The sequence below is a fragment of the Mycoplasma sp. 5912 genome, from assembly GCF_054353835.1.
The window spans coordinates 1-115,343 of the sequence record NZ_JBTHHI010000003.1 but is presented as its reverse complement, the minus strand read 5'-3'; the positions used below and the strand labels follow the sequence as shown (position 1 = coordinate 115,343).

General features: G+C 28.5%; 81 protein-coding genes, 4 tRNA genes and 1 other RNA gene (1 of these 86 running past the window's edge). 43 read left to right on the top strand and 43 right to left on the bottom strand.

The features are described from left to right. From ACXYRP_RS01640 to ACXYRP_RS01585, 12 genes are all read right to left on the bottom strand, one after another. Positions 1–1,480: the 5' portion of an alpha-amylase family glycosyl hydrolase gene (locus tag ACXYRP_RS01640; RefSeq protein ID WP_458614048.1), read on the bottom strand. The gene continues 542 nt to the left of window position 1, outside the view; only the first 1,480 of its 2,022 coding nucleotides appear in the window; the start codon lies at positions 1,478–1,480; the stop codon falls past the left edge of the window. 205 nt (positions 1,481–1,685) lie between these two features. Then, positions 1,686–2,393 (bottom strand): GntR family transcriptional regulator, encoded by a 708-nt coding sequence (locus ACXYRP_RS01635; RefSeq protein WP_458607460.1) that lies wholly within the window; start codon positions 2,391–2,393, stop codon positions 1,686–1,688. A 23-nt stretch (positions 2,394–2,416) separates the two neighbouring features. Beyond that, positions 2,417–4,177, bottom strand: coding sequence for an alpha-amylase family glycosyl hydrolase (locus ACXYRP_RS01630; protein ID WP_458615089.1), 1,761 nt, complete (start codon positions 4,175–4,177; stop codon positions 2,417–2,419). Positions 4,178–4,261: 84 nt separating this feature from the next. Next, positions 4,262–4,930: a hypothetical protein gene (locus tag ACXYRP_RS01625; RefSeq protein ID WP_458615088.1), complete on the bottom strand. Its 669-nt coding sequence runs from the start codon at positions 4,928–4,930 to the stop codon at positions 4,262–4,264. Next, entirely contained in the window at positions 4,930–6,171 is a 1,242-nt protein-coding gene (locus ACXYRP_RS01620) for an ABC transporter ATP-binding protein (RefSeq protein ID WP_458615087.1), read from the bottom strand. The genes ACXYRP_RS01625 and ACXYRP_RS01620 overlap by 1 nt, the downstream gene beginning before the upstream one ends. Continuing rightward, positions 6,152–7,111 carry a sugar ABC transporter permease gene (locus ACXYRP_RS01615; RefSeq protein WP_458614627.1) on the bottom strand — a complete coding sequence of 320 codons (960 nt, stop codon included), beginning with the start codon at positions 7,109–7,111 and terminating at the stop codon, positions 6,152–6,154. Before ACXYRP_RS01615 ends, ACXYRP_RS01620 begins: the two co-directional genes overlap by 20 nt. After that, positions 7,111–10,293, bottom strand: a complete 3,183-nt coding sequence (locus tag ACXYRP_RS01610) for a carbohydrate ABC transporter permease (protein ID WP_458615086.1) — start codon at positions 10,291–10,293, stop codon at positions 7,111–7,113. Before ACXYRP_RS01610 ends, ACXYRP_RS01615 begins: the two co-directional genes overlap by 1 nt. A gap of 3 nt (positions 10,294–10,296) precedes the next feature. Next, positions 10,297–10,815 (bottom strand): hypothetical protein, encoded by a 519-nt coding sequence (locus ACXYRP_RS01605; RefSeq protein WP_458607454.1) that lies wholly within the window; start codon positions 10,813–10,815, stop codon positions 10,297–10,299. Positions 10,816–10,827: 12 nt separating this feature from the next. Beyond that, positions 10,828–13,317: a hypothetical protein gene (locus tag ACXYRP_RS01600; RefSeq protein WP_458615085.1), complete on the bottom strand. Its 2,490-nt coding sequence runs from the start codon at positions 13,315–13,317 to the stop codon at positions 10,828–10,830. A gap of 39 nt (positions 13,318–13,356) precedes the next feature. After that, positions 13,357–13,800 (bottom strand): hypothetical protein, encoded by a 444-nt coding sequence (locus ACXYRP_RS01595; RefSeq protein WP_458614623.1) that lies wholly within the window; start codon positions 13,798–13,800, stop codon positions 13,357–13,359. Between the two features lie 313 nt (positions 13,801–14,113). After that, entirely contained in the window at positions 14,114–15,970 is a 1,857-nt protein-coding gene (locus ACXYRP_RS01590; RefSeq protein WP_458615084.1) for an alpha-amylase family glycosyl hydrolase, read from the bottom strand. 41 nt (positions 15,971–16,011) lie between these two features. Next, entirely contained in the window at positions 16,012–16,689 is a 678-nt protein-coding gene (locus ACXYRP_RS01585; RefSeq protein ID WP_458615083.1) for a hypothetical protein, read from the bottom strand. 201 nt (positions 16,690–16,890) lie between these two features. Here ACXYRP_RS01585 and ACXYRP_RS01580 point away from each other — a divergent pair, with 201 nt between their 5' ends. From ACXYRP_RS01580 to ssrA, 15 genes are all read left to right on the top strand, one after another. Further along, positions 16,891–17,871, top strand: coding sequence for a ribose-phosphate pyrophosphokinase (locus tag ACXYRP_RS01580; RefSeq protein WP_458614057.1), 981 nt, complete (start codon positions 16,891–16,893; stop codon positions 17,869–17,871). A 293-nt stretch (positions 17,872–18,164) separates the two neighbouring features. Beyond that, entirely contained in the window at positions 18,165–23,672 is a 5,508-nt protein-coding gene (locus ACXYRP_RS01575; RefSeq protein ID WP_458615082.1) for a PDxFFG protein, read from the top strand. Between the two features lie 8 nt (positions 23,673–23,680). Further along, on the top strand, positions 23,681–26,722 hold the full coding sequence (locus tag ACXYRP_RS01570) for an ABC transporter substrate-binding protein (RefSeq protein ID WP_458615081.1): 3,042 nt from the start codon (positions 23,681–23,683) through the stop codon (positions 26,720–26,722). After that, the gene (locus ACXYRP_RS01565; RefSeq protein ID WP_458615080.1) at positions 26,723–27,778 is read left to right on the top strand and encodes an ABC transporter permease; all 1,056 of its coding nucleotides are present in this window, start codon (positions 26,723–26,725) and stop codon (positions 27,776–27,778) included. Continuing rightward, positions 27,779–28,831 carry an ABC transporter permease gene (locus tag ACXYRP_RS01560; RefSeq protein WP_458615079.1) on the top strand — a complete coding sequence of 351 codons (1,053 nt, stop codon included), beginning with the start codon at positions 27,779–27,781 and terminating at the stop codon, positions 28,829–28,831. It begins immediately after the preceding gene. A gap of 8 nt (positions 28,832–28,839) precedes the next feature. Beyond that, the gene (locus ACXYRP_RS01555; RefSeq protein ID WP_458597595.1) at positions 28,840–30,147 is read left to right on the top strand and encodes an ABC transporter ATP-binding protein; all 1,308 of its coding nucleotides are present in this window, start codon (positions 28,840–28,842) and stop codon (positions 30,145–30,147) included. Beyond that, positions 30,140–31,462, top strand: a complete 1,323-nt coding sequence (locus ACXYRP_RS01550; RefSeq protein ID WP_458615078.1) for an ABC transporter ATP-binding protein — start codon at positions 30,140–30,142, stop codon at positions 31,460–31,462. The genes ACXYRP_RS01555 and ACXYRP_RS01550 overlap by 8 nt, the downstream gene beginning before the upstream one ends. Positions 31,463–31,717: 255 nt before the next feature. Next, on the top strand, positions 31,718–31,981 hold the full coding sequence (locus ACXYRP_RS01545) for an HPr family phosphocarrier protein (protein ID WP_435128905.1): 264 nt from the start codon (positions 31,718–31,720) through the stop codon (positions 31,979–31,981). A 68-nt stretch (positions 31,982–32,049) separates the two neighbouring features. Then, a tRNA-Leu gene (locus ACXYRP_RS01540) sits at positions 32,050–32,134 on the top strand. 179 nt (positions 32,135–32,313) lie between these two features. After that, entirely contained in the window at positions 32,314–42,339 is a 10,026-nt protein-coding gene (locus ACXYRP_RS01535; protein WP_458615077.1) for a GDSL-type esterase/lipase family protein, read from the top strand. Positions 42,340–42,639: 300 nt separating this feature from the next. Beyond that, on the top strand, positions 42,640–43,296 hold the full coding sequence (locus tag ACXYRP_RS01530; protein ID WP_458615076.1) for a hypothetical protein: 657 nt from the start codon (positions 42,640–42,642) through the stop codon (positions 43,294–43,296). A gap of 100 nt (positions 43,297–43,396) precedes the next feature. Beyond that, entirely contained in the window at positions 43,397–44,803 is a 1,407-nt protein-coding gene (locus tag ACXYRP_RS01525; RefSeq protein ID WP_458615075.1) for a hypothetical protein, read from the top strand. Positions 44,804–44,805: 2 nt separating this feature from the next. Then, positions 44,806–45,534 carry a hypothetical protein gene (locus ACXYRP_RS01520; protein ID WP_458597591.1) on the top strand — a complete coding sequence of 243 codons (729 nt, stop codon included), beginning with the start codon at positions 44,806–44,808 and terminating at the stop codon, positions 45,532–45,534. Positions 45,535–45,615: 81 nt separating this feature from the next. Further along, positions 45,616–46,062, top strand: a complete 447-nt coding sequence (gene smpB / locus ACXYRP_RS01515) for an SsrA-binding protein (protein WP_458597590.1) — start codon at positions 45,616–45,618, stop codon at positions 46,060–46,062. Next, positions 46,053–46,431: a transfer-messenger RNA gene (gene ssrA, locus ACXYRP_RS01510) on the top strand. The genes smpB and ssrA overlap by 10 nt, the downstream gene beginning before the upstream one ends. A gap of 31 nt (positions 46,432–46,462) precedes the next feature. Here ssrA and ACXYRP_RS01505 read toward each other — a convergent pair. Beyond that, positions 46,463–47,530: a hypothetical protein gene (locus ACXYRP_RS01505; RefSeq protein WP_458615074.1), complete on the bottom strand. Its 1,068-nt coding sequence runs from the start codon at positions 47,528–47,530 to the stop codon at positions 46,463–46,465. A 230-nt stretch (positions 47,531–47,760) separates the two neighbouring features. Between ACXYRP_RS01505 and ACXYRP_RS01500 the strand changes: the two genes are divergently transcribed. The 3 genes from ACXYRP_RS01500 (at position 47,761) to ACXYRP_RS01490 (ending at position 50,653) form a co-directional block, all read left to right on the top strand. Next, positions 47,761–49,176: a hypothetical protein gene (locus tag ACXYRP_RS01500; protein ID WP_458615073.1), complete on the top strand. Its 1,416-nt coding sequence runs from the start codon at positions 47,761–47,763 to the stop codon at positions 49,174–49,176. Positions 49,177–49,552: 376 nt separating this feature from the next. After that, entirely contained in the window at positions 49,553–49,915 is a 363-nt protein-coding gene (locus ACXYRP_RS01495; RefSeq protein ID WP_458597587.1) for a hypothetical protein, read from the top strand. Positions 49,916–49,990: 75 nt separating this feature from the next. Further along, positions 49,991–50,653, top strand: a complete 663-nt coding sequence (locus ACXYRP_RS01490) for a hypothetical protein (protein WP_458597586.1) — start codon at positions 49,991–49,993, stop codon at positions 50,651–50,653. Positions 50,654–50,715: 62 nt separating this feature from the next. Here the strand turns inward: ACXYRP_RS01490 and ACXYRP_RS01485 are convergent. The 7 genes from ACXYRP_RS01485 to ACXYRP_RS01455 form a co-directional block, all read right to left on the bottom strand. Further along, a tRNA-Ile gene (locus tag ACXYRP_RS01485) sits at positions 50,716–50,792 on the bottom strand. Between the two features lie 53 nt (positions 50,793–50,845). Beyond that, a complete protein-coding gene (gene rpsI, locus ACXYRP_RS01480) occupies positions 50,846–51,241 on the bottom strand; it encodes a 30S ribosomal protein S9 (protein WP_435128936.1) in 396 nt (131 codons plus the stop codon). Continuing rightward, complete coding sequence (gene rplM / locus ACXYRP_RS01475) at positions 51,241–51,675, bottom strand: 50S ribosomal protein L13 (RefSeq protein WP_435128939.1); 435 nt, start codon at positions 51,673–51,675, stop codon at positions 51,241–51,243. The genes rpsI and rplM overlap by 1 nt, the downstream gene beginning before the upstream one ends. Before the next feature lie 129 nt (positions 51,676–51,804). Beyond that, positions 51,805–52,485 carry a 16S rRNA (uracil(1498)-N(3))-methyltransferase gene (locus ACXYRP_RS01470; RefSeq protein WP_458597585.1) on the bottom strand — a complete coding sequence of 227 codons (681 nt, stop codon included), beginning with the start codon at positions 52,483–52,485 and terminating at the stop codon, positions 51,805–51,807. Then, entirely contained in the window at positions 52,478–53,836 is a 1,359-nt protein-coding gene (locus ACXYRP_RS01465; RefSeq protein ID WP_458614064.1) for an HNH endonuclease family protein, read from the bottom strand. The genes ACXYRP_RS01470 and ACXYRP_RS01465 overlap by 8 nt, the downstream gene beginning before the upstream one ends. Then, positions 53,817–54,488, bottom strand: a complete 672-nt coding sequence (locus ACXYRP_RS01460) for a hypothetical protein (protein WP_458615072.1) — start codon at positions 54,486–54,488, stop codon at positions 53,817–53,819. The genes ACXYRP_RS01465 and ACXYRP_RS01460 overlap by 20 nt, the downstream gene beginning before the upstream one ends. 5 nt (positions 54,489–54,493) lie before the next feature. After that, positions 54,494–56,113, bottom strand: a complete 1,620-nt coding sequence (locus tag ACXYRP_RS01455; protein ID WP_458615071.1) for an ABC-F family ATP-binding cassette domain-containing protein — start codon at positions 56,111–56,113, stop codon at positions 54,494–54,496. A gap of 276 nt (positions 56,114–56,389) precedes the next feature. On the opposite strand from ACXYRP_RS01455, the gene ACXYRP_RS01450 reads away from it, so the two are divergent. The 9 genes from ACXYRP_RS01450 (at position 56,390) to hpt (ending at position 64,070) form a co-directional block, all read left to right on the top strand. After that, positions 56,390–56,473: transfer RNA gene (locus ACXYRP_RS01450), tRNA-Tyr, on the top strand. Positions 56,474–56,476: 3 nt separating this feature from the next. Beyond that, positions 56,477–56,551 (top strand) — tRNA-Gln (locus tag ACXYRP_RS01445). A 74-nt stretch (positions 56,552–56,625) separates the two neighbouring features. Then, complete coding sequence (gene proS, locus ACXYRP_RS01440) at positions 56,626–58,068, top strand: proline--tRNA ligase (RefSeq protein ID WP_458615070.1); 1,443 nt, start codon at positions 56,626–56,628, stop codon at positions 58,066–58,068. 69 nt (positions 58,069–58,137) lie between these two features. Continuing rightward, a complete protein-coding gene (mnmA, locus tag ACXYRP_RS01435) occupies positions 58,138–59,250 on the top strand; it encodes a tRNA 2-thiouridine(34) synthase MnmA (RefSeq protein ID WP_458615069.1) in 1,113 nt (370 codons plus the stop codon). An 8-nt stretch (positions 59,251–59,258) separates the two neighbouring features. Further along, positions 59,259–61,886 (top strand): alanine--tRNA ligase, encoded by a 2,628-nt coding sequence (gene alaS / locus ACXYRP_RS01430; protein ID WP_458615068.1) that lies wholly within the window; start codon positions 59,259–59,261, stop codon positions 61,884–61,886. Then, positions 61,868–62,323 (top strand): Holliday junction resolvase RuvX, encoded by a 456-nt coding sequence (ruvX, locus tag ACXYRP_RS01425; RefSeq protein ID WP_458607335.1) that lies wholly within the window; start codon positions 61,868–61,870, stop codon positions 62,321–62,323. The genes alaS and ruvX overlap by 19 nt, the downstream gene beginning before the upstream one ends. Continuing rightward, entirely contained in the window at positions 62,299–63,003 is a 705-nt protein-coding gene (locus ACXYRP_RS01420) for a BC85_0335 family putative methyltransferase (RefSeq protein ID WP_458614067.1), read from the top strand. Before ruvX ends, ACXYRP_RS01420 begins: the two co-directional genes overlap by 25 nt. After that, positions 62,993–63,475: a transcription elongation factor GreA gene (gene greA, locus ACXYRP_RS01415; RefSeq protein ID WP_458614068.1), complete on the top strand. Its 483-nt coding sequence runs from the start codon at positions 62,993–62,995 to the stop codon at positions 63,473–63,475. Before ACXYRP_RS01420 ends, greA begins: the two co-directional genes overlap by 11 nt. 52 nt (positions 63,476–63,527) lie before the next feature. Further along, positions 63,528–64,070, top strand: a complete 543-nt coding sequence (gene hpt, locus ACXYRP_RS01410; RefSeq protein WP_458614069.1) for a hypoxanthine phosphoribosyltransferase — start codon at positions 63,528–63,530, stop codon at positions 64,068–64,070. 31 nt (positions 64,071–64,101) lie between these two features. Here the strand turns inward: hpt and ACXYRP_RS01405 are convergent, their stop codons facing one another. The 13 genes from ACXYRP_RS01405 to ACXYRP_RS01345 all read right to left on the bottom strand — a co-directional run bounded on the left by ACXYRP_RS01405 (position 64,102) and on the right by ACXYRP_RS01345 (position 76,699). Continuing rightward, complete coding sequence (locus ACXYRP_RS01405; RefSeq protein ID WP_458597575.1) at positions 64,102–65,121, bottom strand: ZIP family metal transporter; 1,020 nt, start codon at positions 65,119–65,121, stop codon at positions 64,102–64,104. Then, entirely contained in the window at positions 65,121–65,846 is a 726-nt protein-coding gene (locus ACXYRP_RS01400; protein WP_435128978.1) for a YebC/PmpR family DNA-binding transcriptional regulator, read from the bottom strand. The genes ACXYRP_RS01405 and ACXYRP_RS01400 overlap by 1 nt, the downstream gene beginning before the upstream one ends. Positions 65,847–65,854: 8 nt before the next feature. After that, a complete protein-coding gene (gene nadE, locus ACXYRP_RS01395; protein ID WP_458615067.1) occupies positions 65,855–66,643 on the bottom strand; it encodes an NAD(+) synthase in 789 nt (262 codons plus the stop codon). Between the two features lie 139 nt (positions 66,644–66,782). Beyond that, positions 66,783–68,576: a molecular chaperone DnaK gene (gene dnaK / locus ACXYRP_RS01390; protein WP_435128983.1), complete on the bottom strand. Its 1,794-nt coding sequence runs from the start codon at positions 68,574–68,576 to the stop codon at positions 66,783–66,785. A gap of 76 nt (positions 68,577–68,652) precedes the next feature. Further along, positions 68,653–69,501 carry a nucleotide exchange factor GrpE gene (locus ACXYRP_RS01385; RefSeq protein ID WP_458615066.1) on the bottom strand — a complete coding sequence of 283 codons (849 nt, stop codon included), beginning with the start codon at positions 69,499–69,501 and terminating at the stop codon, positions 68,653–68,655. 1 nt (position 69,502) lies between these two features. Further along, on the bottom strand, positions 69,503–70,501 hold the full coding sequence (locus ACXYRP_RS01380) for a heat-inducible transcriptional repressor HrcA (protein WP_458607329.1): 999 nt from the start codon (positions 70,499–70,501) through the stop codon (positions 69,503–69,505). A 43-nt stretch (positions 70,502–70,544) separates the two neighbouring features. Beyond that, complete coding sequence (locus ACXYRP_RS01375; protein ID WP_435128993.1) at positions 70,545–71,345, bottom strand: hypothetical protein; 801 nt, start codon at positions 71,343–71,345, stop codon at positions 70,545–70,547. Between the two features lie 10 nt (positions 71,346–71,355). Further along, a complete protein-coding gene (locus ACXYRP_RS01370; RefSeq protein ID WP_458607327.1) occupies positions 71,356–71,772 on the bottom strand; it encodes a hypothetical protein in 417 nt (138 codons plus the stop codon). 290 nt (positions 71,773–72,062) lie between these two features. After that, the gene (locus tag ACXYRP_RS01365) at positions 72,063–72,542 is read right to left on the bottom strand and encodes a hypothetical protein (protein WP_458615065.1); all 480 of its coding nucleotides are present in this window, start codon (positions 72,540–72,542) and stop codon (positions 72,063–72,065) included. Beyond that, positions 72,514–73,467, bottom strand: coding sequence for a hypothetical protein (locus tag ACXYRP_RS01360; protein ID WP_458615064.1), 954 nt, complete (start codon positions 73,465–73,467; stop codon positions 72,514–72,516). The genes ACXYRP_RS01365 and ACXYRP_RS01360 overlap by 29 nt, the downstream gene beginning before the upstream one ends. Positions 73,468–73,548: 81 nt before the next feature. After that, positions 73,549–74,262: a hypothetical protein gene (locus ACXYRP_RS01355; RefSeq protein WP_458597569.1), complete on the bottom strand. Its 714-nt coding sequence runs from the start codon at positions 74,260–74,262 to the stop codon at positions 73,549–73,551. Beyond that, the gene (locus tag ACXYRP_RS01350) at positions 74,262–74,975 is read right to left on the bottom strand and encodes a hypothetical protein (RefSeq protein WP_458615063.1); all 714 of its coding nucleotides are present in this window, start codon (positions 74,973–74,975) and stop codon (positions 74,262–74,264) included. The genes ACXYRP_RS01355 and ACXYRP_RS01350 overlap by 1 nt, the downstream gene beginning before the upstream one ends. Before the next feature lie 8 nt (positions 74,976–74,983). After that, positions 74,984–76,699, bottom strand: a complete 1,716-nt coding sequence (locus ACXYRP_RS01345; RefSeq protein ID WP_458615062.1) for a Na/Pi cotransporter family protein — start codon at positions 76,697–76,699, stop codon at positions 74,984–74,986. 95 nt (positions 76,700–76,794) lie between these two features. Here ACXYRP_RS01345 and rsmG point away from each other — a divergent pair, with 95 nt between their 5' ends. Next, entirely contained in the window at positions 76,795–77,487 is a 693-nt protein-coding gene (gene rsmG / locus ACXYRP_RS01340; RefSeq protein WP_458615061.1) for a 16S rRNA (guanine(527)-N(7))-methyltransferase RsmG, read from the top strand. Positions 77,488–77,914: 427 nt separating this feature from the next. Here the strand turns inward: rsmG and ACXYRP_RS01335 are convergent, their stop codons facing one another. Next, a complete protein-coding gene (locus tag ACXYRP_RS01335) occupies positions 77,915–79,855 on the bottom strand; it encodes a DNA gyrase/topoisomerase IV subunit B (protein ID WP_458615060.1) in 1,941 nt (646 codons plus the stop codon). A gap of 268 nt (positions 79,856–80,123) precedes the next feature. Here ACXYRP_RS01335 and secY point away from each other — a divergent pair, with 268 nt between their 5' ends. Genes secY through rplQ form a run of 9 tightly spaced genes read left to right on the top strand, consistent with a single transcriptional unit; the run spans position 80,124 to position 85,536 of the window. Next, positions 80,124–81,548, top strand: coding sequence for a preprotein translocase subunit SecY (gene secY, locus ACXYRP_RS01330; protein ID WP_458597562.1), 1,425 nt, complete (start codon positions 80,124–80,126; stop codon positions 81,546–81,548). Next, positions 81,542–82,201, top strand: coding sequence for an adenylate kinase family protein (locus tag ACXYRP_RS01325; RefSeq protein ID WP_458597561.1), 660 nt, complete (start codon positions 81,542–81,544; stop codon positions 82,199–82,201). Before secY ends, ACXYRP_RS01325 begins: the two co-directional genes overlap by 7 nt. 32 nt (positions 82,202–82,233) lie before the next feature. Continuing rightward, positions 82,234–83,010, top strand: a complete 777-nt coding sequence (gene map / locus ACXYRP_RS01320; RefSeq protein ID WP_458615059.1) for a type I methionyl aminopeptidase — start codon at positions 82,234–82,236, stop codon at positions 83,008–83,010. A 1-nt stretch (position 83,011) separates the two neighbouring features. Then, positions 83,012–83,230, top strand: a complete 219-nt coding sequence (infA, locus tag ACXYRP_RS01315; protein ID WP_435129040.1) for a translation initiation factor IF-1 — start codon at positions 83,012–83,014, stop codon at positions 83,228–83,230. A gap of 11 nt (positions 83,231–83,241) precedes the next feature. Beyond that, the gene (gene rpmJ, locus ACXYRP_RS01310; protein WP_435129043.1) at positions 83,242–83,355 is read left to right on the top strand and encodes a 50S ribosomal protein L36; all 114 of its coding nucleotides are present in this window, start codon (positions 83,242–83,244) and stop codon (positions 83,353–83,355) included. Between the two features lie 17 nt (positions 83,356–83,372). Beyond that, complete coding sequence (rpsM, locus tag ACXYRP_RS01305) at positions 83,373–83,741, top strand: 30S ribosomal protein S13 (protein WP_435129046.1); 369 nt, start codon at positions 83,373–83,375, stop codon at positions 83,739–83,741. Then, positions 83,741–84,130 carry a 30S ribosomal protein S11 gene (rpsK, locus tag ACXYRP_RS01300; RefSeq protein WP_435129049.1) on the top strand — a complete coding sequence of 130 codons (390 nt, stop codon included), beginning with the start codon at positions 83,741–83,743 and terminating at the stop codon, positions 84,128–84,130. Before rpsM ends, rpsK begins: the two co-directional genes overlap by 1 nt. A gap of 31 nt (positions 84,131–84,161) precedes the next feature. Further along, on the top strand, positions 84,162–85,172 hold the full coding sequence (locus ACXYRP_RS01295) for a DNA-directed RNA polymerase subunit alpha (protein ID WP_458614078.1): 1,011 nt from the start codon (positions 84,162–84,164) through the stop codon (positions 85,170–85,172). A 1-nt stretch (position 85,173) separates the two neighbouring features. After that, entirely contained in the window at positions 85,174–85,536 is a 363-nt protein-coding gene (gene rplQ / locus ACXYRP_RS01290; protein ID WP_435129055.1) for a 50S ribosomal protein L17, read from the top strand. A 93-nt stretch (positions 85,537–85,629) separates the two neighbouring features. Here the strand turns inward: rplQ and ACXYRP_RS01285 are convergent, their stop codons facing one another. From ACXYRP_RS01285 to recO, 9 genes are all read right to left on the bottom strand, one after another. Continuing rightward, a complete protein-coding gene (locus ACXYRP_RS01285; protein WP_458614079.1) occupies positions 85,630–87,531 on the bottom strand; it encodes a M13 family metallopeptidase in 1,902 nt (633 codons plus the stop codon). A gap of 7 nt (positions 87,532–87,538) precedes the next feature. Then, positions 87,539–89,353, bottom strand: coding sequence for a translation elongation factor 4 (lepA, locus tag ACXYRP_RS01280; RefSeq protein WP_458597556.1), 1,815 nt, complete (start codon positions 89,351–89,353; stop codon positions 87,539–87,541). 289 nt (positions 89,354–89,642) lie between these two features. Beyond that, positions 89,643–91,733 (bottom strand): elongation factor G, encoded by a 2,091-nt coding sequence (fusA, locus tag ACXYRP_RS01275; protein WP_458607319.1) that lies wholly within the window; start codon positions 91,731–91,733, stop codon positions 89,643–89,645. Positions 91,734–91,751: 18 nt separating this feature from the next. Next, the gene (gene rpsG / locus ACXYRP_RS01270) at positions 91,752–92,222 is read right to left on the bottom strand and encodes a 30S ribosomal protein S7 (RefSeq protein ID WP_435129070.1); all 471 of its coding nucleotides are present in this window, start codon (positions 92,220–92,222) and stop codon (positions 91,752–91,754) included. 34 nt (positions 92,223–92,256) lie between these two features. Further along, positions 92,257–92,670: a 30S ribosomal protein S12 gene (gene rpsL, locus ACXYRP_RS01265; RefSeq protein WP_435129073.1), complete on the bottom strand. Its 414-nt coding sequence runs from the start codon at positions 92,668–92,670 to the stop codon at positions 92,257–92,259. A gap of 241 nt (positions 92,671–92,911) precedes the next feature. Beyond that, complete coding sequence (locus ACXYRP_RS01260) at positions 92,912–94,204, bottom strand: hypothetical protein (RefSeq protein WP_458614080.1); 1,293 nt, start codon at positions 94,202–94,204, stop codon at positions 92,912–92,914. Between the two features lie 18 nt (positions 94,205–94,222). Beyond that, positions 94,223–96,613 (bottom strand): S8 family serine peptidase, encoded by a 2,391-nt coding sequence (locus tag ACXYRP_RS01255; RefSeq protein WP_458615058.1) that lies wholly within the window; start codon positions 96,611–96,613, stop codon positions 94,223–94,225. A gap of 1 nt (position 96,614) precedes the next feature. Beyond that, positions 96,615–98,270, bottom strand: a complete 1,656-nt coding sequence (locus ACXYRP_RS01250; RefSeq protein ID WP_458615057.1) for a hypothetical protein — start codon at positions 98,268–98,270, stop codon at positions 96,615–96,617. Between the two features lie 102 nt (positions 98,271–98,372). Continuing rightward, entirely contained in the window at positions 98,373–99,044 is a 672-nt protein-coding gene (gene recO / locus ACXYRP_RS01245; protein WP_458614580.1) for a DNA repair protein RecO, read from the bottom strand. A 96-nt stretch (positions 99,045–99,140) separates the two neighbouring features. Between recO and ACXYRP_RS01240 the strand changes: the two genes are divergently transcribed. From ACXYRP_RS01240 to ACXYRP_RS01215, 6 genes are all read left to right on the top strand, one after another. After that, on the top strand, positions 99,141–99,437 hold the full coding sequence (locus ACXYRP_RS01240; protein ID WP_458597549.1) for a hypothetical protein: 297 nt from the start codon (positions 99,141–99,143) through the stop codon (positions 99,435–99,437). Beyond that, positions 99,437–101,062 (top strand): DAK2 domain-containing protein, encoded by a 1,626-nt coding sequence (locus ACXYRP_RS01235; RefSeq protein WP_458615056.1) that lies wholly within the window; start codon positions 99,437–99,439, stop codon positions 101,060–101,062. Before ACXYRP_RS01240 ends, ACXYRP_RS01235 begins: the two co-directional genes overlap by 1 nt. Further along, positions 101,062–102,030, top strand: a complete 969-nt coding sequence (plsX, locus tag ACXYRP_RS01230) for a phosphate acyltransferase PlsX (protein ID WP_458614086.1) — start codon at positions 101,062–101,064, stop codon at positions 102,028–102,030. The genes ACXYRP_RS01235 and plsX overlap by 1 nt, the downstream gene beginning before the upstream one ends. Then, a complete protein-coding gene (gene rnc / locus ACXYRP_RS01225) occupies positions 102,023–102,733 on the top strand; it encodes a ribonuclease III (RefSeq protein WP_435129096.1) in 711 nt (236 codons plus the stop codon). The genes plsX and rnc overlap by 8 nt, the downstream gene beginning before the upstream one ends. Next, a complete protein-coding gene (locus tag ACXYRP_RS01220) occupies positions 102,720–105,665 on the top strand; it encodes an AAA family ATPase (RefSeq protein ID WP_458615055.1) in 2,946 nt (981 codons plus the stop codon). Before rnc ends, ACXYRP_RS01220 begins: the two co-directional genes overlap by 14 nt. Positions 105,666–105,882: 217 nt before the next feature. Beyond that, entirely contained in the window at positions 105,883–115,104 is a 9,222-nt protein-coding gene (locus ACXYRP_RS01215; protein ID WP_458615054.1) for a beta-N-acetylglucosaminidase domain-containing protein, read from the top strand. Positions 115,105–115,343: the final 239 nt, after the last annotated feature.

Genomic DNA, 115,343 nt, shown 5'->3' with positions numbered 1-115,343 from the left:
TTAAAGCTTGTCGATACATTTCAATACGTTGAATTAACGATAAATCATTAGTTGTAGTGTTAATTTTATCTCATAAAGTCATACCATCGTGACATGCTGCATAAGCTAAATTTACTGAAATATCATTGGCAAAAAGAGCATACGGATCTTTTGAATAATATATATTTCCAAAATTGTAATCCTTAATGCCACCTACAATGCTTGTTACATATTGACGAAATAGTTCGATATCAAATTTTGAAATTAAGCCAGGTGCATATTCTGAGTGTTCATCACCTTTGATAGCATTACGAACCGAATCGTTAAAGTATCCAAAAGCAATGTCATTTCCGGTTACTCCTTTGATGTAGCTGATGTCATGTTTTAAATCACCACATCTTCAGGCTTCACCGTGTAAGATAAGTTTTGGATTTATTTTACGCAGTTCCTTAGCAATTTCATTAAATGTTTCAGCATGCATAAAGCAAGAAAGGTCGAAACGAAAACCATCAACTCCGAATTCTTCGACAAAATATTTTAGCGAATCTAAAATAATTCGTTTTACCATATATCTTTCATCAGCAAGGGGTGGATATGTAACAGGTTTAACCTTAGCATTATCTCGATAATAATAACCAGGTAAAACATTATCATAGATGTTGTTAGTCATCATATGATTATAGACAACATCTAAAATAACTCCAACTCCTTTTTTATGTGCATTTGAAACTAAATTACGAAATTCAGCGATTTTTGCATATGGATCTTTAGGATTACTGCTGTATTGAGCATTTATTGCAAAATAATTATGAGGATCATATCCTCAGTTGTAATTAGTAGTTCATCCACTTCCTTGTCCTTTTTTAAGGATGTTTTGGTTATTTTCATTTAATGCATATGTGCTATGAATAGGTAGAAACTGCACGTGTGTGATACCGAGTTTTTTGACATATGAGAATAAATCTGCTTCTAATAGAGCATTAAATGTCCCTAGTTTACTTTTAAACTCTTTTTGACTTTTTAAACTAGTAAAGTCACGAACATGTAACTCATAAATTAATGCATCGGTGCTATTATTAAGTTCGGTAGCGAATTTTTTAGGAACAGAACCTGCTTTTTTTGAATTTATATTAACCAATGCTCCATAACCTACTTTATCTTCTTTACCTTCTCAATCAAATGCAGCCAATGAAATAGCATATGGGTCTAAAGCATTTGTAATGCTACCATCTGAATGTCAAATTTTATATTGATAAAAATATCCTTCAAAATGTAATGGTATTTGTGTTTTTCAAACTGTATCTATTTTTAATGAATCAAATTTTTGAACAAATTTTAAATTACTATCATAGAGCATCACTTCGACTCTTTGAGCAAGTGGCTGTCAGAGCTTTAGTTGAATATGAAAGTCTAAAAATTTAATTCCTAAATCAGGTTTTTTATATGCATATTTTTCATCAAAATCTGCATAAAACCTTTTGTTTTTATTCTTAATATTCATATGCAATATTATAAATTTATTTTGTCTTTTTTAGGTATAAATTAATAATTTTCTTGACATATCAAAGAGATAATTTTATGCACCTAAAATATAATAAAAAAATTAAAAACAGCATAAAAAATGTGCTAGTTTTTAACTTTTTTTCAATAAATCAAATTTCTTTTATTACTAAGAGCAAGATAAAAAATAAATTTTATTTTAAAAATTATACATATAATGAAAATTCTTGATGATAGAATTTAAAATGTTCGGGTTTTATATAATATTTCCCTGCTATACAAATGCTATCGCTGTCATAACCTCAAAAAGCAATAACAACCATGTTATCAACACCAAATTTATTTACTTTTTCATATTTTAATTCATAAACAATATTTTTTAGACTATGTCGATCAATTAGAATGTTGATAATTGGTGTTCTAGTATCAATAGGTTCGAATTCATCAATGTTTTTAGTAGAAACATATATATCACCTTCAGCAATAATCTCACCTGCCTTTTGATAGTTCATTTTAAAAGAACGATGTCCTTCGGTAAAAATAATATTTTTTTCTTTAAATCAATTCGGCAAGGTTTCCTTAGTTTCACTGCCAAGAATTCTATCAACCCCGATCAAATAACTTATAGGTTTAATTAGGTTATGAAAATTTTCTGCTACAAAGTGGCCACGTTTTGAAATAGAGTAAATTGCACCAATAGAAAAAAGTTTCTGATAAGCAGATACCACAACAGAACGTGAACAATTAAATCGATTCATAAGTTGATGTTCAGAAGGCATAATCATATTTATAGGAATTTTTTTAGTCGAAATTAAATCAATTAAATACTTAATCAAATTATTAGTCTTGGTTTGATTAAGGTTTGTTTTTTCATTTGTGTCTTTTTGATACTTAACTGGACTATTCTTTTTCATAAATATATTTTAACAAAATAAAATTATTTTCTAATTAACTTGAAAATAACATATCCACCTTGTTCGATTCAGATTCTTCATGATTCGTTTTTTGCTTTATATAGCAAAATTTGTTCAAAGTGATAATTACGAGAAATTTTTAATAAATCAAGTTTTTTATGTTTATAGTTACAAAAAGCAAATAATAAGTATTCTTTTTGTTGTCCTAAGTCTTTTCGGATTATAACACTGTTATAATCAATTGTATCAACAAACTCATAAGGATTTGCTATCGTATCAGCATCTGTTAGTGATAAAAATGAATAATCTTTTCTTAGTTTTGCCATAAACTGAATTAGTTTGTATGCTTGTCCTTGTTTGCTTTGCACATCAGCGCTTTCTAAATTAAGTGCTGATGTAAACATTATATGATCTCCAAAACTTTCTTTTACTTTCGGATCATAAATAAAGCAGTTATAAGTATTATTTTCCCATTTCATTGGTTCTCTTAAGGTAGGATCACCATAATATCTAGTTGAATAATAATAAAGTTCATCTGCTGCATAAATAATAGGTGTGGCAGGTAACGCTAAAAGCACAAATAATGCAATATTTAGTGCTTCTTTTTCTGATGTTGTAAGATTATCGTTAAATTTATATCATTTTTTCTTACTGATTTGACTGCGATATACTTCAAGTCATCTACGCACATCATGGTTATCTAAAAACGGGATTCATTTAGCTTTTTGCGATGTATTTTGATATTCAATTAACATATTTTTTAGTTGATTATATTCAATTCTAACATCTGGATTGTGTCTGAAAAATTTTCCACCATCATAGATTGTATCTAACCCGATGTTACCATCTGCATCCTTTAAATACATTAACCCTTTGACAGCATCTGAATTAACTCACTCACCCATCATAAACACTTCTTCTCTGTTTTCTGCATCAGTAATTTGTTTTGATGCATCCCTTAGAAGGTGAAAAATTTTTGCTTCATTAAAATTGTTTTTAGTTTCAATTTCACTTGAATAATATTCTGCAAAAGCATCGTAACGAAATCCATCTACACCAACAGCTGTTCAAAATTTTTGAATATGAATCAGTTGTTCAATAACTTTATAATTATCTAAATTCAAATCAGGCATCCCATAAGAAAAACGTGCTAAGTAGGTTCGATTAGTTGCATTTATATCTGTGGTAAAGGGATATTTGCTTTTTATTTCCAGGTTATCAACTTTAACATCTGAATCATATAAATTTATATCAAGACGATAAAAGTCACTGTATCCATCATTAGCAAGTGCTGCTTGAAATCAAGGATGTTCATAAGAAGTATGATTGAATACCATATCTAAATAAACTTTGATTCCGTGTTCATGTGCTATGTTTAAAAAATCAATAAAAGCATTCATGCCACCCAATCGTGAATCAACATTGCAATAATCAATAACAGAATAGCCGTGATAACTTGACGCAGGATGGATTGGGCTTAATCAGATTTGATCGACTCCGAGGTTGCTAATATATTCAATTTTATCTTTTAAACCGATAAAATCCCCGATTCCATCATTATTTCCATCAGCAAAGTTATATATTAAAACTTGATAAATTATGTTGGTATTTTTGTAATTTTCTAACTTCTTTGCCTTTGGAGCAGTTAAAAACAGATTTTTATAGTCTGTATGATATTCATAATCGACGCGATTGTTATCTCATGATGCAGCAGTTTTAAAAGGTTGTTTTTTAAGCAAATATGAATAATATAACTTGTAAAAAGTTTTACTAAAAGATTTCATAGGAATAAATGATATCATAATGGATTAATAATTTTTGTATAAACTTGACAGGTTAAGAAAAACCAAGGAAACCCTTGGTAAATATTATTTTGAATTGTTTAATAAAGCATTAATTTCAACTTTTAACTTTTGTGTATCATGAGCTTTGGTTGCTAAAATTTTATCTTTTTTAACAAATCCGTATCTTTTCTTAGCAACTATTATTAAAACAATACATATAAATGCTAAAATCATCGCAATTCATGATGTTGTATAATTGATTCTAGGTAAATCTCCTGTTTGAATTGGTGTATATGATTTTGCATTATCAGTTATAATAAGTGTGTAATTATTTTTAAATGTTTGATCTGGTTGTAAAGCATTTATAAAGAATAAAGCTATAAAGATAGCAGGTATCAAAGCAAATAAGTAAATAAATGTTTTATCGGAATTTGATTTATTTTTATATAACATAACTTGCATATAAATCAAGGTTAATAAAGCAACCAATGAAAGAAAAATACTGATTGAATTTAAACTTCAAAAGACTTCTTTTAACTGATATGAAGGTGAGTTAGCATAAACTTGTGCAGGGGTAAATCCGGCTGCTGTATCGCTGTTTAAAATGTAGTTATATTCAAGTTGAATTTGTGCATAAAAGCGAGTGTATAAGGTTGCTTGCAAAATTATTACAATTGCTAAAAACACAGAGATAATTGCTAAATAAATTTTACGTTCTAAATAGTTGTTTTTAGTATCAAAATACATATGCATTAGTTAATTCTTTCTTCGCTTTGACTATCAAATAAGTGGATGCGAGATACGATAAATTCAACATATACATGTGAATATAATTCAAATTCTTCAGAGTTAGAAGCATTAACAATAAATTCAATATCTTCATTAATCCGCACTGTGACTAATTGATCTTTACCGATTAATTCAATATTTGCAATTTTACCTAACACTCGGTTTTCAGCATTGGAATAACTTATTTTTAGGTCCTCACTACGAAAACCAGCAACTACCTTTTGGTTTTCTTTTAATAATGCAGCTGTTTCTGTATCAAGTTTAATTTGAATTTTTTGATCTTTTGATACCAATAAATCATCTTTATATACAGCATCAAAAGTATTCATTGTAGGTGATCCAATAAATTTAGCAACAAAAATATTAGCGGGTCTAAAGTATAAATCTTTACCTTTTCCATTTTGTTGGATTTTTCCATCGTTAAAAACAACAATTTGATCACCCATTGTCATCGCTTCGAGTTGGTCATGAGTAACATAAATACTTGTGGTATTTAACATACGATGAATGTTAACTATTTCGCGACGCATACTTTCGCGTAATTTAGCATCCAAGTTAGAAAGAGGTTCATCCATCAAGAATACAAGTGGTTTACGAGCAATTGCACGACCAATAGCTACACGTTGGCGTTGTCCTCCTGATAAATCACGGGGCTTACGGTAAAGGTAGTCATCAATACGTAAAATTTTTGCAACATCTTTAACACGACGATCGATAACATCTTTACGTTCGCGGGCGATTTTTAATCCGAATGAAATGTTGTTGTAAACATTCATATGTGGGTATAAAGCATAAGATTGAAACACCATTGCGATATTACGTTCATTAGGTAAAAGGTTGTTATATCTTTTGTTATTAAATAATAAATCACCTTTAGTAATTGAATTTAATCCAGCAATCATCCTTAATAAAGTTGTTTTTCCACATCCTGAAGGTCCTAAAAAGATGCAGAATGTTCCAGCTTTAATATCTAAGTTAATATTTTCAAGTGTATATTTTTCGTTTCCTTCATATTTTTTTGAAATATTAACTAATTTGATATCAGCACCATTGCTTGATTCATAAATTTCACCTACTTCAGAAACAAGTGCGTCAATATCGATGGTTTCAAAACCACTTGTATCATCTAATTTATCTTCTGTTACAACAGAATTATTTGTGTCTTTTTTCTTTTTAAAAAACATATTATCCTTTCACGGCTCCATCTGAAAGACCACCGACAATGTATTTTTGTAAGTACATAAATAATGCAAATGCAGGGATAGAGGCAAGAATCGAACCAGCTGCATATGCTCCTGCATTAACATGTTTTGGTTCAGCTGATAAGAATTGGTCTAGTCCAACAGCTAAGGTTTTTTCTTTTGAATCAGCAAGTACGAATTTAGGTAAGATAACATCAGTAAATGGTGTTAAAAATGATCATAAAGCCACCATAATAAGCGCAGGACGAATAACAGGGACTAAAATTTTAAAGAATAATCCTCAGTTGCTACATCCATCGATTTTACCTGAATCATCAAGTTCGCTTGATACGGTATCTAAATAGGACTTAAGCATAAAGGTATTCGCTGAAATAGCTCCACCAGAATAAATAATAACTAACATAAATATTGATGGTATCCCAATGCTATTACCCAAACGAACCAATAAGAAAAGCGAAATAATAGCAGTTGTTGCTGGAATCAGTTGTAACATCATAATTATCATTAATGAATTTTTTGATCCAGCGAATTTAAATCTGGAATATGCATAACCATTTAATGCCACAGCGACAGTTGATATCACCATAGTTAAAACAGCAATTATGATGGTATTTTTATACCAAATCAAAAAGTCGCTACGAGGACTGGTAAATAAGTAAGAGAAGTTGTCTCAACCAAATTTAAATGGAACAACAGCAACTACACGCTCATTATTTACATTGAATGCTGAAATAATTAATGAAACTATTGGAAAGAGAATAATTATTGCTCAAAAGATTAAGAATAAGTAGTTAAAGAATAATCAGAATATTTCAAGTGGTGTTAAAGGTTTGGTGTCAGTTTCGTTAAAATTAATTCGTCTAGGAGTTAATTTTTTATACGGAACTTTTACTTTATCAAAGGTATGTTGATAAAATCTTTTGCGTTTTCATTTTTCGAACATTAATCTCTCCTTGACATAGTTTTAATAAACCCTCTTGCACCAATAGCAATTGAAATAAGAGCAGCAAAGGTTGTTAAGGCAGCAGCAAATGCTTGGTCACCTGGGATGTTGGTTGCTCCTTGTGCGATTTTGAAGACAAATGAAATAATAATATCAGTTGATGCTTCATTGAATGCAGATGCTTTAGCAAAGTTTGGCCCACCACCAGTGAAAATAGAAATTGTAGTGAAATTATTAAATGCTCCAACAAATTGACCAATTAGCATCGGTGCAATTGAAATAAGAAGCGATGGTAAGGTAAGATGTCAGAATAGTTGTCTTCCTTTTGCTCCATCAACAGCACCTGCTTCATAAATATCTTTTGGTATAGATTGTAAATTACCAGTTACAAGCATAAAGATAAATGCATAAGCAATTCATGTTTGCACCACAATTACCAATACACGAGCAGTCCCGATTTCACCTAATCAGTTACGTGGCTCCTTTAGTAGTCCGATTGATAACATTATTTTGTTAATGTATCCAACTTCACCACCTTGAAATGATGATCTAAGAAATGATAAAGTAACGAATGCTGGAATAGCTCATGGTAAAATATAAATAAGTCTAAATATTTTTTTAAACTTAATGCGTTGGTTATTTGTTAAAATTGCGATTATAATACCAAGTGAAATAGGGATAAAGGTTGAAAATACTGTTCATATTGCTGTTCAATAAAATACACGTCCTAAACCACTAAAGATACCAGTGTTACGAAATACTCATCAATATCCTCAGTTTTTAAGCCCTACTCAGTTGACAGTTTGTGCCGGAGCATAGTGCTCAAAACCATAGTTAGTAAATGAAACAAGTACTGATGTAATAATAGGTGTAGCTACCACAAAAAGCATTAATACTCAACCTAAAATAGAGATCACTCAGGGATATCCACCTGTCGAAATTCATCTTTTGGTATGTGATCATTTACTTGGACGAGAACCATATTCTAAGTTTTTTGCTACCCGATAACTACTAAGCGATGATGTAGCAAAGTATATTATGACTATTACCATCAAAATAACACTTATAACACCACCAAATAAGTATATCCGAGCATCTGTTAAAATACCTTCTGCATGGTTAAATTTGCCTGCTCCTAAGTCGCTAAAACCAGGAATTCCACCCATTTTATCTCAGTAAGCACCAAATGAAAATGGAACAATTAGTGCTCATAAAAAGATGCTTCCTAAACTAAGTAAAATTCCTTTTATGTATTGTTTAAAGAACAATAATTCAGAAAGACCAGGGAAAATAAATCCAAGCACTAAAGCAAGTCATCTGAAATTTTTCATTGTTTCAATTGGTATTGATTTTTGTGCTTCATTAATTTTGCTATCATAAATTTTTGAATTAACTCGCATTTCAGCAAATTCACGTCAAAATGAAGTTTTCAAAATTTCTTTGTTAGATAAAACTTTTGATTTTAATTTTGCTTCTGTAACAGCCTCTTTATAGTCGATTTTGTATTCGATTTTCTTATTTTTGAAAGCTACCTTAGTAATTTCTTTTGTCTTGATTTTTGCTTTTAAAGCTGCTATATTTTCTTTATAAGTTTTCTTATAAAGTTTTTTGGATGAAGCAAAAACTTGTTTCTCTGCTTGATATTCAGTTATAGGTTTTTCTTGTTTATTAATATTTGGATTGACATCTTTATTATTTAGTTTTTGGATAAGATTATCAATTACAGCCATTAGATTCGTAGATTCAGAACCGTTTTGACTTTGATTTGATAAGTGTTTAAGATTATATAAAGAAACCTTTGATTTAATCCGTTCTTCGCAATATTTAATGCGAGTAAGTCGATAATCAATAAACTTTTCTCTTAATGCTTTTGATTCTACCTTGTGAAACTCACCTTCATATGTATATTTAACTTTTGCATTTGCAAGAAGATTTTTATATTCGGATTTTAATAATATTGAAAATTCATTTTGTACTCTTAGAACATTAATAAAATTTAAATATTCTTTTAAAGCGATATTAATAAAAGGATAATCATTGGTTGCTTGATAAGCGTTAAGAATATTAAGAATTTTGTTATTTTTAGCTTTTAAACCTTTTAAATCTAGGTTTTTAATGCTAAAATCAATTTTTGGTAAGTTATTAAGGTTTTTTGAAAGTAATGAATATAAGTCTTTATAATTTTGCAATATTGCCCGTTCTTTAAAAAACGGTTTAATAGATTTATATCATTGCTTAATTTTTATAACTTCTAAATTTGATTTATCGACAATTTCTTTAACAACCGCTTTATTAGCAACTTCAACTGATAAAATTTTTTCTTGTTGTTGCTTTATTTTTTCTAACGAAAGCAGCTTTTGTTGTTTAGCTTGACTTTTTCGTTCTTGCAGCTTACTTGTGTATTCATATTCGATTTGTAAGATTTTTTGTCTGTTTTCAAGAATGATATTTTCTTTTTCCTTTGTGTATAACTCTTTTTGTAAAGCATATGTAGATTCATATTGACGTTTTAATTCTTGACGACGAGCAAATAAACTTAATCTTTGTTTTTCTAGACTTTCGTAGAAGTTTTTAAAGAATATTTTTGCTGAATCTCCTAATTTTTGGATATATGCAAGTTCGTTAGGTAGCAATAAATTATGTATTTTTTCGATATCAAATTCTGTATCTTTAACATGTTTTAGATAAAGTTTAAGAATAGAAAAGATAGTGTATTTTTTAAATGTTTGCACTTCTGAAAGACGAGTTGAAGTCTGTAGTTTTTTAATACTTTCAACTTTAATTTCTAAATCATCAGCAGATTTTGTTAATGAATAAACAAAATCTTTTGCATATGATTTAATGTCTTTTAGTTGTGCATTAATTTTTTTAAGTTCAAAATTTATCAAAGAAATCGAAGAGGTACAAAAGGATAATTTCTTAATAGAATCTTTAAGAACTATTATCTTGTTTTTGTAAGCAACTTTGTGCGAATTTAATTCGCGTTTTAGGTTGTCTTGTAGTTTTGTCCTTGCTCGTAAGAACAAATCTTTGTCTATTTTTTGTTGGTTATTAATACGATCTTGTGTTCTTAAGAAGACATTTTTAATCTGTTTTTTATAGGATTTAAGATTGCCGGCACTCTGAGGTAATATTGAATCGAATGATTCACCGTATCAGTTGTACAGCTTTAATTTTTCCATAAATTACCTTGCCTTTCCTTTGTGTATTTTAACCCATTCATAATAATGAAGTTTTCTTTGAATATGATATTGCATACTGAATGTAAATAAAGCAATAACAGTTGAAAAAGAGAAAATAGATATAAATGCACCTGTTATTATTTGAAAGTTACTCATATAAGATGTTCCCCTAAAAAAAGGTAGACCTGTAAGTAAAATAAAAACAATAATCCAACATGTAAAAAAGATATATCCTGCTTTCAATTTGCTTCTTAAAAGTAGTAAATAAATCAAAAAGAAAACTAAAACTAAGGTATTTGCAATATAAGCAACTAATGTTGCGATGGCTTGATTTTTTGCAAATTCGCTCAATTTATCTGCATCACTTCTTATTTCAATAGGCACCGATTCAGTATTAATTCCATATCCGAATGGAATTAATACCCATATAAGAAGCACTGCTGTAAGCAGTGCTAATAGTGTTAATAAAATATAAAACTGTTTTTTTTCGATATTTATTTTATATTTAGTATAACTGTACATTTAGCTTACTTATTATTTGAATACTACTCTAACTGGTAAGTTACCAGAATTTATTGCATTAAGTGTTTCAGTATAATCAGCTGATAATTTATCTTCCATTGCACTTAAAAACTTATCTTGTGTTTGAAGTTTATCACCTAATGATCTGTATCATTCTGCTGAACCAAAAGTTTTATCGTTTCAATTTGATCAAACAGTTTTTAGGTTTGGATTAGAGTTATCAAATCTGGTTGGTTGTACTTGTAGAATACCTAATCCTTGTTCTTGAAGTTTTTTGCTTGATGTTAGAACATTAAACACAAAGTTTACAGAAATTGATTTATTGTATTCATCAATGTTATTTTTAGTGGTAGCAATGGTAACATCAGATAATGTTCCATCTTTCTTTTGCATCATAGATGACATAAAATCATCAGCAAAAGTTGAAATCTTAGCAAAATTTTCAAATCCAGCTAAATAAAGTTTTACAATTTTACGGATTTGTTCATCAGAAACAGTTGCAGGAGCAGCAGTATTAGAGAAGAATTTTGCACGAGCAAATACTTGATCTTCAAATTCTTGGAGTTTATTGTCTTTTATCGCTTGTTGAATCTTTGCAATTAAAGCGGCTTTTTGACCATTGTCATCTCCATTGACACCAAAAATAAATTGTTCAATTTTTCTTAAGTGGAATGTTCCGTTGTTACCATTTTCATCTGGTTTATCTTGAACCATATCAACAAAACCTAGATTTCCAAACTTATCCTTGTTTGTTAAGGTAGCAAATGCTCCTGCTTTCATCTTGTCTGCACCAAGCTGTCATGGTTGTGCAGGTGTGCTACCAACTAATTCATCGCTTCATTTAGTTGTGAATCCCATTAATCCAGCAAGTGTATTTCTGAGTGGCAATGCATTTACCAAAGAATTATTTAGTTCATCAACTTTTGCTTTTGTTTCGGTTGAACCATTGAATGTAATTTTCATCTTATCTTTTGAAACTTGGTTAGCATCTGCGATAGGATTGTTTTCATCAGCCTTTGATTCTCATAAACCTCATTTTCCGTAGCTTCCTTTTAATTCATTAAGCTCACTTAAAACGGTTGCTAGTTTACTGTTAAGTTCGTTGAAATCAGCATAACCTAAATTTTTTGCAAAATTTTGTATCTTAGTTTCTTCTGATGTATTATCTGATTTGATTCTATCTGACATTCTAGAGAATAGAGCTTCTGAATAAGGTATTTTAGAATCTTGTTTAAAGTATTGATAGTATGAATCGAAATTAAATGCTGCTTTTAAAACTTCTTCAAGTGCTTTCTTTCTTTCAGGTGATGATCCGTTGTTTCTTGAAGAAATACCATAACCTCAACCACCGGCTGCCTGAATGTATGGAGCTCCATCATCAACAGGAACTACATTGAAGAATGATAGTGCATTTGCTGCATCTCTTGAGTTTTGAACATCTCATGTCCCAATTAATGCATAGTCAAGTTTTTTATCTTTCATTGCACTAAAAATAGTTTGGTTAACAACACCCATATCGCTTCCGTACATTGCTTGCAAGTCACCTTGACTTAATCCGTTTTTAGCTCAAACGGTTTCTTTGTATGCCTCTGGTGTCATTCCGTAAGCTGCATGAATAATTGGATATAAAACATTAGCAACTTCTTTTAATCCATCTTTAAGTAATCCATGTCATTTATCACCTTTTACAAATCATGAAGAAACTTGTCCTTCATTATTTTTGTATAAGTTCTTTTGGAAGAATGATTGAGATAATGAATCTCCACCTAATTCACGTTGTTGCGCTTCTGTGTATGAATCTCATGCTTTTTTGATCCCACCATATAAAATACCGTTACCATATCAAAAGTCTTGTAATCTTAAGACTAATTTACCTTTTTCAACTAATTCTTTCAATGTGTCAGTATCTTTATTTGAAAGTTCAACTCTTGTATCCGCTTCATTTTTATTTGAAGCTAGAATTAAACCTTCTTTGTTATGACGAACCGCTAAAAATTTATGTGTAGGTTTCTGATCTTGTGTACCGTTGATAGTTCCAAATTTAACAATATCTGCTTTTTGGTCATCAGGAAGTGATACAACTTTATTTAAATCATCTAATACTTTTGGTGTATCATTTACTTTGTCTCCGAAGAAAGTATCTAAGTCAGCTAAATAATTATTTTGTGCAAATTCTGTAACACGGTCTTGAGGTAAATAGAAAATATCAGGAACTGTCGGGTCGTTTAATCCTTGTGTACCAAGATTTAATGCATCAAAAACACCTTTTTGAATAAATTCAAGAGTAAATCCATCTTTTGTATGTGAATCAGAAGCATCAAAAAGTTTTTTAACTTCATTGTAAAAGTTCTTTTGTGCTCCATCCACAGCAATGTAAATTTTCTTAGAACCTTTTCCGGTGTCTTGTTGTGATGAACCACTTGTCCCACAAGAAACAGCAACTCCTGCTGCTCCAAGCGATAATAATCCACCTGTATAAACTAATGCTTTTTTTATTTTCATATTTCAATATTCCTTATCTATTGTTAAGTAATTACAGGATTATTCAAATGCAATTTCATTTTTTTGATATGCAATAAAAGAAAAAATAATACAAATTGGTGAGAGTAATAACAAACCACTTATACAAGCAACATAACCTATCCAGTGATTAAATTCTGTTTTTGACATTATATAAATTACATGAATAGTTATTAAAGCAATCGCTAAATAATTTATTACTAATACAGCAAGCATTATACGTACTCAATAATTTTGCAAGGTTTTGAAAAGTTCAACATTAAAAACATTAGGAGATTTACTGAGATTGATAATAATTTGGATAAAAATAATTTCTATAATAAGTACGACAATGTTTGCAAAGAGTAAAAATAAATATTCTAGGATTTTTGGAGTATATTTGCGTTCAAGAGGTAATTTACCTACTCAAAACCACCTAAAACGAGTTTTAAATGGTGGTTTTGAAAAATGTATATTTTTCTTCATAATCCTGATTAAATTATAATATAGCAATACAAAAAACACATAATAATTGTGAAAATATGATATTAATTCCTTTGATAACTTGATATGTCAAGATAGTTGTTCCATAATTTGCTTATTTATAGATAGATTATGACAAAACAATTTTATTTTTTTGTAAATAAATTGGTTTTGTTGAAGAGTTATTATTGATTTTTAATAAAGTTAATAATAAAGAAAAATACACTTTTTAGCTCATATATAAGCAACAAAAGTGTATTTTTATCTCGTGTAATAATAATATATTTCAAGGTTATTTATATTATAAACAGAAATTTTATTGTTTTTTAATCAAAAACACTCCGACTTTTATGTGTGAATTGCTTTTCAATGATTTTTCACTCATTTGAAAACTTTGATTGATTAAATCCTTATCAAATTTATATCCATCTTTTAGGTTAATCTCAAAACTACCTAAATTGTCACTATATACAACTAATAAATAACTTCCATCTTGGTTATCTCTTAAGGTTAAATTATTAGGATAATTTGATGCATTTTCGATAATGTCTGATGGTTTCTTAATATATTTTATATCTTGATCTTTAAGTGATGGATATTGCTCGCGTAAATGGATTAATTTTGAAACTAATACATATGCACCGTTTTTATCAGAAACTAATGATTCAACATATCCTTCGCCTTTTGAATCCTGTGTTTGAATAATATCACTTCCTGATCTTTCATCCTTAAAATAAACTCTTTTGTGCAAATCTTTTCATCAATATGCTTCACGAATTTTATCATCACCTTTACTTTTATCTCCACCTTGCATTAATATTTCATTTCCGTCATATAAAATAGGTGTTCCACCACGAGAAAGCAAAGAAAATAATGCCGCTAAATAACCTGCTCTTTCTTTATCGTTAAGTTTATGTGGTGTTCCTAACGGTGATTTTGTTACATTTTTTTTATAATTTGCTATTCAACGATCGATATCATGGTTATCTAAAAACGGTAATCAATAACTCATACCTTCATCGCTGTTAAGATAATTGATTAAGTTTTTTTCCTCATCAGAATTAATAAACGGATGTATTTGATATTTATAATGTTTTCCATCTAAGACACTACCAAGAGCTTTATAATTCGACCTTCCATACATTAAATATTTTGATGCATCATAAACACTTTTTCATCATTCCCCGAACATTAATACTTCTTTATCAGAACGAGCAACATTATTTTCTATAGCTTGCTTAATTTCTTTATCAGATGCATCACGTCAATCAAAGAATAATTGTGATGTTTTTGATCCATCACTATCGGTTGGTTTATGTGAATTTTCACTTCCAAAATAATGGTAAAAAGCATCATAGCGAAAACCATCGACACCTTTTTTGATTCAGAATTTATGAATGTATTCTATTTCTTTTAAAACATCCGGATTAGTTAAATTTAGATCAGGCATCCCTTTTCAGAATTTTGCTGCATATCTTAGATTTGTATCAGGTTTTGGGTTTTGATGATAATTAATATTTTTAAAGATTTTTCTTACATCTTTATCTTCACCATAATCTTTATCGTTTATTGGTTTGTTGTCATAAAAATAATAATATTTTTGATATTTTTTATCTCCAACTAAAGCTTTTTGAAACCAAGGATGTTCATAAGATGTATGATTTAAAACCATATCTAAAACAACTTTAATTCCTTTTTTGTGTGCCTTAGTTATAAAATTATCAAAAGCTTGCATTCCACCAAGTTCAGGAGCAACAGCAGTATAATCGATAACATCATATCCATGATATGATGAAGACGGATGAATTGGTGATAGATATAAAGTGTCTATTCCTAGATTCACGAAGTAATCCAAATTATTAGTTAAACCAATAAAATCACCAATTCCATCATCATTTCCATCAGCAAACGAATATACAGTTAACTGATACATTACATTCGATTTTGCTTTAGCGATAAATGGAGCTTGAAATTTTGCATTTTGATATTCATCTTGGTAGCTTAAGTTATTCAAACTTTTTTGGTTTTCAGCGACAAATTCATCATTTCCTCACCCTTTTAATCTTTTAACAGTTGATACATCATCATTTTGTTGACTGCATGAAATAGCAGTTGCAATAAATGCAGTTGATGTTAAAAATAAAAATTTTTTTATTCACCATCTATGTCTCATATTTACTCCATTAGCATAAAAAATCTACTATAAAGTAGATTTTAACTTCCTTTAGCAAGATTTAAGATATCTTTTCTTAATACTTCAACTTTATCGAAATTACCTTTATTTTTTTGTCAATTTGATATCAATTCATTAAGTTTTTCAGATGAAATTTTGTTGTTCTTTTCAAGGATATCAAGGTTTTTTAGGATTTGTTGCATTGATGATGATTCGAAATATGCATTATTAATTAATTTTAAAGAAGTTGCTTTATGAATTTCGTTTCTATAAAAATTTACAATGCTTTTTTGAAAACTTTTTAAAGTGTTAGAAGCATTTTCGTGTAGTTGTAATTTACCGATTTTATCAATGTAATCCAAACTTTTCTTCTTACTTCTTTCAATAAATCCATCGTTTAGTTCTTTTAATAAAGCATCAAGTTTAGCTATTTTTTGATCATTAGTAAGGTTTTTATCATCATAAAAAACTTTTACTCTTGTGTCAAAACTTAATGCTCAATCAGTATCTTTTGGATTACTATTAATTATACTGATTTTAGTATCTAAAAACTGCTTATATGTTTGACGTAATTTGCTTACATCATCAGGAAACGATTGTACATATTTTAAATTATGTGTCGGTATTGCTATAGCAGCTGAAACACCAGCAGCACCTAAGATAAATCATGAACCAATAAGCACATTTTTCATAATATTACTTTTCTTTTTGTCTGTCATTATATTCCTTATATTTATTATTATACATTTTTATTTTATATATACTTATCTATCACATTATTAAATTTTTTGCTTTGATATATCAAGTTATTATAAATTTCATAATTTTTCTAATTATCTGGTAATGTTTACACCATATAATACACAAAACACAATATTTAATTATCTTTTAGTTTAAAATATAAATAAGGTAAAATTATAATGAAAGGAAAAATGGATAATAATATTGTTTTGTTTGGTATGCATAATTCGCTTAAACTTGCTCAAAAAGTTTCAGAAATTATTAATATACCACTTTCTAATGTAGAACGAACTGTATATGCTGATGGTGAAGTTATGTTGGTTTCGACTCCAACTGTAAGAAATAAGGATGTTTATATAATCGCAAGCACATCAAGACCTGTAAATGATAATATTATGGAACTTTTGATGTTTATTGATTCGTTGAAACGTGCTAGTGCTAAAACAATTAATGTATGCTTAAGTTACTATGGATATGCCCGTCAAGATCGCAAGGCTCGTGGAAGACAACCTATTACAGCCAAATTAGTTGCTGATTTGTTGCAAACAGCAGGTGTTTCTAGAGTAATTTGTGTGGATTTACACAATCCTTCAATTCAAGGTTTCTTTGATAAACCAGTTGATGATTTAAGGGGACAATATCCAATCGCAAAGGCATTAAAAGCAACAGGTGAAAAATTTACAGTTGTTTCTCCCGATCATGGTGGAACTGTGCGCGCGCGTAGATTAGCTGAATTAATCGCAGAAAGTGTGCAAATATGTATCATTGATAAGCGCCGCACTGGTGTAAATCAAACAGAAGTAATGGGGATTTTAGGTAGTGTAAAAGATAAAAATGTTGTAATAATTGATGATATCATCGATACTGGTGGAACTATTTTAAAAGCAGTTGAAACTTTAAAAGCAAATGGTGCTAAAAAAGTTATAGTTGCTGCAACACACGGAATTTTTACCAAGGGTTTTGAAGTTTTTGAAAATCATCCTGATGTTTCTAAAGTAATTGTAACAGACAGTATAGATAATTATGAAATGTTAGACAAGTTCTTGAAATTGCAAATTGTTTCACTTGGTGAATTTTTAGGTAAAGTAATTAATGCATCATTAGTTGGGGAAAGTGTTTCAGAAATTTACCGCAGTTATGAAAAAGAAATATCAAGTTAATTAGCATCCATAACACACTTTTGTGTGTTTTTTTTATATTACAGTTTATCAGCAAAAATTTACATTTTATGATATTACAAATTTTATGCTGATAAAAACAAATTACAAGAAAATAATGTAAATAATTACTTAAAAACAAAATTATTTTAAAAAATTATTAAAAAATGTTAAAAATGCTCAAAACATATGATATATAGCACCCTTTAAAAACACAATAAATATATAAATATGAAAAATTATGGTAAAATTATATAGAATATTTATTCAAACCAACTTATAAAAAGAAAGGAAGTATGAAAAAACTAAAACTTAGTTTAAAAGCAAAAGTTTTACTTTCAGCCAGCATAATAACATTTACATCTGCTATAACTGTAGCAGCAATGTATGGATATGCAAATAACTCAGATGAGGTGCGAGGTTCATCGCTGCCTGTAAGTAAAGAAGAACTGAAAAACGATTTTTCTAAGTTATATAATGAAAATCATGAATTAACACCTGAAATCTTTATCGCTGATCCGTCAAAAGAAAATGCAGTTGGATTTATTTCACCTGACTATAAATCATTTGGATTCAATGATAACAAAAGCAAACTTTATTCATTTGAAGACTTTTTTAATGAGTACTATAAAAGATACAATGAAAGTTTTATCTTAGCAGTTAAATATGGTTCATTTACATTTTATGATGAATATGTTTTAGCAGTAAAGCCAGATAAATTTATCGACTTTAGCAAGTGATTTATTAATAATGTTGCATGAGGACCAGATTTATTAACCTTGGATAGTTTTAGATTGGTACCAGGAGTAGAACAAAACGGAAATGCGATTACATTAGGATCGCATTCTACTTTACATAAAGAAGTAAGCGAAATCAAATTCTTCCCTGATGCATTCTTTGGTTCGATGCCAGTTTACTCAGTAATAGGTGGAGCGGGAAACCGAACCGATTCACTTACATATGCAACATTTAAAGATCAACAAGATAAAGTTACTGTTGATAACTTTTTAGCAACCATTCCACTTGCTTCTGCGATAAAAAATTCTCGTTCAGCAAATAATCTACCATTTTTATCGCTTTATAATCCAAACAGATTATTAGGAGAAACCTTTAAAATCTTTATTCCAAAAACTACACGTTTAGAAGATACATTGATTTTACCAAAAGATCTCACAGCATATACATTTACATTAGAAACCAAGGATGTTAATTTACCAACATCTGATAGTTCAGGGCATTCAGATGCCCCGAAAATAACTTATGATTCATTAGTTGATGCAAAAGTTACAAAAGTAACATCATCTAAACCGAATAATAGTGATAATCGAATATTAAGTATCGAATTTTCTTATAAGGATGCAGATGGTAAAGATGCAAAATTTGTCTATGCAGCAGCAGAAAACGAAATCGATCCATATTTTGAATTAAATTACAAAACATTTAAGGCTATTTTAGATCCAAAATTAAAACATTTTTTAGATTTTTTTGATGTTAAAGCATATGAAGGACAAACACTTTGAATTTATGCTGATGAAAATGCTAATTTATCTGCATATGCATCAAAAGTCGAAGCGATGAATTCGATTGATTCATTGCGTGACTGAAGCAAAGTTCCCCAGGAAAGCAAAAATCGTTTACGTGAATTTAAAGTTAAATCAATTGATGTTAAAAATAAACGTCTTGAAATTACATTAGAAAACACTAATACAAATATTCCACTAATTATCACTTTTGATGCGATGCATATGAGTGATGCCGAAAATAAATTATTCGAACAATTTAAAGATGCAGTAGGGTACAAAGGTTCAATTAATCCAATTTCAATTAAATCAGGCCCAGAAGATATTAGCATCGTTGATAAAAATGGTAGACCTCTTAGAGGATTATCGACTCGTAAATATCAAATTTATAACGAAGTATATACCGGTTTAGTTGATAAAGTTCTTAAAAAGTTTCCACAATTAGCAAAAAAACTAAATGGACCACATATCCAAAGAACAATTAACGATCAAGGATTTTATGATTATAAATTAGTCGAAGGTGACTATTATGGATTACGTGATAGCGATCGTATAGGATTGCCATTATTGCTTTCTGCTACAATAGATAATTACGAAGGGATATCAACTGACTTCTTAAAATATGTTGCAACCCATGAATATGGACACCATTATACACTTGACCAATCACAAGCACTTAATCAAGACAGTAATGCCGTTGTTGTTGGAGGGATTTCTACTCGTGGTGGTTTAACTGAGACATCTTATTATTCAGCAAAATCATTGCGCAATTATTTAAATGCACGTACTAATTTAGATTTTGTTCGTGTTAACGCGTTAGGGCAACAAACTGAAGATACTGATACAACAGGACAATACATTCGCTTCTTATTTAAAGATAAAAACGGAAAATTTGTTCGTGAAACAGACAAGCAAATTTGAGGAAACCCAATTCCAAACAGTGATGTGTTCAGTGTTTTGGAAGAAAAAGATCGTAGATTTTTACAAGACTTTAAAGGAATGCAAGAAGCTGCAAAATTACGTGGAGCAAGATTAGGTGATTTATTTATAGCTAATTCATTTGATGAAAATTCAGGTACATTAAATCCATTTATCGAGGGTGTAAGCAAAACTTTTGAGAAAAAACAAATAGACGGAAAAGATGTTTATGTTTTTAAAGAAGTAGCAATCTCTGATATTGTTGAAAATATAAGAGATGGTTTAGGAAAATCACTTAAAGATGTGATTAAAATTGCTTCCCCAAATTCAATAACAATTTCAGTAGTTGAAACACAAAAAGATGCAAATGGCGCTACTATAGCAACCAAAATTAATGTCTTTGATAAAGATGGAAAACCAGCAATTAATGTTCCGTTAAATGAACCACTTGATGAAAAAAGTCTTGATTATATAAGTGAACAAACAAATATTATTAAGAGTACAATTGAGAGTTTATTAATTACCCGTTTTGCAGATTCAGGTTGAAACACCCGTGATACAGATTTTGGTGGTGTAATTGGTCCAATTCGTAAAACATTGCTTCAAGGAACCAATTTTACAGATAACGGATTTGTTGATTCTTTAAAATACCGTTCAGATGCAGTTGAATTAGATGCAGATTCAAACAGAATCGATCAAATTTACCAAAATAACACAAAACGACCAGGAACCCGTCGCGCATTAGAATATACAGCATTAACAGATAAAGGTGATTTATACACAAACCTCAGTGAAATAATTGATACATATGTAGGATTTATTTTGGAAAACCAAAATAGAGGTTCACAATTTCAAGATGGATATTATGCTCAATTGTTGAATGTTTTTGCTTTTGTTAAAGATGGAAAAATTCAAAAAGGATATACATTCCCGTTAATACTAAACAATCATTTTTCAGATAAAGTCCTTTATAATCCAGATGAAAATGGGCAATCTGATTTATGACCATATGCAAGACAGTTTAACAGTGATAACAATGCTAGTGGTCGTCCACAAATGAACCCGGCTTATGGAATAATGTTTAGTGGTTTTGGTTTATATAACATTGATCAAGACAAAAAATTTGTTCCATTCTTAGCTGGGATCGATGCAGATGGTAATGTTGTTTCAAAAGATACCTTCCAAAGCATAATTCGTAATCCTAGAAGTTTTTCTGCTCTTGTTAAAAAAATAGCATTTGTCAACTTTAATAAAAATACTGTAAAAAACTATAATTTATACAACTCATTTAATAAAGAGTTTTTAGCAACAGTTAAAAATGGAAATCAAAGTGAAACAACAGCAGCATTTGATAATTTCGAAAAATTTATTGAATTTACATCGATTGATTATTCTAAAGCATCATTAGAACCATTAACTGTTAAAGACGGTGCTCCCGTAATTAAATTTAATTGAGATGTTGATTACGTAAAAACTAAATTTGATTTTGATGCATTTAAAGCAACAGTAGCAACTTCAGATGAATCAGCAGAAAATAAATCAAGAATTGCAGCAGCAAGCGATCAAGAACTTGCAAATGAATTAATGTTAAGATTTAGAAATTCAGATTATTTCTGAACAGTTACAGACTTTAATCCAGCAACTCAGTTAAAAGAAAATCAAGCAATTTTTTCATCTAAATACGGAATCGATATTTTAAGTAATACTTTTACAGACAGCTTTTACTTTGATAAAAAATTTATGGTTGATAATGAACTTATCACACCAACACAAGAACGTACATCATATGATGCACTAGAGTTGCAAAAAATATTCTCTGATTATATAACTGGCATTGTAGGTAAAGATTCTGCTGCTAAGATACTAGAATTTACTAATACACAAGACTTATATCAATTTGTAGGTAATATCATTACTTACTTAGGACAAGGTTATCGTGATAATGATCGCATTTGATACCTAAGAAGAGCGGTTTATACTGTATTTAACAATGGATATCCTTCTTCTGATATTCTTGAATATAATTCTACACGTGTTGAAAACTTGTTAAATGATAAATTTACTGACTATATATATTCAATTCCAGAAACTTTAACTCGTGATTATGTGCAAACTACATATGTCCCTGCCACAGCTGATTTTGGTAACTTGCCTACATACTTAACTAATGCAAACGAAGCATATACAGGACAAGATTATGTAATTGATGCAACTAAGTTAAAAATTTGAAATGAACATAAAAATAGTTATTCAAATATTATTAATGCAAGTTTTGATGCAGTTAGAGCAGAAGCATTTGATAAATTATTTAATCAAACCAAGGATATTTACTTTAAAAATTCATTAGATCGTCAAATCAAAGAATCATTAGCATCAGAAAACCAAATTGAAATACAAAAACTCGATAATCGAAATGCACAAATTGATAAGGAATTGAAAACTCAAATCACGGATGAGCAAAAGAAGCAATTAGAATCTGAAAAAGCAACTAATATAGCATCTAAAAATCAATTACAAGAAGCTAACAAGAAACTTAATGAAGAAATTGCTAAATTATTTGAAGAGCAAGACAAGCAACTACAAGATACATACGAAAAAGTAATTGGTGTATATAAAGGTAAATTATCTGATGTTTCAGATTCAAACGGAAGAAACGAGGATAGATCCTCATCATATTTTGGAAAACTTATAACCAAAAGCAACGGTTACTTCCAAGATCGCTATCAAAAAGTCGCTATTGGAATGCAACTTTATGATGATAATGGAAAAGAAATTATGGATGATGACATCCGTCTAAAGGACTTTAAAAATCAACCAATTAAATCACGTCCGAGAGCTTTCTTTATTTCACAATTACGTAATTTTGGTATCGGAGAGAGAACTGTAGCGGGTATCTTTAGAAATAAACGTATTGATTCATTAGCATTATACGGATATGTTTCTAACGAAGATGCTAAAAAGATAAAACAACTTCGTTTTACAGATGTTGAAACAGGTGAGCAAAAATTCTTACCAATTAATATTAAAGGAACAAACAACGTCTTTTATCTCAAACAACAAGGTGATGCAAGTTCTAAGGTTAGAGTAGAAGATGAAGGATATACTTCATGAATATCTGATTTTGGAGTTATGGCTAAATACCGTAATACCTTATTATTACCAAAGCATCAATACTACATTCAATTTGTAGATGAAAATAATAAAGTTGTTTCCGATTTTACCTTAGGTGATGTAACTCAATTAGCAGAAAACGGAAAAACAGGTACACAAGCATCAGTAACTATAAGACATAATGAAGATTCAAAAACACAAGATAAAGGTAAAGCAATAATAAAGATTGATTACCAATTTAACATAACAGGATAGGAGCTAATTTGAAAAAAAGGTTATGATATTTATTTACCACAACCGCTGCACTTTCATCAGCATCCTTGCTAGCAATAGCGTGTAGCACCAGTGGAAATAACACAACAAATACAAAGAGTCTAAATGAAGTTCATAGTCAAAATTCAGTAATTGATTATGATCTTGGTTTAGCAACTGAACCAATTAATAACTTAAACTATATAAAATATAAATCAGTTGATAAAATATTACCTTCATTAGTCGACTCATTTCTTAAAAGTGGACCAAACAGTGATTTAAAATCTATTACTAAAACAAGTCCGTTAAATATGGTTATGGTAGATACCGATGGAACTGTTAAAACAACAGAAGATAAAAAAACTGAACCAAGTTCAAACTTTGATGATTTCTTCAAATTTAAAAATAAATTAGAAGAAAGTGATGGTTTTGGTAGAGTTCGTGGTAGTTGATACGGATTACATGACTTTGGTATTACTGGTGGTTTAGGGCGTGCGACAATCGGTGATCCACAACGAAATGCAAGTATTTATGCATTCCCTAACCCAAAAAACAGCAACAACTATATGGCAGTAACTGGATTTCTAAACAACGGATTAAATCGCTGAAGTAACGGAGATGTTTCAACAGCACAAGATTTACGCGATTATTTAGAATATATTTTGGATATTAATACCGGATCACAAAAACTAGATTCTGTATTAAAATACTCAATTCGCGGGGCCGAGAAATTTGTTGCTGCTCAAAAAGACTATGTTGATAAATTTGGTGTACCATATAAAAATCCATGAGGCCGTAGAAAATATATTAAATTAGCTGATGGTAGTTACATTCAAGATCCAAGTGAAAAAGAGTGACAATCACAAGTTTCAAAAAATAATGTACCTGCTGATACAAAAGAAGTTGAAGCAATCAAAAAAGCTGCATTAGATTTTGGTTTTTATACAGGTCAGTTATATTTAGATTATAGTCTCGAACAAGTTAATGAGAGTATGGATTTAAATCCTAATTTCAAGATTGAAAAAGAATCACAAAGTTTTACATTCAGAGATCCAAAAGATAAAACTAAGACTTTTGTTCGCACATTAGTAAAAAATGTTTATGCAAATCCTTACCAAAATTTTAAATTTGATGAAGATGCAAGAAAAATTAAACCTACAATTGAGACATTAGCAAATAATTTAAATACTTTTACAATGATTTTTGATGAGAACAAGACACCAGGTTTATCATATATGCTATTTACTATTTTCTTCCACCTTTTCCCTGTAAATCGTAAGTATATTGAAACAGTTGCAGGTGGAATCGATGTCTTCGGATCACAAAAACAACACTTTTTAACAAATGGGCCATTTTTGATGAAACCTGAAAATGTTATTTTAGGTCCACAGGGATCATTATTGTTAGAAAAAAATCCAGATTATTTCGATGCAGAAAACACCATTTCAAACCGAATAAAAATTTATTTTTCAACTGACAGAAACACTAATGCAACATTCTTTGAAGATGGTTATATTTCACAAACTTATATTCCGGCTGAAAAAATAACACAATATTTTGCTAACCCTGAATACAAAAAATATCTAAATAAAAACACAGGTTATGGAACAATTGCTTTTGGATTTAACCTTGATAATGAAACAAACGCACAAAGTTATATACAAGATGAAGACCTTAGAAACGCAATTTTCTATGCAGTAAACCGTGAAAACCTGCTTAAAGTAGTTGGATGAGACTTTTCATTTCCAGTAAACACCTGAACAGCATATGGACAATATCGAACATATGATGGGAAAAATATCGAAACCTACTTTTCAGATATGAGTAGTGATGCAAAAGATGGAGTAAAATTCCCATTACAAAATTATGATTTTGTAACTCATCTTTCAAAAGGATATACTTTTGAGAAAACACATCGTTATGATCAAACATATGCACCAAAAACAGCACAATTTTATATTGAACGTTTTAAAGCAAGACACAAGGCATTAAAATCTGTAACATTAAAATTCTTAAACAACTCTAGTGATGAACAAAAGAAAGCAGGTGCATACTTAAAAGAAATATTAGGTAGAACTTTCGATGGTTTTGTAAACATTGATATTAAGAGTTTACCTGAAAACTCATTTGCTTCATTTATTGAAGAAGGAAAATACGACATTATCTATCAAAACTATGATAGATTAGGTGGAAATAGTGCTCAAGACTATGTTGCAGTATTCTTCAAACCCGATGAAATAGATAGTTTTAACCAAAAAAGTATTGCCTTTAAAACAAACCCAGTAGGTTCTTACACATATGCAGATTACATTCGCCAATTATATGTGCAAGCAACCAATTTAGATGTAGATAACTACATCGAAACAAAATTACAAACTCCGTTTTTAGCTTTAGTTAATGCATCACAAAGCGCAAAAGATGCATATGAAAAAGCTAAAAAAGGAGATAAGAATCATATAACAGCTTTTGAAGAAGCAGTTAAACCATTAATTGAAAAATTAAACAAAGACACATCAAAAACATTTAGTGACCGTTTAATTAAAAATTTAATTGAATATATGCTAATTCAAAATCCGAATATTAAAGCAGGACGTAAGAAAAAAATTCTTAATGAACTGTTATTAATGTTTGAGGGAATTGATAAATTAGCAGATGCTACACGCCCTACTGCAGATCGCTTACATATTCAGTGATCATTAGGAAAGATTGATACAAAAATAGATTTTTGACGTAAATTTATTGATTTATCTTTCATTCGTCCACAAGAAGATTCGCAAAGTTATACTGATAGAATAAATGCATTCTTTACCGGAAACTTTACAAATGCTGAGGCAAAATTAAAATGAACCCAAGAATATGTGTACATCTTCATCGGAGAACTTGAAAAAGTCATTCGTGATGCATCGATTGTTGTACCATTAATGGAAGTTGATACCAACTGAGAAATAACCAGATTAGGTGGTGTAGATAGTCTTTATACATTTGCACTGCAATATGCATATGATTTTACTAGACCACCAAAACCAGGATTACCAAGAGGGAGGGCAAAATAGATGAAATGATCTAAAACAAAAGAAAATAACAAAACTACTTATGTTGATGATAACTTTATAGTTTTTTCAAACAAAAGAACTAAAGATGCAACATTTGTTGAGAAATTATTTAACATTAATTCACCTTTATTAATTTCTTCTTGAAGATTTTTTAAGATTATTGCCGAATTCTTTATTATTGGATTAATTGTTATTACTATTACATTCTTTTTAATTAATGCCGTTCCTGGTTCAAATACTTTAACAGCTGGTTTAGATGATGCAGCAAAAAAAGCAATAGAAGCAAAATACGGTTTAGATCAGCCGTTAATTATAAGATACTGACACTATATAGTAAGACTCTTTCGCGGAGATTTTGGTATATCATTATCATTATTTCCTGCACAAGAAATAAATTCATTTATTTGAGAGCGCTTCTATAAATCATTTTTAGTAGGAATTTTTTCAGTATTATTAACTGTTGTAATAGGAATTTCTGTAGGAATATGAGTTGGTAAAAACCCAGGCGGAATAGTTGATAATGTATCAACTGTGTTAGTAAGTATTTTTTCATCGGTTCCTTCGATTATTTTTGCTTTAATATTAGTATTTATCGGTCGTTTAATTAACTTACCATATATCTTCGCTCAACATAATTTCATAACATATATCCTACCTGGATTAGCGCTTTCTCTTGGAAGTATCATTGTATATATCAAATATATTCGTACCGAATTAAATCGTGAGTTAAACTCAGTGCATGCTAAATTTGCATATTTAAAAGGATTATCAAAAAACCGTTTTGTATGAAAACATGCACTTAAACCTTCACTCTTCCCGATCGCGACATTCTTCCCTGCTGTTATTTTCGGTTCATTTATCGGAAGTATCTTCATTGAGCAAATCTTCTTTATTTCTGGTTCTGGTGCAACATTACTACAAGCAATTCAAACAAAAGACTATAATGTGATTTTATTCTTAATTATAATGTTTACTTTACTTACTATTTTATCTTATGCAACTCGTGATATCTTATATGAAGTTATAGATCCAAGAGTGCGTAGAAAGGGGGCATAATTGGCATTCAATGATAAAAAAGAATCTAAATTAGTGTCTTCTTTTAAAAAGTATTTAACTAAATTAAAGCAACGTCAACAACTTGGTCCAACAAATGAACTAACTAAGGATGCTGCTCCAAGTATGATATTGCAACCGTTTCAATATCAAGCATGAAAAATAGTAGGTAAAACTTTTGATTTCCATGCTGATGCACATATGGGTGCAGAAACGAAGGTATTTAAAGAATTTGTATATCGTTATTCAAAGAGTTTTGCAGGTGTATTTGGTTTTGTTTTATTAGTCGTGATTATTCTTTTATCATTTATTATCCCATTTACTACACAAGATCCAAACTTATCCAATGTTGATGCAAGGTTCTTAACATTTAACCAAACAGACGAGCAAACAGGAATTTATCATATTTTTGGAACCGATTCAATTGGACGCGACATTTGGGCACGTTTATGACACGGATTGCGATACTCGATTGCATTAGCATTAGTTGTTACATTTATCGAAGTTATCATCGGACTTACCATTGGGATTTTAATGGGTCAATATGAACGTTTTGATCGTGTGATGACATTTATAATTAAGGTTATTTCAGTAGTACCGACAATCATTATTTTGATTTTAATGACAATTGTTGTTAGTCCAAGTTTCTGAGTAATTGTTTTTTCTTTATCATTTACATCATGAACAGGAATGGCTAATCAAATCCGTGCTCAAGTTAAGCGCGCAAAACACTTTGAGTGAGTTGCAGCTTCGAGAGTTTTAGGTACACCAGCATGAAAAATTCTTAAAAATTATGTTCCTGTTATCTTGCCAATACTGATTACTCAGTTAGTATTTACAATTCCTGGGGTAGTGCTTTCAGAAACATCATTAGCTTTCATTGGTTTAGCAATTGATGACGTTCCAACCTTAGGTAACCTTATTTCAGAAGGTCAAAAGGTCTTTCCTACCTATTTAAGATATGTTTTTGTTCCATCGACAATGTTGATTTTAATTACAACTAGTGTGCAATTAATAGGAGCGAGCGTCCAAGATGCCTTGAGACGTCAAAGATAGAGGTTATTGTGAGAAAAGAACAAAATAGTAGATGATTTAGACGTTTTGATACAAAAACTAACAAAACTACTAATGATTTAAGTTTAAAAAACCAAAATCAAGAATCTTTAAATCAACAAACTAACATTGATACAAAAACCTATGAACAACAAGTTTCAAAAAAACAAAAGAAATTTTCTTTATTTTCCCGTTTCAAACGTTCTTATTTCAATTGAGATAATTTTTATAAAAATGTACAATACCGAACTTTTGAAGATGGAAGTAAATTAAAAATTGCTGCAGAAATAAAAGATATTAAACTTTCTTTTACTAACCCAGCTCGTCCAGGAGAAAAAAATATTGTGCTTCGTGGAACAAGCTTGCAAGTTTATGAAGGTAAAGTTCATGCAATTATCGGTGAATCAGGATCAGGAAAATCAGTAATAACATCACTTCTATATGGACTTACTGGTGATAATGCTGTTATCGATGGTGGAGAAATTCTTTTATACAACAATAATGTTGAAAAATTCTCATTTCGCGATTGAGAGCGCTCACATTATCGTGGTCGTGTAGTTTCTGCTGTATTCCAAAACCCAATGTCAACACTTAATCCTACAATGAAAGTAGGAACACAAATTATGGAAGGGATGCTGTTAAATAAGGTTGTTAAAACCCGTAAAGAAGCTTATGATCGTGCTGTAGAGTTTTTAAAACTAACTAAAATAAATGATCCTGAAGCAGTTATGAAGTTATATCCACATGAAATGTCTGGTGGTATGGTTCAACGGGTAGTTATTGCTGCAATAGTTGCATTAGAACCAAAAATTCTAGTTATGGATGAACCAACCACTGCCCTTGATCCAACTGTGCAAGCATTAGTTTTAGACATTATTAAAGATTTACAAACTAAATTAAAGTTATCTATCGTATTTATTACCCATGATTTAGGTGTTGTTGCATCGATTTCAGATTACATTTCTATTATGTATGCAGGACAAATCATAGAAGAAGGAACAGCACATGAAATTTTACACTATCCACAGCATCCATATACATGGGGGTTAATCCTTAGCATGCCCGATGTTAACAAAGGAAGTCGTTTATCAACCATCCGTGGAAGTGTACCATCAAGTTTAAATAACATCAAAGGTGATGCTTTTGCGGTAAGAAATGATTATGCATTAGGGCGTGACTTTGAAATTGAACCAGATTTTTATTATGTTTCAGAGACTCACCGTGTTAAGTCTGCTTTATTAGATCCACAAGCTCCAAAATACCAACCACCTGAACTTATCCAAAGATTATGAAAGGAATTTTTAGCTGAAAATGAGTAACGAAAGAACATTATATAAAGTTAAAAGATTCTTATTTGGTGAAAAAGAAGTTTGACGAACTCAAACTAAAGGTGTAGCAGAAATGCTACGCCCAAAGCATGGTGAAAGTGAATTAGTAACTATGCGCAATGTTGATATCACTTATGGAAGTGGAATTAAAGCATTTAGAGCAGTCAGTGATTTAAATTTAAACATTTATAAAGGTGAAGTTTTAGGACTTGTTGGCGAATCAGGGAGTGGTAAAAGCACCATCGGTCGTGCTTTAGTGGGATTGGTTCCTTATAGCTTTGGTGAAATTAAACTACTTGATAAAACCTTACCGAGAAAACTTACTCGTGGGTTCAAAGTAGGTAAAAAACTTGCTGAATATAAAGCAATTGAAAACTTTTTAACCAACAAAGTTCAAATGATTTTTCAAGATCCGGCCAACTCGTTAAATCCACATGCTAATGTTGAAGCAATTGTTTCAGAAGGTTTAACTAATACCAAAAATGCAAAAGAAATTTTCTTGTATAACTATGATCAAGAAGCAAAAGTAAAATTATATAAAGAGTTTTCACAACAAAACCACCCACAATTTTTTGGAAATTATGAAAAAGAATTAGATATTAAAATAGCAACCAATGAAGATATTTCATATCAAGCATTCTTTGTAGATTTATATAACCAAGTGATTAAATTAAATCAACCACATATAACTAAACTATTTGATGAACTTAGAGCAGAACGTGATAAATTAAGTAAACATACTGAAAAAGAATGTAAGCGTTTATTAGTTCGTGATATATTAAGATCTGTTGGTTTAGATGAATCAGTATTGCGTAGATATCCATTAGAATTTTCAGGTGGACAACAACAAAGAATTGGTATCTCTCGTGCTGTTGTACTGCGTCCGCAGCTATTGGTTGCAGATGAACCTATCTCAGCACTTGATGTGTCTATACAAGCGCAGGTGGTTAATATTTTCAATGAATTAAAAGAAAAGTATCAACTTACAATTTTATTCATAGCACATGATTTACGTATGGTAGAATATATCTCTGATCGAATTGCTGTTATGAATAAAGGAAGATTGTTAGAAGTAGGAAAAACCGAAGAAATTATGAATCATTCATTGCATCCATATACCAAAAGCTTACTTAATGCAGTTCCTTCAATTGAAGGAAGCAAAGGAAGTTTGGTTGGATATGTTTATGATATCAATATGCATAAATATGATGAAAATAACCAACCTGAATGAATTAAAATAAACGATGATCATTTTGTGCTCGGAACTGCTCAAGAAGTTGCAGATTGACAAGCAGGAAAATATTAAAAACCTTGTTTTTGCAAGGTTTTTTTGTTTCTATCGTAAACAAATAAATCACTTTATTTTCATAACTATATTACTTTTATGTCTATATACAAGGTGAAAAAGTTCAAATCACATAAAATATGCGATTTATTCCACAAATATGATAAATATTTAACAAAATATTACTTTATTTTAGTGAAAAACAGTAAAAAAAGTATAAAATTTTATTCATGCTATCATTTGTAGCAATATTTAATAAAATAATGAAAGGCTATTATGAAAGAATTTACAGCTAAAATAGTTGATCCGATTGGACTTCATGCACGTCCTACTTCAATTCTTGTAACTGTAGCTTCAAAATATAAATCTGATATTAAATTACAATCAGGTGGACGTGAAGCGAATTTAAAATCAATTATGAATATTATGTCTTTAGGTGTTAAATGTGGAGCAGAAGTAACTGTTAAAGTTATGGGTGAAGATGAACAAGAAGCATTTGATGCCATTCATGATGTATTTGTAAAGAACGAATTAATTTAATTAAAATGCTTTGCGTTTTAATTTTTTTAACTTTTTTGTAAAAATATGCTAAAATATAAAAACAAAAAGCCCGAGTGGTGAAATTGGCAGACACGCTAGACTAAGGATCTAGTGGAGCAATCCGTGCAGGTTCAAGTCCTGTCTTGGGCACCAAAATTTATCAAATTAGTTATATTAAGAGCATACATACAAGGATTGAATTTTCTTTTCAATCTTTATATGTGTGCTTTTTGCTTGTATTTAGCGACCAATAATCATTCTTTTTTTGGATAAATGTGGTATTATATAAAAAAGTCATTATATATAAAATATATAATGAAGTGAAAGGAAGTATGAAAAAAAGAAAGTTTCTTATAACAAGTTCCACCCTTTTATTAGCAGCTACTACTATTGCAGTTGCATGTAAGGCACCAGGTTCTTCTGAAGAATTACCTCGTGGAGGCAAGGAATTTTATCAAAAACCAGTTCTTATACCTAATACTCAACTCCCACAACAACCTGTACAACCACCTAAGAGCACATTGTCAAATTTAAATATTTTAGGTGATCAAAAATTTGACCATATTGATGAGGCAAAACGTAAAAAATCAGAACATTTTATTCCTGCTAATGAAGATATTCGTTATGTAGCGATTGGTGATTCGATTACTGAAGGATTTGATGGAACCTTGCCACAATCATATCCTGGTCAATTAGAAAGTGATGGAAGTATTTCGGGTGTTTCATATCCTGCATACTTAGCTCGTTTGTTAAATCAAAACCACCGTGTTATAGCATTTAATAATTTTGCCGTATCTGGTTCTCGATTACTTGATTGAATCAAGTTACTTGGAATCCCTTATGATGATTCACTTGTTAAGGATGAAGATACATTAAGTATTTTTGGAAATGACTGACAAGCAAAAGCTCAACAAATAAAAGACAAGTTACAACAAGCAAACTTGGTTACTTTTTCGTTATCTGCTAATGATATCTTGTTTCTATTATTCCAAAACTTAGCAACTGATGATGTAACTAACTTAATAAAAAATTATTTAAAAGGTCAAGCAATTATTTCTGATGCAGTTGTTTTAATAAACAAGTTATTTAATAATGCGTTAAGAGAAACACAAAAAAGACTTACAACATTCGTAGCAAATTTAAAACAATTCGCTCCAAATGCTAATATAAACTTTATCGGTTATCCTACTCCGATGTTATCAATTGCCAATGTGATAAAAGAATATGTAGCTAAGTTATTAGGTGGAAGTTTAGATTTTTCACCACTTGATATCTTGGTAAATGTTTTAAACAAAGGAATTCGAGAGACTGCGATTATTAATAAAATTAACTTTATCCAACCTGTTAATAATGATTATTGAAATAAACATGCTTCCGAATTATCTACTATCTTTTTCGATATCCATCCAAATACTTTTGGATACAAAAAAATGGCAATGGATATATATTTAAAAATCACTAATCCATCACTAAATATTAATGATTATAAAGGGTATGATTTTTCACAAGAATATTTGGATTTTGATGCCAATAGTGCAACATACCAAATCCAACCTATTATTCCTAATTCACAACTTTTTGGACCAAACACTGCTTCATATTTAGATGTAGAAAATAATTATGAACAAGAAATTGATGACAAAAGAGATATATATAATTTTGGAAATCGCATTGCAGAATTAACTGAAACTTTTTCTTATCTAACTCGCGAAGCGTTTGATTTTTTAACTAATAACTCTATTTATAATGTTTTAGATCCAGAGCGTAAGTTAGCAAAGTTGTTTAATAAAAAAGTTGCTAGTGGTAAATTTGCTAAGGACTCATTAGTTGAATCATTACTTCGTTCAAATACTTTACAAAGAATTTTATATAACTTGCAAACTCAACTACAAGAATATCAAGAACAAAATCAACTTACCTTAGATAATGTTTCTGCAGCATTTAAATACTCTATTTTAAATATAGATAACCTTGCTATAGTAATTTCTGCTGTTGCTTCAAGTGATATGGTTAAAGAGTATAAAACAGAGTTTGCTGATGCTTTAAAAACCATTTTAAATAATGCAATTAAGGTATTCGGACCAAATGTAAAATCTGCTATAATGAATGCGATTTTAGCACCAATTAAAAAATATAATGTTAAAGAATCTGATATTTCATCAATACTTGATTCTGTTTTAAATTCTGAGCATCTTAAAGAACTAGTTTCAGCATTTGCGGATTCATATGCTTTACATCCAGATAACTTTACAGATGTTTCAAATTTATCTGATGTGTTTTCAAATATACTAAAAGATCCACAAATCAATACTCGCATTTCTAGTCATCTTAATGCCTTATTATTCGAGTTTTTAACTAGTCCTAAACTACAGGCAGTTGCTTCAGAATTTCTTTATAACTTTTTAAAAGAAAATAATTTAACAGCAAATATCACATCTGATGAAGTAAATGTTGTTATAAATGATTTAATTAAATTATTAAAACAACTTAATGATAACCAACAACTAATTGATAAATTTACCTCATATACATTGAATAGTTTTCCATATTACGGATACAACCGTATCGGTGATTTATTTTCAGTAGCATTAAGATCTTTAATTACAACAGAATTTATTGGATCGCAAAATGAACCAAAATTACTTGATTTTATTAAAACGATTTTAAATTCTGATTTATTGCAGCATCATAAAGCATTTATAAAACAAATTATCAGTAATGCCTTAGATTTAAATACATTAAAAGGGATTTCAAAATCTGTATCTAACCTTTTTGCTAATAGTTCGGTTGCAAAATATATCCCAACTAAATCACTTGATAAGTTAATTAATTTAGTATTTAGTCAACCACAAATACTTGATATTTTAAAAGCAACCTTAGATGCGATTTTAAATAATACTGCTGAATATAATAAAGCGCAAAGCCTAAATGATTTAATTGCTAAAGCAATACAACATTTACCAATTGATAATCTTAAACCACAATTAATTGCAATTTTTAATAATATTTTAACTAATAATGAATTACCACAAATCATCAATGATGTAATGTATACATCGCTTACTACATTTGGGATAGATATTAAGAATTCAGATAATATCAAGTTTATAAGTGATTTTTCACAAAATATCATCCCATATATCCAAAAACAACAACTTATCAATCCGATTATTGATGCATTTATTGATAAACTTAAGGCAGTTAAAACATCGAATGAACCAATAAAAATTCTTGCTCAAATCCCGGATGCAATTTTTGCAATCATTAAAAATAAATACACTACTAACACAATTACTCAAATTAAGGATTTATTGAATCAAAAATGAATTAAAGATAATCCAAATGGTGTGTTAAATACCGCTGCTGTCGTTTTAAATTCATTAAAAGAATCAGGTGTGCTTTCAAATGGTATAACATCATTATTAAGCAACTTGCTTGATAAACCACAAATAGCAAAATATGTTGATAAAAATGAAATTCTGCAATTAACTTTAAATGTTATAAATCGTCCACAAACAATGAAGTTAGTAGTTGCGCTTTTAGAAAGTGTTTTAAAGAATCCTGATTTACTTGATAAACTATCATCACCAAAAGAACTTGTTTCAATTCTTTTAAAAGAACCAAAAGTTAAAGAAGTTATAAACAAAGAAATTAAAGAGATTCTTTTAGATGTAATTAATAATAACGATTTAACCAAAACAACCACTAAGATAATTTATGAAGTTGCAAATGCAAATGGTTTCGCTCTTGATCAAAAGTTTTTACCTGTTCTTAATTCTGTTTATCCAAGTGCTTTAAGTGTACTTAAGTCATTAAATAAATTAAATCCTTTAATTGAACAAGTTATTGAACTTGTTACAACTTCTGATGATGTAAATTCATTATTATCAAAACTACCGCAATTAATATCATTATTTGACTTTAGCGATCTTGATTTATATAAACTTTTATTAAATACCCCTTTATTTACTACAAATAAAGAATTATTAAAAGAGTTGATTAATAAAGTTTTTGCTAAATTTAAAGATCAATATGCTTCAGCAGCACTTGAAAAAATGCTTCCAGAGAGTGTTTTAGGACTTACTAAGACAGAATCAAAGACTTTGTTTGATAAGATAATCAAAAACACTGCGTTTAACTCTATATTTACCAATTTTACAGCATTTATCATAGATCACTCTCAAGAGTTTGTTAATGCAAATAGTTGAATAGACATAATTAATCTATTTTTAAAAGACACTAACTTTATAAGTTCAAACAAAGAATCGATTACCAACATTATTAATGAATATAAAACCGACGCTACATTGAAGAAGTTATTAGCAAACATTATTAGTGAAAAAATAGGTAATTTATGAATCTTTGCACATACTACTAATAAAAACCAACTTATTTCTGATTTATTAGACTATTTATTATCACAATTTGATAATTTAAAAGTTGTAGAACATTTATTTAAAGCATTGGATTTATATCAAAAATCAAGAAATACTAATCCTATAAAGATACTTAATTTATTTGCAAATGAAATAGCATCCGAGTTTAGTTCAAATGTGATTTCTCAAAAAGTTATTACCTTAATTAAAGGGTTGCCAGATAATTTCATTTCAAGTCATAAAAATGATTTAAAGCAAATCTTTGTTAATGTATATGACCATTTTAAAACAGATGAACATTTAGGTTCAAAAATTTTAAATTTACTTCCACAAGCAACATTAGCAGAAGTTAATAAATATGCATCAGAACAAATAAGTTATCAAATTATTTATTCATTTTTAAATAAAGAATCTACTAAAAATTTATTTAAAGGAATTGTTGATAACATTTTAGATAACATCCAAAATCTTAAATCAATAAACAGTATCAAAGATTTATTGAATCATGTTGTTAAATCTATTAACGGAGAACAACTAAAAACTAGTTTAACAACTTGAATCGATGAAATTTTAAATGATGATAGCTTGGTATCAAATATTAATACCATTCTATCGAATGTTATAAAATTTAACTTTGTTGAAATTTATAATGATCCACAAACTCATCAGTTTTTAAATATTTTTCTCAAAGAAGCATATTCATGAGCAAAAGAATTAGGAATTATTGACTTAGTTGCAAATAACTTAAAAACATTCTTTGATGATTCTGAATCAGTTTTTGATCAAAGAGTAGCAACTTTAAAAACTTCATTAGCATCACAGTTGCAAACCAAAGTTATTGAAAACTTACATAATTTAGTTAAAAAACTTTATAACTCAGATGCAGTTAAAAAATATCCAGCATATACAGCAACGGTTGCTAACTATATCTTTAATAGTCTTGTTAACAACATTTTAATCTTTAAGGATATCATAAATAATGCATTAGTTTCAAATCAGATTATAGATGCATCGCAAAAATTAAGTGATGAACAATTAAATCAATTAAACCCATTACTTAAGGCTATTAATAACCTTGATAGTAATGTTTCGATTATTGATAAAATACTTGCTATACCAGTAGCTGAAATTAATAAAACAACTAATACAAATGAATTAATTAGTTTATTTACAAATAAATTATTATCAGCAATTGATTTAAATAATTATGCATTTGTAAAAGTATTGTTAAATTCAGAATTTGTGCAAAATCAGCACAATTGACTAAAACAAATTTTTAACAAATTATTAGATAAATATTGAACAGATGCTAATACACAAGCATTAGCAGAAAAAATCTCGGTTGATTCAGTAGAAACTACCCTAGGATTTACAAAGGGTGCTTTAAGAGATTTGATTAAAACTATACTTAAAGATTCAAAAACTAAAGAAATCATTAAATCACTTGGTGATAGTGCTATTGATCATATTTCATCATTAAAAGCACCTGATTCATATAACCAGTTAGTTAAAGCAATTTTTAATATTACTGGATTAAAAGATTCTATTAAAGAAAAAGTAGTAGCTTTAATCAAAGAATTTGTTTCAAAAGCATCTGTTAAAGAAAAACTAAAATCACTTGTAATATCACTTTTAAATAAGGAAGTGTTGCAACCATATTTAAAAGGGGTAAATGATAAAAATAAACTCGCTGAAAACATCATCAAGATATACGATATAGTTGATAGTCAACTTGATATAAGTGAATTGACTTTTGAAGTAATTTATGCATCGTTGCAAAACAACGGATTAAACTTTAATTTTACAAGTATTGCTAATGCGATTTTAAATGGATTTAAAGCTCGTTTAAACAAGGATAATAAGCAAGAAGAAAATATTATTAAGTTATTAAAAGCAGTAATTAAATCTGGATTATTTACTGAAAATAAAACCGATATTATCACTATTATAACTAATATAATTACAAAATTAGGTGATGGAAGTTTTGTTGATGAATTGATAAATAATTTACCAACTGCTACAAAAACACAGATTCAAAACTTTATCGGATTAAGTCAACTTTCAGATGTTGCTAAAGCAATGTTGAAGAACATTCATTTTCACAATTTAATTAATGCAACATTTAGTAAATTAATTGAACATATTAACGAATTTGAAAATGTTACTTCATATAATGATTTATTTAAAAAATTATTAACAGTTATAGATATAAATTCTATAAAAGTTGATTTAAAAGCATTTATTGATGATTTATTACAAAATTCTGATATCAATAATTCGCTTTATGAACTCATTAAGAATTTACTTGTTCAAAATGGTGTAAATGTAACAGAAAATGAAGTATTTATTCGTGCTTTTGTAAGTAATATCAAAGATGTTGTGCATCACATCGGTTTAATTGATCCGATTATCGAAAAAGTATTTGAAACTTTGCAACAAGCTGCTTCAAGTACTGATGATGTATTAGTAAAAATTGCTCAAATACCTAATCAAATATCACAAATTATTACTGAAAAAGTATTTAAAAATCCTAAGCAATATGTAGATTCACTACTTGCTACAAACGTTATTACCACACATAAAGAATCCTTTATTAAGGTTGTTACACAACTGTTAATTCATTTAAAAAATAATGGATATTTTGATAAATTTATCAATTCTGCAATCGATTCAATTAATAACCAACAAATACTATCGATTATTTCAAAAGATGATATTAAACAACTTGTAAAAGTGGTATTAAACGATACATTATCAACTCAAGCAATGCAAACATTTGTACCTGAATTGATTAAAAATACCGATTGAATCACATATTTAAACAACCCTTTTGCTTTAATTAAGAATTTACTACAAAATACCAATATAGCAAATTTTGTTAAAACAAGTTTTGCAAATGGAATTCAAAATATATTAACCAACACAACGGTTTCAAATATATTAGCAAGTGTTTTAGATAAATGAATAACTCAATTAGGCTTAAATCTTGCTGGTATTAATAAGATTTCATTAATTCATGATTTAATTTCTTCAATAATTCCATTTTTACAAAAAATTAATGTATATCAACCCTTAATTAACTTATTAACTGATACATTTGCATCAACGGATTCATTTGCAGCATATGCAGCAAAATTAAAAGTTGAAATACCAAAATTGTTTGTATTTAATGATAATGTTTTAATTGCAGCATTACAAACATTCGAAAATATTAAAAATCATAAAAATACAGTAGTACAAATTGGTGTTGCTTTATATAACTCAATAAGTGAAAATGATGCATTTGTCGATCAAATGTTTGCTTATATTTTCAAGAACCCAAATTCATATACAAGCAATGGCATTGATGTAGAGTTACTTAAAAAAGTAATTAAAAGTTTGTTAAAAAATAATGAAATTAAATTAAGAATAGCAACTTTATTAGATAATGTTATAAGTAGATATGATGTTATTAAAAACTCACATAATCTTTCTGAATTAATTAAAAATATATTCAATAATGATGATTTTAAAAATTCATTAAAAACTATTGGCAAGAAATTAATATCTCTATTTTATAAAAATGATGATATCAAGAACCTTATTGCTAAATTTGCTATTCATAAACTTGAACACTCAGACTTTGCTGCATTATTAATTAATGTATCACATAAAGAAGACTTAGTAAAAGCTTTATTAGGTGCAATTAAAGAAGTTAATCATTATGTTCCTGTTACAGATTTATTAATTGATTCATCAGTTGATGAAGTAGCAAGAAATGGACTTAATTTTGATTTTAATAGTGTATTAAATAAATTAATAGAAAGTTTCAAGTTATTTGTTTCATCTCATGATTATGAAGCAAAAATCATTGATTTACTTAACGATGTAGTTCGAGAAAATGGTGTTCAACAAAACAAAAATGATTTTATTGTTTTAGTTGAAAATATAGTTAAATTAACAATACAGAAAGTTGATTTTGGTGGATTTATTTGAAACTCTTTTGATGCAAAAACACAAGCATTTATTACAAATGGATTTTTATCACAAAGCGAATTTACTAATTTAATTAATTCTGCTTTAAAAGTAGATACATTAAAAACCTTAATTACAAATATTGCTAAATACTACATAAATAATGTAAATACATTTGCTTATTCAAACACTTTTTTCGATGTGTTTAAAAAATATATTTCAGTAGCAGCAAATGAAAGTGAGTTTAAAAATTCAATTAAAAAACTTGCTTTAGATGGTTTATCATCAGCTGCAACTAAAACAGCAATTAAATCAGTGATTGAAAAAGCAGTATCATTTTTAAATGTTAAGAAATCAACTAATATTAATGACTTTATCGAAGCATTCGCAAATGATTTTGGCAATATGTTTAATCGAATTGGTGTATTTGATAACCTTGCTGATTCAATGGTACAAACCATTAAACAGGTTAATGATTTTAATGGATTTAAATCTAAGTTTATCGCTAATGCATTACAAACGATAAAAGTTACTGATTTTCCATTTATTAAAAAAGTTATTAACGATCATGTTATTACACAGCATAAAGTTGGTGCTAAGGAGTTATTGGTAAATTTAGTATCAAACCTGTTAGATGATAAGACTAAAATAACTAAAGTAATTCACGATCTTAACCTTTCAAAGGTTTTAGTTGAAGACGGAGTTTTCAATGATCCAAGTGTAATTAATGACACAATTATTTTAGCTTTACAAAACAAAAATATCCGTGATATTATTAATATGGTCATAGGTGATTTTGTTGATCGTGGAAATGATTATCAAATTGCTGATGATTGATTTGGAGCGATAAATATCTTATTTAAATCACCTAATTCAAAAGATTTTAAATCTAAATTTACTACATGAGTTAAAGAAACATTGTCTAACCCTGATCCAAGAATTGCTAAAGGACTTGCACAAGTGATGATTGCCAAACTTCGTAATGTAGGATTTAATCTTACTGAAAACAAGCATCTAACTTTATACCAAAATGTTATAAGTAACCTTATGAAAGCATTAGTAAAACGTCCTGAATTACCTATAATAGTTAATAACATATATGAAAACATTAAAAAAATACAATTAAGTAAAAATAAAGATAATTTTGCTTATATAAAACGTGCTTTTTTAGATGGTGCTTTATACATGATATTAACTAATGATCATAAAAACATTGATATAGGTAAAATGGGCAGTCAAGCTAATCTAATTGCATTTATTGCAGATGCAATTGGTGATGAAAATTATGTTCGCTTTTTAAATTCTTTATTTGAAACTAGTGATATGAACAAAAGAGGCGGGATTTATCATTTTATTGATACGTTAATACTTAAAAAGAAACCTGTAAGTAATTCGAATGCATCGGGTTCATCGAATAAACCAAGCTCACCAAATGCTAAAAAAGATGTGCCAGCACCATATGGAGTAGTATATGGTGGAATAACAGAGATATTCAGGAACGGAGATAAAGTTTCGGATTTACTAGGTTCAATTTTTGCACCTATATATCGTCAAATGATTGTAAAACTAAGCAAAAAACAATATAAAATAGGTAAAGACTTTTATAAAAATGATGAATTCAGGTTATTATTTAGACTTTCAGCATTTATCTTATGATTTATCCATACGGGAGCAGGTGTAACAGGTGAACTTTTCTGAAATCTTTCAGGTTTAGATGTTGAAGGTTACTTTATGGGTGGTTTATGGTCAGGTTTTGAAAAAGCAATTAATGATTCTAGATATAAACTCATTTTTAATAAACTTACAACTGATCAAAAGGTTGCAATGGGAATGGCAAGACGTGGAGGATTTAATAAAGAATTCGTGTTAGGAAATAGGTCATATAGCACAAGCATAAAAAATTATTGAAGTGATCAATTATTAGCCTATATTTACTATGATTCTCCTACCCAAAGAGATCGTCATACTCGTAAATTGATGCGACAAGTTTTAGAAGAAGCCATTGCTCGTGGTTCGTTAAAAAGATAAGAATACTATATAAAAATACTAGCTATGACTAGTATTTTTATATACTTATGATGGGATAATGATGGTAAAAAGATTAACAACTATTTATGCTAATTTTTCTTCCCTTGTTTATTGCACAAGGTAATAAGGAAAGTTTTTAATATTTTCCAATAAATAGCAATATTTGATAAAATAAAGTAATAAGGAAATATATTTATGGATTGAGATTCTTTTGTATTTATTATGGTAATTATTTTTAGTTTTATTTTTTCTGCTGTACCAAGTACTTGACTATGTATTGTAAGTTTTATAAGGCTTAATATGACTAATTTTGTAACTAATAAAATTACTATACTATCTAGATTAGAATCTGCAAAAAACACTAATATTTTATTTAAAGAAGGTGCAAAAATATTTCTTAAAAAAAGTAAAACACATCAAAAAATTGGTATTGGTATTCTAACATCATTAATTTTTGCGATATTAATATTAGAAATATCTCTACAAATTGCAATAAAATATAATATATTTGAAATGAAAGATTCTGAAATTATAAATTTAAATTATATAAGGATGATAGATATTATATATGTAATATATTTTATTGTTACTTTTAAGTTTTTAAAATTATATACCAAGGCACTCAGAAAATCTAAAGTAATAATTGAAAATTTAATAGAAAAATTTGAATTTCATCAAGATGAGTACTTTTTAAATGGAATTACTGAAACCAACTATTTTAAAAATAAACCTATTTATCATATTGATTATGAAAGTGAGAAGAAGGTTTTGTTAAATTATGAATATTTAATAGGCTATTCAAGTAAAAAACAAAAAATAATTGCTATGAATTATTTTTTTGCTTGAGGTTATCATTTTAAAGAAGTTCATAACGGGAACCTTATATATATAGATTTATATAAACAATTTTTATATTTAAAAAATGAATGAATAAATAAAAAAGGGTTATATAATTAATACAAAGTAGGACGAAAGGATTAACAGGTATTTATGATAATCTTTTTGTCCTACTTTATGAATTTTGATAAAATGAAAACATAAAATAATAAAGGAAAATATGAAAAAATTACTATTTGATTTAGGTGATCCAATTTCTGGTTTGGGTGGTATTGCTGGTGTTCCAGCACATATTGTTAAATTAGAAGTTCAAAATGAAGAAAAAAGAGTTGTATTAGATTTTATAAATGATGATTTGCTTACAAAAGATTTATTCAAAGATAATAATAAAATTTTAGATAATCTTACAGAAAGCATTGTTTCAAAAAGTAAAACTGTAACAAAAGCAACAACAGAAATTACTTTTTCAAACTTTAAGCAAATATCTGAAAACTTTATAAATATATATAAACAAAAGAAGTTAATTACAAATCAACAAGCAAGTAGATTAAGTGATTATATTAACAATAAAGGATTCGTAGAATTTAAAAAGAAACTTAAAAAAGACTTGAATAATTTCAAATCGGATTTAAGAAGTAAATATGAAGACTATAAAAGAAGAAATAGATCAAGTCAAGAAATTCAGCAAATTGTTTTAGATGGAGAAAAAGGTTATCAAATAAATATTAACAACCAACAAGAAAATTCAAAAAAATTAACTATTCACTTTTTTGAATTAGAAAAGCAAGTAAAACAATTAAATTCGATTTATAAAGATATAAATGATAATCTTGTTTATTTAAATAGTACACTAAAAAAATTATTAGCAGCACAAGTAAGTATGTCAGTTGCTTCTGTAATAAGTACAATAATAGGTTTTTTTAGCTTGGACTGAGGCTTCATCGGGACAGTAGTTTCAACGACTGCATCAATTGGTCTAAGTATTGCAATCTCAAATATAAGAACACAAAGAGATGTATATTTAAATAATATGAAGCAATTACAAAAGATATTTAAACCATCAAAACAAAATCTTGGTGAAAGTGTATATGATGGTTATGGATATGCACGTAATGTAATTGATGGATACGCACTTAACATATTTTCAGCAGCAAAGAATTATAAGGAAGGTCATTTTTTTAAATTCGCTATCGAAGGGAGCGCAAAACTTCTCAAATCACTTTTTATTCATATACCATCACTAGCCTTAGATGGACTCGATATATATACTAATGCTAACGAAATAAAACAAACAAACGATGTAGCAGTTAAAATAAATAATTTTTTATCTAGTATTGAATCAAAATTAATTGCTATCTCAAAAGAAATTGATGAGATTAAGAAAGTTGAATGAGTTGTTATAAAAGAGACACTACAAACTGATCTTTATAGTAACGGTGGAGTAGGAGGAAAAAATTTAGTTTTTAAAAACCTAAGCACTGGGCAAGTTCTGAATATAGATGAAATGCTGAAAAAATCTGACATACAACTATGATTATGAAATCTTAGGAAAGTTTATAACCCAAAAACCAAACAATTTTACATAAGAAAATTACCTAATCATACAAAAATAGATAATTTAGGGTAAAAATGCCATTAGAGTTTTATTTAGGAATTAATGGTGGTATGGCGGGTTTTATTCTCTTAATTTTGATGCCAACTTTTATTTTATTGTATATTATAAGATATCAATATCCTTGTTTTATTATAGAAGATGTTTATAAACGTGATATAAAAATAAAATCAAATGAATATCACATTACTTTTATTAATGGTTGAAATAAAATACAAAAATATATATATAAAATCTATAAAGAACTTTTATATATTGTTTCAATTACAAGTTTTCTCTTAATTGTGATTTTCATTTATTATATTACTAATATGGTGCTTTATCAAAAAGAAGGTGGATCTTCCGGTATTTGAATATTTCAATTTTTAAGTATGTTAGTTATTCCTTATAGTGCATTTATGTTTGTATTCTATGTTTATATTAAAGGTTTTTTATTTAGTAAAAAGTCACTTAGACATTTTGAACTGCGTGTTAAACAAGCAATAGTTATAGAAGACCAACCACTATTAGATGCATCAGTATATTTTAATAACGGATTGAAACCAAATAATTATATATATATCCCAAGATGATTTTTTGACGATAAAGTTCGCTTATTAAGAGTTTCTTATTTTAAGAAAACTTTTAAAACAGATGCACAGGATGTATATGCATTCTTTATTTATAAAATGCACGAATCATTTAGAAAAGAACATGAGGCATATTATCACGGGCTATATTTTGACTATGTAAATTTTAATAATTAAGAAATTATTATGTATAAAGGTTTATAAAAAACAGATTCTCATTTTATATGATTCGAATAAAATTGTATAATATATTAACTTATGAAAATTATTGCAAATAATAAGCAAGCGCATCGAGATTATGAAATTTTAGATAAATATGAAGCAGGTATTCAACTACAAGGATGAGAGGTTAAGTCAGCCCGCGCTAATTCTGTAAGTATTGATGTTGCTTATGGTTCAATTTATAAAAATGAAATATATTTAAATGAAGCATTTTTTAAAGAATATATGCAAGTAAAATGTGAACCTACCCGAATCCGTAAGTTATTAATGCATAAAAGTGAAATTCGTAAGTTAAAACATATTTTGGATACTCAACAGGTTACACTTATTCCCTTAAAAATTTATTTTAACAAAGTATCAAAGATAAAAGTTGAAATTGCAGTTGCTAAAGGGTTGAAAAAGTATGACAAACGTGAAAGAATAGCCAAAAAAGAAGTTGAAAAAAGGTTACAAAAAACTTTAAAAACTTATTTGGGGGCATAATGGTTTCGACATATATAGGTAAATTTGTATCGCAGTAGTGTGGAAGACTATAATTTCTACTAGGCTTTTTTAAACGGAAAAGATAATAAAACAGAAACTCCAGAAGTTTCACCAGTGTTCTTTGCAACACAATCAAATTTTGCTTTCGCATAAGAATTAGAGAGCAAGTTGTTTTTAGTTTTTCCTGGACTATTAAACAAGGTTTACAAGGATCGGGTTATTAGTTAGCATAAATAATCTTAAATAAGCTAAAATCAAGTTATTTATTTTGTTTGTTTTAAATAATTTGATTAATAAAATAAACTAAACTGTAGAAGTATGAATTATATTTATGTGTGGACACGGGTTCGATTCCCGTTGCTTCCACCATTTTTTTGTCCTTTTAAAAAAAGCAGAGTATTTACCCTGCTGCGATTTTATTTTTCAGTGATGCAATTGCAATATTTATGAATCTATTTATGAATCTATTTACAAAACTATTTGTTATCAATTCTAACTTATATTTCAAAAAGAAAGGAACATATTTAATAAAAGGAAGTTTAGAAACCATTTCTCAAACAAATTTCGAAAGAGAGTTACTAATTTTTGATGCTATGATCCCTCTGTCATCGATTAAAATTAATAGTTTAATGAATTTTATAAAGTTTTTTGCATTTTCATTTCTTTCAAAATAGTCATTTATAGCAATTTTCATTTTCTTAGTTATTGTGTTTCTTAAATTTTCATCTATAATTCTTGCATCGTTTCAATCTTTTTTAGGTTTTGAAAAGTCAATTTTAATAACATTTGATTCGTAGTTTTTCTCGCTTGTTTTAAGTTTAATTTTTAGCGAATAACCTGGTTTGATATTTTGATTAATTTCTGTTATTTGCAAATCATCGGCAAGTTTGATATTGGCATTTTTAATGAAGAAGTTTTTTATTTCGCTTACAACTTCGTTATATTCATTGAGTTTATTGTTTTGAGCTGCTTTTTGATATGAAATTCTACCACTAATTCCGCCACCTGCATCATGAATCATATTTTTTAATGTGTCCTCAAATCAATTAATATCCACATAATAGTTATTAAAAAACTTTTGTAATTCTTTTTCAATTGATTTAAGTTCTTTATCATTGTTTGCATCTAATGTAAGCAATGTTTCTGATTTAGTATCTAGATTAAATTTTAAAGTGTTTGACTTAATTTTTGCTTGTAGCTTGATAAATTCTTGTCTTGTAAACTTCTTTGTGATACCAATTTTACTTGTTTTTATTATCACAAAATCATAATCATTTGCATCTAGTGCTTCTAACTTATTGATAAAGTTTGTATATTGATATGGAACAGTAAAAATATCATAATCATATGAAATATCCAGGTTTTTAGGTTCTTCTTTTTTGCTTTCTACCTTAGAACAACTTGTTGTAATGGCTATAACAGGTATAAACGATGAAATTGAATATTTTATAAGTCTTATTAGTTTCATAGATTTATTTTACAAAAAAAAAAAAAAAAAACAAGTCGAAAGTTGGCAATTCAAGACAAATTACCTAAAAAACACGAAAATATTTTCATTATTATGCATTTTAATTAAAAAAATGAAGAAACACTTATACACTTTTATCGCTTAACATATAATTTAAGTTAATATTTGTCTATAAATAGGTTGTATAAAATACAAAATTTTTGATAAAATTAAAACATAAAAGGAATTATATGAAAAAAGTAATTTTTCAATTAGGTGAACCCATTGCAGGACTAAGTGGTTTATCTGGAATAAATCAAAATAATGTTCAAATAGAAAGTAAGCTAACTAAAAACCTTACTTATACTGAAAAATATAATGAATTAGAAAAAGTTTCATATTTGTCTAAATCTTTGTTTAAAAATAAAGATGTGTTACTTGATAATATAGTCGAAAATTTAATGTCAAAGAAAAAAGGCACAGTAAAAGCAGTCAATGAGATTTCCATAACTGATTTTAAGGAACTAGCAAGTAATTTTGTAAAAATATATAAAGAAAAAAATGTAGTTACACCAGAACAACAAGAAAAAATCAACAATTTTATTTCAAATGATGGATATAAAAAATTTAAAAAAGAATTAAAGACATCATTGAATAATTTTAAATCTAATATCACTAATAATAAAGAACAAACAAAAGAATCTTTACGAGATGAAACAAAAATAAAAAGAGTTATTTTAGATACAAATAAAGGTTATGTTATTAATATTGATAATAATGAAGTAAACTCAAAAACACTTACAAAGCAGTTTTTTGAACTTGAAAAAGAGAAAGATAAAATTGTAAAAACATATAAAGATATAAATGATAATATACTTTGATATAACAAAAGACTAAAAATTATGTACGGTTTACAAGTAGGTACTGCTGTCGCTTCTGCTTTTAGTTTCTTTTTAGGGATATTTAGTTTGGGTTTAGGATTCATTGCGAGTGGTTTGTCTGCTACAACTTCTTTTATACTAAGTGCTATAATAAATAGTTTTGAAACACAAAGAGATGCTTATATAAAAAACAGAAAAGAATTAAAGGGATTTTTTAATTTACCTGAATCATCATTGCTGGATGGAGTTTTAGAAGGTTATTCATATGCTAAGAATGTAATTTCAGGATGAACATGAAATATTTATACTCTTGCTAAAAATTATAAAAGAAATTTTTTTAAATTTAGCAAAGTAAGTAAAGGTGTATTTGTGCAAAAAATGTTTGTTCATATTCCTTGATTTGAACTTGAGATACTAGATGGAGTCTTATCTGGTTTAGAAATAAAAAATATAGATAATATGAATGCTCAGGTAAATGACTATCTAAGATCATTAGAGAATAAATTAAAAAACATCGCATCAAATTTAAATAATATTAAAACCGTAGAATGAGTAGTTGTAAAGGAAACACCACTAAATAAAACTTATAACCAAGGTGGTATAGGTGGAAGAAATTTAGTTTTCAAAAATCTTAAAACCAATGAAGTATTAACTTTAAATCAAATGTTAGATAAGCCAGATTGATTACTTCATTTATGAGGGTTGAAAAAAGTATATAACAAAAAATATAATTATTGATATATAAGAAAATTACCTAATAAAACAAAAACTGATAATTTAGGATAATATGACAATAGAATATATTTTTATTTTTCTTATTATAAATATTTGTTTTGTGATTCTAGTACATATATTTTTTGTTGTTATTTATACAAAAAGATATCAAAACTTCTTTTTTATAACAAAAGATACATATATAAGGGATATAACTCAAAAAACTAAAGAATACCACATAAATTTTATTAAAGGTTGATATAAGTTTCGTAAGTATCTATTGACCTACAATCGAAAAATATTATATTGGTTTATAATCATAATCTTTAGATTTGTTAGTTTACCACCACTTACTTTGTTATTTATTTTATTAGATCATTATTTGAATTCTAAAACATTCCCAGAAATGATATTACTTTTTGTATTTATATATATAGCCTTTTTGGTTATGGATATATTCACATTTAGATATTGTTTTAAGGGTTATTTTCTTGGTAAAAAAGTACTTAAATATTTTGATTATAAAGTAAAAAATACAAACATTTTAGATACTAAAAATATGCTAGATGTAAATATTTATTTTAATAGTGGGTTGCCGATAAATAATTATATACATTTACCAACAAATATTTTTGATTTTAAGGATAGGATAATGACAACTAAGGAATTTAAAAAGTTATTCAAAGCCGATGCATATGATATTTTTGCATTTTTTATCTTTGATATGCACAAATCTTTTAAAGAAGAACATAGTGATTATTTTTATGGTTTATATATGGATTATGTGAATTTTTTTAATCAGGAAGTTTAAATAATGATTGTATCCATTATTATACTAACGACTATAAATTTATTTTTCATAATATCTTTATTTTCATTTGCTTTATTGATTAAGTTGTTTGTTCAAGATAATTCATTTACTAATTTTCTTTTATATAAAACAGAAAAACTAATACATATTTCTGAAGCAAAGAAAACAAATATATTATTTAAAAAAGGTGCATTGTTATATATAAAAGAAAGTAAAAATAAGCTATATTCATATGGTATCTTCTTATTATTTATAACTTTTTCCTTATTTTTAAATGAATTATTAATAAATTTATCTGTTTATAAAATAATCAACTTTGATAACGACTTGATTAACACCTTAAGTTATTTTCATATTTTTGATGCTGTATATCTTTTGATAATTATTCTTTTATTTTATTTTATAATACAGATGTACATTAAAAACAAAAAGATGAAAAATAACTTCAATGAATGACTAATATACTTTGAATATGATGAAAGCGAATTATATTTAAGTGGTGAAACAGAGTCTAAATCAGATGAAAACAAACCATTGTATCATCTTTTTGATAATAATAAGAAGTTTTTGATGAATATGTTATCTGTAAAGGCCTTTATAATAAACTCAAAATCTGCACTACCGATATTCTATTTTTTAATTTTTGGTTATCATTTTAAAGAGTTAAGCAATGGTAATGTAATTTATAAAGACTTATATCAAGCATTTTTATTTTACAAAGATCGAGAAAATATTTAAGAAAACAATAAAGACAAAAACAAAAGAAGGTAAAACCTTCTTTTGTTTAGTCAAATTTGATATGGTGCGAACGAATGGACTTGAACCATCGACCTCACGATTATCAGTCGTGTGCTCTAACCAGCTGAGCTACGCTCGCATAAGCAAGACTATTATATCATATTTATATAATAATCTAGCATTATTTGAAAATTAACGTTTAGAGAATTGTCTTGCACGACGTGCAGCACGTAATCCAGGTTTTTTACGCTCTTTAGCACGAGCATCTCTAGTAAGCATTCCTGCTTTTTTTAAGATAGCACGGTAATCAGCACTTGCTTCTAATAAAGCACGAGCAATACCCAATCTTATTGCTCCGGCTTGACCACTTAATCCACCACCACATACATTAACATTAACATCAAATGTTCCGAATGTTTCAGTTAATACAAAAGGTTGATTAGCATCTTTTAAGTATATATCAGATGTTAAATATTCACGAGCATCACGTTTATTGATTAAAAATTTTCCTTTTCCTGGTGTTAATTTAACACGAGCAACAGATGATTTTCTTCTTCCTAAACCACGGTATTCTAATTTTTGGTTCATTATTTAACCTCTAATCTTTCTGGATTTTGTGCTTTTTGATTATGTTCTGGACCTGCATAAACAAATAAATTACGACGCTGTTTATTACCAAGTTTTGTATGAGGAATCATTCCACTAACTGCTTTTTCTACTAATGCAGTAGGTCTTTTTACTCTTAACTTTGCTGCTGTAATACTTTTTAAACCACCAGGATAACCTGAGTGTGAGTAGTAAATTTTTTGTTCATCTTTTTTAGCAGTCAAAATAACTTTAGCGGCATTTACAATAACAACATTATCACCCATATCAGCATTTGGTGTAAATGTAGGTTTATTTTTTCCTCTTAAAACAGAAGCAACAAATGCAGCAAGACGACCTAAAACTTGTCCTTCAGCATCGATTACATATCATTTTTTATTTGCTTGTTGTGTATTTACAATAGTTGTTTGTCTCATACATCCTCCTACGTTAATTAAAATTGACATATTTTTTAAAAATGCTAATTTATTATACCAGAAAATTAATATAACACGAATTTAAGAAGTTTAAATTTTTATGCTAAATTCGACTTGTATATATATGAATTAGTCAATTTCAAGCTGTGATAACATGAAAATTGCAGCAGTTTCTGCTCTTAAAATTCTTTTTCCAAGTGAAACTATTTTGATGTTATTATCCATGGCTTTTGTTACTTCTTTGTCACTAAAACCACCTTCAGGACCAACAAAAAATAAAGTATTTTCTGATATAGGTTGGTTTATTTTAATTTGAAAATCAACCTTTTCATGCGCTAAAATTTTATTATCAACTTGGTATGTAATCACTTGGTCAAAAGTTTGTAACTGTAATAATTCGGGAATTTTATTTCTAAAAGATTGTTCTGCAGCATTTTTGATGATGCTTTTAAATCTAGGAATTCTCTTTTGAAATTTAGAATGGTTAATTAACTCCCTATTAGTAAATTCTGTTTGCATCGGTATTATAATATCCACACCTAATTCAGTAGCTTTTTGTAAAGCTCATTCAAATCTTTCATATTTAATAACCGATAAAGCTAAAACAACTTTATATTTATGTTCATTAAAAAGATTTAGTTCCCTTATTATTTTCGCTTTGTTATGTTCTAAAACACACTCATAAAATTTTTCTTGATAAACACAGATGAAGTGTCTATCTTGTATTCTTATCACACTAAGATGTTTTAAAACATCTGCATCCAAAATGAAATAATTATCTTCTTTACAATTAACAAAAAATCTATTCATTGATAATTTTTAATCTGGTTATATGTTTGTTAATGTTATTTATAAAATTTGTATTGAAGATAGATGATAAAGCATTTTTTGGTAAATTATTAAATTTATTAATTAGTTTTGAATCTACATAATTTATTTTTTTTGTTTCATGCTTTAGAAAAAAGTGTTTATTTACCTTGAAAGCAAAACTAAATGGATCGAAAAAAATAACACCTTTTTCATATTCTTTATCATGGTTTGGACACAAAAGAAATCTGTTATCACCTGATGTGGTTAAATTAAATGCATCATCGATACTTATATTATTTTTTTGATGCTCTGCTTGAATATCTGTATGACGATAAATATGTGCTGTTATAAGATTTTCATTAATATTATAATCACAAGCAAAACATTCACCTATATTAATATAATTATTGTATTTTTTATATATATTGGCTCTAAGGAATTTTTGATTTCTTAATAAAAATTGTTTTGTTTTATCTATATCGTAATTATATTTGTTAGTTTGCTCATTTACGGTTGTGTTATACTGGAAGGAAAAACCTAATGAAGTCACATACTTTTTTATGTTCATAGAAACAGAATCACCATTTAGCAATCAAAGATTTAAGGTTTTTTGTTCAAATTGGTGTGATAATTTTGAAATAATTTTACATGACAATAATGTGTCTTGTCTGTTGACACCATCAAATTTACCATAAACATCAATAAAAATGTGATTTTTTATCATTTGATACTCAATAATTAACGGCTTATTAAGTTTATTTTTTAAACTAGATAATTGTTTCTGTTTTATAGACTGAATTAATGAGAGATTTCTAGATAAGTTTTCTGTTTTATTTTTTATATTCTGATCTATAAAATCTAAAAATGAATAACTAATTTTAAAATCTATATATATTAGTTGTTCAAGATCGAGAATTACAGAATTTGAAATGTAAAGTTTTTGATTTTTTAACTTTAAGAAATATCAATCTAAAGGATTTAAACAAAGGTAAATATTCTTGAATTGTGGATTGTTTTCGTATAATTTAATAATAGGTAGAGAGTTTTGCTTAATAAAAGCGTTTCTGCTTTTTAATTTAAATTTTTTGTTTAGTTTTTGACTAAAATAAACAAGTGTGTTGGTATTCGTAATAAACAAACCTTGATATTGTTTCTTCTCAAAAATTCAGTTGATATTATTTGGAGAAATATTATTAATGAATTTATTATATATAAGTTCATCTAAAATGGTTCTTTTTAAATCTTTTTGTGTCTTTTTGCTATCTATATTTTTTAGTTGAATAAATAAAGAATCAAAATATTTATCAGAAATACAAATTTGTATTATATTTTTATGTATATTCTTTTCCATCTTTTTTGTAATCTACACCTTTCCATACCTGGATATCTTTATCGAATAAGTCGTTAGCAATTCACATACTTGCAAATGATGGCCTTTGAAAATTCATATGATCATAGTTCAAATAATTCTTTGTAAAACACATTCTACGTTTTAAATGTACATATTGCACCCTCTTGAATTTTTGTAAAAAATCACAAAATTTTTCACTATTTAATGCTTGAATTCCAAAGATCAGTGCTCATGGTTTGTTAAATTCAAGAAGTCTTTTTAATAAATTATGTTTATTTCTAAATGGTGGATTGCTAATGATAATATCTCAATTTTCATCTGGTTGATATTTATAAAAATCTTGTCTATTATATATGTGTGATGAAAGAACTTTATAGCCATTATTTTTAAATACAGTTACAAAATTTGAATCAGGTAAATCAAACGGACATCAAATTACCTTATTTTGGGGAATTTTAGCATTATCAATAAAAAATTTAATATCTTCTTTTGTTGTATATCATTCATCATCGTTTGCATAACGAAATGCTTTTGTAATGTCATTTTTACTTTTTTCTTTTGCAGAAAGTAAATATTCTTTCACAAAATTTACGTTTTGCGAAAGATTTTCACCGTTTTTCAAGTTATCTAACACTTTTTCTATTATCTTCATAAATTTTAATTACCCATCATAATTTCTTCGTATTCTTCAAGGCTACCACGGAATAAAAAACTTTTTGTTGGTGATTGAAGCTCTAAAATCACATCGGCACATTGATTTACAAAAGCGCGATTATATGTAGTGAATATTGCACCACCTTTATAACTTTTAACTCCTTCTATTACTGAATCAATGCTTTCTGCATCGAGGTGATCAAGTGGTTGATCTAAAACAATAAAGTTTGATTCTAAAAGCATCATTCTTGAAAACATTAAACGTGCTTTTTCTCCACCACTTGTAACGGAAACTTTTTTAAATACTGAATCATTACTAAATAACATGCGCCCTAAAAAACCACGCATACGAGCATCGTCATTTTCTTTATTCTCTTTTTCTTTATTTAATAAAGGTCATTTTGAAATTCATTCTAAAACGGTTTCGTTGGTATCAAAATATTTACTGTTATCGTTAGGGAAATAACTTGGTGTTATAGTTTGACCTCATTCTATAGTTCCGCTCGATGGTTTTCTTTCACCAATAATACATTCTAAAAGTCTGGTTTTAGCAATATCATCATCACCGACAATAACCATTTTTTCACCAGGACGTAAAGTGAATGATACATTTTCAAACAAAACATCACCATTTTCATTTTTATAAGTCAGATTTTCAACATATAAGATTTGCTTCCCGTGATCACGATTCATTTCTCAACGAACATAAGGGTATTTGCGATTAGAAGGTTTGATTTCATCTAAAGAAATTTTTTCCAGTGCTTTTTTTCTACTTGTTGCTTGTCTTGATTTTGAAGCATTTGCACTAAAACGAGCAATAAATTCTTTAAGTTTTTCGATTTGTACTTCTTTTTTAATATTACTTTGTTTCATTATTTCACGGGCTAATTCAGATGATTGCTTTCAAAATGAATAATTACCTGTATAAATCTTCGCTTCATTATAATCTATATCAACAATATGAGTGCAAATTGCATCAAGAAAATCACTATCATGACTAACAACGATAACAACATTTTGATAATCAGTCAAAAAGTTTTCTAATCACTTAATCGAACGTAAATCAAGGTGGTTAGTTGGTTCATCCATTATCAAAATATCCGGATTTCCAAACAATGCTTTTGCCAATAACACTTTAATTTTTTGATTAGCTGTTAATTGTGACATCGGTACATTTCATTTTTCTTTTGGAATTGAAAGATTTGATAACAATTCTTGTGCATCATTTTCGGCTGTTCAGCCCCCTAATTCACCATATTTATCTTCTAGTTCACCGGCTCTTGTGTAATCATCCATTGTTGCATCGGGATTTGCATAAATGGCATTTTTTTCTTCTAAAACTGCATATAAATCAGTATTTCCCATTATTACAACATCGGTTACATTATAATTATTATATGCATTGTGGTCTTGAGATAAAACAGAAATGCGTTTATTTTTTTCTTTTATAATTTGTCCTGCAGAAGCTTCTAGTTCACCAGACATAATTTTTAAAAATGTTGATTTACCAGCACCATTTGCTCCAATTACCCCATATGTATTTCCTTCAGTAAATTTTAAATTAACATTTTCAAAAAGTTTTTTATCACTAAAAACCATACTTAAATTTTGAATCTCTAACATTTTTACCCCTTAGTTTGCTAAATTTAAAAAAACCTTCAAAAGAAGGCTGTGACAATTAAGCATATTGCTCGATGTCGGCTCATATTAATTTTATCTTAAATTTTTCTTTTTAACATAAAAAAACTAAAATAATGTTTTACATTATATTTTGATAATGAGAAATTTAAAAAATTATCAAAATAATGGTTTTATAGTTAATAATTTACATCTGATAATAAAAAAAGTGAAAATAAATTATGAAAAAAATTATTAACTGTTATAATATCTTAGCAACTCGGGGGGATAGCAAAGCGGCCAAATGCGGGTGGCTGTAACCCACTTTCTTACGATTCGGGGGTTCGAATCCCTCTCCCCCCACCATGTTGCCCCATAGCCAAGCGGTAAGGCATCGGGTTTTGGTTCCGACATGCGTTAGTTCGAATCTAACTGGGGCAGCCATATCACCTTTAGGGGTGTTTTTTTATGACCAAACACACAATTTAAACATAGAGAAAGTGGTATAATAGCAAAATATGAATCGTGAATTAGAAAAAATTACACCATTAGAAGAAAATTTCGCTAAGTGATATACAGATGTAGTTAAAAACGGGAATTTAATCGCATACGGACCTTCAAAAGGTTCTATTATTTTCAAACCAAATTCATATGGTATTTGGGAAATTATTCAAAAAGAGTTAAATAAAATTTTTAGATTTAAAGGAATTAAAAATGTTTATTTACCATTATTAATACCTAAATCATTGTTTGATAGAGAAAAGGACCATGTTGAGGGATTTAATCCTGAATTAGCAACTGTGACATGTGTTGGGGATCGTGAATTAGATGAACCACTTGTTATTCGTCCAACATCTGAAGTTTTATTTGCAGATTTATTCAAAAAGAGCATAAATTCCTATAATGATTTACCAATAATTTATAATCAATGAGCCAATGTTGTGCGTTGGGAAAAAACCACTAACCCATTTTTACGTTCACGTGAGTTTTTATGACAAGAAGGACATACCTGTCACTCTGATCCCTTAGAATCCCGAAAATTTACTCGTGAAATGATAAATACATATGCAAAATTTTTGAAAAATTTTCTTGCAATCCCTACAATAGTAGGTAAGAAAACACCAAGTGAAAAATTTGCAGGAGCTTGCTCGACATATACGCTAGAAGCGATGATGAAAGATGGAAAGGCTTTGCAAGCGGGAACAAGCCATTATCTAGCACAAAATTTTTCAAAACCATATGAAATAACATTCAAAAATAAAGAAAATACACTTGATTATGTTTATCAAACATCCTGAGGTGTTTCTACTCGTTTGTTAGGTGCCCTTATTATGACACACGGAGATAATCGCGGAATTATTATTCCTCCATTTGTTGCACCAATTCAAGTTGATATCTTGGAGTTATTTAATAAAAAATCTGAAAAAGTATCTGTTATAGGTAAATTCATATTTAATGAGTTATCTAAAAAATTCCGTGTAAATTTAGATAATTCTGATCGAAATCCTGGATTTAAAGCATCTAATAGCGAAATCCAAGGTGTTCCATTAAGAATTGAAATAGGACCACGTGATTTAGAAAACGATGAGGTAACTTTTGTTCGTCGTGATACTTTGCAAAAATTTCAAGTTAAAATAACTGATATAAAAGCAACAGTAAAACAAACTTTAACCGATATCCATAATAACTTATATCAAACTGCATTAAAACGATTGAAAGAAAATGTGGTTTATGTAGATTCGTATCAAGAATTAAAACAACAAATTGAAGCAGGAAAATTTGTTTATGCTCCTTTTTGTTGCTTAGATGAAGCAGAAAGACGGATTAAACAAGAAACAGGTGCTACCACCAGATGTATACCGATTAAGTTGTTTAAAAAACCAGGGAATAGAAATCACTGCATTTTTGAAGATTGTAATAATATCACTAATCGCTATGTAATTTTCGCTAAAGCATATTAGCATACTAGGCTAAATTGTCTAGTATTTTTACATATTTATAAATGTTTTATAATTTGATGAAAGGAGTTTATGGCAAGAGTTGTTTTAGGAATGAGTGGTGGTGTTGATTCGTCAGTTTGTGCATATTTATTAAAACAACAAGGTTATGAAGTGGTAGGTTTATTTATGCGCAATTGAGATAGTGTAGTAAATAACGATTATCTAGGAAACAAAGATGTGAATAGTGATATTTGTCCACAAGAAAAAGATTATTTAGATGCTCAAAAAGTTGCATTAAAATTACAAATACCACTATATAGAGTTGATTTTGTGCAAGAGTATTGACAAAATGTTTTTGAAAACTTTATATCAGAATATCAAAAAGGGCGTACACCGAATCCTGATATTTTATGTAATAAATATATTAAATTTGACAAGTTTGCCAAATATGCTTTTAATGAACTGAAAGCAGATTATATTGCAATGGGACATTATGCAAAGGTTGAAAACGGGCATTTATATCGTGCAAAAGATACCAATAAAGATCAAACATATTTTTTAGCACAATTAACCAGCGAGCAACTTACCAATGTTATAATGCCACTCGCAGAACTAACCAAACCACAGATTCGGGAGCTTGCTCATAAACTTGATTTAGCAACCGCAGATAAAAAAGATTCGACAGGAATATGCTTTATCGGTGAACGTAATTTTGGTGAGTTTTTACAAAATTATATTCCTGCTTGTGATGGGGATATTGTTGATATTACAACTAATAAAATAATAGGAAGACATATAGGAAGTTTTTATTATACAATCGGACAACGCAAAGGACTTAATTTAGGTGGGATGGAGCAACCTTATTATGTTTGCGGAAGAGATGTAACAAAAAACATTATTTATGTAGCACCAAGCACTCAAATGCAGTGACTGCTTTCGGATGCTTTGATTGCTTCGAACTACACCTTTAATCATACAGAGTTTGATAAAAATAATTTGACTGCTAAATTTCGATATCGTCAAGAAGATATACCAATTAAACTTGAAATATTAAGTGATACACATATAAAAGTATCTTATTCTCAAACATCTTCTGCAGTTACTCCGGGGCAATATGTTGTAATTTATGATGGAGACAAGTGCATTGGTGGAGCAACAATTGATGAAATATTTTATAAAGATAAAAGGTTAGATTATTTATAAGGAGCATAATGAAATCAAAAGAAATAAGACAAAGATGGTTAGATTTTTTTGCATCTAAAAATCACTATATTGTTGAATCAAAAAGTTTGATTCCACAAAATGATCCATCATTACTTTGAATTAATTCGGGTGTAGCAACCTTAAAAGATTATTTTTCAGGAAAAAAAATTCCACAATCTCGACGTTTAACTAACTCACAAAAATCGATTCGAACTAATGACATAGAAAATGTCGGGGTAACAGCTCGACACCATACTTTTTTTGAAATGCTTGGAAATTTTTCGATAGGGGATTATTTTAAAAAAGAAGCTATTGAATTTGCGATAGAGTTTTTATTAAATGATTTAAAACTACCAAAAGAAAAGTTATATTTTACATATTATTATGAAGATTTAGAAACCAAGAATCTGTGATTAAGTCATGGAATTTCGGAAAAACACTTGATAGCAGGGACAAAAGATACAAATTTCTGAGAAGTAGGATCTGGACCTTGTGGACCTAATACTGAAATATTTTATGATCGTGGACAAAAATACGATAGTCGTGGCATCGAACTTTTAAAACAAGATATTGAAAATGACCGCTACATTGAAATATGAAATATTGTGTTTTCTACTTATAATTCAGATGGTGAAGGAAACTATATAGAACTTAAGCAAAAAAATATTGATACAGGTGCAGGTTTTGAAAGAATTGTTTCAATTTTACAAGATGCCCCTACAAACTATGATACTGACTTGTTTTTACCAATAATTTATGAAATAGAAAAATATACTAGTTTTAGATATGATATAAATAACTATTTTACCAAAGAACCTGAGCAAAATAAAATAAATAGTTATTTTAAAATAATTGCTGATCATATGCGTGCAGTTGTTAATGCTGTTGCCGATGGTGCTAAGATATCAAATGTAGGTCGTGGTTATATTTTACGTCGTTTAGTGCGTCGTAGCGCATATATAGCAATGCAATTAGGTATTTATAAACCTTTTTTATATAAATTAGTTGATGTTATAAAAAGCACTTTACCATATGAATATGATGCCAAAAAAGTAGCACAAATTATCTATGAAGAAGAAGAAAATTTCTTAAAAACAGTTGAGAACGGAAGATTATTATTAAAATCTGAGATAAAGCCAAATCAAAAAATTTTTTCAGGTGAAATAGCATTTAAGTTATTTGAAACATATGGATTTCCAATCGAATTAACAACTGAAATACTTGCACAAGATGGAATAAGTATTGAAATGGATTCGTATCATCAAGCAAAAGAAAAACATAGTCAAATAAGCCGTGGTAAAAAACTTTCAGGAATGGATAAAGTTATTAACTCATTAACCTTAATTAAAAATAAAGAAGATGAATTTATAGGATATACTGATACAAAATCTAAAACCACTATTTTACATCTGCTAGATACAGAAAAAGAAATTGATACATCTGATAAAATAAGTTATGTTATTTTAAAGCAAACTCCATTTTATGCTACAGGTGGTGGGCAAAAACACGATCGAGGATATATGCTGCAAAATGATAATAAAATAATTATCATAGATGTCTTTAAAGATAAGTTCGGAAACCATATTCATAAGGTTGAAGGTAAAATTAATCGTTTCGATGAAATAGAATGCTATGTTGATGAAAAAATTCGTCGTGGTTTAGAGAGAAACCACTCCGGAACTCACTTGTTATTTTGTGCTCTAAGAAAAGTTTTAGGACCACAAATTAAACAACTTGGTAGCGATAACAATGAAGAGCGCTTAACATTTGATTTACCAGCAGATAAAAAACCTACAGAAGCTCAAATTAAAGAAATCGAAGACTTAATTCATTTATATATTAAACAAGATGCAAAACGTGATTATTTAATAATGTCAACTGAACAAGCCAAAGAAATCGGTGCAATAATGACTTTAGAAGAAGCTGAATATATGGACCCTAAAGCAGTCCGTATAGTAAAATTTGAAGGTATTACAGCCGATTTATGTGGTGGAACTCACTTATCACATACTGCTAATTTAGAAGATTTTAAAATTACTAATGTTGAAAAGAAAGCGGCTGGTGTATACCGGATTCGCGCTATTTCATCATTTGAAACAGTAAATGAATATTTAAATGAACAAAAAGATATGTTAATTATAGAATTAAATAAAAGTATTGAAAAAGTTGAAAAAATCAATCCAAATTATAAAAAAGATATTGAGATACCAAATAATTTGCAACAAGCAATTGAATATTTAAATAATCAGATACAGCAAGTTCGCAATGATTATATAAAAGAAAGTAAAAAACAGACTGAATCATTTGTTTTTGACTATGATGCAGTGGAGTTTGTTGAAATTAACAATCATAAAGTTTATTTGAATACATCAGTTGATAAATCACAAATAAAAATAGTTGCCTCAACATTGCGAGAAAAATATCCAGATGCTTTAGTTGTTTTAACTTCTCCTGATATAGATCCAATGTTAGTTGTTGCATCAAAAAAATATAATTCAAACCTTATTGCACAGCAACTTATGCAGCTATTAAATGGTAGAGGTGGTGGAAACAACATCTTAGCTATGGGAAAAATTTCTGATAACAAAAACATTTTGCAACTGCTATATAGTATTAAATGAGAAAACTCAGTTTAGATTTAGGAACAAAATCCTGTGGTTTTGCAATAACTGATGAAAATGAAATTATAGCAATTGGTTTAGAAAATTTTGAAATGGATGAAAATGATTTTCAAGCAGTTATAAATAAAATAAAAATGTATATAAATCAATACCAAATTGATGGCTTGATTTTAGGTTACCCACTTAAAATAAGTGGCCAAAAAAGCGAAAGAACCTTAATGGTAGAACAATTTGCAAAATTATTAGATGAAAATTTTAATATTCCTTATTTATTTGTAAACGAGCAATACACAACTAAAAAAGCTCATGAAACTTTAATTTCAGCAGGATATACAAGAGCAAAAAGAAAATTATATAAAGATAAAATAGCAGCAGTTTTAATTTTGCAAGAGTATTTAGATTATTATAAGCATAGAAAGGAAATTAAATGGAATTATCACAAGCAACAATAACTGGCTTATGAGTATCTGCTGTTGTAGTTTTTGTGGTTGGTATCGGTATATATATCGGATTACAAATTTATGCAAGATATATTAGAAAAAAATATGTACAAAAATCACAAAAACAAACACAAATTCAGATACAAACCTTACGGAATGATATAGGTACGCTACCGTATATTCTCAAAGATGAATTTAAATCTAAAGCAGATGATTTAGATATCGAAGGGTTAATTAATACATTTTATATAAATAAATATACTTCATTGTTAGTAATATCGAAAAATGATTTATTCCCTTTTGCTTGCTTGGTTGAAAAAGTCAAATTAGCAGGTTATTACGACTTAGATGAATTTGATTTTATAAAATATAATGAAGTTCGTAGAAAACTTCCGGATCAATTTATGCAACCAGTATTACCTTATAATAATGAAAATATTGATTTTGTAGCAGTTTTTAACAGTGATAAGAACCTTAATACTTTGTATGAAAATTATTATCCGAATCTCAACGCAAATGGTATGCTTGCAATAAACCTAAAGAAATATAAAAATTCAGAAATTTTAGAGTTAGATAAAAAACTTAAAAATAAAAATATTAAGCATGAAGTATCATATATTACAAATCGATTCTTGTTTATTGTAAAAAGCGATATAATAACAGATAATTTAGGAGTATCAAATGGACAATAAAAACATTATTTACCTTTCACAAGAAAAATATGATGAGTATAAAACTGAATATGAAAATTTAGTCAACATTGAACGTAAGGCGGTGCAGGAAGCCCTTAAAGAAGCACGTGCTCAAGGTGACTTATCTGAAAATGCCGAATACGATGCAGCAAGGGAACGTCAGGGAATTGTCGAAGGACGTATAAGCGAACTTGAGAATATTCTTGATAATGCACAAATTATCGAATCAAAACATGATAAATCTGATACCACCGTTGGAATAAACTCGTTGGTAACGTTTTTAGTGCTGGAAAAGAAAGTAGAAAAGTCAGTTACTATTACTGGATCACACGATACCAATCCGTTTGAAAATAAGGTATCAATGTCAAGTCCTTTAGCAGTTGCTATGATTGGTAGAAAACCAGGAGATATTATTGAAATTGAAGCTCCAAATAAATATTCTGTAAAAATTATAAATGTAGAACATTTATAGAATTAAGCCGTATTTTGCTACGGCTTTTTTAATACAACACAAGGAGAACAAAATGAACAAACACCCACACATTAAAGAAATATTATATACACAAGAATTTTTGGAAGCAGAAATTAAAAAGTGTGCAGATTGAATTAATCAAACTTACCAAGCAAGCAATAACTTAGTTATTGTAGGTCTACTAAAAGGTTCTATACCGTTTTTAGCACAATTGATTAAAGATGTTGAAGTTGACCATTCGCTTGATTTTATTACAGCAAGTAGTTATGCAGGAGGCAGCCAATCCAAAGGTAGTGTAAAAATAATTATGGACTTAGCAGAAGATATTTTTGATAAAGATGTTTTAATTGTTGAAGATATCATTGACAGTGGAATTACTTTAGAAAAAATTCAAAACCTTTTATTATCACGTAAACCAAAATCACTAAGAATTTTGACTTTGTTAGATAAACCATTTCATCGAAAGAATGATTTGCAAGCAGATTTTTCAGCAATAAAAGTTCCGGATGAATTCTTGGTTGGTTTTGGTTTGGATTATAAAGAAAAACTCAGAAATCTACCATATATAGGGATATTTGATAAAAAATATTTATAGACATTAAAAAAAACGGAAAATTTCCGTATTTTTAATGTCCGTGTGAATGGATTGAAAGAATAATAACTGAAAAAACAACTCCTAAAAATAACATTAATAAAGTAATAAATCATTTCTTCTTATTAAATATTTCATGATAGAATTCAGGAAAGAATTCAACTAATGATGTAAAAATAAAGATACCACCTATACCCGAATAAATTAGACTTTTAAGAGGATCACTTACAAAATCACCACCATAAATACCAATTAGGATAAAGGGTAAAAATAAACCTAACCCAGCAAACGATGTAAATAATGCTTTTCAAGGGGAAAATCCTGCATCACGTAATCTAAGGTAGAATATGGTTTCTTCGGGTATAAGATGTAAGATTAAGGAAATAAAGTATGCTACAGTAATATCGCTTGCTTTTGATGCATCGGCTGCTACTTGTGAAAGGTTATAACCAATTAATAATCCTTCTGGGATGCGATGTGTGAGTAATAATAACAGAGCGATAAGCTTTAACTTTCCTTCAGTTTTTGCTAGTAGAGTATTTTCTACAAGTTGTAATTTATCTTCTCGGTTGCTTAAAAATTCTTCATGACTGTGGGTGTGGTCATGTTCGCTGTTGCTATGTTTATGTTCGTGGACAAAAACACTAAGTTTTTTTGACTTCATCAGTTGTTTGTTTAATTTTGAAGAAATAACAAATTTTAAAACAAAAGCAAATGTTAATCCGACTAAAATTCCTCCACCTACCATACCAATATTAGATAAATAATATACTGATGTACCTTCGCCAAATATTTCAGAATGATGCGAAGCAACTTCTAATGATTCACGCAAGAAACCAAAGGAAGCAAGTATTATAAAAAAACCAGTTGAAAAAGCATATAAGTATACTTTAGTTTTTTGAATTTGTTTTTTAAATATCGGTAGCACAAATGATAAGATAATAGGAACCATCAAAAGAACGATTAAAAAGATTAGACTTAATAAAAATTTCGATAAATAAGGGTTATTTATCCCGTTGTTAATACCTAAATAAAGATTATTTAATCACTGCATTATTTAATTTCTACATTATGAAATACATCTTGTACATCATCGTCATCTTTTAATTTTTCAGCAAAATCTAATAATTTTGCTTGTTTTTCCGCATCATAACTTACATACATATTTGGAATATATGTAACTTCACATTGGACAAAATTATCAATTTTAAACTCTGTTTCAAGAACGGATTTAAGCTCACTAAAGTTTTCAGGTTGGGTTAAGATGACAAATGTTTCATTATTACTTTGTACATCATCTGCACCATTTTCTAATGCGATAAGCATTAAATCATCTTCTGAAATATTTTGTTTGCTAAATTCGATAATACCTTTTTTATCAAATGAAAAAGGTATCTGTCCGGTTTTTCCTAAGGTTGCATTTTGCTTATTAAAATATGCTTGGATATTCGATTTAACACGATTTATATTATCAGATAAAGTTACAACAATAAAGGTAGCACCACCACTAATAGTAGCATTAAAAATTAATTCTGTATATGATGAACCATCTTTGTTCCCTGCTGCCTTAGCGATTGCTCTTTCGATATTGTCTTTTGGCATATTTTTTGCTTTTGCTTTTGAAATAGCAAGTTTTAAAGTAGGATTTTTATCTGGATCTGGTCCTAATTGAGCAGCAACAAAAATTTCTTTTGAAAGTTTTTGAAAAATTTTTCCTCTTGCTGCATCTTGGGCACCCTTACGGTGTGCAATATTAGCTGAGTGTGAATGTCCTGCCATAATGTCTCCTATTCTACTGGTTTTGGTTTAAAAACAGGTTGTCTTTTATGTTCTGTATTTTTATGTCTATATTCTATTTTGTTGATTATATCTTTTGTTAAGTGTTGTTTAATAATTTGTGGTTTATCAAGGTGATTTATATAAAAATCTAATTGACGATATGAAAAACCGAGTTCACCTTCATCTGTTTGTCCATCTCATAAACCAGCTGATGGCTTTTTATTTATAATACTATCCGGTACACCTAAAAGTAGAGCTAGATAAGCAACTTCACCCTTTGTTAGTTGACAAATAGGTAATAAATCTGCTCCACCATCACCGTATTTAGTAAAGTAACCTATATATACTTCATCAGCATTATCAGTTCCTAAAACTAAATAATTATTTTCTTGTGCTATTGCATATAAAGTTGTCATTCTTAAACGTGGCTTAATATTAGCGATTGAAAGTGGGTTTGCTAGGTTTAATTCCTTGCTTATTGCCTTAAATGCAGCACCTAATTTAATAGTTTTAAACTTTGTGTTAAACCTTTGTTCAAGTGCTTGTATATCTGCTAAATCGGCTTGTAGCATTGATTGCACCGGTATTACAACCCCAATTGTATTATCTGTTACAGATTTCGCTAAAGCATATGTTAACGATGAGTCAATTCCTCCGCTAATTCCGACAACAAATCCTTTTGCTTTTGCTTTTTGTAACATATCATTTAAAAAAGTTTTTAGAACATCTATATATTCATAAGCTTTTTGCTCATTAAAAGAATGTTCAAAACCATTATAATTGGTAATTTTACTCATACTTACCTTTCTACATAAGTTATATTATATTATAAAATTTGTTTTTCTATATAAAAATTACTATATAGTAATATAAAATTACTTTTAAGTCTATTATCTAGACTTAAAAGTAAAAAAATAACCCATAATAGGGTTATTTTTAGTCTTCTACAACTGTTGCTGTGTCTTCGTCGGAATTTTTTGTTTCAGATTTTGTAGCATTTTGTTGTGCTGCATAGTTTGCAAAATCACGCATTACATTTTCTACTGATTCTAATTTTGTTTTTAATGCAGGAATATCTTTTTTATCAATTAATTCTTGTAATTCGTTAATAAGTTTTTCACTCTCTGCTTTTGCTTTTTCATCCATTTTATCACCTTGTTCGGCAGTTGCCTTTTTAATTTGGTCGATTAATGATTCAGCACGAACAATGGTTTCAACTTCTTCTTTGCGCTTTGCATCTGCTTCTTTGTTTGCTTCTGCTTCTTTAACCATTCTTTGAATTTCTTCTTCAGAAAGTTTTGTTGAATTTGTGATTGTAATTTTTGCATCTTTATTTGTTTTTAAATCTTTAGCTGTAACAGTTGTAATACCATTAACATCAATTGTAAAACTTACTTCAATTTGTGGTACTCCACGAGGTGCAGGTTCGATTCCACCAAGATTGAATTGACCTAAAGTCTTATTATCTGATGCCATTTGTCTTTCACCTTGCACAACACGGATTGTTACTTCGGTTTGATTATCAGCTGCTGTTGAGAATACTTGTGATTTAGTTACAGGAATTGTGGTATTTCTGTTGATTAATGGAGTTGCAATACCTCCCATAGTTTCAATTCCTAAGGTTAATGGTGTAACATCTAATAATAAGATATCATCAATATCACCTGCCAATACAGCCCCTTGAATAGCGGCACCAATTGAAACGACTTCATCAGGGTTAATTGAACGGTTAGGTTCTTTATTTAAGGTACGTTTTACCATATCTTGCACTGCAGGCATACGAGTTGATCCACCAACTAATAATACTTCATGCAAATCCTTAGCAGTAATTCCAGCTTCTTTTAAAGCATCTTCAATTGGTTTTCTAGTGCGATCTAATAAATGTGATGTCATTTCTTCGAATTCGCTACGCTTTAGGTTTAATTCAACATTAACAGGTCCATTTTCTGTCATTCCAAAGAAAGGAATTGCAATAGTAACTTGTCCTTGCTCAGAAAGATCAATTTTTGCTTTTTCAGCAGCTTCCTTAAGACGATTTAAACGAGTTTTATCAGTTCCAACTTCAAATTTATAAACATCTTTAATTTTCTTAGTTAATCAGTTTACAATTTCATGATCTCAATCATCTCCACCTAGGTGGTTATCACCTGAGGTAGATAATACATCAAATGTTCCATCTTCTACTTCGAGAACTGAAACATCAAATGTTCCTCCACCAAGATCATATACTAATACTTTCATTCCTTTATGATCTTTATCAAGACCGAATGCTAATGCAGCCGCTGTAGGTTCATTAATAATTCTTAATACATCTAATCCTGCTATTTTACCAGCAATTTTAGTTGCTTCACGTTGTGCATTGTCAAAGTATGCAGGAACAGTAATAACTGCTTTTTTAACTTTTGTTCCTAATTTTGCTTCAGCATATTCTTTCATATATGAAAGAATCATTGCTGAAATTTCTTCTGGTTTATAGTCTCTTCCATTTACATGAACTGTTTTATCAGTTCCCATAAGTCTTTTAATAGAGATAACTGTATTTGGGTTAGTTTCAACTTGACGTTTAGCATTATCCCCTACAATTTGCTCTCCGTTTTTAAACGATACTACAGATGGAGTAGTTCTTTTACCGTTAGGGTTTTCTAAAACTACTGATTTTTTTCCATCCATAATTGTAACTACTGAATTTGTAGTTCCTAAATCTATTCCTAAAATAATTTCTTTTGCCATGATTTTCTCCTTAATAGTTTTTTTGTTTTTGTTTGTTATATAGATTAATTATAACATAATTTAGCAAACAAAGAATTTAATTGCTAATTTTTTTTGTCAGTATAACTGATGCAGGTTTAATTAAACGCGAGTTTAATTTTAAACCATATGCTGTAACTTTTTTTACTATATTATCAATATCGGAGTCGATAAAATCAACTACTGCTTGTGAACTTGGATCAAATTCAGTTTCAAGTTGTGGATTAATTATTTCAACACCATTACTTGAAAAAACATCTTCAAATTGTTTTAAAACAATATTAAATCCAATTGTGTAATTACGAGTTTCCTCAGATGTTGAATTACTTCCAAAGTTAACTGCCATTACAAGGTTGTTATATGGAATAACAAAATCTTCAAAGAAAGATTGCAAAGCATAATTTTTAATATCATTTCGTTCGTTTTCAAGTTTTTGCTTTTGGTTTTGAATTTCTTGTTGTAACATCTGATCTGCCTTTTTTGATAACTGCGATGCTTTTTCTTTAAACTCTGTTTGTAATTTAAGTATATCTAAATCTTTTTGAGCAATTTGTTGTCTTAAATGGAAAACTTCTGCTCTTAGTTTTGCAAGTTCTTCTTTGACCCCACCTTCTTCAACTATGCTATCATCTGAAACAATATGGTTTGAATTTACATGTGATATTACTAACCTAACTGTTTTTCCGGCAAATTTTGGATCATCGAACTTTTTAGAATAAGTAAATTCAACCTCTAAAACTTTCTTATATTTACGACCAATGATATATTTATCTAAATCTGGTAAATATTCATTATTTCCTAAGGTAATTGTAGTATTTTTATCATATTCTTTTTGATGGTGACCATCTAAATAAAGACGAAAATCACCTGTTATTTTATCTCCATGTTTATATTTTTTATTAAACATATTAACCTCTTTTCTTTAGTAAAATTTCTAAAACATTTAATGCTGTTCGCATTGCATCGTAATCAGATGCTTGAGCACCAATTACTGAAACCTCAGTGACATTGCTATTGTTTTCGATTCGCTTAGACATATATGTTCGTTCATCGTTAATTGATATTTTAAGTTTTTGATCATTTTCAACACTTTCTTCAATGCGATCTCAAACAGAATAGTTTTCGATTAATTCTAACATCTTATTTAATGTCTCTCTATTTATATCATCTCTTAAGATAATATTCGATTTACCAAAAACTTTATTTTGAGTAATGTGATTAATTTTTTCTGTAAAAACCTGAGTAATAAATGAATCGATTACCTTTTGATAATTCTTAATTTGTGATGCAAGCGGTTCAGCAAGTGATAAAACATGGTCTGCTAACTTATCTAATGGGATATCAATAAGGCGATCTTTAAATATCTTTATAGCAATTCGTAAGTCATTAATGCTTACATCTTTATCAAAAGTAATTATTTTTGAAAAAACTTCTCCATTTGAAATTACCATTACAATCGTGGCTCGATGTTGATCTAATGGAACCATTTCGATGCTTTTGAGCAGATGCTTTTGTGATAAATCAGTTGTAACTAATGTTAAATTAGTAATTTCTGAAATAATTTTTGCTGCTTGCTCAATAGTTGTGTCTATATCATTTCTTTTTTTGTCTAAAATCTTTTCAAGTTTTCTTAACAACTTTTCTTCATATGTTTCTGATAAAAAGTTTGCATAATAGCTCAGTCCTTTTGATGTTGGGATGCGACCACTAGATAAATGCGGTTTTATCAAAAATTCCTTGTTTTCTAGATCATTCATTAAATACCGAATTTTAGCAGGTGAAAAAGTTATTTCATTAAATCTTTTAATAAGTTTTGCACTACTTACTGCCTCACCTGATTCAATATATAAAAGCACAGTGTACTTTAGAATTAACTCATGACCTTTGTTTATTTCCTCTTTAATCATAATAATATTCTAGCACAAAAATAAAAATTTAGCAAATAAATAATTAAATTGCTAAATTTTTATTTTCTGATGTTTGGTAAATTATATCTTCATTAAATACCTTTTGATAGGTTGTTATGAAATTAGAATATAAGTCATCATAAATAATATTTCCTTTATTTATTTGATCAAAATGATATCCTCAGATGATAAAATAAAAAATATATAATCTTTCTTTTTCATTATGTATTTGTTCTTTATGATTATGTATATCTAAATTAACTTTTTTATTTATACTATGATAATCGAAATAAAATTTCTTTACTTGTATTAAATTCTCAAAAAAAGGCTTTGGTATAAAATAATTACAATAGGAAAAAGTAAAGCTATTTATCAAATTTTTTATTTGGTTTGTTTGTTTTTTAAATAATAAAGTGTAAAAAATAAGTAATAATAAAGGAATTATAATATCAACTGCCCCTGGAATGTAAGCATATGTAAGATAATTAATAGAGAATTTATAATTTGAATAATTTTCACTAAAATTAACTGCATTAGAAATTATTCTGTTTTTATCATAAATAATATTATAAAAAATAAAATTTAAAATAATAGCAAGTAGACAAAAGATTATATTCAACAATAAAATAAAATAAAACTTTTTCATTAACTTAATAAAAGAATTAGCACCTTTTTTAAAGATGACATTAGTTATGGTTTGATTAATTTTAATTAATTTATGCATTTTATAAATCGAAAAAGTAGATAATCTTTTTAAAAAGATAAAATAAAAAATGATATAAATATTAAAAATTACTAACAGTATATCTACAACAGAGTTAATTGCAAAAAATACAAAAATCATATTTTATACCTTATTTATTGAAATAATTAATATAGTTATAATACATACCTATATAATAACTTTGATGTTCTGTTTGTTTTGACAGATGCATATTGTAGATAAAAAAAGCAAGAATATAATATGTATTTTCCTTAAAAACCTTTCTTATTGTTTTGATATCTATTTTGTTATATATCATTAAAAATGAATAAATATGCATATAATTTATCGGTAATAATCCGTTGTTTTTAAACTCATTTGGTAATCATTTTTCATAGTTTATTGTTATATTCTTCAATTTTGAATCAAAATGTTTTATTGCTTTCATTGAAAATTTAATATGTTTATATACAGTTAGAAAATATGGTGTATATGCTATAAAACTCATTATAACAGCAGGAAGAATATAATAAACTATTTGATTATCATAACCTGATAAAAAAGTCATATAATTCATTGATAATAAAAAAGAAATTTCAGATATGAATAAGAAGATTATTACAAATAATACAATAAAAGAAATAAAGTTGTATTGCTTTGTTTGAATTTTTATAATATTTCACCCGTTTATAAAGTGAATATGATAATTTTTATTGGATTCAATGTCTCTTTTATATGTATCTATTAAAATATAATAAAAAATATTTAATCTAAAGTAATATACAACAGAAAAAATAATTGGATTTATAAGGAAATACATAAAAACAGAAATAAGTAAAATTGCTAAAAATCACATATTTATCCTAGATTATCTAGTTTAGTCTTATTTGGTAATTTTCTTATATACCATATGTTTTTAGCAGGATTATATACTTTTTGAAGTCCTCATTCATACAGTTGTCATTCTAAAACACTAAGCATCTGATCAATAGTTTTAAATTCACCTGTTTTTAAATTCTTAAATAATAGATTTCTACCCCCTGTTCCACCATTTTCATAAGAATCTGTTTGAACAGTTTCTTTCATTACAACTCATTCAATTTTTCTAATATCATCTAAGTATTTGTTGATTTCATTTAATTTACTTGTAAGATTTAACAAAAACTTTTGAATTTCTACTGTTTCTTTATTAAGTTTGTTTAATTCATCTATACTAACACCTAATGAAGCAAGATCAATTCCTGTAAAAGTAATGGATGGTATTGCTTTAACAAGTTTTGATGCAAAACTACCAACAGATTTTAATTTTTTATAAATTCATTGCAATTCTAAATACATTACCAGTTATACCGTTAGTGACACCCCATATATAATTAAAAGCTGTGTATCAGTCATCAAGTGAGGTTGTGTTAGATTTTATGTTAAGCAATTTATTTATAAATTCTTTTTTTGATAATAAAGCTTCTTTTTGATTTTTAAGTGAGTCTATATAAAATGTTATTCCTAGAGATACCACAGAAGTGCCTACACTAACAAAAGCAAAAATAAACGGAAAGAAAAAAGATAATACTGATGATAACACAGAAGCAGCTGTCGTTGCTATTGATGCTATTGTTGCATTTTTTATTTTAGATTGTATTGAATTAATGTTATTTTCTATTATAGAATAAACTTCCTTAATATTTTCTGCTTCGGCTTCTAATTCATGAAATTTAATGTTTAGTTTTTTTGAATTAACTTCATTTTGGTCTATATTTATAGTATATCTCAAATCATTATTTATTAGAACTCTTTTTATGTTAGATTTTACTTTAACTTTTTTTATTTTCTTTGTAATATCATTAACAATAGAATTAACAGAAATTTCGAATTCTTCTATAAATTTTGAATATATTTGATGAATATTATAATCTATGATTTCTTTTTCTTGGTATGGAGCAATTTTTCCACTCTTTTTCAGATTTACAATATAATAGTCAAACATTTTCTTAAAATCTTGAAAAGAAATTAAATTTTTTAAACTTTTATTCTTTTTTTCAGAATTTAAGAAACGAAAGAAATTGTCACCATTTAATTTGTTTGTAAACAACTTTTCATCAATTGTTTTCATTAAATATTCATAATCAATAAATGTATTAATTCCTGTATTTGATTGATTCATATTTTCAGGATTATGATTTATTTTATATTCGTATACTGGCATATTTGTAATACTGCTTAAACTAGCAATCGGATCACCTAAATTTAATAATATTTTCTTCATTTTAACTCCTTATATAAATTTTATGAAAATATTTAAGACAACCTATCAATCTATGTATATATTTAAAAGTTTCTGAAAGAATTATTGTCAAATAATAGATGTCTTCTTATAATTTCAAAATTGTGCATATAACCCTTCTCAAATATAGTTTCCTTTATTGACTTCATCAAAATGATAACCTCAAATCATAAAATAATGAATATTTATAACATCTAATTTTGATTTTATAAATATTCTTAATGGATATATGTTTAAAACAACCATTCTACCTTTTAAATGATAAAAATCAAAAAAAGTTTCGTTTCTTTTGTTTAACTTTGGTGTTTTTTTAGGAAGAAAATAATCATCAAAGGTGAATTCAAATTTATCAATAAGTTTATAAATAATATTTGTGCGATTGATTCTAAGTTTAATAAATAGAATGCTACAAATAAAACAAAGTAAAAAGTGAGGTATATAGGTTATATTAATATATAAAAGTGCTTCTGCACTTACTGATAGCTTACTACTGTTAAATTTAATTACAAGAAGCGCATTTATAGTAATCAAAATAATTAAGAAAAAACTTAAAAAAACAAAGAAAAGATGTGTGATTCTTTGTCATTTCAAAAAAGCTAATGCACCATATTTGAATGTGTAATGTGTTTTTGTATGCTTAATCTTTATTAAAATGTTAGTTTTCTTGATTATAAATTTAAAGTTTATAGTAAAGAATCTAAGAACAAAATAAGAATATAATGAAATATAGATGGTAGCTAAAGCAAGAAAAATATTAATAATTGCTCATACAAACATTAGACATCATCCTTATTAAAATAATTTACATAGTTATAGAAAAACCCTTGATAGTTATCTATGTACTCACTTTTTTCTGATTTATCCATATTATAAATATAAAAAGCTAGAATGTAATATGTATCTTCTTTAAAAATCTTTTTAAGCTTTTTAATATTAATTATATTTCACATTGCTATAATATCATATATAACAATGTAATTAAGGGGTAATAATCCATTATTTTTAAATTCATCATTTAACATATTGTCATAAGTTATCTTTGTTGATTTTATTATTGTATTGAAATATGACTTTGATTTTATAGATATATACATATTTCTAATGAATATAATATAAAAAATTGAAACAGATGCAATAGTTATTAAAAGTGCTGGTGGAATAAGTGAGTAAAATAAATTTATGAAATCTTCTTGCAAATAAGGAACTAACATAAAAGTTGCAATGATTGCTCCTGAGTGAAGTAAAAATGTAAATAAAAACAAAATAATATGAAGTATCACTAACTTATTTATTTTCTTATTCATTAAATATCAACCATGCACAAAATGAATATGGTATTTATTTGTGTGTAACATTTGATGTCTTTTGTATGTATCATTAAGGATATAAAAGAAAATTTGAAAACAATATTTATAAATAATAAGAATTAATACCATACTAAGTGGTAATATTGCAGGAAGTATTAAGAGAGAAAGAAATAATAAGAACATATGTACTCCTAAACATCAACAAAGTTTTTTTGTTCATCAAGTGAAATATCATGAATATTAAGTCTAGTGTTTTTAATATAATGATTTATTCTTTGACAGTGATGTGCAATTCTTTCGATGGTTCTTAATAAAATACCATAATCAAAATCTTTATCAAGTTGCTTTTGTCCATTTTGTGTTTTCAAACGTTCTACATTTACTTTAGTGAATTCATCCGATAAACTATTAATATTTGTGTATAGTTTATCAATAAAATTACTTCTTTCATCAGTTTGGTTTTCTAATTGTCTGATTGAATTTTTTAATAAAGTCTGCAAAGATTCTACTAATTCACTTATTTCAGTTATTATTTCGCTATCTAAGTCGAATTTTTGTGTTGATTTTGATATATAAGTTTTATTTAATTCTAAGATAACATCATTTCCCAATCCCATTATTTTATCAACTGAACGACTTGAAAGAATTAATGATAAATGCAATTTAGCATCGTCACTATTCAAATTGCGACTGTTAAGTTGAACTAAATAGTTATATATTAATGTCCGTGTATTATCAATAACTTCCTCCAAGTGATGGTATTCTTTTAAGATTTTTTGATCTCCACTTTTTATATATTCTCAAAGTAACTTCATTCCTTTTTGAGAAATTTTACCTTGGGTATACAAGGCATTTTTAGCAGCCTTTAGTGCCAATGATGGGTTTTCATTAATCAGTTGAGCAGGTAGAATAATTTCAAATTCTTTGTCTATATTTTTATCTTTTATAATCTTATTTACAAATAATTCAAGATATTTAATTAACCAAAAGAAAATACCAACTAGGATAAAGTTAAAGAACAAGTGAGCCAAGGATAATTGCAAGGCCTTTTGTGTGGGTGCCATTAATAATATAAAGTCTGCATAATAAGTCAAAGGATATAAGAAAGGTAAGATAAGTAAGGCAATTGATAAATTAGTAAATCCTCATAAGATAGCAATTTTCTTAGAATTATTATTTTTAGATGTAAAAGAAACTATTAAACCGGTTATGGTTGTTCCTAAATTAGCCCCAAGAACTAAGGCGATAGCTGAATAAATTTGTAATGTATCTTGCTCTTTAAAGACAATTTGATATAAAGTAACAGTTGCACTAGAAGATTGTAAAATCCCAGTAAGAACAAATGAAAACAAGAAGGCAGATCATGGATTTGCTCCAGCAACAGATAGGGTTTTCTTAAAGAAATCTTGTTTTACAATTTCTTTTGCAGCAGATGACATTATTTTTAGTGATAAAAATACCATTCCTATTGCAATTGCTAGCAAAAAAATGTTTTGTCATCTATCTTTTTTAGTGAGTAATGAACCAAACACTCCGATAACCATAAATAAAATAAAGTATTCAGTAAATTTAAAACTTGATTGAAATGAAACGATTAAGGATGTTGTTGCAGTTCCGATATTTGCACCGAGTAAAAAGGCAATAGCTGCTCTTAAACTTATAAATCGTGCTGCTAAAAGTCCCATTATTAATGCGATTGCACCATCCGAAGATTGGATAAAAGTTGTGAATAGAATCCCTACCAGCAAAGCAATATAGTTATTTTTAGTTATAAATTTTATCACCTTACGAAATTTTGAATCACCGATACTTTTTAATGATGTAGATAACTTTTTAGTTGCATAAATAAATAAAGCCAAGGATGCTAAAGCAAAGACGATTGCGAGCGAAATTGTATCAAATTTCATAACTGTCCTTTCAGATATCTTTTTTGATATTATAATAAAATTTTATAATTTGAAAATTTAATACAAAGAAACTTTGAATAAGTTAAAATATTATTATGGATTCAAAAGAATATGTGCAAAAGTTGTGTTATCAAAAAGGTTGAGACTTTGAAAAACTTGATAAATATGTCAATTTAATAGAAGAAAAAAATAAAGTAATGAACTTAACGGGTTTTTCCGGTGATCGTTTATGAAGTGAAGGGATCCTGGAATCCCTAGCATTTATGGACAAAATAATGAAAGTGTTTGATAAATGCAATGTATTAGATATCGGTGCAGGTGTAGGTTTTCCATCCGTTCCTTATTTTATTGCTAACTTAAATTCTAATTTTCAACTTGATATCTATGAACCACTAACAAAACGTTGTGATTTTTTAAATCTTGTTATTAAAGAATTAAATATTACTAATATTAAAGTTTATAAAAAACGAGTTGAGGAACAAAAACAAAAAAATATATACGATATTGTAACAGCCCGTGCTGTTGCAGATATCCAAACATTAATTTTAGTTGCCTTTCACCTTATCAGAGTTGGTGGAAAAATGATATTGATAAAGGGAAAAAAAGTTTTAAAAGAGGTAGAAGATGCAGAATTTGCTTTTAAACAAGTTAAATACAAGTTGGATATTGAAAAGTTTTCTATGACACAAATAAACAAAGATAATCATATTGTATATATTACAAAACTTAGAAGTACACCAAATTCTATTCCGTATGTTTGAAAAGATGTTATAAAACTTAGAAGGTAGTTATTTATATGTATAAAAAAGTAGTCAAAAATTTGACTACTTTTAAAATTTTTAATTTACAGTTTTCAATTTATATTATATAGAGTTTAAACAAAATATAAGAAAGAAATTAAATTATGTGAAAAATTATAACGAGATAACAAAGAATAATGAAAGAGAAATTTTGTTAACGAAAACTGAATGAAAAGAGAGAACATAAATAAACTAAATAATTTTATGAATTATTGAGTAAAAATTTAAATGAAAATTTACGAATAAAATAATAGAACATAGATTTGATATTTAAATGAATATTTTGATTTTACTAAGTATTAAGTATTTTGATATCAATAATGAATCCTAAGCACATTTGACAATACACTTAGGAATTTTATTATACAACAAAAAATATTAATATATCATAATAAATAACAAAATAAGTAAATTTTTAGTGTTTTTTTGTTATTTTTTCCATTTTTTCTATAAAATCCAAATCTTCTTCTGAAAAATCAATGTTACTATCAATTCACTGCTTGCGTTTCGATGAATCTTCACCCATTAAAATTGAAACCCTTCTTTCAGCAAGTGAAGCATCTTCGATACTAATTTTAATTAATGTACGTGTTTGTGGATTCATTGTAGTTTCTCATAATTGATCAGCATTCATCTCACCGAGCCCTTTATATCTTTGTAGTTCGATAGCACCTTTTTGTTTTGTTAATATATCTCTTAAATCATTTTCATCTCAAGCATATAAAATGTTTTTTTTGCTTTTATTAGTAATTTTATATAACGGAGGAATTGCGATATAAACTTTACCTGCTTCAATTAAAGGTTTCATAAAACGGTAAAAAAAAGTAAGTAATAAAATTTGAATATGTGCCCCATCGGTGTCAGCATCCGTCATAATAACTATTTTATTGTAATTGCATTTATTTAAATCAAAATCCTTGGCAAAACCAGCACCAATTGCATTGATAATAGTTGCTATTTCATTATTTTTAAGTAAATCAATAATACTTTTCTTTTCAGAATTTATAACCTTTCCGCGCAGAGGTAAAATCGCTTGATAATGACGATCACGACCACTTTTAGCAGATCCCCCTGCTGAATCGCCTTCGACAATAAATAACTCTCTTTCAGAAGCCTTTTTTGATGTCGCTGGAGTTAATTTGTCACTTATAATACTTTTTTCTTTTAGTGACTTCTTAGATTGTCTTGCTTCATCGCGACGCTTACGTTCTTCAAGTCGGATTTCATATGCACGTTTAATTTTTTCCAAAACTTTCTTAAATTGATTTTTATTATCTTCAATTCATTTTTGCAAGTATTTTGAAACAATTTCTTCACTAATATTCTTTGCTTCAGGTGTTCCTAATTTGTCTTTTGTTTGTCCAACAAATTCTAAAAGATGTTCAGGAATTTTGAGCGAAATAACACAAGTAAGGCCCTCCTTGATTTCTTCAGAATCAAAGATGTTTTTGCCTTTTAAAAAACCTTCTTTCAAGGCGTATTCATTAACTATTTTGTTAAAAGCATTACGTAATCCAATTTCGTGACTACCACCATCGCGAGTTTTAACATTATTAACGAAACTTAATAACAAATTCGAATACGAATCAGTTCATTGAAAACCAAATTCAACTTCAATGTCTTTTTTGGTGTCTTTAAATGAAATCGCCTTAGTTAAAGGTGTTTTGGAATCATTTAGAAAATCAATAAATGCTTGAATACCATTATTATACTGATAAGTTTCATCAAAACCGATGTTTTCATCAACAACTCTAATTTCTAAATTAGAGATTAAAAAAGCACTTTCCTTTAAACGTTCAGAAATTGTATCTATATTTAATTTAGCACGTTTAAAGAAATGATAATCGGGTCAAAATTCAACCGATGTCCCTGTCTCCTTGCTCTTTCCTACTTCATGGGTTCGCTCTTTAATATTATCACCTTCGAAAACAGTGCGATATAATTTACCATTTCTTGCTACAGTTGCTATTAATTGAGTTGACAAAGCATTGGTAACACTTGAACCAACACCGTGTAAACCGCCTGATGTTTTATAAGCACTTGAATCGAATTTTCCACCAGCATGTAATTCAGTAAAAACAACTTCTACAGCACTGCGATCGTCATCTTTTATCTTATCTACTGGGATTCCTCGACCATTATCTGTAACTTTTACCGAACCATCTGTTCTTAAAAATACTGCTATTTTGTTTGCATAACCAGCCAAAGCTTCATCAATTGCATTATCTACAATTTCTCAGACAAGATGGTGTAAACCATTTATATCAGTTCCACCAATATACATTCCAGGACGCTTACGAACCGCTTGTAAACCTTTTAATTGTTGGATACTACTTGCATTATATTGCTCATTCATAATTTTAATTATATAATTATTTTCGCTACATTTAAAATTGAAAAGCAAAATAATGTTTGTTTTATAAATTTTTAAAATTGCTTTCAAATTTCGTTAAAATAATAAGAAATTTAAAAGCAATTTAGTTTTTTGAAATTATATTAATTAAAACAATATAATATTTAAAGGTATGATATATAGACAAAAATGTAAAATATCTTTACTATTTTAAGCACACATATTTAATAAAAAAAGGTATAATTAAAATGTTTTTTATAAAGGAGTAAATTTGTTGACTTTTAGTAATCTTTGATATAAACTATCTAAAGGCTGAAGAAAGTTTTGAGAGAATAAAAATTTAAGTAAAAAAATTATTTTTACGATTATAATGCTTACTGTTTTTGTTTTTGGAACCACTATTACAGCACCATTTATTCGGATTGCTGATCCAAGTCAACTTTCGAATAATGCTTTTTTAAACACTCTTAATTTAATTGGTGGTGGGGGTTTGCGTCAGTTTTCGATTTTTGCCTTAGGGATTAGCCCTTTTATTAATGCATCCTTGATAATGATGATTTTGCAATCAAAGTTTGTTCCACCAATTTACAAACTTTCACAAAGTGGGCCACAAGGAAGAAAGAAAATTAATGTTATTACCCGTTTTGTAACATTAGCAATTGCTTATCCGCAGGCAGTGTTTTTAACAAGAGCTCTTTCATCAGGGAGTCCATCATCTGTATTTATTTCAATTACAGGAACCCAGTATTTTAGTGAAAATGCATTAGTATATTTTATAATTCCGATGATTTTAGTTTCTGCTTCGTTATTAGCACTTTTTATTTCAGAACAAATTACCAACAAAGGAGTGGGTAACGGAACTAGTTTATTAATTTTTACTGGTATTGCAGCAAGGTTACCTCGTCAGTTTCATACAGCAATTTTATATTATATAGGTGATTTAGCTGAAAGTGGAATAATGAAAGGCATAATAAGCTTTATTAGTTATTTATTAGTTTATATTTTAACAATTGTAATAATTGCAATTGTATATGTTTCGGAAAGACATGTGCCGATTCAACAAGTCGGAGCAGGACGCTCAAAGAGTCGTAAGGAAATGGGTAAATTACCAATTAAAGCGAATCCGGGCGGGATAATGCCTATAATTTTTGCAATGTTAGTTTTATCATTTCCTACAATGATCGCTAATGTTTTACCACAACATAGTGCTGCCAAATTTTGAATAAACACAAATTTACAATTCACTCAACCGATTGGATTTACTTTGTTAATTGTAATAGTGTTAGTGTTTTCAGTGTTAATGGGAATTCAGCAATCAAAAGTTGATAAAATAGCAGAAGATTTTACTAAAAACTCTACATTTATTCCTGGGGTGCGTCCTGGTGAAGAAACGCAAGATTATTTAGTTGCTATAGTTTTTCGTTTAAGTGTATTTTCATCACTTTACTTAGTAATTCTAGGAAGTATGCAATTTATTGCAATTATGGCTCATATACTTCCTCAAGCAATTGCTTTTGGTGGAACAGGTTTAATGATTTTGGTATCAACTTCACTTGAAACACTCGGACAACTTAAAGCACGTCGTATGAGCAACAAATTATCTAAGGCAAAACGACTTACTCTTGAAAATTTTGAAAATTTAAATTCTGATAAATCAGACGATGATAAGAAGATGGGAACAGGATTATTATGATAGGAAAAATAGATACAAATATAATTTTAATGGGACAACCTGGAGCAGGTAAGGGAACTGTAGCAGGAGTTTTTGCTAAGAAAACCGAATGAATACATTTATCTACCGGAAATATTTTTCGTCAAGAAATCCATAATAAAACACAACTTGGTCAGAAAGTAGAATATTATGTAAACTCAGGTGGATATGTTCCTGATGAAATCACAAATGAAATAGTTAAAAATGCAATTTTGAAACTACGAGCAGAAAATAAGTTTTTTATTTTAGACGGTTATCCACGTACTATTGCACAAGCAGAATTTCTAAAACAAATTCCTAATTTAAAATTCAAAGTTATATTATTAACTGCTTCTGAAAAAATAATAATGGAACGTTTATCTGGTAGACTTGCTTGCGAAATTTGTGGGACAGGTTATCATATAAAATTCAAAAGAAGTTTCGTTCCCGATTATTGCGATATCGATGGTGGAAGGCTTTATTCACGCGATGATGACAAGCCTGAAAAAATTAAAAACCGTCTTAAAATATACGATGAACAAACTAAACCATTATTAGAATATTATAAAAAAACAGGTGAATTACTAACTTTTGCTTGTGAAGGCGATCCTGAAGAAGTTGCTAATGAAATTGCTTCTCATTTTAAAATAAGATGATAAAATTATGATACTTTTGAAAAAGTATCATTTTTTTGTTTTCAAAAGTACATCTGGAGGTAGTATTGATTCAAATTTTAAACGAAGAACAAATCAAAAAAATTACCAAAAGTTGTAAAATCTTGGCAGAAGTAAAACAAATTTTGTGAGATTTCATAAGACCAGGGGTTTCTTTAAAAGAAATTGATCAATTAGCTTTTAAAGAAATTACTAAAAGGGGTGCTAAACCAGCTTTTTTAGGTTTATATGGTTTTCCTGCAACCACATGCATCTCTGTAAATGAACAATTGATCCACGGAATCCCTAATAATTACATTATAAAAGATGGTGACTTAGTTAGTGTTGATATCGGTTGCATCTGACAGGGGTTTAATAGTGATAGTGCATTTACCAAAGCTATTGGTAATGTATCTGCATCTGACCAAAAACTTATTGATGTTGCAAAAGGAGCCTTTGAAGCAGGATTAAAAGCAATTAAAAGAGGCGCTCGAGTTGGTGACATCAGTGCTGCAATAGGTAGGTATATCAAAAAAAACGGATTATATACACCTGTTGAGTTTTGTGGTCATGGTATTGGAAGTCATCTCCATCAAGATCCAAATGTTAATAATACAGGACATAAAGGAAGTGGTCCATTATTAAAAAACGGTATGGTTCTTTGTATTGAACCAATGATAATTCAAACTCCACATATTAAAATTTTATCAGATGGTTGAACTGTTATTAGCGCTAATAAAACAAATACAGCCCATTATGAACATACCGTTTTAATAAAGGATTTTCAAGGTGTCGTTCTAACGAAAGGAATATAATTTGGCAAAAGACGCAATTAAATTTAAAGCAGTCGTTAAAGAAGCTCATACAACAGACTTATATACAGTTGAATTAAGCGATAACGGTGCCCTAATTAAAGCTCATATTTCAGGTAAAATGCGTGTAAATCATATTCGTATTTTACCTGGTGATACAGTTGATGTAGAAATGAGTCCTTATGATTTGACACAAGGACGCATTGTCTATCGTCATAAATAAAAGGAGAAACTATGAAAGTTAGAGCAAGTGTAAAGAGTATTTGCAAAGATTGTAAGATTATTAAACGTAAAGGTGTAAACCGTGTGATTTGTATTCATCCAAAACACAAACAAAGACAAGGTTAATAAGAAAGGAAAGTTAAATGGCTAGAATTTTAAATGTTGAAATTCCAAATGATAAGCGTGTAGTTGTTTCATTAACTTACATTTATGGAATTGGAAGAACCTTAGCAAAAGAAATTTGTAAAACTGCAAAAGTAAGTGAAGATGCTCGTGTTAAAAATCTAAGTGAAGAAGAATTATCAAGAATTCGTGAAGCTGCAAAAGTATATACCACCGAAGGTGATTTACGCAGAGAAGTAACTTTAAACATTAAACGTTTAATGGAAATTAAATGCTACCGTGGGATCAGACACCGTAAAGGATTACCAGTTCGTGGTCAATCAACCCAAAAGAATGCTCGTACCCGTAAAGGTCCAAGAAAAACTGTAGCAGGAAAGAAAGGTAAATAATGGCTCGTAAATCAAAAAAGAAAAATATTGTTAGTGGAATAGCACATATTCACTCAACAAATCAAAACACTATTGTTACTTTCACAGATGAAAAAGGTGATGTAATTGCTTGATCATCAGCAGGAGCAATTGGTTATAAAGGGACCAAGAAAAAAACTCCATATGCTGCAGGTTTAGCAGCACAAGCAGCCGCGGAAGCTGCAAAAGAACACGGAATGAAGACAGTCAAGGTTGAATTAAAAGGACTAGGAGCAGGTAAAGATGCTGCTAGAAAACAAATCGAAGTTGCTGGAATTACAGTTACTGAAATCAAAGATGTTACACCTGTTCCGCATAATGGTACTAGACCTCCAAAACGTATTTTAAAACGTGAACGTGCAAAAAAATAATTAATACCATAGTATTTAAAGGAGTCTCGATATGGAAAAGATGAAACAATTATCTTATAGAAAAAAACCAGTATTTAGAGAAACAGACGATAATGAAACCACATTCACCTTACAAGGACTCGAAAGAGGTTATGCAAACACATTAGGAATTGCATTAAGACGTGTATTGCTTTCATCTACTACTTCGCTTGCACCATTTTGTGTTCGCATCGAAGGGGTAGAGCATGAATTTTCTACAATTAAAGAAGTTGTAGAAGATGTTCCAAGTTTGATTATGAATTTGCGTAAGGTTAAATTCACTTATGATCCTAATATTGTTTCAGATAATGAAATTGTTAAGGTTAAATTGGTAGCAGATGAATCAGGTGTATTAATAGCAGGAAAAATGCAGATTTCAAACCCCGGTGTTCGTGTTATTGATCCATCAGTACACATTGCAGAAGTAGTGAATCCAAATGCATTAAAATTAGAAATGTTTTTACGTGCAGGACGTGGATTTATTTCATTTGAGGAGAATAAAGTTCTTTTACTAAATCCGCAAATCAAAGTTTCGTTAGATACAGATATTAAAAAGGCTGAATATATCGCAGTTGATTCTGATTTTTCTCCAATTGAAAAAGTATGATATACACAAAGAGAACTAAACTCATCATCACCCAAGATTGAAGAAGAACTTGAATTAAATATTAAGACAAACGGAACGGTTTCAGCAAAACAGGCGATTAAATCTGCATCAGAAATTTTAATCGGTTTATTCGCTGTTATCGGTAATGTTGATAGTATGGAAGATGTAAAAATCTTTGAAGAACCAAAACAAGTTGAAGAAGAAAAACCTGATGATGATATTGATATTTCACAACTTGGTTTAAGTGTTCGTTCATATAATGCACTTAAAAAAGCTAATAAACGCAAACTTAGTGAATTTGCTGCAATGAAACTTGAAGACCTTGAAAACATTAAAAACTTAGGTAAAAAATCTATTGAAGAAATCGTCAAAAAACTCGCTGAGCAAGGTATTATTTTAAAAGAAGGAGTTGAATAATATGGCAAATCCAAAACAAATCTATTCACGTGATACAAAATGAAGAACTGGTGTAATGCGTTCATTAGTTAGTGAGTTGATAGCTCATGGACATCTAACAACAACCTTAACCCGTGCAAAAGAAGTTCGCAGACATGCTGAACGTATGATTCAAAAAGCAAAAACCCCTACCTTAGCAAACAGACGTGCAGTAGCTTCATATGTTCGCGACATTAAAGTTGAAGGTAACAAAAATGTTCTTAAACATTTATTTGACACAGTAGCACCTAAATATGCACAAAGAAACGGTGGATACACAAGAATTATTAAATTACCAAAACGATTGGGTGATAATACTCGAATGGCCTTAATTGAATTAGTTTAATTTCCTTACTTATTTTAGAGCTTTAAAAATTTATTGCAAACAGCCCACCTAGGGTTGTTTTTTGTATAAAAATATCCACATAAGTGGATATTTTTATCAAATTTTAATGCGCTTTTCAGGTGATAAATACATTTGATCACCATCTTTTATATCATAGGTTTTTAAAAATAATTCGTTATTAGATAAAACTTTATTTGCACGTACTTTGGTTGGAGCATGTACATCTGAATCAAGTAGTCTTTTTGCTCTACCTTCTTTATAAATTGCTCGTCAAACAGTAGCTCAGTTTTCAAAGAATGCATGTGCATCAAAATCAGGATATTTTTGAGCTGCTTTTAAAGCACAATCAAATCCACCTAAATCTGCGATATTTTCAGAAACTGTTAATTTTCCATTCACTTTACCATATTCTGTCTCTGTTCCGTCATAAAGATCAATAACAGCTTGTGTGCGTTTTTTAAATTCATTTAAGTCATTTGCGGTTCATCAGTTGTTTAACTTACCGTTTTCGTCAAATTGTGCCCCATTGTTATCAAAACCATGTGAAATTTCATGTGCGATAACAACCCCGATTCCACCGAAATTAGCTGACTTAGACTGATTTATATCATAAAAAGGAGATGCTAATATCGCAGCAGGAAAAACAATTTGATTTCGCATTGGATTATAGTAAGCATTAATTGTAGCGGGTGTCATACCCCAAAGTTTTTTATCTTCTGATTTATGATATAAGGATAATTGATATTCACTGATATGTTTGTTAAATTCCTTAATGTTTTCAAAAATATTAGAACCATCATGATATGTTTTTACCTTAAATTTAGCATAATATGGATGAATTTTTTCTGGATAACCTACCATGGGTTCAAATTTTTCAAGTTTCAAGATTGCTTTTTGAATTGTTTCTTTTGATAGTCAACTGTTATGTAATAAACTATCTTTGTATACATCAATCATAGATGCAATCATATTTTCCACATCTGCTTTAGCTTTTGATCCAAAATATTTATCAGCATAGAACATTCCGAGTGGCATTCCAAAGAACTTACTGGTTAAATCATATGCAAAATCATTTAATTCTCTTACTTTTGCCACTGAATTTACTGCATTAGCATACTCGGTTGCTTTAATTCTTATTTCTTCTGATAAATAAGTTGTAGTTGCTAGCATATTTTTAATAAACATTAAATCACGGAATTTTTCGAAGTTTGTTTCATTAAAAATTTCATCAAACTTAGCAAAAAGTCTTAGGTTTGGAATTGATGCTTCTGATACTTTTTGTCCAATAATTAAGTCTAAGAGTCTTAAAAAGTCATATTTTTTAGAAAACAAACTTAGTTCTTCTCTGGTTTTCAGATTATATAAGGAAACATAATCTGCTTGTTCGACTGATGAAAGAATGTGGTCTTTATAAATATCATCAAAAGCAATCGCATTTTCAATCATTATATTTACTTTTTGCTGAGCAAAACCGTAATCTAAAAGTAAATCATTTACCATATTTTTTCATGCATTAAGTAATTTTTCTTTTTCTTTTGGTTGCTCATAAGTTTCCTTAGATGGCAAGATTACTGAAACTGAATCAAGTCACAAAATTCTTTTATCATTATCTGCAAAATCTTCATAAATTTGTAATTCTAATGGTAAGAAATTGTAATTTAATCACACATCACGATTTGCATTGAAAATATCATTAAAAGAGTTAAATTGATATATTCTATCTAAAAAATTACGAACAGGTTGTCAACCTAATTCATTTCTTTTTTTTGAATTAATAATGAGTTGATAAAATTTTACTAAATCAGACATCATCGGATGATCTTCTGGCAATTCTTGTTTACCTAATGATCATTGGGAAATTAAGTTCTTAAGTAATTTTTCTAAATTTAACTCTAACTCAACAAAAGATCCGATTGATGAACGATCTTCTGGTATTTTAGCAGTTTTTAATCATTCTGCATTAACATATTCATAAAAATCATCTTTTTTATTCATATTTCTCCTATTTTTTTGTTTCTATATTAGTTTTTAAAATTGATAAGAAGGCTTCTTGTGGAACTTCGATGCTACCAAGTTTTTTCATACGTTTTTTACCTTCCTTTTGCTTTTTAAGTAACTTTTGTCTTCGTGTTACATCTCCACCATATAACTTAGCAGTAACATCTTTTCGATAAGCCTTAATAGTTTCGCGAGCGATAATTTTTCCACCGATTGTTGCTTGCACAGGGACTTCAAAGTTTTGTCTAGGAATAGCATCCTTTAGTTTAACACATAATTGTCGAGCTTGTTCATAAGCTCGATCACGATGACATATAATTGAAAAAGCATCAACTTTATCCCCGTTAAGTAAAATATCTACTTTTACTAAATCACTTTCACGATATCCTAATCATTCATATTCAAATGAAGCATAGCCCTTGGTAGTTGATTTAAGACGGTCAAAGAAATCAAAAATAGTTTCAGCCAATGGTAGTTCATAAATTACATTAGAACGCTTAGAATCTATTATTTCAAGCGACTTATATATCCCACGCTTGTTTTGACATAATTCCATTACATTACCGATATAGTCGTTAGGGATAAAAATTTGTGCTTGCACATAAGGTTCTTCGATTTTTTCAATAAATGTTCGATCAGGGAGTAAGGTAGGATTGGCGATCATTTCTATTTCACCTTTGGTGGTGGTAACTTTATATTCTACACTTGGAGAAGTTGCAATGATACCAACTTTATATTCACGATCTAATCGTTCTTGTAGGATTTCCATATGTAAAAGTCCTAAAAAACCAACACGAAATCCAAATCCTAATGCTTTGGATGTTTCTTGTTCTCAACTTATTGATGAATCACTTAAAGAAATTTTTTCTAAACTCTCTTTAAGTAGTGAATAATCTCGTGTATCAACTGGATAAAATCCAGTAAAAACAACAGGTTTCATTTTTTTATAACCAGGTAAAGCATTTTGAGTTGGTTCTTCTAAATGTGTAATGGTATCACCGACATTAACTTCCTTAGCATCTCTGATGGCTGCAGAAACTCAACCTACTTCACCTGCTTGTAACACCTCTTTTTTAGTTTCATAAGGATTTCTGACCCCTAATTCGATTACATGATAGCGATTGTTCTCATCGTTTCGAGACATAAATTTAAATTTATCACCTACTTTTAAAATCCCTTCAAAAATCCGAACTAACATTACAACACCACGGTATGGATCAAAATAACTATCGAAAATTAAAGCTTTTAATGGTTTATCATCATCAGCATCTTTTGCAGACGGGATATATTTTATAATTGCTTCAAGTAACTTATCTACCCCTAATCCTGTTTTTGCTGATACTAATACAGCATTCTCGGTTGGTATCCCGATAACATCTTCAATTTCTTTTTTAACACCTTCCACATCTGCAGATGACAAATCAATTTTATTAATTACCGGAATTATTTCAAGGTTGTTTTCTAGAGCAAGATATACATTTGCAAGAGTTTGTGCCTCAATGCCTTGTGTTGCATCAACTAGTAACAAAGCACCTTCAGAAGCTGCCAAGGAACGTGAAACTTCATAAGTAAAATCAACATGACCAGGGGTATCAATAAGATGAAAAATATAATCTTTATATTTAATTTGCACTGCATTAAGTTTTATAGTAATTCCACGCTCTTTTTCTAAATCCATTGAATCAAGAAATTGCTCTTTTAATTCTCTTGTTGCAACAGTGTTAGTTATTTCAAGAATGCGATCAGCGAGGGTACTTTTACCATGATCAATATGTGCGATGATTGAAAAATTTTTAATTTTTGATTTGTCTATTTTCATATTATTAAATTATATTAAATTCTTTCTTTATGCGTATTAAATTTTGTATAATGTATCATTTGCGTTGCATTATAAATTTGTTTTGTTACTTTTTTATATTTAAATTATAATGCAAAAAAGTAATTTTTATTTATTTGTTATTAGTATGTATTTATAAGTCTTCTACTAAAAATAAAGTAGATATAATGATACGGAAATAAGTTGTAAGTAAACATAAAATCCATATCTAAGATAACAAAACACAAGAAATTTTCTTGTGTTTTGTTATTATTTTATGAAATTGTTAATATTAATCTTCGTCTTTAGATTGAATATTTCTACGTTTAATAATTTCATCAGCAATGTTTTTTGGTGCTTTTTCATAGTGATCAAATTGCATTTGATATGTACCACGTCCACTAGTCATTGATCTAAGTTCGGTTGAATAACCAAACATTTCAGCAAGCGGAACCATTGCTTTAACAACAACTGCACCATCGCTTCTTTGTTCTTGATCATTCACCAGTCCTCTACGACGTGATAAATCACCGATAACATCTCCCATATGATCTGATGGAACAACAACCGCAACATCCATAATAGGTTCTAATAAAACAGTCCCAATCATATCTTTTGCTTTTGTTAAGGCCTTAGAAGCTGCTATTTTGTATGCTAATTCAGATGAATCGACATCATGGTATGAACCATCAAATAATGTTGCTCTAATGTCAATCATTTGATATCCTGCTAAAATTCCTGCAGCCATTTTTTCTTCAAGTCCTTTTTGAATTGATTTAATGTATTCTTTAGGGATTTTTCCACCAACAATTTTATCAACAAATTCAAAACCACCATCAGGATTTGGTTCAAATTTTAATCAAACATGACCATATTGTCCTTTACCACCTGATTGTTTAATATGTTTTCCTTCGACATCTGCTGTTTTTGTGATTGTTTCACGGTAAGAAACTTGTGGAGCACCAACCTTTGCTTGAACTCCGAATTCACGTTTTAAACGATCTACAATAATATCAAGGTGCAATTCACCCATACCAGCAATAATTGTTTGACCTGTTTCATCATCGGTATATGTTCTAAAGGTTGGATCTTCAGCAGCTAATTTTTGTAATCCGATTGAAAGTTTTTCGGTAGCTGCTTTTGATTCAGGTTCGAGAGCTTGAGAAATAACAGGTTCGGGGAACACCATTTTTTCTAAGATGATTTTTGCACCTTTTTCATTAACTAAAGTGTCCCCAGTTGTAGTATATTTTAAACCTACAGCTGCAGCAATATCTCCGGCACGACATTCATCAATTTCGACACGACTGTTGGCATGCATTTGCAATACACGTCCGATTCTTTCTTTTTCTCCCTTAGTAGAGTTATATACATAACTCCCTTTTGTTAAAACTCCACGGTATACACGGAAGAAAGTTAAAGAACCAACAAAAGGATCGTTCATAACTTTAAAAGCTAATGCGGCAAATTCACCATCATCGGTTGCTTCAACACTAACTTCATGCTCGTTATCATGTGCTTTGATTGCTGGAATATCAACAGGTGATGGTAGATAATCAACAACAGCATCAATCATCTTTTTTACACCTTTATTTTTAAATGATGTTCCACACACTACCGGGAAGAATTCGGAAGATAAAGTTGCTTTACGAATTGCTTCTTTGAAAGCAGGTATTTCAACTTCATGTCCTTCTAAAACACTCATCATTAATTCATCATCAAAAGCAGCAACTGCTTCTAATAACTCTTGACGTTTAATTTCAACGATATCTTTAAGATCATCTGGGATTGCTGTTGCAAATTCTTCTTCTTGTGGTTCGCCATTATATGTATATGCTTCACGAGTTACAAGGTCGATAATTCCTTTGAATTCTGATTCAGCACCAATTGGTCACTGAATAGCAACAGCGTTTCCACCTAAACGTTGTTTAACAGAAGCAACTGAAGCAGCAAAATCAGCACCAGCTTTATCCATTTTGTTTACATAAACTATTCTAGGAACTTTGTAGTTTGTTGCTTGTCTTCATACTGTTTCAGTTTGTGGTTCAACACCAGATTGTGCATCTAAGACAGCGACTGCACCATCTAAAACACGCAATGAACGTTCAACTTCAACGGTGAAGTCAACGTGTCCAGGGGTATCAATAATATTGATTCTTTTACCTTTTCAAAAAGCTGTTGTAGCAGCAGATGTGATGGTAATTCCTCTTTCTTTTTCTTGATCCATTCAGTCCATTTGAGAACCACCATCATGGGTTTCTCCGATTTTATGGATTTTACCTGTATGGAATAAAATTCTTTCGGTTGTTGTAGTTTTTCCTGCATCAATGTGGGCCATAATACCGATATTACGGTAATCTTTTAAATCATAATCTCTTGCCATATTATTTTATAACTTTGATTATCATCTAAAATGTGCAAAAGCTCTGTTGGCTTCAGCCATTTTGTGGGTGTCTTCGCGTTTTTTAATTGCTCCACCAGTTTTATTTGATGCATCAATGATTTCGTTTGCTAAACGAACATCCATAGTTTTTTCGTTTCTTAATCTAGCATATTGAACAAGTCATCTTAATGCTAATGTTTGTTTTCTGCGAGTAGGAACTTCGGTAGGTACTTGGTAGTTAGTTCCACCGATTCTTCTTGTTCTAATTTCAAGTTGTGGTGTAATATTTTCAACAGCAGCTAAAAATACTTCCATTGGCTCTTTGTTAGTTTTACTTTTGATTAATTCAAAAGCTGAATATAAAATATCTTGTGCGATAGATTTCTTTCCGTCAAGCATAATTTGGTTAATTAATTTTGTAACAACTACTGAATTAAAAACTGGATCTGCAAGTACTTCACGGATAGGTGCACTTTTCTTTCTTGACATTTGTCCTCCTTATGTTTAAAATTAATTATTATGCTTATTTCTTTTCTTTTTTAGTTCCGTATAAACTACGACCTTGATTACGTTTTGAAACCCCAGCAGCATCTTGTGTTCCACGAACAATATGGTATCTTACTCCAGGTAAGTCCTTAACACGACCACCACGTATTAATACCACTGAGTGCTCTTGTAAGTTGTGTCCTTCTCCTGGAATGTACGCTGTAACTTCCATTGTATTTGATAACTTAACACGAGCATATTTACGTAATGCTGAATTAGGTTTTTTAGGTGTCATTGTTGCGACACGAGTACATACACCACGCTTAAATGGAGAAGCCATTTTTTTTGATTTTTTAATTAATGAGTTGTAGCTTTGGTTTAAAGCAGGCGCATTTTGCTTTTTAACCTTTGAACTACGACCATTTGTAACTAACTGATTAGTTGTTGGCATTTTATCCTTTCTAAATTAATATTAACAATAATGATATAAAAATTGCTTTTTAATTATACACTAACAACTGCTCCGTGTGTATCATATTTACAGTTTTTTATTACTATATACAAGGGATAAAAATTTACAAAATATAAATTTTATTATTTTTATACTACAAAATTACTAAAATTCAGATTTTATTATATAAAGCATCATGCATAAAAGGTTGATATATCCCAATTTTAAATGATTTATCAAATTAAGGATTTGATTTGTTGTATTTTTTATAGTTTTCAAACAAAGAAAGCGCAGATTTTCCATTATATAATAATGATAATAATCGATAATACTCTTGTTTTAATTTATCGTTTTTATTATAAACCAATGCAGATGTAAAATCAAAGGTTTCAGATGAAATTATTGTGTTTTCTAGATGGAAAATTCTTATGGATTCTTTTTGAGGTTGTTGATATTTTCAAATGTTTTGATTCTTCAAGAAAGAATCATAAATTTTTTCCTCAGTATTTTTTGAATCGGCATCGTAAGCGAAAATATAAAATAACATCTTATTTTTTATGTTTTTTTGTAAATATCTAGAAATATCTATAAATAAGGTGCTTTGTGGTTTATTGACTTCAAATAAAGGTTTTTTAGCATACCTTTGCTGAATATATTTATTAAAACTGATTGGTTTATTTTGTTTAACAAATTTAAAACTAATAAAAATAGAACCACTAGTTAATTTCTCTTTTTGAATTTTTATATAGTAATCATTTTGTTTTAAATCATCATTTATTTGAAAACGCAAAATTTTACGAAAAGGAAAATATGTATTAATCGGGTCCAAATAATTTATTATTTCCTGTGATTTATTTGTCTTCAGATCAAAAATTTCAGGATTTAGTATTCTCGGAGAAAAATTGTTTTCAAAATTTCATTTTGTATCCAAATAATTGTCATCATAAAAAGATTTTTGTAATGCAGAATCTACATTATTTTGATTTTTTGTATCATATGAAAGAAGAAACGGATTGTTATAATCAAAGATAGTTGAATAAATATTTGAGAGTTCTTTGATGTAAATATCAGGAATTTTATTCTTATTTGGATTATCGCTGTGTTCAACGGAAATTATATGATTTAATTCATTTTGTATATTATAACTATAACTTCGATTATAAAATGCTTGGATGTTTTTATCACCGATATAGTGATCTGTATCGGAAAGTTTTATTAACGATGTATCATTTTGTATTTCTATAATTTGATTAAGAAAACTTAGATATTGATTATAGTATTCTTTATTGTTGTCATAGTTTGATAATGAATTTAAAAAAGAATTTATATGTTTTTTAAATTCATTATTTAAATTCTTATGTTCACTAATTTTTCTAACTAAGTTTTGTCCATCTTGGTTTAAGTAATGTATTGACTTATTTATAAGTTCTTTTGATAAATCAAATTTTAATTCATTTTTTATTCCACAAGACGTTAATGTAATAGAAGAAACTGAAAATAACAAAAAAAGAGAAAGATATTTATTTTTTTTCATTATTAATAAAATTAACCTTTAATTATGTTCATAATAAGACAAAATTTCTAAATTCTCTTTTATGTGTTCAAAGTATCCGTCAATTAAAATCATAAGATTTTTATTTAATTCTTGTTCGTATATATTATTCTTCTTATTTTGCTGATAATTAGCATCGTTTTTCTGTTTTTTATCATAAAAAGCATCAGTATATTCTAACATATAGTGTTTTAGTTCGATAAGGTAAATATATAAAGTATATTCAGGATTAAAAAGAAATTTATAATTACCAAAATATATTCTATCGATGTTTGAATAGTCTGTTCTTAATCATTTCATTCAACGTTTTTTATATATTATTTCATTTTTATCATTTTTTAAAACAGAATTAAGATAACCTGTAAGTTCATAAACCTTGTTTATATCATCGAATTTTCTATTATCTCATGTTATTGTTTTTTTCTTATCATTTTCAAAAATATATGTTTTTAAAATAACTCATGGATTGTAATTATCATATTCTTTTTTTATTGTATTTGAATATTGTTTTTCGATATAATCTGAAAAAAAACTTTTATATGAAGAGACAAATGTATGATTGAGATTTTGAAAATTAGGCAAGCTATCTCTTTTTGCTTCTGGGTCTTTTCATGGATACTCATCTATTTGTTTTTTGAGGAGATTGAAATCTAGTTTTTCTATTTTATTTTCATTGTATATCTTAAACATTTTGAAAAATTTTGGTATTCCAAACCCAGTTTTGTTTTTTTGTCTATTTATTCTTCAAATTTCACTTGGGAAAATTTTAGATCTATAATTAAGTGCAACATCTAAGTTACCTAATTTTGCTGTATTTGTTGATGCATAATTTGATGAACTTATCAGAAGTAATTTTGTTTCATTCAATGATAATTCTCTTTGTAATTTATGCTGTAATAATGAAATTAAACCAGTAATCATTGGTGCTGATTTACTTGTACCATTAAAATTCATTGCATAATTAATTTTCTCTTTTAAATATTCAGGTAATCTTTTGTTTATAGAGTTAATTTCCTCGCTTGAATAATGATTTTTATTATCTTTATTAATCTTTGTTTCATCTTCGGCTAAACTTGATCCATATGCAGAAATTAAAGGCAAATATGGAGATTTAGAATTACCAAACGATGTAAAATCGGATGGTTTATTATCATATGATACAGATCCTACATTAATTATATTTTCTTTGTTCTTTATGCTCTCTCATTTTAAGAGTCCACTAAAAATATTGCGAGAACTTATTAACTGGTTTCCGAACTCTCAATTATTAAAATCATCATAGGTATTGCTATGATAAATATAGTTATTCTTTTCGACTTTATTTTTCAAAAAGTCATATAATAAATAAATACCTTTTATGTCTTTTGAATTAGGATATAACTTAAAACTACTATAATGTTTTTTATAAATATTTTTTGCTACAATTTTAAATTTTTTAAAGACATTATTTCAATTAATGTCTATTAAATGATTATCTTTATCATTGATAAAGAAATTGTTTTTATCGAAATATGAATCCAGATTTTCTCATGCATCAACTGTTTCATCACTTGAATTTCCTGCAGAGAAGATAACTTTTCAGTCAAATATTAGTGCTTGTTCATTAATAGCATTTAATAAATTATCTCAGTTCTTTGTAATAGAGTGATTAAATTTCTCATTTGTATCAAAATAAAAATTAATTATCGCACTTGATAAAGCATAAAAATTTTGTTCATCATCTTCTTCTGTTGTATAATTATCTTCAAAACTTTGAACATCATTTATGAATAATTTTTTTATATTATCTGAAAAATTCAAAAAGTAACCATCTAATGGTGTATCTAATTGACCAATGCTTATATTAAAAATTTTAACACCATACCTATCATACATTCTTTTTAGAATATTATCATATGCCTTTTGTTTCCAAACTTCATCTCCTTTTGTTCCCACATCAAAATATTTCCTATCTGGTATATCAAAATTATTTGAAAAATAAATATCTGCATTTTTATTGATTCCAAAATCAGTACCAATAGTAGAAACAACATTTCATGCATGATTTGAATATTGATAATTATCAATATCAAATTTTTTAATTTTGAAATCAGGATTTTTTGAGAAAAGTAAATTTTGATCGACATTTCCTAACTCGATAATTCCTACTTTATCAAATTCATTTGTAAAATAGCTATTACCTCTTTCGTAGCGTAAACCGAGTTTATTGTAATATGGTACATACATATTAATCAATTTATTATAGTCATTTACATTTAAATTAATATAAGAATTATTATTAATATAAATTGATTCGTTATATTTTTGAGCTGATGTATTAGCAGAAACAGTTATTATTGTTGTGCTTACAAGACTGAAAAACCAATGAAATTTCTTTATATTTTTTTTCATATTAATCCTCTGCTGAATATCCTTTAATTTCTATATTTTTATTACTTGTCCATGGTTTATTATTTGGGTTATTATTTGTTTCTTTTTTTCATAAAGTTTTTGAATCGGCATATCATTTATAATAAATATTAAAATTATCCTTTTTATCATATAATCTCATATCAAAACTATCTGATGTAGCAAGTAAATTCTCTATATTGTTATTTATTGTGTAATTTCTTCAAAAATTATTTTCTATGAAGAATTTATATTCATTTTTCTTCATATTCTGTGTGTATAAATCATAAGAGTTAACAAAAAATATATTTTTTTTATTAGTTTTGTTTTCTATTTCATCTGTAATATCTATAACAAAAGATGATGATTTTGAGTTGTAACTAATATTTTCAGATTTTTTAGTGTGATTTTGCAAGAAAAAATCAACAAAATCATTTAAAAATCATTTTTTATCTATTTTATCTACATTTATGACTATTATGTTAGTGTCATTGTTAATAGGATAAGATTTGAAAGAAAGAAACAATTCACTATTTTCTAAATTATCATTAATATCAAATGATAAAATATGTCTTTCTTTTTTAGTATGATTTGTTTTATATTTAATGATGTTTTTTACTTCATTATAGTTAACTTTATATACATTAACATTTTTTATTTTATTTATTATGTTTCTTGAAAAAGCATAATTATTATTTATGTTTGTTAAATCTGTACTGTCAGTTAAAAAAAGATTAGTGCCAGTATCATTTTTAGCAGGATAAACCAAATTATTTTTCTTAATAAAAACATCTAGAGCCGGAAAATTACTTTTGTCATATTTTAGATATCGCTGATAGTAGATTCAGTCAATATCGGGCGTATCTTCAAAGTCATATTTATCTAAACCATATGTCCTTGAAATCTCTAACAAAGGTGGATATTCATTATTGTATAAATCATCATTGTGAATATAGTTTGTTATTGGTTTTTCTAAATAGTCAATACTATAAAGTTGATAAGAATTTAATGAATTGCTTAAAAAGTTTTTAGTTATTAAGTTTCTTATGCTATCTTGATATTCTTTATTTGATTCATCATTTAAAAAGTGATATGAATTATTAACAAAATTATAGATTTCTTTGTTAATTTCAAGTTTTGGGATACCTTTTATATTAATTTTGATATTTTTACTTTGTAAATAATTCATATTGTTTATATCTATCATCTGATTATTTTCATTATCATATTTCATTAACAAATATACAAAAGAAAGATAATTAAAATAAAGATGGTCACGTTTATAAAGCTTCAATTGATAATATTTATTTTGTTTTTGATTAAAACTATTTTTATGATATTCATTCATTTTATTGATATAATCCATAAGTAAAAATGAATATTTATTGTTATAAATTTCATTGGAAAATAATAAATCGATAAGGTTGTAAAATTTGCTATCATTATCTAATTCCATAGCTTTCTTTGTAGAATTTATTAAAAGTTTCCTTAAAATATCTTTCTTTATATTGTATGAAATATTTGATTTTTCATTATGTATGTTTTGACTTAGTTTTGCTTCATTATTTTGATTATGCGAGCAAGAAATTAAAGTTAACAAAGTTGGTAAAAAAAGTAAAATAAACAATTTTTTTATTTTTTTAATGCTATATTTTATCATAATTAAATTATATAAATTTTATTCAAAACGACTAGTTATTTACTAAAATAGAAAATAAATAATAAAAATATACGCAACTATTTACATAAAACAAATTATTTCTTATAAATAGTATCCTGCTTCGGAAATTATGTGTTTGAGTTGATTAAGCAACAATATATTTTCTGTTTGTGATACTAATTTGACATATTTTTCTGGTTGATAATATAAGTATCAATATAAAAGTAATTGTTCTTGGTTTTTTGTATCATTAAGATTATGATTTGAGCAAATAAAACCGCCTTCAAGGATGCTAAAATCAATAAGGTTCTTCCTTTGATGACATATTCTACATTTATTAAAACTAGGTTTTACACCAAAATATACACTACTTTGTGCATAAAAAACACATAAATATTTTTTTAAATTGTCTTTTTTAAATTTATCCATATTTAAAGTGTAAAAATTAAAAATATGATTTGGTATTTTCAAGTTTTTAAAGAGTTTGATAAGTTTTAGCAGAAAGATGTTTGTATCAGGACTAGTAATACTAAAAATATGCAATAAATTTACTCTTTTTAATCTTCCTATTCTACCTTTTAATCTTGCGGAAAAATATTCAATTTCAACCAATGAACCAATTTGTAAGTTGCTACGATTTTTAGATAACTGTTTATTTAACCCTTGTGCAAAAAGAATTAAAACACCTTTATCGTTAAAAAAGGTCACATAAAATTCATTTTCTGATTTTTCGATAATTTCTAATACAATTGCCTTTGCAACTAAAAGTGCCATTCTGCTCCTTAATTTCTTAAAAAATATTAATAATATTATAAAATATAATCAATAATTTTTAAGATATATTTGCATATTATATCGAAAGTAGGCATAATGGAATTGTTAAAAATCAAAGAGATGTTTTTAAAGATTGCTGAATCAATACCTGGAATTAAGGAAATAAATCCACTTTCTGATGATGATATAGTTACAGATACAACAGAACTAATAGATCGTGTTAATATTATTCAAACACCGAAAGGATATAGTTTTTTTATCGCAGTTTCTTTAATAGCAGATGTTTTTGCAAAAGTTATCATCGCAGAATTTCATCAAAGGTTAGCGTTTGAAATGAAAAAAAATAAATTAAAATTTAACAAGTTAACAATATTCATTGAAGGGATTAAATAATGTCAAAAATTTTGCTGGATAGTAAAACTTTTTTACAAGGGATGCTTTCGGGTTCAAATGCATTAGTTAATGCTAAGAATCGCATTGATGCTTTAAATGTTTTTCCAGTTCCAGATGGAGATACAGGAACTAATATGTCATCGACAATTTCTGCAGCAATAGCTAAATTAGATGAATCTTATTTTAATTTACCTATTTCTGAAGTTACTAAGCAACTTGCCTTAAATATGATGTATGAAGCTCGTGGTAATTCTGGAGTGATTTTATCACAGGTTTTTAAAGGATTTTCGCTTGCTTGTTCTGGTTTAGCATCCTTAGATTTAAAACAGTTATTAATCGCCTTTCAAGAAGCAACAAACCGTGCTTATAAATCGGTTTTTAATCCCACTGAAGGGACAATGCTCACTGTTATCAGAGAAACATCAGAAAATTTAAATCAAGAATTTTTGAAAGCAACGGAAGTGAGCTTGCTTGATTTTTGAACTAAGGTTTTAGATTTTTCGCGAAAGAGTTGTGATGAAACACCAAATAAATTAAAAACTTTACGCGAAGTTGGGGTTACTGATAGTGGCGGAGAAGGTTTATATATCATTTTTAAAGGTTTTTTTGAATATTTAAAAGGAAACCCAGTTAAAAAAAGTGAAAACGGAGATGATATATCGGTTTTGGTTTCAGATAGTGAAATATATTCAGGTGAATTTGGTTACTGCACTGAGGTTTTAGTTGATTTAAATAATCCGCATACTTTTGATAAAAATATTTTTTCAAAACAAATGGAAGAAATAGCAAACTCACTAGTAATAGTTAACGATGATAAATTGTTAAAGGTGCATGGTCATACAGTTAAACCTGGAGAATTTTTAACTCTAGCACAAAAATACGGTGAATTTATTAAAATAAAATCTGAAAATATGACTTTGCAAGCAAACAATTCCAAATCAATTTATGCAAAAACATCTGATGAAATGGCTGAATGTGGACTTGTATCATGTAATTTAGGTAGCGGAATAATCAAAAGAATGCAGGAATTAGGAACTGATTTTGTAGTTGAATCTGGACAAATCCAAAATCCATCTGCTCAAGATTTAATTAATGCTGTTGCTAAGGTAAATGCAAAAAATGTTTTTATTTTACCTAACAATTCTAATGTTATTTTAGTAGCACAACAAGCAGCGCAAGTTGTCACAGATAAAAATATTATTGTCATTCCAACAAAGTCCCAAATTCAAGGTTTAACAGCAGTTTTAAATTTTAATTCAGAATTTAGTGCAAAGGAAAATGAAGAATTAATGTTAGATAGTTTATCTGATGTGCAAACTGGTGAAATAACTAAATCAGTTCGTAAAACAAAGATAAATAATATTGTTCTAAGAAAAGGTGATTATTTAGGTATTCATGATGGAAAAATAATTGCTTCAGAACGCGATTTAACAATAACTTTTAAAAAGTTAATTTCTAAGATGGTAAAAAAACAATCTCAAATGATAACATTATATTACGGAGATGATGTTGATACAGCAACACTTTTAGAATTAAGTAATTACCTTGAAGCAAATTATGATTTACAAATAGAAGTAGTTGAAGGTAATCAACCTAATTATCAATTCTTAATAGGAGTTGAATAATGAAAATAGTTTTAGATGCAAATGGATTAGATTTAGGTGTTAATGTTGCTTATAATGCAGCAGCAAAATTTGTTAATAATTATCAAGATGTACAAATTATTTTAGTTGGTAACTTTGATAAATCTATAAACAAACACCCGAATATCCAAATAATTTATAATCCAAATAAACCAAGCGATCCAAGAAATATCCGAGCAAGTTTAAAAGAAAATAATTCGATGAATGCAGCAATTAATATTATTAATGAAAATAAAGCTGATGGAGTGATTTCAGGGGGTGATTCAGGAAGTTATATTGCAGCACTGACTTTTAAACTAAAACGTATTGATAATGTTTCTCGGCCTGCTTTTATGCCGATTATTACTTGTTTGAATGATGAAAAACTTTTATTATTAGATGTAGGAGCTAACCTTGAAGTAAAATCCGAATATTTATATGAGTGAGCAAAATTAGCATCAGCATTTCATACAACAATGTTTAATAAGCAAAATCCAACTGTTTCACTGCTAAATGTCGGGGTTGAAGAATACAAAGGCTTGCAAGTTGTTAGAGAAGCACAAAGTTTAATAGAATCGGATCAAAAACTTAACTATATCGGTTTTTCTGAAACACGAAACTTGCTTGCAGGAAACATAAATGTAGGATTAATTGATGGATACGGTGGAAATTTAGTCATTAAAAGTTATGAAGGTGCTGTTATAAGTTTCAAACAAGCAATTAAGCAGCGAGTTAAACAAAGTTTTTTTGCTAAATTAGGGGCATTATTATTAAAACCTAGTTTTAAAAAAATAGCACAAAAACTTGACTTTCGAAATGTTGCTAATGCATGAGTTTTAGGTATCAATGCCCTTGCATTAAAAATCCATGGTGCAGCAGATGAATTATCTATTTATATAGCACTAAAACAAATGCATAATGCAATTTCTAAGGATTTATTGAATAAACTAAAGGTAGCATTAAATGTTTAAACAACAACATCTCATTGATTTTTTGATTAATATCGGAATACAACCAAACCATATAGAATTTTATCAACTAGCAACTACTCATAAATCATATAACACACATGATAAAACTAAGTTAGAAAATTATGAAAGGCTTGAATATCTAGGGGATTCGCTGTTGTCGTTTATGATAGCAATTTATGCATATAAAAAGTTTCCCAATAAATCACAAGGTGAACTTTCGCGCTGGAGAGCATCAGCGGTGCAAACCGAAACCTTAGGAGCAGTTTCTAAAAACATTGGACTTTTAAAATTTTTAAAAACTGGAAATGGACAAATGCATACAGATGTTTTAGATTCACCAAAAGTACAAGCTGATATTTTTGAGGCTTTTCTAGGAGCAATTTATTTAGATCAAGGGATGTCAAAGGCTTGATGATTTGTGCAAAAACACCTACTAGCAAGCAATATAAGTGTAGATGGACATCATATATTTCAAAGTAACAAGGATCCTAAAACACAACTTCAAGAATATTTTCAAAGCATTAGTAAAAACAATATTCATTATATTTTTGAAGAAAAAGATAAGCTTTTTATAGCTAAAGCCGTTCACGAAGATATGATTTACGGAATAGGAAGTGGTGCTTCTAAAAAAGAAGCTACGACAAATGCAGCAAGAGCAGCCTTAAATAAAATGAAAATGAAGGGAAATGATGAAATTAATTAAAATAGAAGCATTAGGATTTAAATCTTTTGCAGATCCAATTGTATTACACTTTGATGGTGGAGTTGCAGGTATTGTAGGACCCAATGGTTCTGGTAAAAGTAATATTAACGATGCAATCCGCTGAGTTTTAGGGGAACAAAGTTCAAAAGAATTACGTGGTGATTCAATGGAAGATGTTATTTTTTCTGGTTCAAAAACTGTGCAACCGATGCAAAAAGCACAAGTAACATTGACTTTTGATAACAAGGATCGTCTTAGTTCGGTTGATTCAGATGTTATTTCAATTACTCGTGTTTTAGAGCGTGGTAAAGGGATAAATGAATACTATATCAATAACCAAAAATGCCGTCACAAAGATATTAAAGCAATTGCTATGGAAACAGGAATAGGAAAAAGTTCGTTAGCGATTATTTCGCAAGGAACCGTTTCGGATATAGCACACTCATCTGATGAAGATCGCAGATTAATTTTTGAAGAAGCAGCCGGGGTTTCTAAATATAAATTCCGTAAAGCAGAAGCAGAAAAAAAACTCGAACGAGCCCAAGAAACCTTAGGAAAGGTTGAAGTATCAATAAAGGAATTAGAAAAACAACTTACTCCATTGCGCATCCATGCTGAAAAAGCGCTAAAATACAAAAAGATGGCTGAAGAGTTAAAAAGTGTTGAAATAGGCTATTTAGCACACGAAATAAAAAAACATAGTGAATTAGTTAAAACATTAACAGAAGATCTTTCAGGTGTTGATGAAACTGATAAACAATATAACAGTCAACTTGAGGAATTAGATATCAAAATTAAAAATAAACGCGATGAAGTTATTGAAATAAACCGTAAGTTATCAAGTGATTCGGGTAAAAAACAAGGTTTATCAGACCGCATTAATAATATCGAAAAAGCCATTTCTGCAGACCGGGCTCGTCGTGAAATGATTGCCAGTGGACAAGGAAATTTCGATGAAAAAGAGCGTATTTCAGCGATTTTAAGTGAATTACGTACTTTGCAAGAAAAATATCGTTATTTAAGTGAATCGTTATCTGAAATGGAAACTAAACGAAATCATGCAACTGAAAATATTACTACATTAGAAAGTAAAATTAACGATGGTAATATAAAAGTCAAGGATTTAGAGAACAAATATACTAAATTAATTTCAAAACTTGAAATTCTTGAAGAAAAGAAAAATAATTTTACTAACTTATACAAAGGAACAAAAACAGTTTTAGAAAATAAAACATTACTTAAAGGATTTATAGGACTAGTAGCAGATTTAATAAAGATTCCTAACGAATTTCTGCCTGCCCTAGAAGCAATTTTGAAAAATGCTGCACAGCATATAGTAGTTGATCATTCTGATACAGCTGTTAAAGCAATTAATTTCCTTAAAAAAAATAACGGAGGTCGTGCAACATTTATTCCTCTTGCTTCAATTAAAGGTAAGTTTATCCGTGATGATTATTTATTAGTGGTTCGAAATCACCCTGGTTTTGTGGGTGTTGCTAAAGATTTGGTAGAAATTGATAACAAATATCAAGTGCTAAATGAATTTTTATTAGGTAATGTTTTAGTTGTTTCTGATATTAAATCAGCCAACGAAATATCAACAATTATTGAAAAAAAATATATGGTAGTTACCACAGATGGTGACATCGTGCGTGTTGGTGGAGTTATGGTTGGTGGAACTGTTGAAGCTAGCGAAGATATTTTAGGTCTTGATCAAAAAATTAAAGAACTTAAAGACTTGATTCCAGGAATTAAAAATGTTATCGCACAAACAACAAAAACTATTTTAGAAGATAACGAAAGTTTACAACAACAAAAAACTTATCAAGCTTCTTATAACTCACAATATCTTAATTTATCATACCAAGTTAAAGATACTTTCGGTAAAATTGAAAATTATAAATTACAAACACAAATTTCATCTGCTAATAACGAGCAAATCAGCGAATTAGATGTTTCTGAACAAACTATTGCGCAACTACAACAGCAATTGCAACTACTTGAATTTGATATCAGTTCAAATACACAAATAAAAGAAGCACTTGATGCAAAAATACTAAGTTGAGAAGAAGAATACAAAAGAATTTCGAAATTACAAAAGACTCTTAATGAATCATTTCGTGAAAAAACTGCTGCATTTGAAAAATCTAAAAACTTACTCGAAAAACATAAAGAACGTCTTAGTTCACATTATGCATTAACTTTAGAATATGCAATTGAGAATTATCCATTAAATATGTCACCAGTTGCTGCCGAAGAATTAGTAAAGGAACTGCGTTATGAAATTCAAGAACTTGGAAATGTTAATTTAGAAGCCATTGAACAACTACAAGAAGTTGAATCACGTTATGAATTTAATACCAAAAACCGTGATGAAGTAACCGAAGCAATACGTTTATGTGATGAAGCGATTTCAGAAATGAATAAAAAAATTGTTGCTCGTTTAACTAACATAGTAGATGATGTTAACATTGAGATGCATAAAGTATTTTCATCAATGTTTGGTGGAGGAAGTGCGGAAGTTAAATTTATTGATCCGAAAAACATTCTCGAATGCGGAATTAGTATTTTTGCTCAGCCACCAGGCAAATCTGTTAAAAATCTTAAATTATTTTCAGGTGGAGAAAAATCATTAATTGCAATTTCATTATTATTTGCAATTTTAAAAGCTCGTCCATTACCACTTTGTATCTTGGATGAAGTAGAAGCGGCTTTAGATGAAGCAAATGTGGTTAGATATGCTGAATACTTACAAGAACTTAAAAAACAAACCCAGTTTTTAGTTATCACACATCGCCCAGGAACAATGTCAAGAGTAGATGCTTTATTTGGCGCAACAATGCAAAAACGCGGAGTTACTAGCTTTTTCAGTGTTAAATTAGAAGATGCTAAGAAATTAGCAACCCAAGAAGAAAATACACCAAGTGTATAATATATAAAAATCCTTCTTTTTCTTAGATTTTATTTAAGAAAAAGAAGGGAAAATTACAACAAAAACAACATATTTTATTGCAAAATTTTTAATTATTTCATATTTTCTTATCAAAATATGAAATAAAAGCAATTTACCACAAAAACGGAGAAACAAAATTATTTTTATCCGTTTTTTTTTTTTTTTTTGGAAAATTTAATAAACTTATAATATGAAAATGAAAAAGAAAATAAAGACATTACTAGCAGCAGCTGGTTCATTGGGACTATTTGCTGCTATTAGTGCTACAGGTGCCGGTGATTCATCAGCAAAATCTGCTACTGAAACTCCTGCAAGCACCCCAACAAGCAATCCAGTAGTTGCTTTACCTGACTACAAAGTCTATCCAGGTGTGCAACAAATCAATTATGGAGGAAATAATACATATTCATTAACTGATACAGTAAACATCGTTTATGATGATAGTGTATCAGAAGCTACAATTAAAAGATTTGAAAATCTTTTAAAATCAAAACATATTTCTAATATTACTCGTAGCAAAAATTTATTATTTGGTAAAACCAATATCTTAATTGGTATTAAAGGTGATTCAGATAATACTGTTGATAACTTATTAAATACAGTTGGTATTAGTCCAAGTGAGTTAAAAGATAGTTCTTCAGATAATGCTGCAGATTTATTTAGTCAAAATGATGCATATTATCTAAGATCATCAAATAATTTTATTACATTGTATGCTAAAGATGCTGATGCAGCATTTTATGGTGCCACTACTTTGTGACATATCTTTAAACAAATTGATGGAAGCCAACTTCGCAATTTCACCATTAAAGACTGAGCTGATCGTGAAATACGTGGACTGTCACTAAGAAATACTTCATCAATTAGCACCCTTGCATCCAAATTAGATTTAATTAACTATGCTGGTTACTTAAAATACAACAGATATTACTACCAACCACAAACTGATTTAAAAACCACTACATTATGATCATCTTTATATACCCAAGATGAATTAAAAGATATTAAAACATTGATTAAAGCAACTTCAGATAATGGAATGAAATTTGTATATTTTATTAATCCATTTGTAGGTTCTGATAAAATCACAGCTGCAAATATGAATGATAAATTACCTCTTTTAAAAACTAAAATACAACAACTTTTAGATGTTGGTGTTAAAGATATAGTTATTGCAACACCACTTAGCAATGAACCATTTGCAGATGCAGTTTCAACTACTGGTACTTTATCTCAATCAGATTACACTACTATTGGAAATAAACAAAAAGCATTTTTAGATGATTTAGTTAAATGATGAAATGAACAAAGTAAAAGATATGATGACTTAGATGCAAAGATTGGATATCTTGATTATCGAAACCGTTCAAATCCAAAAAATGGAAGTACATCCCTTAAAAGTTACTATGATCAATTCAATTCAAATGTACAATTATATATAGATTCTGGAACTGATTGACCAAATATTGATGGTTCTAATAACTTTACTGCAGGAAACAAAAAAATAATTTATATTCAAAACTGACATAAAGGTGAAAGTAGTTTAGATTATCTGATGTTAGGAATTAACCAATTCTGATTAAAAACCTTACAAGATATAAGTGATAATAATAATCCTAACAAAAGCAATTATAAGTTTGCTAAAATTGATGGAATCGCAATTGATCCAAACCAAATGGAAGGACCTTCAAAGGTAACTTTATTTGATTTTGCAGATTATGCATGAAAACGTTGAGTAAATAACAAATTAACTGATTCAGATTCGTTAAGAATTGAACAAAGAACCCATCTTAATGCTTTAAACTTTGCAGTAGACCAAAGTTATAATGATCCACAATTAACAGATGCTTTATATAATATTTCAACTCACTTTTATAAATTATATTGAGACTTTAACCGAACCTGATTATCTAATGGAAATTTCAATTATAACTTCAAAGGATTTCCAGTTGAATCAACTGATATAAACTCTGCACCTAACTTTTATTTAGGAGGAATCGGTGATTCAATTCGTAGAGGAATCGATTCAGTTTCAAGAAGTGATATCAATGGATTAAGAGCAAAATTATCAAAACTAGTAGATGATATTAATTATGTATTTTTAGCGGCTGGTAAAAGTCAACTTGTTTTACAAACAAAACCTTGATTGCAATCTTTATATGATTTAGCTAATGCGGGTATTATTGCTTTAGATGCCACAACTGCTTACAAAAATTTTGACTTTGTAGTATTTGGTAAATTAACCCAAGAAGCAAAACTTGTCTACAATCGCTCACAAACATATAAAACTATGATTAAGGGTGCTTTAAAAGCAATTCAAATAAGTGATTCAGATTTGAATAACTTTGTAAGTAATTTAACTGATTTTTTAACTAATTTACATAATAATGTTTTAGCAACTGCGGATAATTCATCATTAGGTGCGGTGCAAAAAACATTCTTTACTAACCTAGGTCGCGATGGTAGAGCCGACTGAGATCCAAGTCATTTAGAAGCAGATAATAGTGATTCAACATTTACTTTTGATATTAGTTCCGATGGAAAATACAAAAGAATGAAAAAGGGTGATTATTTTGGATACCAATTCAGTCGTCCAATAACCTTACATAATGTATATGTAAAGATGTGATATGAAAAATGACGTTTATTATCTAAATTAAAATTACAATATCAAACATCTGATAAACCAAATCAATGACAAGACTTACAAGAAAATAAAGGTGAAAAAAATATAGATATAACTAATTTAACAGTTTCTTCTAATAATCCACAGTCAGTTGCAGGTTCTGTAAGTGATCCAACCGCAACATGAGGAACAACCGAATTAGGTGAAAGCGGGATTGCAAATGTAACAGCAATTAGAATAGTTAATAATCAAGATGATTCAACTAGCGATAATATGCTTTCACTAGTAAGTTTTATTGTTAATAAAGATGAGACAGTTAATTATGCACAAGATTTAAATCCATCAATTTCATCAACTGATTCTAATTCAAAAATTACCCTTGTGCAAGCATCTGAAAATGTTAATGATAAAAATTCAACATCTGCAACAAATGGGTTAGTGCTTCAACTTGCGAACAATACTAATTTATTATTTGACAATTCAAATGGTACAGCAAATGGAATTTATTTACAAACTCCATCAGGTGGTTGACAAGCAAATCAAAGCATTGGATTTAAACTTCCTGAAAAAATGAATATTACCCAACTATATTTATTCCAAACCTATCAAAATGCAGGTGATAGAATGAATGATTTTGCAGTTGAGTATCTAGATGGTGAACCAAGCACTGGTGAGTGAAAACAATTTGGATTCGGGCACTTAAATGGTTCTGCAATTCAAACAGTGTATGGAAATGCTACATTCCAATACTTTAGATTAGTAGTTAAAGGAACACACGATAAAGGAAGTCGTTGAACTATCGGTAATATCCAACTTGAATCATTAAGTAATGAAGCTGATTTAAAGTTATTTCCGACAACTGGTTTAAATCTTGTTTTAGATTCAGCAATTACTAATAACAAATTATCAAATTTAACCGATTCAAACGATGCCACCTTTGCATCATTTAAACATAATACAACAGGTTCAACACAACAAACTACAATCCAAGATAACGATTATTTTGTAATTAATTTCAACCGTCCAGCAAAAGTAGCAGAAGTAAAGATAAAACAAGATCCACAAGCAAAAGTATCTGATATTAAAATCCAAGGGCTTGTTAATAATGAAGTATTTAATATCCCATCTGATAGATATTCTACCACTAAGGATGCACAAACTGGGGAAGTAACTATTTCAATTAATGATCATTCAACAACAACTTCTGGTTCTAGTAATCAAACTACTGCAAATTACAAAGAAGAATGAACAGGATTAAAAGTTATTGCTGAACATGTAGTTGCGCAACCGCAAGCAGTTGCTGTTTCACAACAAGCAACTGATAGTGAACCATCAAGTCAGTCTCAACCACAACCAACACCAACAAACACATTAACACACTGAAACATTAAATCAGTAGATATTATCGAAAGACGTGTTAATATTTCTAAATACTTATTAAATCATAATGGTTCTTTATCAACAGGTTTCGATGGAAAAGAATTTGATTTATATAATAAAGAAGGAACACATAACACTCCTGTTACTGTTGATTTAAAACCAAATGATTCAGTAGGTATAGACTTTAATTCTGTTTATAAATTGACTAGTCTTTCTAGAACATTTAGTGTTGCTGATCAAACAAGCCATAAAAATGTTGTTTCGTCCGAAGAAAGTAGTTCTGGTGGAGAACAAAATTCACAATCACCTGCACCTGCTGCTTCATCTACTTCAAAAGCAAAACAAGCAGCAGATGAACAAGCTTCAGGGACTACTGAAAATTCAAAAACTATGAATACTGATTCACTAAAAGATATTAAAGTTCAATATTCACTAGATGGTTTCCACTGAACTGATGTAGCAATTAATGCAGACAATACTGATGTATCTGTTGCTAAAAATGCAAGATTTGTTCGTGTAATAAATACAGGTAGAAGTAATGTTAATTTATCATTTACTAATTTAAAAGCAAAAGTTACACCTGTGGTATATACAGTTAATGATGATGATCGTTTCGATACCACTGGATTAACACCAAAAGATTCAAGTGAAGCTGTATCTGCGGTTGGAATCGATGATGCTCATAGTCCAGAAAAGATGATTGATCGTGATGCAACAACTTTCTATCAACCAAAAAACCCTAATTCACAAATTCTTTATCGAAATGAAAAAGGTTACTTTGATAATCTTGATTTAAGAATTATCACTGATACAAGTTATCCAGATGTTAGTGTATCTGCACAATATTTTGATACAAAAGATAACACATTAAAATATAAAAAACTAGGTGAATTATCTCGTAGTGATACATCATTTACCATTCCTCGTGATATATATGTTACTGGTATTCAGATTACATGAGGAAAAACTGTTCCTAAAATCACTGAGTTATTCGGATTCCATAATAAACAACTTAATGCAACTGATAAAACTCAATTAAGTGCTTTAATCACAAAAGACCCAGATTACATAAGTCAATGAAGCAAAGAAGATCAAGACAGATACAATGAACTTAAAGCACAAGCAAAGCAAATTGTAAGCAAGGACTTTCTTGCTACCCAAGAACTAGTTGATACAGTATACTTTAGTATGCAAAATGTTATTAAATATGCAAAAGTTACTTTAACACCAGATCAAGTTGCTAGTGCTTCAGCGAATGTAATCAGCAATGCTGATAACCAATATACTGATCAATCATATGAACAATACCAAGATGCAGTGACAGCATTGCAAAATGCCGTTGCAGATCCTAATAGTCTAACTGAACCAACATATAATCAATTATTAGCAAATGTAAAAACAGCACAAGATTCATTAAAACCATCTGTATTTGCTCGTGATTTAGTAAAAAGAGATTTTGATACATTTGAAGATATCAAAGCACAATTAACCCACTACAACCCACAAGCATATGCTAAGTTAGCAGATTTTGTTGAAGCAAATAAAGATAAAGTTAATTCGCCTGATACCAAGGTTACTGACTTAATAGCAATTAACAAAGAGTTTCGTGCATTAATGGATTCGGTTAAATCACAATTAACAGAACGTGGTGCTAAATATCAAGACTTTGTTAAAGAAGCAGACAAATTAACTGATATAGCATTAGGATACCATCAAAGTTATCCATCATTATATAATCAACTTAATAAAATAATTTCTGATCAAAGAAATATTGCTTCTAATCCAAATGCAGATTCAGCAACTATTGATGCTTCTAAAGCTGCAATAGATGCTGCTATAGCACAAGTTCAAGCAAATATTGATAAACAAAATGCTGCAGTTGCACAGTTACAAAAATCTAAAGTATCAAATGAAAATGGTGTGTATACTATCGATTCATATAGCACATATACATCAAAATACAATGCATTAGCTGATTTATATAAACAACGTGCTTTTACAAATGATGTTGCTGATAAACAAATTACAGATGCACAAAAAGAACTTGATGATGCAACAAATGCTTTAGCATTAACAAATTCTGATGTAGCAAAAGCAGAAGTAAAAAGTATGCTTAATAATTTATCAAGCATTTCAGGTGTTGATCAAAGTCTTTTAAATGATTTGAAAACAAAAGCAAATAAAGCAAATATTTCAGATGATGAATTAAGATCATTATTATCTGATTTAAGAAGCGCAATTGTTGATCAGGATGAAAAATCATTAAATAATCTTAAACAACAAGCAAAAGATGCATTAGCAAATATCACTGATGCTGGTGTAAAAGCAGATTTAACTAAACAATTATCTGATGTGCAAAGTGTCTTGGATGTTCAAAAGTTAGTGCAAGCAATCACCGATGCACAAAATGCACAAATTGCTTTAGATGCACAAATTGTTAAAACAAAAGAAAAATTAACATCACAAGCGCAAGTTATTACTGATGCTACTACTAAAGAAGCATTTATTAAAAAAGTTAATGATGCAAATTCATTAGGTGTATTAAATGCATTAAGTAATGAATTAATATTAGATTTAGCACCAGTAGAAACTACTCCAGATGCTGCAACAAAAGCAAAAATTGATGAACTTAAGAAGTTAGCTGAATTTTTACCAACCCAAGAGCAAAATGATTTTCTAACTCGTTTAAATTCTTATGGAATAAAAGGGGTATCATTAAACCTTGATGCAATTGAAAATTCATTATTAGCAAATAATCCAAAATTAAAAGAAAAACTTGATGCACAAAGCAAACTAGATGCATATAACCAAACAGTTGATAAATTGAATAAATACATTTCATTGCTTCCACCAAAACTAGCAGCTGATTATCAAGAAAGATTAAATCCAGTTACTGATAAAGTCAAAGCATATGAAAACCTTTATAATTCATTTGTTCCAGAAGAAAAAGCAAACTTAGATGCGTTAATTGAGCAACTTAAAACTAGAAAAGATGTTTTATTAGAACTTGCTCAATCATTACCACAAAGCAATCAAGCAGATATTATTTCATCATTAAACGACATCAATGTATATGGTATGGATGATCAAGCAAATGCTAAGTTGGACGAAATTTATCAAAAAATGGTTACAATTCGTCCAAGTCTAACTGATACATATACAAAACTACAAGCACAAAATCAAACAAAGAAAAAGATAGATAAATTAACAGATGATTTAGTAACAATCTTTGATTTAAATCCATTAAAAGATTCACCAGTGTTTGTAAATTACCAACAACTTGCAAAACTATATGCAAATGATGTGGATAAACTTACTGGATTAAAAGATGAAATCTTAACTAAATTCTCTGATATTAAAACAGGATTCGAAGATAGACAAGTAAGAAAAGCAAGAGCTAAATTTAATGATATGGTTTCAGGTTTAAATGACCAATTAAAATTAGCAGCAAAAGCACAAGAAGAGTTACTTGATCCAAAATTCAAACAATTAACAGACCTTAAAAAAGCAGTATTAGGTTCAAATGCACAACAATATATTGATGCAGTCGATGCAGATGCACAAAAACCAAGATTATTAGATTTAATTAAGAGTCTTGATCAAAGCAATCAACAAGATTTGATAAATAAGGTTAATGCAGCAGCTACAACTGAACAACTTGATGCTCTTAAGAAAGAAATATTTACTTTAAAACCTGAACTTAAAGATATAGATGCAAAAGCAAGTTTTGATATTCTTAAGGATCAACTTGTAAAAATGATTGCAACCTTAGCACCTGATTTACAATTTAATTACTATAAACAACTTAATGAATTTAAAGATCCAAGTCAATTAGCAGATTTAAAAGCGTTTAAAGACAAGTTGTTATTTGATAATGTGGATTTAGCAGTTGCACAAGACAGCAAATTAATTTATGATGCAATTAGCAAATACTTGCAAAAAAATGACAGTCCAACTAATAAAGAAAACTTGGATAAATTAAATAAAATTTATTCAAATACTAACCCACAAGTTGATTATGTAAATAATTTATATAACGAACTTAGTCAAAACTCTCTTGTTAAAGCAAAAATAGCTCAAGAGCAAAAAGCTCAATCATACACCGATGCTTTAAATAACATCAATGATTTAATCAACATCCTTCCTGCTGATAAACAGACAGATCTTAGAGCAATGCTTACTGATAGTAAATTACTAAAAGCAAAACAAACTGTAGCATTAGATAATTTAGAAAATAAATTAAAAGAAATTCCAGCAGTGCAAAAGTTATTAGAAGATCAAAGTTATCAAGCAAATCGTGCTGATTTAATGCATATTATTTCATTTATTGATGCTTCTAAGCAAGTTGAATATATATCACAAATGGATGCATTAGGACCAAATGCTACCCAACAACAATTTGATAGCCTTAAAGCAAAAATATATTCTGAAATTTCAGGATTACAAAAACAAGTTGCAGATAGTGATCAAGCAGCTAAAGCCGCAGCCGATGCTAAGAGTTTTGCTGAATTTAAGATTGCTCTCGATGCGCAAATCAGAAACTTACCTAAAGCAAAACAAAGCAGTTACTTAGATGCATTAGCAGCATTAAATGCTAAATCAGATGCAAAACTTGCTGATTATCAAACACTTAAAGACAAATTATTAAACGAAAACGCTGATTTAAAAGCTTCTGTAGACCAACAACAAGCTAAAGACCAATATCAAGCAACCTTGAATAAACTTACATCATGAGTAAATGCATTAAAAGGTGATGATAAAATTGCAGCCAAATCCGAATTAGATAATCTTGATAACGATGCAAAATTATTAGTTTACACTGATGTTAAAGCAGATGTATTGAAAGTAGATCCTCAAGCCGAAACTAAGCTTTCAGAGCAAAAGGCACAAGAACAACAACTTGATAAGATTAAAAAACAAGAACAAACATTAGCAACCTGATTATCTGATCCAAGTATTTCAGATGTGCAAAGAAGTAAATATCAAGCCCAACTCGCTAAGGTATCAAGTAAAGATTACAATGTATTAGAATCAGATTTAAATGATGAATTAGATAATAGTAGTGTTGCTCAAGGAAAAATGACAGAAGCATTGAATAATGCTGTTAGTCAAGCACAAGAAGAAATTAACAAACTTCCTGATACAGATAACAAAAAAGCAGACTACCAAAACAGACTTAATACATTAAAATCAGGTTCATATAGTTTAGAAAAAATTGCTAACCTTGAAACACTTAAAAAAGAAGTTGAAACTGAAGTTTCTAGACAGCAAAATGTAAAACCAGAGCAAACAAAACCTCAACCTAAGAGCAATGGTGGAGTAATTGCAGGAGTTGTTATCGCTGTGTTAGCATCATTAGCAGCAATTTTAGGATTAATCTTCCATCTTAAACGTCGCAAGAACAAAAAATAAACATAAAAATCGCTTATAAAAGCGATTTTTTTATTAAAATATCAAAAATTATTAGTAATTAATAAATATTATGATAAGATAAATTAAGTATTGCAAATTTTATCTAAATTACATTATCAAAAAAAAATATTTTGAAATATGAAATATTGTGATATAATAAATAACGAAGCATTTAGATGCTTTTAAAGTTCTTTGAAAACTAGATATAAAACATGACAGTCAATTTTTTCGAGAGTTTG